Raw genomic sequence first — 115,343 nt, 5'->3', positions numbered from 1 at the left:
ACTTATGAAAGTAGTACACTTGACTGCTTAACCTTATCCCTATATCTATATACCTTATTATAGAGTTTTTGGATCACTTTCTTCAAACCAACAGAAGGGCAGGGATCGTTATCCCGATCGGTACTCTAACTAAAACTCATCTAGATCATTATTACTTGTGGTTATAGAAGGCAGTATTATAGAAATGAGTTATTTCTTTTATATGTAATGCACTTTAAGGGTAGCCTTTCACTTGTTCAGAGCATGTGCTAATCTGTCGAATACAGGTTGGAAACAAGACAGCGTAGATGAAGATATGATGATATTAAAAGGTTGATTAAAAATGCTTGCTAAATAAATCACTACGTGATATATTATTTCTTGTCGCTTCAAACGAATGATTGTCATAATCATTTGAAAGATGACGAAAACAAAGTGTTGACAGTAAGTTAGTTAACATGATATGATAAGATTCCTGTCCGGTTGACAAACATCAACATAAACGGACATACAAGTTCCTTGAAAACTGAACAAATGGATAGTAACTTTTGATTCACAATGAATCGTCAGATTCAAAATGAGCTTATCGCTCTTTTCAATACTTTATTGGAGAGTTTGATCCTGGCTCAGGACGAACGCTGGCGGCATGCCTAATACATGCAAGTCGAGCGGACTATCAGAGAAGCTTGCTTCTCTGATAGTTAGCGGCGGACGGGTGAGTAACACGTAGGCAACCTGCCCTCAAGTTTGGGACAACTACCGGAAACGGTAGCTAATACCGAATAATTGTTTTCTTCGCCTGGAGGAAACTGGAAAGACGGAGCAATCTGTCACTTGGGGATGGGCCTGCGGCGCATTAGCTAGTTGGTGAGGTAACGGCTCACCAAGGCGACGATGCGTAGCCGACCTGAGAGGGTGATCGGCCACACTGGGACTGAGACACGGCCCAGACTCCTACGGGAGGCAGCAGTAGGGAATCTTCCGCAATGGGCGAAAGCCTGACGGAGCAATGCCGCGTGAGTGATGAAGGTTTTCGGATCGTAAAGCTCTGTTGCCAGGGAAGAACGCTTGGGAGAGTAACTGCTCTCAAGGTGACGGTACCTGAGAAGAAAGCCCCGGCTAACTACGTGCCAGCAGCCGCGGTAATACGTAGGGGGCAAGCGTTGTCCGGAATTATTGGGCGTAAAGCGCGCGCAGGCGGTCATTTAAGTCTGGTGTTTAATCCCGGGGCTCAACCCCGGATCGCACTGGAAACTGGGTGACTTGAGTGCAGAAGAGGAGAGTGGAATTCCACGTGTAGCGGTGAAATGCGTAGATATGTGGAGGAACACCAGTGGCGAAGGCGACTCTCTGGGCTGTAACTGACGCTGAGGCGCGAAAGCGTGGGGAGCAAACAGGATTAGATACCCTGGTAGTCCACGCCGTAAACGATGAGTGCTAGGTGTTAGGGGTTTCGATACCCTTGGTGCCGAAGTTAACACATTAAGCACTCCGCCTGGGGAGTACGGTCGCAAGACTGAAACTCAAAGGAATTGACGGGGACCCGCACAAGCAGTGGAGTATGTGGTTTAATTCGAAGCAACGCGAAGAACCTTACCAGGTCTTGACATCCCTCTGATCGGTGCAGAGATGTATCTTTCCTTCGGGACGGAGGAGACAGGTGGTGCATGGTTGTCGTCAGCTCGTGTCGTGAGATGTTGGGTTAAGTCCCGCAACGAGCGCAACCCTTATATTTAGTTGCCAGCACTTCGGGTGGGCACTCTAGATAGACTGCCGGTGACAAACCGGAGGAAGGTGGGGATGACGTCAAATCATCATGCCCCTTATGACCTGGGCTACACACGTACTACAATGGCCGGTACAACGGGCTGCGAAATCGCGAGATGGAGCCAATCCCAACAAAGCCGGTCTCAGTTCGGATTGCAGGCTGCAACTCGCCTGCATGAAGTCGGAATTGCTAGTAATCGCGGATCAGCATGCCGCGGTGAATACGTTCCCGGGTCTTGTACACACCGCCCGTCACACCACGAGAGTTTATAACACCCGAAGTCGGTGGGGTAACCGCAAGGAGCCAGCCGCCGAAGGTGGGATAGATGATTGGGGTGAAGTCGTAACAAGGTAGCCGTATCGGAAGGTGCGGCTGGATCACCTCCTTTCTATGGAGAATCGTTTCCTGCAACGGAAACATTCAAATATGCAGGTTCTTAGAACCTGCAACAGCAACACAGTTACTTATCCATTTGTTCAGTTTTGATGGAATTTGAGGGGCCATAGCTCAGCTGGGAGAGCGCCTGCCTTGCAAGCAGGAGGTCAGCGGTTCGATCCCGCTTGGCTCCACCAAACAATTTCATCTATTTGGCTTGTTCTTTGAAAACTAGATATCGAAACGAAACAAACGCGAATTAGAACATTCCTTTAAGCTGAACTTGTGCAAACAAGTCAAGTGTATAAAGGTAGTTAAATTGCTTTTGTGATGGTATCGGGTGAGAGCGACTTTTGGCTTTGCGCAAGCAAAACAAGGGAAGCGAGCGACCGAAACCGGAACAAAATGGTTAAGCTACTAAGAGCACACGGAGGATGCCTAGGCGCTAGGAGCCGATGAAGGACGTGGCGAACAACGAAACTGCCTCGGGGAGCTGTAAGCAAGCTTTGATCCGGGGGTGTCCGAATGGGGAAACCCAGCTGGGGTAATTTCCAGTTACTCACAACTGAATACATAGGTTGTGTAGAGGCATACCAGGGGAACTGAAACATCTAAGTACCCTGAGGAAGAGAAAACAATAGTGATTCCGTCAGTAGCGGCGAGCGAACGCGGAGAAGCCCAAACCAGAGAGCTTGCTCTTTGGGGTTGTGGGACGTCTCACATGGAGTTACAAAGGAACCGGTTAAGCGAAGAGGTCTGGAAAGGCCCGCCAAAGAAGGTAAAAGCCCTGTAGTTGAAAGTTGGTTCCCTCCGAGACGGATCCCGAGTAGTGCGGGGCACGTGAAACCCCGTATGAATCCGGCAGGACCATCTGCCAAGGCTAAATACTTCCTAGCGACCGATAGTGAAGCAGTACCGTGAGGGAAAGGTGAAAAGCACCCCGGAAGGGGAGTGAAATAGAACCTGAAACCGTGTGCTTACAAAAAGTCAGAGCCCGTTTTAGGGGTGATGGCGTGCCTTTTGTAGAATGAACCGGCGAGTTACGTTCCCGTGCAAGGTTAAGGTGAAGAGCCGGAGCCGCAGCGAAAGCGAGTCTGAATAGGGCGAATTAGTACGTGGACGTAGACCCGAAACCGGGTGATCTACCCCTGTCCAGGGTGAAGGTGCGGTAACACGCACTGGAGGCCCGAACCCACGCATGTTGAAAAATGCGGGGATGAGGTGGGGGTAGCGGAGAAATTCCAATCGAACTCGGAGATAGCTGGTTCTCCCCGAAATAGCTTTAGGGCTAGCCTCGGAAAACAGAGTCGTGGAGGTAGAGCACTGATTGGGTGCGGGGCCCGCAAGGGTTACCAAGCTCAGTCAAACTCCGAATGCCATAGACTTACTTCCGGGAGTCAGACAGTGAGTGCTAAGATCCATTGTCAAAAGGGAAACAGCCCAGACCATCAGCTAAGGTCCCCAAGTGTGTGTTAAGTGGGAAAGGATGTGGAGTTGCACAGACAACCAGGATGTTGGCTTAGAAGCAGCCACCATTGAAAGAGTGCGTAATAGCTCACTGGTCGAGTGACTCTGCGCCGAAAATGTAACGGGGCTAAACACACCACCGAAGCTATGGCTTGATGCTTTGCATCAGGGGTAGGGGAGCGTTGTATAAGGGTTGAAGGTGTACCGTAAGGAGCGCTGGACATTATACAAGTGAGAATGCCGGTATGAGTAACGAAAAGATCAGTGAGAATCTGATCCGCCGAAAGCCTAAGGGTTCCTGAGGAAGGCTCGTCCGCTCAGGGTAAGTCGGGACCTAAGGCGAGGCCGAAAGGCGTAGTCGAAGGACAACAGGTCGAAATTCCTGTACCACCGTAAGCCGTTATGAGCAATGGGGGGACGCAGTAGGGTAGTGACGCGGACTGATGGATGTCCGTCTAAGCAGTAAGGCTGATGTGTAGGCAAATCCGCACATTGTAAGGCTGAGCTGTGATGGGGAGCGAAAATTGTAGTAGCGAAGGTCATGATCTCACACTGCCAAGAAAAGCCTCTAGCCAGGTGATGGTGCCCGTACCGCAAACCGACACAGGTAGGCGAGAAGAGTATTCTAAGGCGCGCGGAAGAACTCTCGTTAAGGAACTCGGCAAAATGACCCCGTAACTTCGGGAGAAGGGGTGCCCCGGTAGTGTGAATAGCACGAGGGGGCCGCAGTGAAAAGGCCCAAGCGACTGTTTAGCAAAAACACAGGTCTGTGCGAAGCCGTAAGGCGAAGTATACGGGCTGACGCCTGCCCGGTGCTGGAAGGTTAAGGGGAGTGGTTAGGAGCAATCCGAAGCTGTGAACCGAAGCCCCAGTAAACGGCGGCCGTAACTATAACGGTCCTAAGGTAGCGAAATTCCTTGTCAGGTAAATTCTGACCCGCACGAATGGCGTAACGACTTGGGCGCTGTCTCAACGAGAGATCCGGTGAAATTTTAATACCTGTGAAGATGCAGGTTACCCGCGACAAGACGGAAAGACCCCATGGAGCTTTACTGCAGCTTGATATTGAATTTGGGTACGATCTGTACAGGATAGGTGGGAGCCTTTGAAGTGTGAGCGCCAGCTTGCATGGAGGCAACGTTGGGATACCACCCTGATCGTATCTAGGTTCTAACCTGGTACCGTAATCCGGTGCGGGGACAGTGTCAGGTGGGCAGTTTGACTGGGGCGGTCGCCTCCTAAAGAGTAACGGAGGCGCCCAAAGGTTCCCTCAGAATGGTTGGAAATCATTCGAAGAGTGCAAAGGCATAAGGGAGCTTGACTGCGAGACCTACAAGTCGAGCAGGGACGAAAGTCGGGCTTAGTGATCCGGTGGTACCGCATGGAAGGGCCATCGCTCAACGGATAAAAGCTACCCTGGGGATAACAGGCTTATCTCCCCCAAGAGTCCACATCGACGGGGAGGTTTGGCACCTCGATGTCGGCTCATCGCATCCTGGGGCTGAAGTAGGTCCCAAGGGTTGGGCTGTTCGCCCATTAAAGCGGTACGCGAGCTGGGTTCAGAACGTCGTGAGACAGTTCGGTCCCTATCTGTCGTGGGCGTAGGAAATTTGAGAGGAGCTGTCCTTAGTACGAGAGGACCGGGATGGACGTACCGCTGGTGTACCAGTTGTTCCGCCAGGAGCACCGCTGGGTAGCTATGTACGGACGGGATAAACGCTGAAAGCATCTAAGCGTGAAGCCCCCCTCAAGATGAGATTTCCCAGTATGTAAGACCCCTTGAAGACGACGAGGTAGATAGGCTGGGGGTGGAAGTGCAGCAATGCATGGAGCTGACCAGTACTAATCGGTCGAGGGCTTATCCAATAGCAAGTTGTAATTCGCATGTTTCGTTTCGAATCTAGTTTTCAGAGAATGATCTCTGAAATGAAAATTGGTACATCACAGAACGTGTGTATGATTTTCAGTTCCATATCTGATTTCAAGAAGCTATGCTTCGACAAATCGCGTTTGGTGGCGATAGCGGAGGGGTTCCACACGTACCCATCCCGAACACGACCGTTAAGCCCTCTAGCGCCGATGGTACTTGGACCGCAGGGTCCTGGGAGAGTAGGACGCCGCCAAGCGAAGAACCACTGCCGATGTTATTCGGTGGTGGTTTTTATTTGTTTATTTTAGGGGATGCGAAAGCATCTCTTATTTGACTTTGTAAGAATCCTCTGACACACTCTAAGGGGTACATATATCAGATATCAGGCCATGATTTGGATTGATAATAACTCTAGCGAATGGGGTGTAGGACAACATGGAAATTCAGAAATTGACGGTAGATGATTTTGAACCGGCGATGGCACTCTCCGAATATGCTTTTCAAGTAGTAATGAGTGAAGAACAGAAAGAAAAACGACGGAGTCAATTTTCGTCACAGGATATATGGGGTGTATATGAGGACGGGCAGCTAGGAGCCAAACTTCACATCATTCCTTTTCAAACCTATATTCATGGCAGATCGTTCGAGATGGGTGGTATTGCGGGTGTTGCCACCTGGCCAGAGTATAGACGCAAAGGCTTGGTAGCGGGTCTGCTGAAGCATGCGTTGGAAGAAATGAATCGTAACAAACAGAGCATATCATTCTTGCATCCATTCTCTTTTGGTTTCTATCGGAAGTATGGATGGGAGACGTATGTTGAATTTAAACGTTATAAAGTACCTACAGCTCATTTGCCTCAGAAAAAAGCGACACCTGGAACAATTCGGCGTGGGGATCCGGGCCTCAGCATATTAAAGGAAGTATACAGTGCTTATGCTGAGCGTTATAACGGAACTCTGGTTCGGGATGATGCAAGGTGGGAGAATTCAGTTCTTGTTAATGGGACCAGCCAGAAGGCTGTATATTACGATGAAGCTGATGCAGCACAAGGTTATCTTTTATATGAAGTTAAGGAAAATAAATTTACCATTAAAGAGGTCATCTATCTGAATGAAGAGGCTAGGCAAGGGCTGTGGACCTTTATTGCTAACCATGATTCCATGATCCAGGAAGTTACGTTGCAGGCGCCTGCCAGTGATACGCTTGCCTTCCAATTGGATAACCCACGGATTCAGCAGGAGATTGTACCTTATTTTATGGCGCGTATCGTTAGTGTAGAGCAGTTTATATCCCAGTATCCATTTGCAAGCCAGGACTCACCGGTGCAGATTGTACTTCAGGTAGAAGATGCCCACGCTCCATGGAATGAAGGGGTATGGCAATTAAACGTGGCAATGAACGGAACAGCATCCATATGGAAAACATCGGAACCAATTAATGATGATCAGACAATTAAGGTGGATATTCAATCCCTTACCGCGGTCCTGATGGGATATCGCAGACCAACGGAAATGGCACGAATCGGAAGAATTCACGGACCGAACACAGCAATCAAGGCTTTGGAACAAGCGATTCCTGAACGGGAAACCTATTTGCTCGATTTCTTCTGATGACTATTCCCACTGCTCCATTTAACTTGATTAGCTTATATAGAAATACGGCGTGATTAAAAGACAAATGGACTTCTCCAGCAATTTTGGGGAGGTTTTTTTGTGTCCGGGGAATATTTCGTGTAAAATCGTAAAAAATGAATAGTGACCCCACTTGGCAAAACCACAAAATATGCTATAATGGTTATAAAGTCAAAGAAAGTCAAAGTCAACTAAAGGTTTAATACTTAAGTAGCTTTCTTTCTACAATCTGATGCATGATCGCCAATATACGGGATTCATTTCATCGGAGGATCAAGGGAATATTAAAGGACCTTCGTGCTTCCTTCGCTCTCCTGTTGACACCTTTGGAAGCAAGATTCGCTGTTTCCCTAATTGGTTAAATGGGTAGAGAAGGTGTACTCTGTGGGGGCGTGTGGGTCCTTATTGACTTAACGTTTCAGACAGTGGAGGATGATTGGATGCGTAATATCTCTGATATTATCGAACGATATCTGAAGAGTATTTTGCATGAAAGTCCCGAAGGAATGGTTGAAATTCAGCGTAATGATCTGGCAGATCAATTCTCATGTGTACCTTCCCAGATCAATTATGTCATCAGCACACGTTTTACACTCGAGAAGGGATACCTGGTAGAGAGTAAACGCGGCGGTGGTGGTTATGTTCGCATACAGCGCATTGAATTACCGGCCCAATCAGCTCTGCATAATCATTTGCACCATAGTATTGGTGAAGAGATCGGGCAGACAGCTGCCGAAGGTCTGATATATCAATTGGAAGAAGCGCGCTTCTTGAGCAAGCGGGAAGCCGGGTTGATGCGAGCTGCTGTATCTAGAGAGGTTATATTGGTCAAACTTCCTTACCGGGATCAAATTCGTGCCAGAATGTTGAAGGCGATGTTAATATCTTTGCTCGGTAAATGAAAACTATCGGGGTCAAAGGAGGTACATCAATATGCTGTGCCAAGAATGCAATAAACGTCCGGCGACACTTCATTTTACGAAGATCGTAAATGGAGAGAAGACGGAATTCCATATTTGTGAGTCATGTGCCCGTGAAAAAGGGGAAATGATCCCTGGAACAGCAGGTGGGTTTTCCATTCACAACTTGTTGTCCGGATTGCTTGATTTTGATCCAGCCGGCAAAAGTGGATCGGCAGGAACACCACCTGCAAAAGCTCTTCAATGTGAAGAGTGTGGTATGACGTACGCACAATTTAGTAAGATAGGCCGGTTCGGCTGCAGTTCATGTTATAAATATTTTGACAGTCGTCTGGATCCTTTGTTCAAGCGGGTTCATGGTAATACGTCCCATGTAGGCAAAGTGCCTGCACGAGCTGGTGGTCGCATCAAGGTGAAACGGCAAATCGCTGATCTGAAGCGTGAGCTCCAGGAGAGCATCGCGCAAGAGGAATTTGAAGAGGCGGCCCAGATCCGTGACCAGATCAGAGGACTTGAAAAAGGAATAGCTCAGGAGTAAAGTTTGTCATGAGTAGGAGGGATGCGTAATGCCTAATCTGCGCTTTACAGAGAAGGCGCTCAGCGACTGGATGCGCAGTGATGCGGCTGATTCCGAAATTGTCATTAGCAGCCGTGTCCGGATTGCACGCAACCTTCAGCATGTTCCGTTTCCGATGCTGGCTTCCAATGAGCAATCGGAAGAGGTGCTGAATAAGCTGAGCGAAGTACTTCAATACGATGACGTTCATGCCTTTGGGGATTTTCATACGTTGGATCTGATCGATATTGACGAACTCGACAAACGGGTGCTGGTGGAGAAACATCTCATCAGTCCAAGTCTTGCGAATGAATCCAGGAATGGTGCGGTTATTCTCAGTGAGGATGAGTCAGTCAGTATTATGATTAACGAAGAGGATCATCTTCGTATCCAGTGCCTCTATCCGGGGTTCCAGGTGAAAGAAGCCTGGGAGAAAGCTTCCGCAATAGATGATGCTTTTGAAGCGCACGTGGATTATGCTTTTGATGATCGCAGAGGATACTTAACCAGCTGTCCTACTAATGTAGGTACAGGTGTCAGAGCATCGGTTATGATGCACTTGCCTGCCCTGGTGATGACACAGCAAATCGGCCGTATTCTAACCGCAGTTTCCCAAGTGGGATTGACGGTAAGAGGAATATACGGTGAAGGCAGCGAGGCGATGGGTAACCTGTTCCAGATCTCGAACCAGATTACATTGGGACAGACCGAACAGGAAGTCATCGAGAACCTGCATGGTGTTGTGTTACAGATGATTGGTCATGAACGTACAGCGAGAGAACGGTTAATTACTGACTCCAGACTGCGGATTACGGATCGGGTCATGCGTTCTTATGGCATATTGTCTCATGCAGCTATTGTTGATTCCAAGGAAGCTGCACAGCGCTTATCGGATGTACGCCTTGGCGTGGATCTCGGATTGTTGGATGGACTGTCCATTACTGTAATGAATGAGTTGAATGTCATGACACAGCCGGGATTTTTGCAGAAAACATTCGGGGAAGATATGCGCACAGATGAGCGTGACATCTACCGAGCTCAGTTGATTCGTGATACGATCAATGCAGCGAAGCAGTCCTAGTTTAGCCTGATATTGTATTGAATTATGGTTTCATGCCGCATTGCGGCTTTTATATAATAAGGCATGTACAAATGCCAAATGACTTTATTCGCAGCACGGCTGCAAACAAAAATGATATGAAGAATACGACGGTTATTTCATTACATGACCCTCGTTTTATCCAAAACCATGGAGGTGCAGGAGATATGATGTTTGGAAGATTTACGGAACGGGCCCAAAAGGTGCTCGCACTCGCGCAGGAAGAAGCTGTCCGTCTCGGTCATAATAACATCGGTACTGAGCATATTTTGCTCGGCCTCATTCGTGAAGGCGAAGGCATCGCAGCCAAAGCACTGATCGGCCTGGGACTCGGATTGGAAAAAATTCAGGATGAAGTAGAAACGCTGATTGGCCGTGGCCAAGAGCAACCTACCAACATTGCATATACGCCACGTGCGAAAAAAGTAATTGAACTGTCTATGGATGAAGCTCGTAAATTGGGCCATACCTATGTAGGCACAGAGCATATCCTGCTCGGATTGATTCGTGAAGGCGAGGGTGTTGCAGCACGTGTGCTCAATAACCTGGGAATTAGCCTGAACAAAGCACGTCAACAAGTGCTGCAATTGCTTGGCAGCAGTGAAGCTGTCTCCAGTCATAATGGAACACCTGCCAATGTCAGCACACCAACGCTGGACAGTCTGGCACGTGACCTCACGGCTTATGCGAGAGAGAACAACCTGGACCCAGTCATTGGACGTAGTAAAGAAATTGAACGTGTCATTCAGGTGCTCAGCCGTCGTACCAAGAACAACCCGGTATTGATCGGTGAGCCAGGTGTAGGTAAAACAGCGATTGCTGAAGGCCTTGCACAAAAAATCATTGCAAATGAGATTCCGGAAACATTGCGCGACAAACGTGTAATGACCCTGGATATGGGTTCTGTAGTCGCTGGAACCAAATATCGTGGTGAGTTCGAAGATCGTCTGAAAAAAATCATGGATGAGATTCGCCAAGCAGGTAACATTGTCCTGTTTATCGACGAATTGCATACCTTGATTGGCGCAGGCGGAGCTGAAGGTGCCATCGATGCTTCTAACATTTTGAAACCGGCTCTGGCCCGTGGAGAATTGCAATGTATCGGTGCGACAACACTGGATGAATATCGTAAATACATCGAGAAGGATGCAGCGCTTGAGCGTCGTTTCCAACCGATTACTGTAGATCAGCCTTCTCCAGAAGAAGCGATTCAAATCTTGCACGGTTTGCGTGACCGTTATGAGGCGCATCACCGCGTGAAAATTACGGACGAAGCAATTGTGCAGGCGGTTAAACTGTCTGACCGTTACATTACAGACCGTTTCCTGCCAGACAAAGCGATTGACCTGATTGATGAAGCGGGTTCCAAAGTAAGATTGAACTCTTACACGATCCCACCAAACCTGAAACAACTGGAAAGCCGTCTGGAAGATATCCGTAAGGAAAAAGACGCTGCAGTTCAAAGTCAGGAGTTCGAAAAAGCAGCAGCTCTGCGTGATACGGAACAAAAAATCCGTGAAGAGCTGGATGTAACGAAGAACCAGTGGAAAGAGAAACAAGGTCGCACCGATTCCGAGGTTACTCCTGAGGATATCGCACAAGTGGTAGCCAGCTGGACTGGAATCCCTGTGAACCAACTGAAAGAAGAAGAGACACAGCGTCTGATGAATCTGGAGTCTATTCTACATGAACGTGTCATCGGTCAGGATGAGGCAGTGAAGTCTGTCAGCCGTGCGGTTCGTCGTGCTCGTGCGGGACTTAAAGATCCAAAACGTCCGATGGGTTCATTCATTTTCCTCGGCCCTACAGGGGTAGGTAAAACAGAACTTGCTCGTGCTTTGGCTGAAGCGATGTTCGGCGATGAAAATGCAGTAATCCGGATTGATATGTCCGAGTATGGTGAGAAGCACTCGACTTCCCGACTTGTCGGAGCGCCTCCAGGATATGTTGGGTACGAAGAAGGTGGCCAGCTGACAGAGAAAGTTCGTCGCAAACCATATTCCGTAGTCCTGCTCGATGAAATCGAGAAAGCACATCCAGAAGTATTCAATATCTTGTTACAAGTGCTTGAGGATGGTCGACTGACGGATTCCAAAGGTCGCGTCGTTGACTTCCGCAATACGCTGATTATCTTGACATCCAACGTGGGTGCCGAAGCGATCAAACGTAACTCTACACTGGGCTTCACTGCAGTTGTAGATGCAGGAGCAGATTATGACAACATGAAGGGGAAAGTGATGGATGAGCTGAAGAAAAGCTTCCGTCCAGAGTTCCTTAACCGGATTGATGAAATTATCGTGTTCCATTCACTCGAAGAAAAACACATCGCTGAAATTGTTACGCTTATGAGTGAAGAACTTCGTAAACGACTGCTCGAACATGAGGTCGATTTCGAACTCACTGATAATGCCAAGTCTTTCCTTGCAAAGTCAGGCTTTGATCCAGCTTACGGTGCGCGTCCGCTTCGTCGGGCAATCCAGAAGCATATCGAGGACAAATTGTCCGAAGAGTTGCTCACAGGTAACGTAACCAAAGGGGATTCATTGCTCATCGACGAAGAGAACGGTGCACTGTCTGTTACGAAAAAAGACGTGGTCGCTCCGTCCAATGAGGAAATCGAAACTAAATAATATTTAGCAAGCTTTGGAGTTAAACTTCAGCTTGTATTGATCCATAATCCTTAATCAAATCCTTCTCGGCTTCGGCCAGGGAGGATTTTTTGCACTTTGGACAGAAGACGGACATGATTATGTCAGGAACATGTGTAAAGTTTGCGATAATCCTTTACGAAAAATCTCAAACAATGGTAAACTTTTAGTAACCCTGCACGTCAGGGAGTTTGGGTGAAATTCGTCGAATAATGCAAAATGCTGTTATAAAATTAAATTATAGGAGTGCTGAAGTGGCCAAAGTTAAAACCAAGTTTCAATGTACGGAATGCGGCTATGAAGCCCCCAAGTGGTACGGTAAGTGTCCGGGTTGTCAGTCATGGAATTCAATGGTGGAAGAAACAGAGACGGTGGTCAAAACACAAGGGAGAAATTCTCCTCTGTTTGACAGTAAAGATAAACCGCTTCCTATCATAGATATAGATAGCGGTCAGGAACCGCGTGTACAGACTGGAATCGGAGAGTTGAACCGGGTATTGGGTGGCGGAATCGTTCCGGGTTCACTCGTTCTGGTGGGCGGAGATCCGGGTATTGGTAAATCAACGTTGATGTTGCAGACGTCCCATGCTTTGACGCATTCGGGTTTGCGTGTGTTATATGTTTCCGGTGAGGAATCAGTAAAGCAAACCAAATTGCGGGCAGACCGTCTCGGGGCACTCTCTGCCGAGTTGTATGTACTGTGTGAAACCAATATGGAACGTGTAGAGGAAGCGGTGGATCAGATCCAGCCGCATTTTCTGGTCATCGACTCCATTCAGACGGTATATCTTCCCGAAGTTACCAGTGCGCCTGGTAGTGTTGCACAGGTAAGGGAATGTACGTCAAGGTTCATGCGGATTGCCAAAGGCAGAGGCATTGCAACGGTTCTTGTGGGGCATGTTACCAAAGAAGGTGCTATTGCCGGTCCACGTATGTTAGAACATATGGTGGATTGCGTGCTTTATTTTGAAGGAGAACGGCATCATACGTATCGCCTGTTGCGTGCGGTGAAGAACCGTTTTGGTTCCACCAATGAGATTGGTATTTTTGAAATGGGCGAGGATGGACTTCGTGAGGTAGGCAATCCGTCCGAACTCTTTTTGTCGGAACGTCCACTGGGTGTAGCAGGTTCAACGGTAGTTGCCAGTATGGAGGGGACACGTCCTCTGCTCGTGGAATTACAGGCGTTGATCTCGACGACCCATTTTCCTTCTCCTCGCCGTATGGCAACAGGGGTAGATCTGCATCGATTAAATCTGATCATTGCAGTGCTGGAGAAACGGATGGGCATGTTTTTACAGACCCAGGATGCGTATCTGAACGTGGCTGGTGGAGTACGATTGGATGAGCCCGCTGTAGACTTGGCGGTTGCCGTAAGCATTGCATCCAGTTTGAGAGATGTGCCGACCAAGCCGGATGACGTCATCTTTGGCGAGATCGGTCTGACAGGTGAAGTTCGAGCCGTATCACGGGCCGAACAACGAGTGAAGGAAGCCGCAAAGCTGGGCTTCAAACGAGTCATTTTACCAGAAAAAAGCTTAAAGGGCTGGAAACATCCTCGCGGGATACAACTGATCGGTGTGAATACCGTGGCAGATGCACTAGCGGTTGCTTTAGATTAGGGGGCATAACAAGATGAAAGATATGAGCCAACTGGATAATATGAATGAGTTGTTAAGGCTGATCGCACCAGGTACACCTTTCCGCGAAGGTCTGGAAAATGTGCTGCGCGCCAAGACGGGCGCACTGCTTGTTGTAGGATACAGCCCTGAAGTAATGGAAGTGGTGGATGGGGGATTCTCGATTAACTGTGATTTCTCCCCGAACTATCTGTATGAACTCGCCAAAATGGATGGAGCCATTATTCTTAGCGAGGATTTGAAGCGTATTCTTTACGCCAATACCCAGTTAATCCCGGATTCATCTATCTCTTCATCAGAGACGGGGATTCGTCACCGGACGGCAGAGCGTGTAGCAAAGCAAACGGGTAAATTGGTCGTATCCATATCACAGCGCCGGAATATCATTACCTTGTATCAGGGAACACTTCGTTATTCCCTCAAGGAAATCGGGGTTATTTTGACCAAAGCGAATCAAGCGATTCAAACCCTGGAGAAATACAAAGCTGTATTAACACAGTCCCTTACGAATCTGAGTGCTTCGGAATTTGAGGAATTAGTAACGATTCCTGAAGTGGTTAATGTGATTCAGCGTACCGAAATGGTGATGCGGATCAAAACGGAAATCCAACGGTACATTCATGAACTCGGGAATGAGGGACGACTCATTTCCATGCAAATGGAAGAACTTGTGGGTACAACGGAAGAAGAGGCCTGGTTATTGTATAAAGACTATGCCCGTGACGACAGTGATGACAAAATCCGTGAAATTATCGTGGGACTGAAAAGATTGTCGGACGATGAGTTGCTGGATGCACATCATATTGTCCGTCTTCTCGGCTATCCTTCATCAGCGGCTACTTCTGAGGATTCGGTTGCCCCTCGTGGATTCCGGGTATTAAATAAGATCCCCCGCCTGCCCAATGTCATTATCCATAATCTGGTGGATCAATTCGAACAATTGCCTCATGTTATTATGGCTACAATTGAAGAACTGGACGAAGTGGACGGTATTGGTGAAGTTCGTGCCCGGACCATTAAGGAAGGCCTCAAACGTTTGCAGGAGCAAATGTTTATCGACAGACAGATGTAAGGGTTTGCCTATATAAAGGCTTGAAATGGATGAGGTGAAACAACGATGCTAACCAGATTCATTCCGAATCTCTTTACCCTGGGTAATCTGTTTCTTGGAATGATGGCAATTTTGCTTGCGATTGATGGAAATTACAGTTTGGCTGCCATTATGGTCATTGTAGCGATGCTGCTGGATGGTCTGGATGGCCGAGTGGCACGTGCACTCAATGCCCAAAGTGAATTCGGCAAGGAACTGGATTCCTTGTCTGACATGGTTTCCTTTGGTGCAGCACCAGCCCTGATCATATTTATGGTGTCGTTTCAAGATTCAATGCCGATCCTCGCCTGGATCGCAACAGCGGCTTTTCCGATCTGTGGAGCCATTCGTCTTGCACGGTTTAACGTTCGTCCGGGAATTCCCGGGTACTTCACAGGTCTGCCGATTCCGGCAGCCGGCGGGGTACTGGCCACACTGTCCTTGTTCAATAAGGATATTGGCCCGGTTAGCATGATGATTGCTACATTGCTGTTATCGTATCTGATGGTGAGTTCGCTTAAATATCCCAATTTCAAAAAGGTCGGTTTGCCACGCAAGGCAATCTGGATTGCACCATGGGTTGTGTTATTTGCCATAGCCGTAGCCGTTATTTTCCCGGAGCAGTTATCCAAATTGATCTTTATTCCGTTGGTGTTATACGCCCTGTATGGAATGAAGCATAATGTGCGAACAGCGGCCTCACGTAGTCGGGCGAAAAAGCGCAAGGATGAGAAATCTTCCCGTCCTTCCGATCGTTAAGTCGCCATGGGGACAGACACTATACAAAGAAAGCACGTACTCTCCTGAACTGGAGAATGCGTGCTTTTTGTTTATTCAGATCTATTTACGGTAAAAGAAACCCTTACGGACGACATACATATCTTCTTACGACAGATTAAACATCCCTAACGTTGAACACTTCTGTGATTCGTGATTTACGACCTCTTCCATGTTAATGTCCAGCAGATTGCAGAGAGCCGACATGTAGAACAGGTTCCGCCCTAGCTCAGAGCTGATGACCTCTCTGCAGTTCTCACACAACTCACCTTCCACATGCGTTTCCAGCAGGCCCTTGGTTTGAGCGATATCGCTCTCCGGGGCATATTTCTGCTTGGTGGCGTGCAGCTCGATGCAGCCGCATTCGGTAATGGCTTTGGACACGGCACGGTTAACAGACGCTCCGGCTTGTCCCGTTTTGGACAGTACATCAATCAGGCTGCGATGACGCAACAACAGTTCAGAAACTTGATCCTGGAAAGCCTGTAAACTTAGCGTACTCATTTTGCCACTCACCTCGGGATATGAATTGAATTCATTATATGCCAATAATTTACCTACTTTCAACTGACGATTGCAACATTTCCAAAAAGTTCTTCCAGATGGGATTAGCAATTCAGGAATTGGATCATACTGGATATAAAGATCAAGATACATTGAAGGAGGTGCAGGGACTAATGTGGAAAAAAGGCATTTTAACTTTTACAGGATTGTGCGGTGCATGGTTCGGCTACACGGCATATCATCTGGCAGGAAAATCGGTCCCATGGATGGCGGAGTGGATTCAGTCAGCAGGATTACTGGGAGCTGGTATATCGACACTGCTGGGAGCTGTAATGTTTATGGCTTTATGTAATATTGGTGGAACATTGATGGCAGACAGGCTGCATAGTGGAATTGACTCATTGGCAAAAGTACCTATGAACGAATTGGCTGCAGGTGCTGCAGGTACCGTTGCAGGATTGCTCGTGGCCTTGTTACTTTACCCTGTTGTGGGATGGATGGGGACGGCAGGAGAAGTGCTGCAAGTGGCGCTGACGGTGATTAGTGCTTATTCCGGTTATACCCTTGCCATGGCGAAGAAAGACGATCTGGGGGCCTTCTGGATGTCTGGACGATGGGGTCATCCCGAGGTGGACGAAGATAGACGGATGGAAGAACATAAAATTCTGGATACCAGTGTTATTATCGATGGGCGTATCGCTGATATATGCAAAACCGGATTTATTGAAGGCACGATCGTAATCCCGGAATTTGTTCTGGAGGAGTTACAGCATATTGCCGATTCATCGGATCTGCTCAAGCGGAACAGAGGACGGCGTGGACTAGACATTTTGAACAAAATCCAGAAGGAACTTGATGTAAAAGTCCTGATCTACGAGGGGGATTTCGAGGAAATCTCCGAGGTGGACAGCAAACTGGTTAAACTGGCTAAAGTGCTTCAGGGTAAAGTGGTCACCAATGACTTTAACCTGAACAAAGTGTGCGAACTCCAGGGTGTATCTGTGTTGAACATTAATGATCTCGCCAATGCGGTTAAGCCGGTTGTTCTGCCAGGTGAGGAGATTATGGTGCAGATCATCAAGGATGGTAAGGAACATGGTCAAGGCGTAGCCTATCTGGATGATGGCACAATGATCGTTGTGGAGGGTGGACGCGAGTATATCGGCATGATGATGGAAGTGCTGGTGACCAGTGTGCTGCAGACTTCAGCGGGACGAATGATTTTTGCCAAGCCGAAACTGTTGGAAAAAGCCCAATAAAGCGGTATGATGGGTAGTGTATCGTTGAATGATATTGTATATCTTTGGACGATAAACTGACAGACAAGGCAGGGATTGCGGCATGGATAAAGGGTGGGGCGTTGTCATTGTGGCAGCAGGTCGCGGAACCCGGATGGGGACGACCGAGAGCAAACAGTTTCTGTTGCTGCAGGACAAGCCCGTTTTCATACATACGCTTGAGGTATTTGCTGCGCTGGACGAGATCCGCGAGATGGTGCTGGTCACAGGAACCGCAGATGTTGAACGCTGCCAGGATTGGGTAAAAGAATACCAATTGGCTTCACGTGTCCGTGTTATCCCCGGAGGGAAAGAGAGACAACATTCTGTCCATAAAGGCCTTGAGGCACTTGGGACGGATTGGGTTCTCGTTCACGACGGGGTACGTCCTTTTGTGAACCATGAGCAGATCAAGGGATGCATGGCGGCCGCCATAGCCGGTGGTGGAGCAGCTGTACTGGCGGTTCCCGTGAAGGATACGATCAAACAAGTGAATGCGGAAGGAGTCGTTACGGCGACGCCAGACCGCAGCAGTCTGTGGAGCATTCAAACCCCGCAGGCTTTTCGTCTTTCTTCCCTGCTCTCCGCCTACGAATCAGCCGAGCAGGACGGATTTCTGGGGACAGATGATGCCATGCTGGCTGAACGTCAGGGAATGTCGGTCAAGGTTGTGGAAGGCAATTATACCAATATCAAATTAACAACGCCGGAAGATTTGCAATATGCTGCGTTTTTGCTGGGGGGAGAGAAGAAGCGATGATACGTGTAGGACAAGGATTTGATGTACATCAGCTGGTAGAGGGACGCCCGTGTATTATTGGCGGAGTAACGATTCCTTATGAAAAAGGACTGCTGGGTCACTCGGACGCAGACGTGCTGTTGCACGCGATTAGTGATGCCATTTTGGGTGCGCTGGCACTTGGGGATATTGGCAAGCACTTCCCGGATACCGATCCGGAATTCAAAGATGCCGACAGCCTGAAATTGCTGGAGCATGTATGGCAGCTTGTGAAGGATCGCGGGTATAAGCTAGGGAATATCGACTCAACGATTATTGCCCAGAAGCCAAAGATGGCTCCTTATATCCCACAGATGGCTGAGGTTATTGCCAAGGCACTGGAAGCGGATGTAACACAGGTGAACGTGAAAGCAACAACAACAGAGCAACTGGGATTCCCGGGACGGGGAGAGGGCATTGCCGCTCAATCCGTTGTTTGCCTTGTACGTGTGTGATATCATCAATCAATTAGTGACGGAGGGGATCATATGAGCACGGATATTCGTGTGCGTTACGCGCCGAGCCCAACGGGACACCTGCATATCGGGAATGCCCGTACGGCGTTGTTTAACTATTTATATGCCAAACATAATAACGGTAAATTCATTATTCGTATTGAAGATACGGACGTGAAACGGAACATTGCCGGTGGTGAAGAAAGCCAACTGAAATACCTGAAATGGCTCGGAATTGAGTGGGACGAAAGTATTGACGTGGGCGGAGAATACGGACCATACCGTCAAACGGAACGTCTGGATCTCTATCGTAAATATACGCAGGAATTGCTGGATAAAGGTCTGGCTTACCGTTGCTTCTGCACGGAAGAAGAATTGGAGCAAGAGCGCGAGGAACAGTCAGCACGTGGAGAAACACCGCGTTATTCTGGCAAACACCGTGACCTGACTCCAGAGCAAATTAGTGCGTTTGAAGCGGAAGGTCGCGTAGCGAGTATTCGTTTCCGTGTGCCGGAAGAGCGCACATATACGTTTGATGATATGGTTAAAGGCACAATCTCGTTCAACAGCAAGGAATCCGGTGACTTCGTCATTGTGAAAAAAGACGGCATTCCCACATACAACTATGCTGTTGCTGTGGATGATCACTTGATGAAGATCTCCCACGTCTTGCGCGGGGAAGATCACATCTCGAACACGCCGCGTCAACTGATGATCTATGAAGCGCTTGGCTGGGAGCCACCGCAATTCGGTCATATGACGCTGATCGTGAATGAAAATCACAAGAAGCTGAGTAAACGGGATGAATCCGTTATTCAGTTTATTGAGCAGTATGATCAGCTCGGATATTTGCCTGAAGCGATGTTTAACTTCATTTCCTTACTCGGTTGGTCGCCGGAAGGGGAAGAAGAGATCTTCTCGCAAGAGCAGCTGATCTCCATTTTTGATACGAAACGTCTGTCCAAGAGCCCGGCGGTATTTGATACCCACAAACTGGCTCACTTGAACAACCACTATATCAAACATGCTGACCCGGAACGTATTGCCGAAATGGCCATTCCGCATCTGCAAAAGGCTGGACGTATTTCTTCCGAGCTGTCTGCTGAACAAAAAGAATGGGCTTATACTCTGGTACACCTGTACCAAGAGCAGATGAATTCTGCCTCCGATATTGTGGAATTGTCGGAAGTATTCTTCCGTTCCAATCTGGAGCTTGAAAGTGAAGGAGAAGCAGTGCTTGCAGAGGAGCAGGTGCCAACCGTACTGAAGGCATTTGCGGATAAAGTACAGGCGAGCGAAGAGTTTACTCCAAGTAAAATGGCTGCATTGATCAAGGAAGTACAGAAAGAAACCGGCTTTAAGGGCAAACAGCTTTTTATGCCAATTCGTGTAGCCTTGACTGGACAGACGCATGGACGGGATCTGAACCAAACGATCGTACTTCTGGGTCGTGATACGGTGATCGAACGCCTGCTTGCACAAGTAAAATAATCTTAGTCGAGGACATTCCGTTTATTTGGAATCTGAACACAGTCCTACGATGGATGGATTACGTAGGAGGCTGTTGTCAGTCTGAGGCCTTTTCGCTATAATAACAACACAACGAATAATTGATATGATTTATCTAATAGAACAGCAAAGATCGGGAGGAGTAGACTGATCCGGACAGATTCAGAGAGGATGGTCCCGCAGCAAAGAGAGATTTCTTTGGTTGCGGTGGCTGTGAACCATCCACTGTCCATCAGTCGAAATGCGCCCGTGAGCTGCACAGCCGAATCCAGCCCCGCCTTTGTCGATCATGACATGGGAAAACGTTAGGATAGGTTGTGACGATTGGTTTCCGTTACCAAACCGCTTGAGGGCTCATTCTATTTAAGAATGGACCGAGCAGAGTGGGACCGCGATAAACGCCTCTGCAGCTAAATGCTGCAGGGGCGTTTTTTTGTTTAGGCGAGTGTGCAGTACACTACCAAGGAACGCGCCGTCCGGTAAGCCGGAGGACGGGAACCTGAACAAGAGGGGAACGAGCATGTTCAAGAAGATCAGATCAGATATCCAGGCGGTGTTTGAAAACGATCCGGCGGCCCGAGGTTGGTTTGAGGTGGTATTCACCTACTCAGGGCTGCATGCGATATGGGCACACCGGATCGCTCATTTTTTATACAAGCGAAGATGGTTCTCGGTTGCCCGGTTCATTTCGCAGGTTAGCCGTTTTATGACAGGAATCGAGATACATCCTGGAGCTACGATCGGAAATCGGTTGTTTATTGACCACGGAATGGGCGTCGTTATTGGAGAAACATGTGAGATTGGCGATGATGTCGTTATCTATCAGGGGGTTACCCTGGGCGGAACAGGGAAAGAAAAAGGGAAGAGACATCCGACCATTGGTAATAATGTGGTTATCTCATCCGGAGCCAAGGTGCTGGGTTCATTTAGCGTGGGGGATCAATGTAACATTGGTGCGAACTCCGTTGTGCTTAAGGAGGTCCCTTCCAATAGTACCGTGGTAGGTATACCGGGCAGAATTGTTAAACAGGATGGCCGACGGGTAGATCGCCTCAGTCAGCAATTGCCCGATCCGGTCGTTGACTCCTTGCGCGGTATGCAAAAAGAACTCGAACGATTGCAGGAAGAAGTACGTACACTGCAAAATGCCCGTGAAAATGAGACTGTGCGTGATACGTGATACAATAAATAAAGGCAGTATAGGATGAAAGGATAAGTGACCATGACGCTTCAGATTTATAATACGATGAGTCGTACCAAAGAGGAATTTGTTCCCCAAGAGCCAGGAAAAGTGAAAATGTATGTCTGCGGACCAACGGTATATGACTACATTCATATCGGGAATGCACGCCCGGTTATCTTTTTCGACACGGTTCGTGGATACCTGGAACAGACAGGACATGATGTGAACTATGTGGTGAACTTCACAGATGTGGACGATAAGTTGATTCGCAAAGCAGAACAACTTGGAACAGACGTTCCTCATGTGGCTGAGAAATTTATTGCTGCCTATTATGAAGACCTTGAGGGACTAGGTATTCCCAAGGCAAGCAGCAATCCGAGAGTAACGGAAAACATGCCGCTGATCATTGATTTTATCCGTGAGCTCGTTGAAAAAGGGTTTGCGTATGAAAATGGCGGTGACGTCTATTATCGTACAGGCAAATTCAGCGAATATGGCAAACTTTCGAAACAAAACCTGCAGGAGCTGCAATTTGGAATCCGTGTGGGTGTGGACGAGCGCAAAGAGCATCCCGAAGATTTTGTGCTCTGGAAGGCTGCCAAACCAGGTGAGATCTATTGGTCCAGTCCTTGGGGCGATGGTCGACCAGGATGGCATATTGAGTGCTCCGCCATGGCTAGGGAGTACCTTGGGGATACACTGGACATTCACGGGGGTGGACAGGATTTGCAGTTCCCGCACCATGAGTGTGAATGCGCCCAATCCGAGGTATTAACAGGTAAACCACTTGCGAACTACTGGATGCATAATGGATTCATCCGGATTGATAACGAGAAGATGTCGAAATCACTCGGTAATGGTGTTCTGGTTAAAGACTTGCGGAATCAATATAAACGCGAAGCGATTCGTTATTTCATGTTGTCTACCCACTATCGCAACCCATTGAACTTCACGGATGATACGATGGAGCAGGCACAGAACAGTGTGGATCGGATTGCGAATGCGGTAGGTAACCTGAATCATCGTCTGAATGCGGTGACTGTAGATCAGGATATCACAGCAGAGTTTGCGGCAAGACTCGACCAAATTCGTCAGCAGTATCACGAGAAGATGCAGGATGATTTCAATACTCCTGATGCAATTACTGCGATGTTTGAGTGGGCAGGGGAAGCCAACCAACTGTTGCAGCAAGAAGTAGTTAATGCGGCAGACATTCGCGCACTCCTCGAGTTGTTCAGTGAATTGAATGCTGTACTGCGCATTTATACTGACGCAGAGCCAGAACTTCTGGATGAGGAAGTAGAACGTCTGATTGAAGAGCGTGTAGAAGCGCGCAAGTCCAAAAACTGGGCAAGAGCGGATGAAATTCGCGATGAATTGTCTGTACGTGGCATTCTGCTTGAAGATACGGCGCAGGGCATGAGATGGCGGCGCAAATGAGCGAAGGACATCCAAATACACCAAAACAACAGGAACAGGTCACAGAGGGAGGATGGTTCCCATATCCTCCTTCCAGACCTGCTAGGTTGATTCCACCTATTGCACTGGCCTATATTGGTGATGCGGTATATGAGGTAGCTGTTCGTCAATATCTGTTGTCGAAGGCCAACATGCGTCCCAATCATTTGCACCGTAGTGCAACCGGGTTGGTATCAGCGAAGGCACAGAGCCGCATACTTACAACGATTGAGGCTGAACTGACAGAGGAAGAACGGGATATCGTCCGGCAAGGGCGGAATGCCAAGTCGGGTAGTGTACCCAAAAATGCAGATGTATTGGAGTACAGACATGCTACGGCTTTTGAATGTCTCATTGGTTACCTCTATAGCAGTGGTCATCATGATCGCATGATTGAACTGATCGGGCTTGGCATTGAGCACGCCGAACAACAATCGCCATCGCCGACAAAAAAATAGAAATTTCAACAAAACAATGCATTACAGAGAGGATCGAACAACGATGGAAGAAGAATGGATCGCCGGTAAACACTCCGTGACGGAGGCGCTGCGTTCAGGCCGGACCATTAATAAAATATGGATTGCCGATACAGCACAGAAACATCTGACTCAACCTATTATCTCGGAAGCTAAAAAACTAGGTATTGTCATTCAACACGTGGACAAGCGTAAGCTGGATCAAACGGTACCGGGCATTCAGCATCAGGGGGTAGTTGCTCAAGCAGCACCTTACGCTTATGTGGAGGTAGAAGACATTCTTGCCGCAGCAAAAGCGAAGAATGAGCATCCTTTCCTGATTCTGCTGGATGAGATTGAAGATCCTCATAACCTGGGGTCAATTTTGCGGACAGCAGATTGCACGGGTGCGCATGGCGTCATTGTACCCAAACGTCGCTCGGCAGCGGTAACCGTGACAGTATCCAAAACATCAGCAGGCGCTGTGGAGTACGTGCCAGTGGCTCGTGTAAGTAATCTTGGACAGACCATTGATCGCCTCAAAGAGGAAGGTGTATGGGTTGTAGGGACAGATGTCACCGCTCACGAAGGTGTCTTTGGTAATGGAGTCTTTACTGGCCCTGTGGCTTTGGTAATCGGAAATGAGAACAAGGGAATGGGACGACTTATTCGTGAGAAATGCGATGTGCTGATCAAATTACCAATGCAAGGTCAGATTAATTCCCTGAATGCTTCCGTGGCAGCCGGGGTTGTCATGTACGAAGTGCTCCGCTCGCGTCAAGCGCAGGAATAGAAGGTATGGCTGATTCCCGTGATGTGCTTCTTGTAGACGGGTACAACATGATTGGCGACTGGCCGGAATTAACCAAACTGACGGAAAGTGGGCTCGAAGAGGCACGTAACAGGCTTCTCTTTCGTCTTGCAGACTACCAGGCTTTCTCCGGCCGTCGAGTCATTGTTGTGTTTGACGCCTACCTCGTGCCTGGACTCGGTAAATCCTTTACTCAGAGCAAAGTGCAGATCTATTTTACAAAGGAAAAAGAGACGGCAGACGAATGCATTGAAAGACTCGTTCGGGAACTAAGCATGCGAAGACGCCAAATCTATGTGGCTACGAGCGATATGGTAGAGCAACATGTCATTTTTGGACAGGGAGCGCTACGCGTATCTGCAAGGGAGTTACTAATTGAAGTTGAGCAGAACGAAAAAGAATTAAAAAAACGACTGGAAGAAGATCAGGCGAAGACCACGCGTAACACACTCGGGGGTAAGTTAAGTCCCGATGTATTGAAAGAGTTTGAGCGATGGCGCCGGGAATAACAGCACGTTTTTACAAAATTTAGAATATTGAAACTCTTGACATTTATGTTATTGATGTTCTTTTTTAGGCAGAGCGTGGTTGACGGTGTGAGGTACCATCATATATACTGATCCTATATTTCATAGAGTAGAGTAACGGGGTACCTTGCGTTGCAGCCGGAGGGATTGTCTGTGAGTGTCGACCTCAAAGATATCATGTTATCTAAGTATGATTACCAAAGTGACGAAGACATTGTCGAAGCTTTCCGTGAAGGCGAAAGCGAAGCGTTAGAGTTTCTAATTAACAAATATCGTAACTTTGTACGCGCCAAGGCAAGATCTTATTTTCTGATTGGGGCAGACCGGGAAGATATTATTCAAGAAGGAATGATTGGCCTCTACAAATCCATTCGAGATTTCAAAGGGGACAAGCTGGCTTCGTTCAAGGCTTTTGCCGAACTGTGTATTACAAGACAGATCATCACGGCCATTAAGACAGCAACACGTCAGAAGCATATTCCGCTTAATTCTTATGTATCTCTGGACAAGCCTATTTATGACGAAGAGTCTGATCGTACGTTACTCGATGTGATTTGTGGAACCCAGGTCAGTGATCCGGAAGAACTTATCATCAATCAGGAAGAGTTTGTGGGCCTGGAAGATAAAATGTCCGAGATTCTGAGTGATCTGGAACGTAAAGTATTGATGTTGTATCTGGACGGGAGATCTTATCAAGAGATTGCAGTAGATTTGGACAGACATGTGAAGTCCATTGATAATGCACTTCAGCGCGTCAAGCGCAAACTTGAAAAGTACCTGGAAGTTCGAGATAATTAAACACATGTTGTCGTTGACGGAAAAGGCTCGGTGTTTGAGTCTTTTTTTAGTGTCTCAAGTTTATAAAATCTAAGAATGTTTATACTAGTAATCGCTCGGTCCAAGCAGGAGAAGAGAAAAACAGAGATGAGAAACGAATGTACGTTGTACGGAAGTAATACCCAATGAATGAGAGACTATTCTTTCATTGACATGGTTATACCCTTGTGATAAAGTGTTTTAGGTAGGCCTAAATTTATGGCTTTTTTTCAGGATCAATTTAGAGACTCTGCTTGAATGTGGAAGTCTTCGGGAGGTGTACATCATGCGGGTAATTATTACTTTGGCTTGTACTAACTGCAAACAAAGAAATTACACTACGACAAAAAACAAGCGTAATCACCCCGACCGCATGGAGATGAAGAAATTTTGCAAGTTTTGTAACGAGCAGACTTCTCATCGCGAAACCAGATAGTTTTTGGAGGTGTCGGCGTGAAACGAAGTTTCAAATCTCTGATTTCCTTTTTCTCAGAAAGCTGGGCTGAACTTAAAAAAGTTCGCTGGCCTAATCGTAAAGAGCTGACCAACTACACATTGATCGTACTTGGTACTGTTGTGGTTATGACGCTGTTTTTTTGGGTCATTGACATTGGCATCTCCTTTGTGATCGAAGCGATTATTTAAGAAGGGTTCCGGTGGCTTGATATGGAAAAAAGATGGTACGTCGTTCATACCTATTCAGGGTATGAGAACAAGGTCAAAGCCAATTTGGAAAAACGCGTAGAGTCTATGGGCATGGAAGACAAGATATTCCGCGTTCTTGTTCCTATGGAAGAAGAAGTGGTAAACAAGGACGGTAAGAAAAAAACCGTTATGCGTAAAGTTTACCCCGGTTATGTCTTGGTGGAAATGGTACAGACGGATGATTCTTGGTATGTTGTTCGCAACACACCAGGGGTTACAGGATTTGTCGGTTCGACAGGTTCTGGGTCCAAACCAACTGCATTGTTGCCTGAAGAAGTGGAACAAATTCTGAAGCACATGGGAATGGTTGAACCTAAGCCGAAAATTGAGTTCGATATTAAGGAATCCGTGCGTATTAAAGTCGGTCCTTTTGCGAATTTCGTAGGCTCCGTGGAAGAGATTTTGGTAGAGAAAAGCAAGTTGAAAGTGCACGTGAACATGTTTGGACGGGAAACGCCGCTTGAGTTGGAATACACGCAAGTGGAGAAGATCTAGTTTCTTCAAGTTTCTTGTGGGAGGGTTGAAAAACCCGTTAACCACTATTTTGCAAGGAGGTGTCAATCATGGCGAAAAAAGTTATTAAAATGGTAAAACTGCAGATTCCAGCAGGTAAAGCAAACCCAGCACCACCAGTAGGTCCAGCTTTGGGTCAAGCAGGTGTCAACATCATGGCATTCTGTAAAGAATTCAACGCTCGTACAGCTGATCAAGCGGGATTGATTATTCCAGTTGAAATTTCTGTATTCGAGGACCGTTCCTTTACTTTCATCACTAAAACTCCACCAGCAGCAGTTCTGTTGAAAGTGGCAGCTAAAGTTGAAAAAGGATCCGGCGAACCGAACAAGAAAAAAGTTGCTACTGTTAAACGTGATGCGGTTCGTCAAATCGCAGAAACAAAAATGCCTGACCTGAATGCAGCAGACGTTGAGTCCGCAATGCGTATGGTCGAAGGTACTGCCCGCAGCATGGGTATCACCATCGAAGACTAATTTTCATAAGAAACATGGCTTCGTAAAACCGGTCGATTCGCGACCGGTTGATGTGGGAGGTATATCCGCTAACACCACAAAGGAGGAATAAAACATGGCTAAACACGGTAAAAAATACCTGGAAGCTGCTAAGCTGATTGACAGCGAAGCAACTTACGAGCCTTCAGAAGCTGTAGAGCTTGTGAAAAAGGCAGCTACTGCAAAATTCGATGAAACAATCGAAGCAGCAGTTCGTTTGGGTGTAGACCCTCGTAAGCAAGACCAGGCTGTACGTGGTGTTGTTGTCTTGCCACACGGCACAGGTAAAACACAACGCGTATTGGTATTTGCAAAAGGTGACAAAGCGAAAGAAGCGGAAGCGGCTGGCGCGGACTATGTTGGTGATGCAGACATGATCAACAAAATCCAACAAGGCTGGTTCGAATTCGACGTCTGCGTAGCGACACCAGATATGATGAGTGAAGTAGGTAAATTGGGCCGACTGCTCGGCGGTAAAGGTCTGATGCCTAACCCTAAAGCCGGAACGGTAACTTTCGATGTAACTAAGGCTGTTCAAGAAATTAAAGCCGGTAAAATCGAATATCGTCTGGATCGTGCAGGTCAAATTCATGCACCGATTGGTAAAGCTTCTTTCTCTTCTGAGCAACTTAATGAGAACTTCAAAGCTCTCATGGAAGCTCTGAATCGTGCTAAACCAGCGGCAGCAAAAGGTGTTTATCTGAAGAATGTTAGTCTTTCTTCCACGATGGGCCCTGGCGCACGCGTGAACGCAGCAGCTTTTAGATAATATCTCTTGACAGGCTTGTCCTGTTTTTGATAAGATATAAAAGTTGTGAGTCCGAGTGACTGACCGTTGACATTTGAATATGCTTGCCGTAGACAGTAGGTGCCATTTGGCTTAATTTCCTGCCGAGGTGTGATTATAGAACTTAGAACGATGCAAATCGATGATGAGTATATATCAAGCCTTCGTGATTCTACGGAGGCTTTTCTTAATGGGATAAATTTGATCAGGAGGTGTACAGATTGGCAAACGCAAAAGTGATTCAAGCAAAACAAGAATCCGTTGATGCAGTAACAGCAAAATTGCGCGAGAGCGTTACAACTGTTGTTGTTGACTATCGCGGATTGAACGTTGCCCAAGTAACTGAGTTGCGTAAGCAACTTCGTGAAGCAGGCATCGAATTCCAAGTGCTGAAAAACTCGTTGCTTCGCCGTGCAGCTGCAGCAGCAGAACTGACAGAACTCGAAAATGTTCTTACAGGTCCTACTGCAATTGCATTCAGCGTAGATGACGTTGTGGCTCCAGCTAAAATTCTGAACGACTTCGCGAAAAAGAACGATGCATTGGAATTGAAAGGTGCAGTCGTAGAAGGTCGCGTAATCGGAGTAGAAGAAGTTAAGGCATTGGCAGAACTGCCATCCCGCGATGGACTCCTCTCCATGCTCCTCAGCGTGCTTCAAGCGCCAGTGCGCAACTTCGCGCTTGCGGTTAAAGCAGTTGCAGAAAAAGAAGAACAAGGCGCGTAAGCAACTTGATCTGAATGCTGCTTAGGCGGCAAATGAATTAAAAAAAATAATATTATATATGGAGGTTCACTCATGAGTAAAGAGCAAATCTTGGAAGCAATCAAAGGCATGACTGTACTGGAATTGAACGATCTTGTTAAAGCAATCGAAGAAGAATTCGGCGTAACTGCTGCAGCTCCAGTAGCTGCTGCAGGTGCAGTAGCTTCTGCTGAAGCTGAGCAATCCGAGTTCGACGTAATCTTGACTAGCGCTGGTGCTTCCAAAATCAACGTTATCAAAGCAGTTCGCGAAATCACAGGTCTTGGCCTGAAAGAAGCAAAAGAATTGGTTGACAACGCTCCAAAAGCATTGAAAGAAAAAGTTGCTAAAGAAGAAGCAGAAGCGGTTAAAGCTAAGCTTGAAGAAGCAGGCGCTTCAGTTGAAGTTAAATAATTTAGCTATTACAAGCTAAATGAACAAAACAACAAACCCCTTGACTTATATCAAGGGGTTTGTTGCTGTAATTGTAAATGGAAAGTGAGTGAGGGCATGTCCAATCATTATTATTCGGACAAACCGCAAGTGGCGCATGATCGCAGAGCAACTGAAGCGGTTCTTCGCGGATTCAGTCTGCGATTCGTGACGGATGCCGGTGTGTTTTCCAAAAACGGAATCGATTATGGCAGCAGAGTATTGATTGATGCGATAGAGTTGCCATCAGGGGCTCATGTTCTCGATGTGGGCTGTGGATACGGGCCAATGGGTCTTACAGCAGCCAAACTTGTACCGGATGGGCATGTCACCATGATCGATATCAACGAGAGAGCCGTTGAACTTTCCAGGGAAAATGCAAAAGCGAACGGAATTAACAATGTTACGGTATTGCAAAGTAATCTACTGTCTGAAGTGAAAAAGCAAGATTTTGACGTTATCCTAACCAACCCGCCTATACGGGCTGGGAAAGAGACGGTTCATACTATTTTCGAACAGGCACATCGCCATCTGAAGGTAGGCGGTTCGTTGTGGATTGTCATTCAGAAGAAACAAGGAGCCCCGTCAGCGAAAGCAAAATTGGAATCTTTGTTTGGAAGAGTGGAAGAAGTGACGAAGGATAAAGGCTATCGGATTTTCAAAGCGGTGAAATCGGAAGAGGTATCTACTAAAAGCTGAATCCGAGTTTGTAAAGTAAGCAGGGGATCATTTTTTTTGCAATAGGACTATTGACTTGAAATTCAGGTCGTGGTATAGTTGTAAAATGTCAGTATTAAGATGCCCTACTTGGCTTTAGCTAACTAAAAATGTCAACCTTTTTTTACGCCGAACGGGCTTATTATGCCTACGTTTGGCGTATAATATGTACATTTTGGGCAAACTGGGGATAAGAATGATTTGGAAAGACATCCGCCGATCAAAGTTGCTCTTTTTTCGAACGACATTTCGAGTAAGGGCTTTTCTTTATTTGTGGATGCATTGCTTTGCTCTGTATGTGTACCATTATAAGGTTACAAACAGAGGTTCGCAACGAAATTTTTAAAGTGAGTAGACATTGAGGGGTGAGTTTAAGTTGGCAGGACATCTTGTTCAATATGGTCGACGCACTCGGCGCAGTTATGCACGAATTAACGAGATACTCGAAGTTCCGAACCTGATTGAAATCCAACAAAAATCCTATGATTGGTTTTTGGAGGAAGGGTTGCGCGAAATGTTCCAGGATATCTCGCCGATCCAGGATTTTACAGGTAACTTGATTTTGGAATTTATCGATTACAGTCTCGGTGAACCGAAGTATACAGTAGACGACGCGAAAGAGCGTGACGTTACTTATGCAGCACCGCTTCGGGTCAAAGTCCGGCTCATTAATAAGGAAACCGGCGAAGTCAAAGAGCAGGAAGTATTCATGGGAGATTTCCCGCTGATGACCAACACGGGCACATTTATTATTAATGGTGCGGAACGGGTTATTGTCAGCCAGTTGGTTCGCTCTCCTAGCGTTTACTTCAGTACCAAAGTAGATAAAAACGCCAAAAAAACGTATACCGCTACAGTTATTCCTAACCGCGGCGCTTGGTTGGAACTGGAGATGGACGCGAAGGATGTTGTTTATGTCCGGATCGACCGTACACGTAAAATACCGGTTACGGTTCTCCTGCGTTCACTTGGTTTTGGCACAGATGCTGAGATTCTGGATCTGCTCGGTAATGACGAATATATCCGCAACACACTGGACAAAGACAACACGGATTCCACGGAGAAAGCACTCATTGAGATCTATGAGCGTCTTCGTCCGGGCGAGCCACCAACGCTGGATAATGCGAAAAGCTTGCTCGTAGCACGTTTCTTTGATCCAAAACGTTATGACCTGGCTAATGTAGGTCGTTACAAAATGAATAAAAAGCTTCACATCAAAAACCGTTTGTTTAACCAGCGGTTGGCTGAATCACTTGTTGACGCTGAAACAGGCGAGATTATTGCTGAAGCAGGTCAAATGGTGGATCGTCGCTTGTTGGATGAAATCATGCCGTATCTTGAGAAGAGCGTTGGTTTCCGCACGTATCACGTGGGTAACGGTGTTCTGGATGCTAATGATGTTCCTATGCAAACGATCGATGTATTTTCACCAACAGAAGATGGTAAAGTAGTCAAACTGATTGCCAATGGAATCATTGACAAGTCCGTTAAAAACGTGACGCCGGCGGATATCATTTCGTCCATCAGTTATTTCCTCAACCTTCTGCAAGGAATTGGTAGCACGGATGATATTGACCATCTGGGTAACCGTCGTTTGCGTTCGGTGGGTGAACTCCTGCAGAACCAGTTCCGTATCGGTTTGTCCCGTATGGAGCGTGTGGTTCGTGAGAGAATGTCCATTCAGGATGCTAACGTAATTACACCACAGGCTTTGATTAACATCCGTCCTGTTATTGCATCCATTAAAGAGTTCTTTGGTAGCTCCCAATTGTCACAGTTTATGGATCAAACGAACCCGCTGGGTGAGTTGACACATAAACGTCGTTTGTCCGCACTCGGACCCGGTGGTTTGACGCGTGAGCGCGCAGGTATGGAAGTGCGTGACGTCCATCCATCCCACTATGGTCGTATGTGTCCAATCGAGACGCCAGAGGGACCAAACATCGGTTTGATCAACTCCTTGTCTACGTTCGCTCGTGTGAATGAATATGGCTTCATTGAAGCTCCATATCGTTGGGTTGATCCGAAGACAGGTATTGTAACCGAGCAAATTGATTACCTGACAGCGGACGAAGAGGACAACTATGTTATCGCGCAAGCGAATGCGAAGTTGAACGAAGACGGTACATTTGAAGAAGAAGCGATCATTGTACGTTACAACAAACAGTCGGATAACATCCTTACGATGCCGAGTGAGCGAGTTGACTACATGGACGTATCTCCTAAACAGGTTGTATCCGTCGCGACAGCGCTGATCCCGTTCCTTGAGAACGATGACTCCAACCGTGCACTCATGGGATCGAACATGCAACGGCAGGCGGTTCCACTCTTGATTCCTAAAGCACCACTTGTAGGGACAGGTATGGAGCACAAAGCTGCAAAAGATTCTGGTGTATGTATTGTCTCCGATTATGACGGAATTATTGAACGTTCTTCTGCGAACGAAATTTGGGTCCGTCGTGTTGAAGAAGTGGATGGTCAGGAAGTCAAAGGCGATATCGTTAAATATAAATTACACAAATTTATGCGTTCGAACCAAGGAACATGCATTAACCAACGTCCGATTGTCAAAAGAGGTGCTGCTGTCAAAGCTGGCGATATCCTCGCTGATGGTCCTTCAACGGAAATGGGTGAATTGGCTCTGGGACGTAACGTTGTTGTTGCCTTCATGACTTGGGAAGGTTACAACTACGAGGATGCGATCTTGCTCAGTGAAAAACTCGTTAAGGAAGATGTATACACATCCATCCATATCGAGGAGTATGAGTCAGAAGCACGTGATACCAAGCTTGGACCTGAAGAGATCACACGTGACATCCCTAACGTTGGGGAAGAAGCGTTGCGTAACTTGGATGAGCGCGGTATTATCCGCATCGGTGCTGAGATCAGTGCTGGCGACATTCTGGTTGGTAAAGTAACACCTAAGGGTGTAACAGAGCTGACAGCAGAAGAACGTCTCTTGCATGCGATCTTTGGTGAGAAAGCACGTGAAGTACGTGATACTTCCTTGCGTGTACCACATGGTACTGACGGTATCGTAGTAGACGTGAAAGTATTTACCCGTGAAAACGGTGATGAGCTGCCTCCAGGTGTTAACCAACTCGTTCGTGTATATATCGCTCAAAAACGGAAAATTTCCGAGGGTGATAAAATGGCCGGACGTCACGGTAACAAAGGGGTCGTGGCCCGCATCTTGCCGGAAGAAGATATGCCTTTCCTGCCAGACGGTACACCGGTTCAGATCGTTCTTAACCCACTGGGCGTACCTTCCCGGATGAATATCGGTCAAGTACTCGAGGTTCACTTGGGTATGGCGGCGATGCAACTGGGTATTCACGTAGCAACTCCTGTATTCGACGGAGCGAAGGAGTATGACGTCTTCGATACGATGGAAGAAGCAGGTATGCAACGTAATGGTAAAACTGTCCTGTATGATGGTCGTACAGGTGAAGAGTTTGAACGTGAAGTTACCGTAGGTGTCATGCACATGATCAAATTGGCACACATGGTTGATGATAAAATCCATGCCCGTTCCACAGGTCCTTACTCACTTGTTACGCAACAGCCATTGGGTGGTAAAGCCCAATTTGGTGGACAGCGTTTCGGGGAGATGGAAGTATGGGCGCTTGAGGCATACGGTGCAGCTTATACACTGCAAGAAATCTTGACTGTTAAATCCGATGACGTTGTTGGTCGGGTTAAAACGTATGAATCCATTGTCAAAGGTGAGAATGTTCCGGAACCAGGTGTTCCTGAATCATTCAAAGTATTGATCAAAGAGCTGCAAAGCTTGGGTATGGACGTTAAGATTTTGAGCGAAGATGAGCAAGAGATTGAAATGAGAGAAATGGACGATGAAGATGACGCTGCGAGCGATAAGCTCAGCCTCAACCTTGAGGGTACAGAGGTCGGAGCGGAATAAACCGCTTCGAGCGCATGATGACCGGCGTTTTTCATCAGGCTCACGTCTTGCTCCGGCTTCGGCCGGAGTGGGCGTAACCTAGAATCAGGAATTGGTTAAGGAGGGTTGCTCCTTGTTGGACGTCAACAATTTCGAATACATGAAGATCGGGCTTGCTTCCCCAGAGAAAATTCGTTCTTGGTCCCGCGGAGAAGTGAAAAAACCGGAAACGATCAACTATCGTACGTTGAAACCGGAAAAAGAAGGGCTGTTCTGCGAAAAGATTTTTGGCCCTACAAAAGACTGGGAATGTCATTGCGGCAAATACAAACGCGTCCGTTATAAAGGCGTTGTCTGTGATCGTTGTGGCGTTGAAGTAACACGTGCAAAAGTACGCCGCGAACGGATGGGCCATATTGAGCTCGCTGCTCCGGTATCGCATATCTGGTACTTCAAAGGTATTCCGAGCCGTATGGGTCTTGCTCTGGATATGTCACCAAGATCTCTTGAAGAGATTATTTATTTTGCATCATATGTTGTAACTGATCCAGGAGAAACTCCACTGGAGAAAAAACAGCTGTTGTCCGAGAAAGAATACCGCAGCTACCGTGAAAAATACGGCTATGGTTTCCATGCTGGTATGGGCGCAGAAGCGGTTAAAAAATTGCTTCAAGATCTTGATATAGACAAAGAGCTCGAGTTCCTGAAAGAAGAGCTCCGGACTGCGCAAGGACAACGTCGTAATCGTGCAATCAAACGTCTGGAAGTTATCGAAGCATTCCGCAACTCCGGCAACAAGCCAGAGTGGATGATCATGGATGTACTTCCTGTTATCCCGCCGGAACTTCGTCCAATGGTACAGTTGGATGGTGGACGTTTTGCAACGTCTGACCTGAATGACTTGTACCGCCGTGTAATCAACCGGAACAACCGTCTGAAACGTCTGCTTGATCTGGGCGCGCCAGATATTATCGTGCAAAATGAAAAACGGATGTTGCAGGAAGCTGTTGACGCATTGATCGATAATGGTCGTCGTGGACGCCCGGTAACGGGTCCTGGTAACCGTCCATTGAAATCTCTCAGCCACATGCTGAAAGGTAAACAAGGACGTTTCCGTCAAAACTTGCTCGGTAAACGGGTTGACTATTCTGGTCGTTCCGTTATCGTTGTTGGACCTTACCTGAAAATGTATCAGTGTGGTCTGCCAAAAGATATGGCACTTGAATTGTTCAAGCCTTTTGTTATGAAAGAGCTTGTAAATAAAGGGCTTGCCCACAACATCAAGAGCGCGAAACGTAAAGTTGAGCGTGTAAGTCCTGAAGTATGGGATGTTCTTGAAGAAGTAATCAAGGAGCATCCGGTTCTGTTGAACCGTGCCCCTACGCTTCACAGACTCGGTATTCAAGCATTTGAACCGATTCTCGTTGAAGGTAAAGCAATTCGTCTTCACCCGCTCGTATGTACGGCATACAATGCCGACTTTGACGGTGACCAAATGGCCGTGCACGTTCCCTTGTCCGCTGAAGCTCAAGCGGAAGCACGTATCCTGATGCTTGCATCTGGTAACATTTTGAACCCGAAAGACGGTAAACCGGTTGTTACTCCTTCCCAGGATATGGTGCTTGGTTCTTACTACCTCACTATGGATAACAAGGAAGAAAAGGGCACAGGTATGATCTTGCGTACAGTTAACGAAGCTGTATCGGCATATCAACGTGGTACTGCTGGGCTGCATGCGCGTGTAGCTATTCCTGTTAAGGCGCTTGGTAAAACAAGCTTCACGGAAGAACAACAAGAAGGAATGTTGCTGACAACTGTCGGTAAAATTATCTTCAATGAAATTTTCCCGGCAAGCTTCCCGTATATCAATGACGCGACTCGTGCTAACCTGTACCAAGGTACTGCAGATCACTCATTTGTATATGAAAAAGGTGCTGATCTCAGAGAAGCTATTATGAATGCTCCTCTGGCTGGCGGTGTCGGTAAAGAATACCTCGGCTCCATCATTGCACGTTGTTTTGAAATTTATCACACAACGGAAACAGCCGTTATTTTGGATAAAATCAAACAACTTGGATTCACATACTCTACACGTGCCGGTATTACGGTTGCGGTATCTGATGTTATCGTTCCGCCTGAGAAGTTTGAAATTCTTAGACAATCTGAGGAAAAAGCACAAATCGTTACGAATCAGTACCGTCGTGGTCTGATTACGAATGAAGAGCGCTATGACCGTATCATTGATATCTGGTCAAAATCCAAAGATGACATCACTGAGATTCTGATGAAGTCCATGGATCGTTACAACTCGATCATGATGATGGTAGACTCCAAAGCACGGGGTAACAAATCGCAAATTACCCAATTGGGCGGTATGCGTGGTCTGATGGCCAACCCATCCGGTCGAATTATCGAACTCCCAATCAAATCGAACTTCCGTGAAGGTCTGACGGTACTCGAGTACTTTATCTCCACTCACGGAGCGCGTAAAGGTTTGGCGGATACAGCCCTGCGGACAGCCGATTCAGGTTACCTGACTCGTCGTCTCGTAGACGTAGCCCAAGACGTAATCGTGCGTGATGATGATTGTGGTACAGATAAAGGCTTTACGGTAAGTCGTATCCAGGATGGTAAAGAGGTTATCGAAGATCTCTACGACCGTATTGAAGGCAGATACTGTTTCGAGACTCTTCGTCATCCGGAAACGAAAGAAATCATTGTAGGTCGCAATGAATTGATTGACTCCGATAAAGCAGAAGCGATCATCAAAGCAGGTATTACTAAATTGCAAATCCGCTCCGTCCTCAGCTGCCGTGCAAGTCATGGTGTCTGCAAGAAGTGTTATGGTCGCAACCTCGCGACTGGTAAACACGTGGAGATTGGTGAAGCAGTTGGTATTATCGCAGCACAGTCCATTGGTGAGCCAGGAACACAGCTTACAATGCGTACGTTCCATACCGGTGGTGTAGCCGGAGACGATATTACGCAAGGTTTGCCACGTATCCAGGAGTTGTTCGAAGCTCGTAATCCTAAGGGTCAAGCAACGATCAGTGAAATCGATGGTGTGGTTAAAGAGATTCGCGAAGCGAAAGATCGTCGTGAAATCGAAATTCAAGGTGAAGCGGAATCCAAAGTATACGCCGTTACCTACGGTTCCCGTGTGCGCGTAAGCGAAGGCGCGGAAGTTGAAGCGGGTGACGAGTTGACAGACGGTTCCATTGATCCAAAAGAAATGTTACGAATTAAAGGCATACGTGGTGTACAAAACTACATTCTGCAGGAAGTACAACGCGTATATCGTAACCAAGGCGTAGAAATTAACGATAAGCACGTTGAAGTTATGATCCGTCAAATGCTGCGTAAAATCCGTATCGTAGATGCAGGAGATACAACGCTGTTGCCAGGATCGTTCGTGGATATGCATGAGTACGAAAGAGCTAACAAAATTGCGATTCTTAGTGATAAAGAGCCGGCGGTTGCTAAACCAATCCTGCTCGGTATTACGAAAGCATCCCTGGAAACAGACTCCTTCCTCTCGGCGGCTTCGTTCCAAGAAACTACACGTGTATTGACAGATGCAGCGATCAAGGGTAAAGTCGATCAGTTGCTCGGTCTGAAGGAGAATGTAATCATCGGTAAATTGATTCCTGCAGGTACAGGTATGCACCGTTACCGCAGCATCAAATTTGCTGAGCCAGAAGATGGCCAATCTTCAGTAGAAGAACTTGAGCCAGTTTCGGTTGATTAAATAGATTCCTCCTCATTTAGAGGGGAATGAAAGTTTTGTGCGTCAGGAGGCGGACGCTTGTATAATGCAGGCGGACGAATCCTGATGTACGTAAACTTTTAAAAAAATGTTTTAGGATTAGCATTGACAATGCTTGCGCTAGATGCTAATATATCAAAGGTGCGTGGGCAGCTGATTGTACATGGTTCTATTCGGAGGAATACACAATGTCTAATGAAAAAGCCTTGCAAGATGCTCATGTCAAAATAGGTACCAAACAGACCATGCGGATGGTGCAGACAGGTATGGCTTCTGAAGTCTATGTCGCAGAAGATAGTGATCCGCAGCTTACTTCCAAAATCATTGCTTTGTGTGAACAACACAATGTGAAATGCACGAAAGTGGATACAATGAAAAATCTCGGCAAGGCTTGCGGGATTGGAGTAGGAGCAGCTATGGCTGCTGTCGTAAAATCATAGGGTAAGGAACGTTTTTGTCCGAGAACTTTTAAGGATTCTCCAAGGCAAAAACTTTTCATTTGTCTTTTTATGAACCGCCTGGGTCTGTGGACTTAGTGCAAAGAGGTTTATAAAGAAACATGAATATTTGAGGAAGGGGGTGGCAATCACATGCCAACTATTAACCAACTGGTTCGTAAAGGACGTCAAGCAAAAGTTGAGAAGTCAAAATCTCCAGCTTTGCAAAAAGGATTCAACGCTTTGAAACGTGAATCTACTAACATCAGTGCCCCACAAAAACGTGGTGTCTGCACTCGTGTAGGTACAATGACTCCACGTAAACCAAACTCTGCACTTCGTAAGTATGCCCGTGTTCGTTTGACGAACCGTCTCGAGGTTACTGCTTATATCCCGGGAATCGGACATAACCTTCAAGAGCACAGTGTGGTATTGATCCGCGGAGGTAAAGTTAAAGACCTTGCAGGAGTTCGTTATCACATCGTTCGTGGAGCTCTCGATACTGCTGGTGTAAACAACCGTATGCAAGCTCGTTCGAAATACGGCGCTAAACGTCCAAAAGCTAAAAAAGCCTAAACTATTATAGGCAGATAGCCTGAAAGCCTTCTGGTCTAAGTCTGGAAGGTACAGGATCTGCTGAACAAGAAAGAAAGGGGGATATCCATGCCACGCAAAGGTCCAGTTACGAAAAGAGACGTTCTGCCTGATCCGTTATATAACAGCAAGTTGGTTACTCGTTTAATCAACCGCATCATGATCGGCGGAAAACGCGGTGTTGCTCAAAGCATTCTGTATAATGCGTTCAAGTTGATTCAAGAACGTACGGGTAATGACCCTATGGAAGTATTTGAAGCAGCAATCAAGAACATCATGCCAGTCCTGGAAGTTAAAGCTCGCCGTGTCGGCGGTGCCAACTACCAAGTACCAATCGAGGTGAAACCAGAGAGACGTACTGCTCTGGGATTACGTTGGCTCGTGAACTACTCCCGCAACCGCGGTGAGAAAACAATGGAAGAGCGTTTGGCGGCTGAGATCATCGACGCTTCCAACAACACAGGCGCTTCCGTTAAAAAACGTGAAGATACGCACAAAATGGCTGAAGCGAACAAAGCGTTTGCTCACTACCGTTGGTAGGATTCAGTTCACAATAAAAAAACTTCAATTTTGAAGGGAGACCCATTTCATGGCTAGAGAGTTCTCCTTAAAAAATACACGTAATATCGGGATCATGGCTCATATTGATGCGGGTAAAACCACGACAACTGAGCGGATCCTGTTTTACACAGGACGTACGCACAAAATCGGTGAAGTACACGAAGGCGCTGCGACAATGGACTGGATGGAACAGGAACAGGAGCGCGGAATTACGATTACTTCCGCTGCAACTACCGCTGCTTGGAAAGGCCACCGCGTTAATATTATTGATACCCCGGGACACGTTGACTTCACTGTTGAAGTTGAACGTTCCCTTCGTGTATTGGACGGAGCAGTTGGTGTATTCAGTGCGAAAGAAGGCGTTGAGCCTCAGTCCGAAACCGTATGGAGACAGGCTGACAAGTACGGCGTACCTCGTATCGCATATGTAAACAAAATGGATATCATCGGTGCTGACTTCCTGAACGTTGTATCTGACATGCGTGATCGCCTTCAAGCGAACGCTGTTGCGATTCAACTTCCAATCGGCGCTGAAAATGATTTCAAAGGTATCATTGATATCGTTGCACAAAGAGCTCATATGTACAAAGATGACCTTGGTCAAGATATCGAAGAAACCGACATTCCTGCAGAGTTTGCAGATCAAGTTGAAGAACTTCGCAACGAGTTGATTGAGCGCGTTGCTGAACTGGATGAAGATTTGACAATGAAATACCTGGAAGGCGAAGAGATCACAATTGATGAGATCAAAACCGTACTCCGTAAAGGTGTTGTAGATGTTAAGATATTCCCAGTTATCTGTGGATCCTCATATCGTAACAAAGGTGTTCAACTGATGTTGGATGCTGTTATCGACTACTTGCCAGCTCCAACAGATGTTGCATCGATCACGGGACATCTTGAAGATGGAACTGAAGCAATTCGTAAGTCATCCGATGAAGAGCCATTCTCCGCATTGGCATTCAAAATTATGACTGACCCTTACGTTGGTAAATTGACATTCTTCCGCGTATACTCTGGTGTTCTTCAATCCGGATCATATGTATTGAATGCCACTAAAAACAAACGTGAGCGTATCGGTCGTATCCTTCAAATGCATGCGAACAGCCGTCAAGAAATCACTGTAGTTTACTCCGGTGATATTGCAGCTGCCGTAGGTTTGAAAGATACAGGTACAGGTGATACACTATGTGATGAGAAATATCCGGTTATCCTGGAGTCAATGAACTTCCCTGATCCGGTTATCGAAATCGCTGTTGAACCTAAAACCAAAGCTGACCAGGATAAACTGGGTGTTGCTCTCGGTAAGTTGACTGAAGAGGATCCAACTCTTCGTGCTCATACTGACGAAGAAACAGGCCAAACGATCTTGGCAGGTATGGGTGAGCTTCACCTTGATATCATCATCGACCGTATGCGTCGTGAGTTCAAGGTTGAAACTACTGTGGGTAAACCACAAGTAGCTTACCGTGAAACATTCCGTGCTCCAGCGCGCGTTGAAGGTAAATTCGTACGTCAATCCGGTGGTCGTGGTCAATACGGTCACGTATGGGTTGAATTCGAACCTCTCGAGCCGGGTACAGGCAGCCAGTTCGAAAGTAAGGTTGTCGGTGGTTCGGTACCAAGAGAATACATTCAACCTGCACTGTCAGGGATTGAAGAGCAAATGAAAAACGGCGTTATTGCAGGCTTCCCGCTTGTTGACGTTAAGGCTACAATCGTAGACGGATCTTACCATGATGTCGATTCCAATGAGATGGCATTTAAAATTGCCGGATCTATGGCGCTTAAAGCGGCTAAAGACAAGTGTAAACCAGTTCTGCTTGAGCCTATCATGAAAGTAGAAGTAACTGTTCCAGAAGAGTATATGGGTGACGTAATGGGTATGTTGAACTCCCGTCGTGGCCGCATCGAAGGTATGGATTCCCGTAGTGGAGCTCAAATCATCCGTGCTAAGGTACCTCTTTCTGAAATGTTTGGTTACTCTACAACTCTTCGTTCCGGTACTCAAGGACGCGGCGTATTCTCCATGGAACTCTCTCACTATGAAGAAGTTCCTAAGAGCATCGCTGAAGAAATCGTTGCCAAAACAAAAGGCACCGAGTAGTTTTCTCACACTGGATGCAAGTGCATAAGAATTCAATTCGGAGCACTTCATTCAGTGAAAACATAAAATTATAATTTTAAGGAGGCCACGTTCAAATGGCAAAGGCTAAATACGAACGTAATAAACCCCACGTTAACATCGGTACTATTGGTCACGTCGATCACGGTAAAACAACTCTGACTGCTGCAATCACAACTGTATTGTCCAAAACTTACGGTGGTGCTGCAATTGCATTCGACCAAATCGACAAAGCTCCAGAAGAGCGCGAACGCGGTATCACAATCTCCACATCACACGTTGAGTACGAAACTGACACTCGTCACTACGCTCACGTTGACTGCCCAGGTCACGCCGACTATGTTAAAAACATGATCACTGGCGCGGCTCAAATGGATGGAGCTATCTTGGTAGTATCCGCAGCAGACGGCCCAATGCCACAAACTCGTGAGCATATCTTGCTCTCCCGTCAAGTAGGCGTACCTTACATTGTTGTATTCTTGAACAAATGTGACATGGTTGAAGACGAAGAGTTGTTGGAATTGGTTGAGATGGAAGTTCGCGACCTTCTTAACGAATATGAGTTCCCAGGTGACGATACTCCAATCACTCGTGGATCCGCTCGTGAAGCTCTGGCAAACCCAGATGGCGAATGGGCTCAAAAAATCGTTGAGATGTTCAAAGAGATCGACACTTACATCCCACTGCCTGAGCGTCAAACTGACAAGCCTTTCTTGATGCCTGTCGAGGACGTATTCTCCATCACTGGTCGTGGTACTGTTGCTACTGGCCGTGTAGAGCGTGGTACTGTTAAAGTCGGCGAAGAGATCGAAATCGTTGGTATCACTGAAGAAACTAAAAAATCCGTTGTAACAGGCGTTGAGATGTTCCGTAAATTGTTGGATTCCGCTCAAGCGGGTGACAACATCGGTGCATTGTTGCGTGGTGTTGACCGTACTCAAATCGAGCGTGGTCAAGTACTTGCAAAACCAGGTTCTGTTAAGCCACACACAGAATTCACAGCTCAAATCTACGTTCTGACTAAAGAAGAGGGCGGACGTCACAAACCATTCTTCACTGGTTACCGTCCACAGTTCTACTTCCGTACAACTGACGTAACAGGCATCATCAACTTGCCTGAAGGTACTGAAATGGTAATGCCTGGTGATAACATCACTGTTACTGTTTCCCTGATCTCCCCAATCGCGATTGAAGAAGGAACTAAATTCTCCATTCGTGAAGGCGGACGTACAGTAGGTGCCGGTTCCGTAGCATCTATCCAAAAATAATTCGGCTTAACGCTGAATAAAGCATAAGTAACAGTGTACTGGAACGAGTAACATTGTATTGTAACGAAGCTTCGGAAGAGTTCTTTATCCGACATCGGATAGAGAACTCTTTTATTATGTTTAAAGTTCGGAACCTGCGTCATACGAAATGAACATCATTTACGTATTTAGAAGGATTGGCAAGGCAGCCTGGATATTGAAGATTAACACTGCAATAAACGAAGTCATTTCATCAGAAAAGATAAGTTTAAATGTTTTTCTTAAATATGCTTGCAATACGCCTATCTTTTCTATATAATAATGAATGTTGTTCTGTGACGTTGCGATGATGTGAGAGGTTACTGGCACACCCGGCCCCTTTGCCATGGGAGAGTGGCTAGAAAATTTTCACGGAGTATGTCCGATAAAAAATTGGGCGATAGAAGGAGGGACTAAAATGGCAAAGCAAAAAATTCGTATTCGTTTGAAAGCTTACGACCACAGAATTCTTGATCAATCCGCGGAGAAAATTGTTGAAACAGCAAAACGTTCGGGTGCTGGTGTATCCGGTCCGATTCCGCTTCCTACTGAAAAACAAATCATTACTATTCTTCGTGCGGTGCACAAGTACAAGGATTCTCGGGAACAATTCGAACAACGTACACATAAACGTTTGATCGACATCGTTAACCCGACTCCACAAACTGTGGATGCCTTGATGCGCTTGGATCTGCCGTCCGGTGTAGATATCGAAATTAAATTGTAATACAAGCTACAACAAAGACCATGTATAAAGGAAAAGAGGTGTCAACATGAAAGCAATCTTAGGAAAAAAACTCGGAATGACTCAAGTATTTACTCCTGAAGGTAACGTCGTTCCAGTAACGGTTATCGAAGCAGGCCCTTGTGTTGTTTTGCAAAAGAAAGACATTGAGAACGATGGCTACGAAGCAATTCAAATCGGTTACTCCGATAAGAAAGAGAAAAATGCTAACAAGCCAGAAGCAGGTCACGCTAAAAAAGCGAACACTGCCCCTAAGCGCTACGTTCGTGAAGTTCGCGGTATCAACATCGCAGAATATGAAGTTGGCCAAGAACTGAAAGCTGACATTTTCGCTGAAGGCGAATTCGTTGACGTAACGGGTATTTCTAAAGGCAAGGGTTTTGCCGGCGTTATCAAACGTTGGGGACAAAGCACTGGACCTATGTCACACGGTTCGCGTTACCACCGTGGCCCTGGTTCAATGGGTTCGATCCAAGCTAACCGCGTTCCTAAAGGCAAACGCCTGCCAGGACACATGGGACATGATACTATTACAATCCAACGTCTTGAAGTAGTTAAAGTGGACGCTGAGCGTAACGTGTTGCTCGTGAAAGGTTCCATTCCTGGACCGAAAAACAGTCTCATTAGAGTTAAAGAAACGGTGAAAAAATAACCACTGAAGAAAGGAGGAACACAAAATGCCAAAAGTATCAGTTTACAATGTAGATGGTAGCCAAGTAGGCGAAGTTGAATTGAACGATGCGGTTTTCGGAATTGAGCCGAACCAACACGTTCTGTACGATGCAGTTCTTATGCAACGCGCTTCCCTTCGTCAAGGTACCCACAAAGTAAAAGGACGTTCTGAAGTTCGTGGCGGTGGACGTAAGCCTTGGAAACAAAAAGGTACAGGTCGCGCTCGTCAAGGTTCAATTCGTTCACCACAATGGAAAGGCGGCGGTATCGTATTTGGTCCAACACCACGGAGCTATGCGTATAAACTGCCTAAGAAAGTTCGCCGCTTGGCGATCAAATCAGCCCTTTCATCCAAAGTGCTTGACAATGACATTATCGTTTTGGACGCTCTCACGTTGAGCACGCCTAAAACTAAAGAATTTGCAGCCATCTTGAGTAACCTCAAAGTGGGACGTAAAGCTTTGATCGTAGCTCCTAGCTATGATGATAATGTAGCTCTTTCCGCACGGAATATTCCAGGCGTGAAATTCGTAGCTGCTGACGGTATTAATGTTCTTGACGTGCTTTCGCACGACAAATTGATCATTACGAAAGAAGCAGTTCAGAAGGTAGAGGAGGTGCTCGCGTAATGAAGGATCCTCGTGATATTGTAAAACGTCCGATTATTACGGAACGTACTGCTGACATGATGAACGACTTGAAATATGTATTTGAAGTCGATATCCGTGCAAACAAAACCGAGATCAAAAAGGCAGTAGAAGCTATTTTCAATGTAAAAGTGAAAAACGTGAACACGCTTCGTGTTCCAGCTAAGCCAAAACGGTACGGACGTTATTCCGGATATACTAGCGAATGGAAAAAAGCGTTTGTAACGCTGACAAAAGACAGCAAAACGCTTGAGTTCTTTGAAACTGTATAATTGAATTTTTGAAGTAAGGAGGGAAACCCAGTGCCAATCAAAAAGTATAAACCAACATCCCCGGCAAGACGGAACATGTCCGTTTCTACATTTGAGGAAATCACCACAAATCAGCCGGAGAAATCGTTGTTGGCCCCGTTGAGCAAACAAGCAGGCCGCAACAACCAAGGTAAAATTACAGTTCGTCACCATGGTGGTGGACACAAACGTAAATACCGTATCATTGACTTCAAACGTACTAAAGATGGAATACCGGGCCGCGTTGCTACGATTGAGTATGACCCGAACCGTACATCCAACATCGCTCTGATTCACTATGCTGATGGTGAAAAGCGTTATATCATCGCTCCTAAAGGTTTGAAAGTTGGAGATCAAGTATTCTCCGGACCTGAATCGGACATCAAAATCGGTAACGCACTGCCACTCGAAAACATTCCAGTAGGTACCGTTATCCACAACATTGAGTTGAAACCAGGTAAAGGCGGACAATTGGTTCGTGCTGCTGGTACAGAAGCTCAATTGCTTGGTAAAGAAGAAAAATACGTTTCCGTTCGTCTCTCATCCGGAGAAGTTCGTCGTATTTTGAAAGTTTGCCGCGCGACAATCGGATCTGTTGGTAACCAAGACCACGAGCTCATCAAAATCGGTAAAGCCGGTCGTAGCCGTTGGTTGGGTAAACGTCCTGAGGTTCGTGGTGTAGTAATGAACCCTAACGATCACCCACACGGTGGTGGTGAAGGTCGTGCTCCAATCGGACGTAAATCGCCTATGTCACCATGGGGTAAACCTACTCTTGGTTACAAAACGCGTAAGAAAAATAAAGCTTCTGATAAATACATCATTCGCCGCCGCACGAAGTAATACACACTGTGCATAACTTCGTGAGGCATCTGCGGATGCATAATAGCTATGTTTGAAGGGAGGATCTCCACATGGGTCGCAGTTTGAAAAAAGGGCCATTCATTGATGGCTACATGCTTAAAAAGGTAGAAGAGATGGAAGCTTCAGGTAAGAAGAATGTGATCAAAACCTGGTCCCGTCGTTCTACAATTTTCCCGCAATTCATCGGACACACATTTGGCGTTTACGATGGTCGTAAACACGTGCCAGTGTATGTAACTGAGGACATGGTCGGACACAAACTGGGTGAGTTCGCTCCAACCCGTACGTACAAAGGCCATACTGCTGATGATAAGAAAACAAGAAGATAAATGAATATCTTTAATGTTTGAAAGGAGGTTACACAATGGAAGCAAAAGCACATGCTAAGTTTATCCGGATTGCTCCTCGTAAAGCTCAACTCGTTGTTGACTTGATTCGTGGCAAGCAAGTAGGTGAGGCGGTTGCCATTCTCCGTCACACTCCGAAATCTGCTTCTCCAATCGTTGAGAAGTTGCTTAACTCCGCTATTGCGAATGCGGAACATAACTATTCTTTGGATGTTAACAAATTGGTTATCTCGCAAGCTTACGTGAACCAAGGACCGACAATGAAACGTTTCCGCCCTCGTGCAATGGGACGTGCAAGTCGTATTAACAAACGTACTAGCCACATTACTTTGGTGGTATCTGAGAAGTAGAAGGAGGGGAAATGTGTGGGCCAAAAGGTAAATCCAGTCGGACTCCGTGTCGGAATTATCCGTGACTGGGAATCTAAGTGGTATGCAGGCAAAGACTTCGGTGATCTTTTGATGGAAGACGTGAGAATTCGTGAATTCCTGAAAAATAAATTGAAAGACTCCGCTTTATCTCGTGTAGAAATTGAGAGAGCGGCTAACCGCGTAAACGTAACGATTCACACTGCTAAACCAGGTATGGTTATTGGTAAGGGTGGTTCGGAAGTTGAAAATCTTCGTAACCAAATTACGAAAATTGCTGGCGGTAAAAAAGTACACATCAACATTTCTGAAATTAAGAACCAAGACTTGGACGCTGTTCTTGTAGCTGAAAGCATTGCACAACAATTGGAACGTCGTGTTTCTTTCCGTCGTGCTCTGAAACAAGCAATTCAAAGAACTATGCGCTCCGGTGCTAAAGGTATCAAAACTCAAGTAGGCGGACGTCTTGGCGGTGCTGAGATCGCACGTTCTGAAGGCTACAGCGAAGGAACTGTTCCACTGCACACACTGCGTGCTGACATTGACTACGGTACAGCAGAGGCTCATACTACTTACGGACTTATCGGCGTAAAAGTATGGATCTATCGTGGAGAGGTTCTTCCTACGGCTAAGAAACAAGCTGCTAAGGAAGGAGGCAACTAATCATGTTGGTACCAAAACGCGTAAAACACCGTAAGCAACAACGTGGACATATGAAAGGCCAAGCTAAAGGCGGAACGACTCTGAACTTTGGCGAATACGGTCTGCAAGCTACGGAACCGGCTTGGATTACGAACCGTCAAATCGAAGCGGCTCGTATTGCGATGACTCGTTACATCAAACGTGGTGGTAAAGTTTGGATCAAAATTTTCCCAGACAAACCAATCACTCAAAAGCCTCTCGAGGTTCGGATGGGTAGCGGTAAAGGTAACGTAGAAAAATGGGTTGCAGTAGTGAAACCAGGTAAGATCATGTTTGAACTTGCTGGTGTACCGGAGGAAATTGCACGCGAAGCAATGCGTCTTGCCGCTCACAAACTGCCAATCAAAACGAAGTTCGTGAAACGTGAAGAATTGGGTGGTGAAGCAAATGAAAGCTAGTGAATTTCGCAACCTAACCTCTGCTGAAATCGAGCAAAAGATTGCCGGATTTAAAGAAGAACTCTTTAACCTCCGCTTTCAATTAGCTACCGGTCAGCTGGATAACCCGACTCGCATCCGTGATGTGCGGAAAGAAATAGCTCGTGCTAAAACCATTATCCGTGAGAGAGAATTGGGAATCGGTTAATTAGGGATAGGATGGACAATCCGTCCGTAATCAGGAAGGAGGCCAACAATGAGCGAAGAACGTAACGCACGTAAAGTGCAAACTGGTAAAGTGGTCAGCGATAAAATGGACAAAACGATTGTTGTTGCTGTAGAAACTTACAAAAAACATAACTTGTACCATAAACGCATTAAGGTTACTAAAAAATTCAAAGCGCATGACGAAGAAAACACTGCGAAAATCGGTGACACGGTGAAAATCATGGAGACTCGTCCGCTTTCGAAAGATAAACGCTGGAGACTTACTGAAATCGTAGAAAAAGCGGTTATCATCTAATGCATCAGCAGCATTGCTGAAAGGAGGAATACTAAATGATTCAACCATTTACACGTTTGACTGTGGCCGACAACTCCGGTGCGAAGGAACTGATGTGTATCCGCGTACTCGGCGGTACGGGACGTCGTACAGCTCAAATCGGTGATCTGATCGTTTGTTCTGTTAAACAAGCAACACCAGGCGGCGTTGTCAAAAAAGGTGATGTAGTTAGAGCGGTTGTCGTTCGTACGAAACGTTCTGTACGTCGTAAAGACGGTTCCTACATCGGTTTTGATGAAAATGCAGCGGTTGTTGTAAAAGACGACAGAAGCCCACGTGGAACACGTATTTTCGGACCAGTTGCTCGCGAACTTCGCGATAAAGACTTCATGAAAATCGTTTCCTTGGCTCCAGAAGTTATCTAAAGCTTAATCTCGTGATGTTAGAAACAGGAGGTGTACGAAATGCCAAGAGTGAAAAAAGTTCTGGAATCCCATAACAACAAACTTCACGTTAAAAAGGAAGATACGGTTATGGTGATCAGCGGTAAAGACAAAGGTAAAAAAGGCCGTGTCATCGCTGCTTATCCTCGTGAGAACCGCGTCCTTGTGGAAGGTGTTAACATGGTGAAAAAACACCAGAAGCCTAACCAGCAAAATCCGCAAGGCGGCATTATCGAGAAGGAAGCTCCGATTCACGTTTCCAACGTAATGCACATCGATCCGAAGAGCGGAAAAGTAACCCGTGTAGGTTACAAAGTTTTGGATAACGGTAAGAAAGTGCGCGTTGCTAAACGTTCCGGAGAAATTATCGACTAATTGAACCGAATGAGAAAGGAGGGCTATGATTCATGGCATCAAGAATGAAAGAACGTTACCTGCAAGAAATCGCTCCTGCTTTGATGCAGAAGTTTAACTATACAACGGTAATGCAAGTGCCGAAAATCGAGAAAATCGTTATCAACATGGGTGTGGGCGACGCTGTCCAAAACTCTAAAGTGTTGGATTCTGCAGTAAACGATTTGCAACTGATCGCGGGTCAAAAACCTGTAATCACTCGAGCTAAAAAATCTATCGCAGGTTTCAAACTGCGTGAGAATATGCCTATCGGTGCGAAAGTTACATTACGCGGTGAGCGTATGTACTTCTTCCTAGATAAGCTGCTCAACGTAACGCTTCCTCGTGTCCGCGACTTCCGCGGTGTATCGAGTAATGCTTTCGATGGACGTGGTAACTATACACTGGGTCTGAAAGAGCAATTGATCTTCCCGGAGATCGAATACGATAAAGTTGATAAAGTCCGCGGTATGGATATTGTCATTGTAACAACGGCGAAAACAGACGAAGAGTCCCGTGAATTGCTTACGCAAATGGGAATGCCTTTCGTTAAGTAATGTTGGCATAACGTTTCCGGGTGTCTGGAAAGACTCCCTTTTCTCCGAAATTATTTAGGAGGTGTCAGGCTAAGTGGCAAAAACTTCGATGAAAGTTAAACAACAACGTACACCTAAGTTCAAAGTACGTGCATATACACGCTGTGAGCGTTGCGGACGTCCACATTCGGTCCTGCAAAAGTTCAAAATTTGCAGAATTTGTTTCCGTGAATTAGCTTATAAAGGCCAGATCCCTGGCGTGAAAAAAGCAAGCTGGTAAAAAGTCCTGAACGGGAAGGAGGTTAACTCACAATGACTATGTCTGATCCAATTGCAGATATGCTTACTCGTATTCGTAACGCGAACACTGTTCGTCACGAAACGGTAGAAATGCCTGCTTCGACAATGAAAAAACAAATCGCCGATATCCTGAAGCGTGAAGGTTTCATCCGTGACGCTGAAGTTATCGATGATAACAAACAAGGGATTATCCGTGTTTTCCTGAAATACGGTCAAAATAACGAGCGCGTTATCACTGGTCTGAAAAGAATCAGTAAACCTGGTCTTCGTGTTTACACGAAAAGCAACGAAGTACCTCGTGTACTTGGTGGCCTGGGAATCGCGATCATCTCGACATCTAAAGGTATCATGACGGACAAAGAAGCTCGTCAATCGAAATCCGGCGGAGAAGTCGTTTGCTACGTTTGGTAATATAACGTCACAAGATAGGAGGTGCAACATATGTCTCGTATTGGTCGCAAACCAATCACAGTACCAAGTGGTGTAGACATCACCCTGGACAACACCGTTATTACGGTAAAAGGACCTAAAGGAACTTTGACTCGTGAGCTTCATAAAGACATGAAGGTTACAGTTGAAAATAACGAAATCACAGTTGTGCGTCCTTCCGATAACAAAACTCACCGTTCTTTGCACGGCACAACGCGTAGCGTTGTAAACAATATGGTGAGCGGCGTTACTGAAGGATTCGCGAAATCTCTGGAATTGGTTGGGGTCGGATATCGTGCAAGCAAATCCGGAGATAAAATCGTTCTGAACGTTGGTTACTCTCACCCGGTTGAAATTACACCGGAAGCGGGAATCGAATTCGAAGTACCTTCGAATACAAAAATCATCGTTCGCGGAATTGACAAAGAGCGTGTAGGTGCTTACGCTGCTAAAATCCGTTCCGTACGTGAACCTGAGCCGTACAAAGGTAAAGGTATTAAATATGAAGGCGAGCGTATCATCCGTAAGGAAGGTAAAGCCGGTAAGAAGAAATAAGATTTCTCTTACCGCCTTTGCGCGGCTTTCGGCTTGCTTGCTTCGTGTGTTTCTAATATACCCCGTGGCTTCTGCTTTGAAGCCAGCGAGGTAACCTGAAAGGAGTGAATCTTTGAGATGATTACGAAACCAGATAAAAATAAGGCTCGTCTGAAAAGACACCTTCGTGTTCGTAAGAAAATCCAAGGAACGGCAGCACGTCCTCGTTTGAACGTATTCCGTTCTGGTAAACATATGTATGCTCAAATCATCGATGATGTTGCTGGTGTAACAATCGCTTCCGCGTCTACCGTAGACAAAGAATTGAGCACTGACATCAAAAATGGTGCATCTGTTGAATCAGCTCGTAAAGTTGGCGAACTCGTTGCTAAACGTGCGAAAGACAAAGGTGTTTCCAACATCGTATTTGACCGTAGCGGTTATCTGTACCATGGTCGTATCGCAGCATTGGCTGAAGCGGCTCGTGAAGCAGGACTTGAGTTTTAAGATATTTTTCAAAAGGAGGTTAACGACTTGCGTGTAGATCCGAATACTTTGGAACTGACTGAAAGAGTTGTAAATATTAATCGCGTAGCTAAAGTAGTAAAAGGCGGACGCCGTTTCAGCTTTAGCGCACTGGTTGTAGTCGGCGACGGCAACGGCTGGGTTGGAGCTGGTATCGGTAAAGCGGGCGAAGTACCTGATGCAATTCGCAAAGGTATTGAAGACGCTAAGAAAAACCTTGTACACGTTCCACTCGTAGGAACATCGATTCCTCACTTGGTAACAGGTAAGTTCGGCGCAGGACGCGTGCTGTTGAAACCAGCATCTGAAGGTACTGGTGTTATCGCTGGTGGTCCTGTACGTGCGGTTCTCGAACTTGCTGGTGTAGGTGACATTTTGACAAAATCTCTGGGTTCTTCGAATTCCATGAACATGGTCAATGCGACTTTGGAAGGTTTGTCCCGTTTGAAGCGTGCTGAAGACGTGGCTAAACTGCGCGGAAAATCCGTCGAAGAGCTTCTGGGTTAAGGAGGGAATTCTCATGGCTAAATTAGAAATTACCCTCGTCCGCAGCTTGATCGGACGTCCGGAGACGCAAAGAACAACTGTGAAAACATTGGGTTTGCGCAAAATCAATAGCAAAGTGGTACAAAACGATAATCCTGCCATCCGTGGTATGATTAACAAAGTAAGCCACTTGGTTGCTGTTAAAGAAGTAGAAGCTTAATAACGGGTTAATCCCACAAATCTTTAAGGAGGTGCAACGAACGATGAAGTTACATGAGCTTTCACCATCTCCTGGATCCCGCAAAGAACGTAAACGTCTTGGTCGCGGTCCAAGTAGTGGTACAGGTAAAACATCAGGTCGCGGTCACAAAGGACAAAATTCTCGTTCTGGCGGTGGAGTTCGTCCAGGCTTCGAAGGTGGACAAAATCCATTGTATCGTCGCTTGCCAAAACGTGGTTTTGTAAACCCAACTCGCAAAGAATATGCAGTTGTGAATACTGAAGACCTGAACAGTTTTGCTGCGGGTACTGAAGTAACTCCAGAATTCTTGATGACGAATGGCGTAGTTAAAAACGCTAAATCCGGAATCAAAATTCTGGGTAACGGTGATGTCACTGTGAAGCTGACTGTTAAAGCTAACAAGTTTTCTCAATCTGCTATTGAGAAAATTGAAGCTGCCGGCGGTACAACCGAGGTGATTTAATGTTCAAGACCCTAAAGAATATCTGGCGGGTTGAAGATCTGCGCAAAAGGGTATTATTTACCCTTTTTGTACTGATCATTTACCGCATCGGCTCCTTTGTCCCCGTGCCGGGAGTTAACAAAGATGTGTTCGAAGCGACAAATTCTGCGGGTAAAGAAGTTTTTGGACTTCTCAATACGTTCTCGGGTGGAGCGCTCTTCCAGTTCTCGATATTTGCGCTCGGGATCGTGCCTTACATCACTGCGTCTATCATAGTACAGTTGCTTTCCATGGACGTTATTCCTAAATTAGCGGAGTGGGCAAAGCAAGGTGAACAAGGTAAGAAGAAATCTGCACAGTTGACCCGTTATTTAACCATCGGGCTGGCATTGATTCAAGCGTTTGGTACGTCGATCGGATTCAACCGCTTGTACAATACAGAGATGGTTCCTAACGCTACATTTGCAGATTATATCTTGATCGCGATTGTACTTACGGCCGGTACTTCATTCCTAATGTGGCTTGGTGAGCAGATCACCGAGAAGGGCATAGGAAACGGGATTTCGATCTTGATCTTTGCGGGTATCCTATCTACGGTGCCTAACATTATCAAACAAACGATCGAATCTGACTTCATTCAACCTGACCAACTGTTTATGAATATTCTTAAAGGTGTTATCATCGCAATTGTTATTGTGTTGATCATCATAGGGGTCATTTACATTCAGCAGGCGATTCGGAAGATTCCGGTACAGTACGCTAAACGTGTCGTAGGTAACAAAATGTACGGTGGACAGAATACACATATCCCGCTGAAAATTAATGCAGCAGGTGTTATCCCTGTTATCTTCGCATCATCGCTGTTGATGTTCCCGACGATCATCGCCAACTTCTGGGCAGATCGCCTTTGGGCACAGTGGATCGGACAGAACCTGACTACACACAAACCTCTAGGTATGTTGTTGTATGTCGTGATGATCTTCGGTTTCACATTCTTCTATACTTTCGTACAGATGAATCCACAGCAGATGGCTGATAATATGAAAAAGAACGGCGGTTACATCCCAGGCATTCGCCCGGGTAAAGCAACCGAGAAATATCTGACCCGTGTCATGACTCGTTTGACAATGGCCGGTGCCATGTTCTTGGCAGTCATTTCCGTTCTGCCTGTAATCTTGGGGGCACTGTCTGGTTTGCCTCAATCTGCGCAAATTGGAGGAACATCCCTCCTGATCGTTATCGGTGTTGCGCTGGATACGATGAAGCAAATCGAAAGCCAATTGATCAAACGCCACTACAAAGGTTTTATCAATAAATAGGCAATAGGTACCGGTCGAGTGAAGATTTACTTGCCGGCACCTATTGTGCTGTTTGTTGATGTAGGGTAGTCTTGGAGGGAGTGACATAACGTGAACATCCTATTCATGGGCCCTCCGGGGGCAGGAAAAGGAACGCAAGCAGACGTCATCGTGAAAGAGTTCGGTATTCCCCATATTTCAACAGGCGATGCATTTCGTCTCGCGATCAAACAGGGAACTCCCATTGGCATGAAAGCCAAGGAATATATGGATCAAGGATTGCTTGTACCAGATGATGTAACCATTGGCATCGTTGAAGAACGTTTGCAGCAGCCTGACTGCAGAGAAGGTTTCCTCTTGGACGGATTTCCAAGAACCCTTTCGCAAGCAGAAGCGCTCGATGGCATTCTGGATCGATTGAACTCAGGTCTCGATCATGTAATCAACCTGAAAGTGGATCGCAACAAATTGCTCGCTCGTTTGACGGGGCGTCGAATTTGTAAAAACTGTGGTTCCACTTATCATGTGGTATTCAATCCGCCTAAGCAGGAAGGTATTTGTGATAAATGCGCTGGTGAGTTGTATCAACGCTCTGATGATAATGAAGAGAGTGTAGGTACACGACTGGACGAGTATATCAACAAAACAGCACCACTCCTCACGTTCTATGAGACTAAAGGTCTTCTTCGTCAAATGAACGGAGAACAGGATATCGATCAAGTTTCTAAAGAAATCGTGTCCTTACTGAGAGGTTAATTGATGATCATTGGTAAGTCCGAAACGGAACTGGGCTTGATGAGGGAAGCAGGGAGAATTGTTGCGGAAACGCATCGTCTCTTGGCAGAGCATATCGCTCCCGGTATTACGACTGGAGAACTTGACCATATGGCTGATCAATATATCCGCAGTCAAGGAGCTGTGCCGTCTTTCAAAGGTTATAACGGTTTCCCTGCCAGTGTGTGCGCTTCAGTCAATGAAGAGTTGGTACATGGATTTCCCGGCAAACGCAAGTTGAACGAGGGCGATATCGTTACGTTTGACATTGGCGCGCAGTACCAGGGGTATCATGGAGATTCCGCCTGGACTTATCCGGTCGGCCGTATTTCCGAAGAAGCCCGTCGTCTTCTGGACGTTACCGAGGCTTCGTTATACGCAGGTCTGGCGCTGGTAAAACCGGACGTTCGCTTGTTTACAATATCTCATGCGATTCAGAAATATATTGAAGATGAAGGGTTCTCCGTAGTTCGTGAATATGTCGGTCACGGCATAGGCGCAGATCTGCACGAAGAACCACAGATTCCGAACTATGGTCTTCCCGATCGGGGACCACGGCTTAAAGCGGGCATGGTGCTGGCCATAGAGCCGATGGTTAACGTAGGTAGACGGTATGTGAAAACGTTGGAAGATAACTGGACTGTCGTCACGGTTGATGGTAAGTTATGTGCACACTTTGAACACACCGTAGCAGTTACACCAGATGGTATGGAAATTTTCACAAAACTGAATGCGTAGGTGATGAGGCATGAACAGTCAGTCTAATCCGCAGCTCGGTCAACTTGTGAAGATCCGTAAAGGCCGCAATGCGGACCAAGCCGCAGTAATTGTTGCTATAGCGGACGGTAAGTTCGTATATATTGCGGATGGAGACAAACGTAAGTTTGATCAACCAAAGAAGAAGAATCTTCTTCATCTTGAGCTCCAGCCCATGATTAGCAGCGAGGTTGTGAACAGTTTAAACGAGAGTGGTCGGGTGACAAATGGAAAGCTCCGTTACGCGGTTCATTCATTTCTGGAATCCACCAACATTCAAGCTGAAGAGAAAGGAGACTGACTAATGGCTAAGGAAGATGTCATTGAAGTGGAAGGTACGGTTCTCGAACCGCTACCGAATGCAACATTCAAGGTTGAGCTTGAGAACGGTCATCAAATTCTCGCTCACGTTTCCGGAAAACTGCGGATGCACTTTATCCGTATCCTGACTGGAGACAAAGTAGTTGTTCAGTTGTCGCCTTATGATTTAACAAAAGGTCGCATAACTTACCGTAAATAGTAGTAGACAGTTGCAATGAACTGTGAAGCTTATGTAGCGGGTTTTGCCCGGCAAAACTTGCGAAAGCTTCGAAGCCGGTTTTACAATAGTAGAACAAGGTCAATGCTTACGAAGAGGGTTTTGCTTAGCAAAACTTTGAGGAGGTAATTCACATGAAGGTAAGACCTTCGGTCAAGCCGATTTGCGAAAAGTGCAAAGTCATTCGCCGCAAAGGGAATGTTATGGTTATCTGTGAAAATCCGAAACACAAACAAAAACAAGGTTAAAGAAGGGGGTGTAGCGTAAAATGGCACGTATATCTGGTGTGGATTTGCCACGTGATAAGCGCGTTGAGATCGCCTTGACTTATATTTTCGGAATCGGTAAAACGACTTCCCAGAAAATTCTGAGCACAACAGGCATCAATCCGGACACTCGTGTTCGTGATTTGACGGAAGATGAAGTCAGCAAATTGCGTGAAAGTATCGATAAAGAGGTCAAAGTAGAAGGTGACCTGCGTCGAGAAATCTCTTTGAATATTAAACGTTTGACGGAGATCGGTTGTTACCGTGGAGTTCGTCATCGTCGTGGTCTGCCTGTTCGTGGACAACGTACGAAAACGAATGCTCGTACTCGTAAAGGTCCTCGTCGTACAGTAGCGAACAAGAAGAAATAATAAGGGGGGATAAGAGAAAATGGCTAAACCGAAAAAAGTCGTACGTACTAAACGTCGTGACCGTAAGAATATTGAATCTGGCGTGGCGCATATCCGTTCCACTTTCAATAACACTATCGTTACTATTACGGATCCTCACGGAAACGCAATTTCGTGGGCAAGCTCCGGTGGCCTCGGATTCAGAGGTTCCCGTAAATCGACTCCGTTTGCTGCACAAATGGCTGCTGAGACTGCTGCCAAAGCTGCAATGGAACATGGGATGAAAGCCGTTGAGGTTATGGTTAAAGGACCAGGCGCAGGCCGTGAAGCAGCGATCCGCTCTTTGCAAGCTGCTGGTCTTGAAGTTAACCTGATCAAAGACGTAACTCCAGTCCCGCATAACGGATGCCGTCCTCCAAAACGTCGTCGTGTCTAATGAGATTTGCCCCTGCGTGTGGTATATTTCCGGCACAATCTGCTAATAATGGTTGTTTAGGCATACTACTACATGTTTTCGCAAGAGAAGGTAAATGTTTCATAGAGGACCGACGTTTTGAAGGAGGGGTATTGCAGTGATTGAAATCGAAAAGCCGAAAATTGAGACGGTAGACGTCAACGATGATGGCACCTATGGGAAATTCGTAGTAGAACCGCTTGAGCGCGGATACGGTACGACGCTTGGAAACTCGCTTCGCCGAATCTTGCTCTCGTCACTGCCGGGTGCGGCAGTGTCTTCGGTTCAAATCGATGGCGTTCTGCATGAATTTGCTACAGTTCCTGGCGTAATGGAAGATGTAACGGAGGTTATTCTTAACCTGAAAGCTTTGTCGCTTAAGATTCATTCAGACGAGGAGAAAGTGCTCGAGATTGATGCTGAAGGCGAAGGAGCAATTACGGCTGGAGATATCCGTGCTGACTCCGATGTGGAAATCCTTAACCCGGATTTGCACATTGCTACGCTCGGACCAGGTTCGAGACTTCACATGCGTATTTTTGCCAATCGCGGTCGCGGCTACGTCCAGGCAGATCGGAATAAACGCGATGACCAGCCGATCGGCGTCATCCCAGTCGATTCCATCTTCACCCCGATCAGTCGCGTTAACTACGCTGTGGAAAATACGCGTGTCGGTCAAGTGACCAACTATGACAAGCTCACGTTGGAAGTTTGGACTGATGGAAGTATTCGTCCTGAAGAGGCTGTAAGCCTCGGCGCTAAAATTTTGACTGAGCATTTGATGCTCTTCGTGGGTCTTACAGACGAAGCGAAAGATGCAGAAATCATGGTCGAAAAAGAAGAAGACAAAAAAGAAAAAGTACTCGAAATGACGATCGAAGAGCTGGATCTCTCTGTTCGTTCCTACAACTGCCTCAAACGTGCCGGTATTAATACCGTGCAAGAGCTGACTACGAAAACGGAAGAAGACATGATGAAAGTCCGTAACCTCGGACGCAAGTCTTTGGAAGAAGTTCAAGAGAAGCTTGAGGAACTTGGTTTGGGACTCCGTACAGAAGAATAGACAGCCGAGTGCTTGAAGTGAAGGAGGGAAAACAATGGCATACCAAAAGTTGGGCCGTAATTCCAGCGCACGTAAAGCTTTGTTCCGTGACCTGGTAACCGACCTGTTCTTATACGAACGCATTCAGACAACTGAAGCGAAAGCAAAAGAGGTTCGCTCTATTGCTGAAAAACTGATCACTAAAGCGAAAAAGGGAGATCTTCATGCCCGTCGCCAAGTGGCAGCTTATGTTCGCCGCGAAACTATCGATGGTGAGCAAGATGCAATCCAAAAACTGTTTAGCGAATTGTCCGGTCGTTACGCTGAGCGTCCAGGTGGATACACTCGTATCTTGAAACTGGGACCTCGTCGTGGTGACGCAGCGCCAATGGTTTACTTGGAACTGGTAGACCGCGCGTAAAACAGATGAGATGAGGAAAGGGGACAGAATCAACGATTCTGGATTAACCCTTTTTTTCTCTTCATTTCGGAATTCGTGCTGTAATAGAAGCTCCGTAAGGGGCTTCTTTTGCTGTTCGGGATAGGGATATGTATAGTATGGAACAAAGGTGTGGTAATAATGCGGAACTTATGTATGACGTTAACTTATGATGGCACTGCCTATTTCGGCTTCCAAGTACAGCCGGGTGGGAATACTATTCAGGATCATCTTGAAGATGCGATTCGTGCTTTAACCGGTGAGAAGGTTAAAATTACAGGTTCAGGCCGAACAGATGCAGGTGTTCACGCCCGCAGACAAATCTTCAATTTTCCTACGGAGTCCCAGATCCCGATTGAACGTTGGTGTATTGCACTCAACTCCAGATTACCCTCCGATATTGTCGTTATTGATGCGATTGAAGTTTCGGCTGATTTTCATTCTCGCTATGCAGCGAAAAAGAAAACGTATCGTTATACAGTCAATGCGAATCAATTTCCGGATGTATTCAACAGAAGACTGCAATATCATCATCATGCGAAGCTTGATATTATGGCAATGCAGGAGGGCTTACGACATTTCATAGGGACGTATGATTTTACCTCTTTTGCTTCACGCAAGTCTCAGAAAGAGAATCATGTCCGTTCGGTGTACGAAGCATGGATGGAAGTGGACCGATCAATGTGCAGAGACCATCCGCGCGATCAGGGTGTCATTCACATTTATTTGAGTGGTAACGGCTTTTTGCAGCATATGGTTCGTATCATTGTAGGGACACTGCTGGAGATCGGAGAGGGCAAACGGAAAGCCTCTGATGTACCAAATATGATTGCTGCATGTAATCGATCTGCTGCAGGACCTACTGCAGTTAGCTGCGGTTTAATGCTCTGGGATCTTGAATACAAAAAAGATTAAATTTGGTGAGTGAAAAGCTTAATTAACACTTGCGATTTAATCGCCTATCATGTAATATAAAAGTTGTGTTTTCTTAATGGCTTTCCCACAGCCCCAATTAAGAGTTTCACATCAAATTTACAATCCATCAACACCTAAAGTTATAACTTAACGAACGAAGATAAATGAAAATGATGATTTTGAACATTTTAAGGAGGAACTTTTCATGCGTACTACGTACATGGCGAAGCCTAACGAAGTTGAGCGCCAATGGCACATCATTGATGCTGAAGGCAAAACCCTCGGACGTTTGGCGAGCGAAGCAGCAGCTTTGATTCGCGGCAAACACAAGCCACAATTCACTCCACATGTGGACACTGGCGATTTCGTTGTTATCATCAATGCTGAGAAAATCGTATTGACTGGTAAGAAAATGCAAGGTAAAAAATACTACCGTCACTCAATGCACCCAGGTGGTTTGAAAGTAACTACAGCTGAAGAGATGGTTAAAAACAAACCTGAGCGTATGTTGGAATTGGCTGTTCGCGGTATGCTTCCTAAAACTCGCATGGGCGAGAAAATGAAGTTGAGACTTAAAGCGTACAGAGGCACTGAGCATCCACATGCAGCACAAAAACCAGAAGTTTACGAACTTCGCGGTTAATTAAAAGGAGGACAGTTTCATGGCACAAGTACAATACTATGGGACAGGTCGTCGTAAACATTCGGTAGCACGTGTTCGCCTTGTACCGGGTGAAGGACGCATTGTCATCAATAAACGTGATATTAATGAATACTTCGGTTTGGAAACACTCAAACTGATCGTAAAACAACCACTGAACTTGACAGAAACGCTCAACAACTATGACGTTCTTGTTATTGCTCATGGTGGCGGAATCTCCGGTCAAGCCGGCGCAATCCGTCATGGTATCTCCCGCGCTCTGCTCAAAGCAGATCCGGAATACCGTGCATCCCTGAAAAAAGCAGGATTCCTGACTCGTGACCCACGTATGAAAGAGCGTAAAAAATACGGTCTTAAAGCGGCTCGTCGCGCACCTCAGTTCTCCAAACGTTAATATTAAAAGCCTTTGGCCTCGGTCAAAGGCTTTTTTATATATTCATGACCATCACGCCATATATTATATTAGTTTATGCGATAGCTCTCATTTTTCTCATATCTCTGATGTCTCTCCCCATGCTTGTGCATCTTTCCCTCATTGCCTTTTCAATGTGCTCTTAATGTCCCTCAATACAGTCCTATAATATGTACGTTGATACATCTACATCTTACTGAACCTCTCTAATCGTTTAGATCATTGAATTTGCTCTTACGCTCTCACCCATCGCTCACCACACATTCTATAACAGCTCCTATAAAATCATCGTTTAGAACTCACGCCGGATTTCTTGAATGCACTCAGCTTACTGTTTTTGTACTTAATTCATTGGTGCAAACCTTATCAGTATTTCTTATGGAAACGATAAAAGTCCCTTACATATCAATAGCTAAAATTCGCAACGTTGCTCCCCTTAAAACTTTAGCTTTTCTTCCTTCATTTTCAATCACCTAGTGATTTTTGGATTCTGTTCTTGACGACAAGATCTGTCCAAACCCAGCAGCAGCAAAGGTTTCCCAGGCTAAGGGATGTATTTTTACCTGCCTAATGACCTGGGCCAACATCATTGTTTTTATCTCATTAACAGAGAAATGGACAAATTGAACCAAAATATTGTGTGATAGCGGCAATTAAAAAGGGTCAAAAACTGATTTATTTTACCATATGGCAGGCATTGACATCCCCAATGAAAGATTTATACTAAACATAATTCATATTAGATTAGTCGGCTTTAGGTGTATTGAAATGCAGAATGGGGGAAATTCACAGATGAACTTGTTGGAGAAAGAAGATTTGGCACGGACGAAGGCAGAGGAACTGGAACATGCCAGTCCAGAGGATATTATTCGGTATGCTATTGAAACATTCCCAAATATCACTTTTGCATGTAGTTTTGGTGCAGAAGATGTTGTACTTGTAGATATGGTGCAGAAAATCAGCCCATCCACAGATATTTTTTATCTGGATACAGATTTTCACTTTAAAGAAACATACGAAACACGTGATAAGATGCAGGAGAACTACAACCTTGAATTTGTACGCGTGTCACCTAAGATTACTCCGGAAGAGCAGGCAGCTCAACACGGTGAAGAGTTATGGAAATCTGATCCCAATGGGTGCTGTAACATTCGCAAAGTCGAACCGTTAACACGTATTCTTTCTCAGTATGATGCATGGATTACAGGTATCCGCAGAGATCAAGCACCAACTCGTGCAAACTCGAAGAAGGTTGAATATGATTCCAAATTTGGCCTGATGAAGTTTAATCCGATTGCGCACTGGACGACTGAGGATGTATGGCAATATATTCGTGACAATAACGTTGTATATAACCCTCTTCATGATCAGAACTACCCAAGTATTGGTTGTGAGCATTGTACACGTCAAGTGATGCCTGGAGAGGACCCTCGTGCTGGACGCTGGTCTGGTAATGATAAAACGGAATGTGGCCTTCATAAATAATAGATATACAAGGAGCTGACAAGATGACATCGATTCTGCCTCATGGAGGTACGCTGGTTCAGCGTATCGTACAAAGAGAAGAACGGGAGCAATTGTTGCAAGACAGTAAAAACTTATCCTCTTTGCTTATTAATACCTGGACGATATCAGATTTGGATCTGATTGGTGTGGGTGCGTTCTCACCACTTGAAGGTTTCTTGAATGAGGAAGATTACCTTTCGGTGGTGTCTCGCATGCGTCTTGCCGATGGAACAGTCTGGAGTATACCGATTACACTTGCTATTGACGATAAACAAGCCGCATCCCTCCAGATTGGTGAACGTGTGAAACTTGTTGGTGATCAAGATGGAGTCACTTATGGATTGCTCGAAGTCCAAAGTATATACCAGGTGGATCAGGGTGAAGAAGCCCAGCGTGTATTCAAAACGGATGATCCCGAGCACCCGGGCGTTAAAAAACTGTTGGAGCGTCCTGCAACATACGTAGGAGGTCCAATTCAAGTGTTGAACCGTCCAAAACCTTCGAAATTTGAAGAATTCTATTATGATCCTGCAGATACCCGGAAGATTTTTCAGGAGAAGGGTTGGAAGACCGTAGTTGGTTTTCAGACACGTAATCCGGTGCATCGGGCTCATGAATACATTCAGAAGAGCGCTATGGAGATTGTAGACGCACTTTTCCTGAATCCGCTTGTTGGAGAGACAAAGTCGGACGATGTTCCCGCAGATGTTCGGATGAAGAGTTATCTGGTATTACTGGAGAACTATTACCCGGCTGATCGTGCGTTTCTTGGTGTGTTCCCCGCAGCCATGCGGTATGCCGGTCCACGTGAAGCTATTTTCCATGCGATGGTTCGCAAAAATTACGGGTGTACTCACTTTATTGTTGGTCGTGACCATGCGGGTGTTGGTGATTATTATGGAACATATGAAGCACAGGAGATCTTTACTAACTTTACAGCAGAGGAACTGGGGATCACTCCGTTGTTCTTCGAACATAGTTTCTTCTGTACCAAATGTGGAAACATGGCATCCAGCAAAACTTGCCCACATGATAAAGAACATCATATGGCACTTTCCGGCACCAAAGTACGCGGGTTGCTCCGTGACGGCCAGTGCCCTCCACCTGAATTTACACGTCCTGAGGTAGCTGAGGTGCTGATTGAAGGAATGGCGGAGCAAGTCCGCTCCTAGCGGTATATTTGTCCATCTTGTCCCATATAGATGATTAGAGTCATTTATAGGGACGAGGTGGTTTTTTTATGCGTAAAAATATGGGGAAACACTTTGTAGTCTGGATTAGGCTAAAAACAATCAAAAGGGTCATGCTGAGTCTCTGTCTACTGGCCATGTTAGTGGCGGTAATGTCCTATGAACTGCCTTCCGCTAAGACGTCAGGTTATTGGAGTTTGCCGATGGCGGGTAAAGTCATTGCCATTGATGCAGGACACGGAGGACCAGATGGAGGAGCGGTGAGTAAACAGGGGGTTATTGAAAAAGATATCAACCTGTCTATCGCCCTGTATGTGAGAGATTATTTGCAACAGGCAGGGGCCTTAGTGGTTATGACACGAGAAATAGACACTGATTTGGCGGAATCGGACACCAAGGGGTACTCCAAACGCAAGACGGAAGATCTGAAACAAAGAGTACGACGGATAGAGGATAAGCAAGCAGATCTCTTTATCAGCATTCACATGAACAGTGTCCCATCCAACCGATGGAGTGGAGCGCAGGTTTTCTATACAACTAACCATCCGGATAACGAAGGTTTGGCTAATCTGCTTCAACAAGAGATGGTTCGTAATCTGGAGAATACAGATCGAATCGCCAAAACGGTGAATACGGTTTATCTGTTACAGGCTCTGAAGATCCCTTCAGCGCTGGTAGAAGTGGGTTTCCTTTCTCATCCGGAAGAGGCACGTATGCTTGCCGACGAAGCTTATCAACGCAAGGTAGCTGCATCGATCTATAATGGAATTCTCAGATATTCCTCAGGAGAACGATCTAAAAGTTAGTCAGAACAAGAAAGGTAATGATATAATTGGATCAGCATACCTAATTACATGCCAATAGATAAAGCTGAGGTGCTGTCTGATGTTATCAAAAGAACAGATACTTGAACTATTACAGCCATTACAAGAACCACAATTGGGAGTAAGTCTGACCGAACTGGAATGGTTTCGAGATATTATGGTGAAAGAAAATCATGTGGCTCTGACCATAGTGACACTGGAAAATCGACCTGAGGATACAACAGCTTTGAGTGATGCAGCGCGTAATCTGTTGTCCCAGCACGGACTGAAGGATGTACATATTCGTGTGCGTGCAGCTTCTGAGCATGATCGTGAGAGCCTGAATATGGGACAACCCGATAATGAGCCAGATCGGGACGAAGTGCTCGTAAAAGGTCACGCAGCGGGTCTGGATGGACATGAGCTGTTAAGTCCTGAATCAGGTGTTCGTTTTATTGCTGTGGCCAGTGGTAAAGGTGGCGTTGGTAAATCAACGGTAACCGTTAATCTGGCTGCAGCCTTGGCACGTCAAGGCAAGAAAGTGGGCTTAATTGATGCGGATATCTATGGCTTCAGTGTACCCGACATGATGGGGATTGAAGAATATCCGGTCGTTGAAGATGGCGTTATTCAACCGGTTGAACGTTTTGGCGTCAAAGTCATGTCGATGGGCTTCTTTATTCGGGAGAACAACCCGGTAATCTGGCGTGGACCCATGCTAGGTCGGATGCTGCGTCAATTCTTTACGGATGTCCAGTGGGGCGAATTGGATTATATATTACTGGATTTGCCCCCAGGTACGGGAGATGTTGCTTTGGATGTGCATCAGATGTTGCCACAGAGTAAGGAAATCATCGTTACCACGCCGCATGCAACGGCAGCTTTTGTCGCAGCACGTGCGGGTGCGATGGCCATTCAGACCGATCATGAGTTACTTGGTGTGGTTGAGAATATGGCGTACTATGAGTGTGGCAGTTGCGGAGAGAAGGATTATGTCTTTGGTCGTGGAGGCGGGGGAAGACTTGCGGAAAGTCTGCATACAAGCCTGCTTGCCCAGATTCCATTAGGCACGCCGGATAATCATCCTTCCGAGCCTGATTTCTCACCTTCTGTATACAAAGCTGATTCCCGTATAGGGGCTATCTACGATGAAGTTGCCCGGTCCATTGAATCCAAATTCTAATGGTATGAGTGTTATAAATACAAATAAAGCCTGCGTCCATTCGGATGCAGGCTTTTCAGTTTCTGTAATATACCAACATCTACTGTTTATGAACCTCCACCGCTGCCAGAATCTCCACTTCCACCATCTCCGCCATCACTTCCACCTTCGCCCTGACCGTCTTGTTGTCCGCCTTGCTCTTCCCCCTGTTTTCCGCCACTTTCCACTTTGGGTTGCAATTCGTCCTGTACTACCTTCTTGAGCAAAGTGAGTACTTCCATGCGGAACAACGGGTTTTGCATCACTTCCTGCATGACAGTCATGGTCTGTTTACGATAATCCGGAGTCTTCGTCATATCCATGAACATCTTGGATACCTCAGGTGACTTCATGATGTCTTCAACAGATTTTTGATATGTGGGATCTTTAATTAATTGCATATGAAGTTGTTTGCTTTGTGCGTTGATCACTTTGGCAAATTCACCCGCAAACTGCGGATCGGTCATGATCTTTTCGAATTCCTTCTTATATTCGGGAGCTGTGATGGTATCTTTTACTGCAATACGTATTTGTTCCGAAGATTGCACAGGCATTAACATTTTCATACCAATGGATCCTGAAGCACCACCCGAACCGCCGCCTTCTTCAGAACCGCTGCTTCCGCTGGATGAGCTTTGACCTGTAAGAGCTTCCTCCACCGCTTTCTTGCCTTCATCACTTTTCAAAATATCTACAACCATTGTTTTCATCTCTTTATAACTGCCCTGAGGAGGCGAAGAACTCTGATCTGAACCGCAGCCGGCAAGCATGACGGATAGCCCCAGTACGACACAGCATAGCTGCCACAAAGGCCGTTTCATGTGTACAATCCCTCCTTGATTAGATACTGGATGTAGTATGTGATGGGAAAGGGGGAAATATGTTGAGCAATGATGGTTTTTTGCTGAGAAGGTTGGTAAAATAAACACTCGGGGGTGGAAAACATTTGAATTTACGTAGATGGTTTTTCCTGTTTTGGACAGCCTTGCTTATTGGGGCCGCGGGAGCATTGGGCACAGGATTGATTATGATGCTGGTGAACGGGGAGAAAACAAATGGATTGAATGATTTTCTTCTGTATCTTTTGATCTTATTTGGATCAGGGGTTATGATCAGCGTGTATTCACAAATGGGTTTCTTTGCATATCTGATATTGAATTATATGGGTAAAGGTGTATTTCCAAAGCGCGGTTGGCAGATCGTGCAGATTGTACTAACGGTGTTAGCCCTGCTTGACGTGATGTTTTTACGTTTGTTTGTTGGGGGAGACCGGGAGCGTATATCGGATATTGTGTTAGGTATCATTATTTTGGCAGCTGCAATTGTTACCGCTTACGTTAAAGTAAAGCTGACTCATATCTCCGCGCTCGTACCTACACTCTTTTTCATGATTGCCGTTACCATAGTGGAGACGATCGGCGTATTACGTATTGATGTGAATGCTGCAACCATATTTATTGTGGTTCCCTTGCTCCTATGTAATGCATACCAAATGCTGATATTGCACAGGCTGGTGGATGTATCGACGAACCGGAGTGTAAGTGGAAAGGCAGAACAGTTGAAAGAAAGCCGAGCATAGAATTCATTTTGCATAAAAAACATACCAAAAAGAGCTAACCTGGTTAGCTCTTTTCAACTTTTACACTCGTATTTTACACTCGTATTAGAGCTATAGCCCAAGCAATCTACCAATTATTGACCGCTGGCTTGATCACGAACTTCCTTACCTTCTACACTGGAATGGTTAAGCAACTCAGACACGGTTACGAATTCATAGCCCTGGTTTTTTAATTTGTCGATAATGACAGGGAGTGCTTCATGCGTTTGTTTAGAAGAATCGCTTGCATGCAGCAGTACGATGTCCCCTGGATGTGCCTTGCTTACTACGCGATCAACAATGGTCTGTACACCAGGATTTTTCCAATCCAAGGAGTCGGTATCCCACTGCACAACCTGATAATTCAGACTATTGGCTACCTGAAGCACTCGCTTGTCAAAGTCCCCGTTGGGCAGACGTAGTAATTTCGGTTCTTTTCCCGTTAAATCGGTTAAAATGCTATGAGCTGTCGAAATTTCTTTGCGTATTTCTTCTTCGGTCAGGCTGCTGTAGTTCTCATGTTTGTGACCATGGCTGCCAATTTCATATCCTGCCTCTTTGATGGCAGTAACAATTTCGGGGTGTGTCTTGCTCCAGGGGGAGGAAAGGAAAAAGGTTGCCTTCTGCACTTTATTTTCCTGAAGAACTTTCAGAATCGGCTCTGTCCGTTTATCCCCCCAGCTAATGTCAAAGGTAAGTGCGATTACCTTCTTCTCGGTTGGAACGCTGTAGACGGCTGATGGTGCTTCCTCCGAGAATACGGAGACATTGCCTCTCTCCAGATAAATAATACCGATCGCAAAGATGGCAGCAACGAGGACAATCAGGTACCGTTTAATCTTTTTGCCGCTAAATACATAGAACGAGTTCATTTCAATAAGCGCCCCTCTCCCATAAGAAATGCTTGTTTACTCTCCAATGTATGCTCGTACTCCCCAGTTATTCGTAACGGAACCTTGTTTGTCCATCATTTTAGATTCTACAGGAGGTTATTATGTTAAAATTCAGTACATTTCTTAGAGATCTTGGTTCCATCCGCAGTGCATTAATCTGGTCCGTAGTTTTGTTTGCTGTTGGTATAGGAGCAGGGTGGGTGAGTACAGGGCCACTGGAAGAACTATTGTTGAACCAAATCGGAGGATTACGTGAAGTCAGTGAACGGCTGGAGCAGGGGGGCAATGTGCAATGGAACTTCTTCCTGTTTATCTTTTTCAATAATGCCATCAAAAGTGTACTTGTCATCTATGCCGGTATATTCTTCGGAATTCTGCCTGTCATCTTCCTGCTGATCAATGGGATGGTCCTTGGATTTGTGGTGCACACCACGATGAATTATGGAGCAAGCTTCTATGATTTTGTGGTTAAAGGTTTACTTCCGCATGGCATTATTGAAATTCCGGTCATAATTATTGCTTGCGCCTTCGGACTGAAGTTTGGTGGTCTGGTTATCAAAAGCCTTGCACAACTTGGAAGTGACAAGCGAAATACGATGGGTACCCGGTGGAGAGTATTCATGAATAGGACGTTAACGGCATCCTTTTGGGTTGTCATCTTGCTTCTTGTAGCAGCAATCATCGAAAGCACACTTACGTATACTCTGGTGAGAGGATAAAATTTTGTGCTGGTTGGCATTCATAAATTTTCAGAAAGTTGACCATAACAATAAAACGGGTTCCAGCAGTACCCCACAAAAGCGAATGCACGGGGTGTTGCATGAAACTTGTGTAAGTGTGATAAAGAGGCTATGCACAAAAAGGAGAACTCTAATGCTGGGTATGTTGTTTAACGAGAAGGAATGCAAGGAACTAGACTATGTGCTGCGTAAAGAATTAGATGAGATGCTTTTCGATCTAAGTGATAATCGTCTTGACCAAGAGATCAAATATGCTATCGCGAGCCGATATAAGACTGTGTTCCGCATGTATGCACGCTTTGCCCCGCCAAAAGAGTTGTCCAAGTATGCAAGAGGTGGGAAGCTGAAAAAGTCGAAGCCATAATGCTGAAGCTGGTCATATATTCGCTGTATAGTAGTGGAAGTGAGGTGCGGCTCTTCATAGCGGGTGCTGTACCTCTGAACCATGATAATGCTGAAATTGCTGAGGGGTTCATACTTTTTGTCGAAAAAGGGTTGACCTTTCTAATTTCATATGGTAAATTAATTTTCGTTCCTTTTTTAGGAGCGGTTCACCGAAACAAGCATGAAAATAAAGCGATTGAAAATAATCGAAAAAATAATGCTTGCAAAGAGAACTTCAACATGATATATTATAAAAGTCGCCGCTGAAACGACGACAGCATGAAAAACAGCACTAAATTGAATGTTTGATCTTTGAAAACTGAACAACGAGTGAGTAAACATTCTGCTTGCAGAATGAACGCGAAAGTTTGAAACAAGCCTTGGCTTGGATCGACTGGAGCACAAATGAGATTTTTAATCTCGTCAGATTCAAAATGAGCTTATCGCTCTTTTCAATACTTTATTGGAGAGTTTGATCCTGGCTCAGGACGAACGCTGGCGGCATGCCTAATACATGCAAGTCGAGCGGAGTTGATAGGAAGCTTGCTTCCTTGATACTTAGCGGCGGACGGGTGAGTAACACGTAGGCAACCTGCCCTCAAGTTTGGGACAACTACCGGAAACGGTAGCTAATACCGAATAATTGTTTTCTTCGCCTGAAGGAAACTGGAAAGACGGAGCAATCTGTCACTTGGGGATGGGCCTGCGGCGCATTAGCTAGTTGGTGAGGTAACGGCTCACCAAGGCGACGATGCGTAGCCGACCTGAGAGGGTGATCGGCCACACTGGGACTGAGACACGGCCCAGACTCCTACGGGAGGCAGCAGTAGGGAATCTTCCGCAATGGGCGAAAGCCTGACGGAGCAATGCCGCGTGAGTGATGAAGGTTTTCGGATCGTAAAGCTCTGTTGCCAGGGAAGAACGCTTGGGAGAGTAACTGCTCTCAAGGTGACGGTACCTGAGAAGAAAGCCCCGGCTAACTACGTGCCAGCAGCCGCGGTAATACGTAGGGGGCAAGCGTTGTCCGGAATTATTGGGCGTAAAGCGCGCGCAGGCGGTCATTTAAGTCTGGTGTTTAATCCCGGGGCTCAACCCCGGATCGCACTGGAAACTGGGTGACTTGAGTGCAGAAGAGGAGAGTGGAATTCCACGTGTAGCGGTGAAATGCGTAGATATGTGGAGGAACACCAGTGGCGAAGGCGACTCTCTGGGCTGTAACTGACGCTGAGGCGCGAAAGCGTGGGGAGCAAACAGGATTAGATACCCTGGTAGTCCACGCCGTAAACGATGAGTGCTAGGTGTTAGGGGTTTCGATACCCTTGGTGCCGAAGTTAACACATTAAGCACTCCGCCTGGGGAGTACGGTCGCAAGACTGAAACTCAAAGGAATTGACGGGGACCCGCACAAGCAGTGGAGTATGTGGTTTAATTCGAAGCAACGCGAAGAACCTTACCAGGTCTTGACATCCCTCTGACCGATACAGAGATGTATCTTTCCTTCGGGACAGAGGAGACAGGTGGTGCATGGTTGTCGTCAGCTCGTGTCGTGAGATGTTGGGTTAAGTCCCGCAACGAGCGCAACCCTTATATTTAGTTGCCAGCACTTCGGGTGGGCACTCTAGATAGACTGCCGGTGACAAACCGGAGGAAGGTGGGGATGACGTCAAATCATCATGCCCCTTATGACCTGGGCTACACACGTACTACAATGGCCGGTACAACGGGCTGCGAAATCGCGAGATGGAGCCAATCCCAACAAAGCCGGTCTCAGTTCGGATTGCAGGCTGCAACTCGCCTGCATGAAGTCGGAATTGCTAGTAATCGCGGATCAGCATGCCGCGGTGAATACGTTCCCGGGTCTTGTACACACCGCCCGTCACACCACGAGAGTTTATAACACCCGAAGTCGGTGGGGTAACCGCAAGGAGCCAGCCGCCGAAGGTGGGATAGATGATTGGGGTGAAGTCGTAACAAGGTAGCCGTATCGGAAGGTGCGGCTGGATCACCTCCTTTCTATGGAGAATCGTTTCCTGCAACGGAAACATTCAAATACGCAGATTCTTAGAACCTGCAACAGCGATTCATTTTGGTCCGTCACTTCGGTGTGGATGAAATGAAGAGCACAAGCAACTCACTCGTTGCTCAGTTTTGAGAGCTCAAACTCTCAAACGTTTGGTGGCGATAGCGAAGGGGTTCCACACGTTCCCATCCCGAACACGACCGTTAAGCCCTTCAGCGTCAATGGTACTTGGACCGCAGGGTCCTGGGAGAGTAGAACGCCGCCAAGCGTAACCCATTTTGGGTTCAAATAGTATATGTAATGTGGGCCCTTAGCTCAGTTGGTTAGAGCGCACCTCTGATAAGGGTGAGGCCGGTGGTTCGAGTCCACCAGGGCCCACCATCTATACCTTTTAACTTTATATGGGGCCATAGCTCAGCTGGGAGAGCGCCTGCCTTGCAAGCAGGAGGTCAGCGGTTCGATCCCGCTTGGCTCCACCAAAAATGTTTTACAAGTTTGTTCTTTGAAAACTAGATATCGAAACGAAACAAACGCGAATTAGAACATTCCTTTAAGTTGAACTTGTGTAAACAAGTCAAGTGTATAAAGGTAGTTAAATTGCTTTTGTGATGGTATCGAGTGAGAGCGACTTTTGGCTTTGCGCAAGCAAACCAAGGGAAGCGAGCGACCGAAACCGGAACAAAATGGTTAAGCTACTAAGAGCACACGGAGGATGCCTAGGCGCTAGGAGCCGATGAAGGACGTGGCGAACAACGAAACTGCCTCGGGGAGCTGTAAGCAAGCTTTGATCCGGGGGTGTCCGAATGGGGAAACCCAGCTGGGGTAATTTCCAGTTACTCACAACTGAATACATAGGTTGTGTAGAGGCATACCAGGGGAACTGAAACATCTAAGTACCCTGAGGAAGAGAAAACAATAGTGATTCCGTCAGTAGCGGCGAGCGAACGCGGAGAAGCCCAAACCAGAGAGCTTGCTCTTTGGGGTTGTGGGACGTCTCACATGGAGTTACAAAGGAACCGGTTAAGCGAAGAGGTCTGGAAAGGCCCGCCAAAGAAGGTAAAAGCCCTGTAGTTGAAAGTTGGTTCCCTCCGAGACGGATCCCGAGTAGTGCGGGGCACGTGAAACCCCGTATGAATCCGGCAGGACCATCTGCCAAGGCTAAATACTTCCTAGCGACCGATAGTGAAGCAGTACCGTGAGGGAAAGGTGAAAAGCACCCCGGAAGGGGAGTGAAATAGAACCTGAAACCGTGTGCTTACAAAAAGTCAGAGCCCGTTTTAGGGGTGATGGCGTGCCTTTTGTAGAATGAACCGGCGAGTTACGTTCCCGTGCAAGGTTAAGGTGAAGAGCCGGAGCCGCAGCGAAAGCGAGTCTGAATAGGGCGATATAGTACGTGGACGTAGACCCGAAACCGGGTGATCTACCCCTGTCCAGGGTGAAGGTGCGGTAACACGCACTGGAGGCCCGAACCCACGCATGTTGAAAAATGCGGGGATGAGGTGGGGGTAGCGGAGAAATTCCAATCGAACTCGGAGATAGCTGGTTCTCCCCGAAATAGCTTTAGGGCTAGCCTCGGAAAACAGAGTCGTGGAGGTAGAGCACTGATTGGGTGCGGGGCCCGCAAGGGTTACCAAGCTCAGTCAAACTCCGAATGCCATAGACTTACTTCCGGGAGTCAGACAGTGAGTGCTAAGATCCATTGTCAAAAGGGAAACAGCCCAGACCATCAGCTAAGGTCCCCAAGTGTGTGTTAAGTGGGAAAGGATGTGGAGTTGCACAGACAACCAGGATGTTGGCTTAGAAGCAGCCACCATTGAAAGAGTGCGTAATAGCTCACTGGTCGAGTGACTCTGCGCCGAAAATGTAACGGGGCTAAACACACCACCGAAGCTATGGCTTGATGCTTTGCATCAGGGGTAGGGGAGCGTTGTATAAGGGTTGAAGGTGTACCGTAAGGAGCGCTGGACATTATACAAGTGAGAATGCCGGTATGAGTAACGAAAAGATCAGTGAGAATCTGATCCGCCGAAAGCCTAAGGGTTCCTGAGGAAGGCTCGTCCGCTCAGGGTAAGTCGGGACCTAAGGCGAGGCCGAAAGGCGTAGTCGAAGGACAACAGGTCGAAATTCCTGTACCACCGTAAGCCGTTATGAGCAATGGGGGGACGCAGTAGGGTAGTGACACGGACTGATGGATGTCCGTCTAAGCAGTAAGGCTGATGTGTAGGCAAATCCGCACATTGTAAGGCTGAGCTGTGATGGGGAGCGAAAATTATAGTAGCGAAGGTCATGATCTCACACTGCCAAGAAAAGCCTCTAGCCAGGTGAAGGTGCCCGTACCGCAAACCGACACAGGTAGGCGAGAAGAGTATTCTAAGGCGCGCGGAAGAACTCTCGTTAAGGAACTCGGCAAAATGACCCCGTAACTTCGGGAGAAGGGGTGCCCCGGTAGTGTGAATAGCACGAGGGGGCCGCAGTGAAAAGGCCCAAGCGACTGTTTAGCAAAAACACAGGTCTGTGCGAAGCCGTAAGGCGAAGTATACGGGCTGACGCCTGCCCGGTGCTGGAAGGTTAAGGGGAGTGGTTAGGAGCAATCCGAAGCTGTGAACCGAAGCCCCAGTAAACGGCGGCCGTAACTATAACGGTCCTAAGGTAGCGAAATTCCTTGTCAGGTAAATTCTGACCCGCACGAATGGCGTAACGACTTGGGCGCTGTCTCAACGAGAGATCCGGTGAAATTTTAATACCTGTGAAGATGCAGGTTACCCGCGACAAGACGGAAAGACCCCATGGAGCTTTACTGCAGCTTGATATTGAATTTGGGTACGATCTGTACAGGATAGGTGGGAGCCTTTGAAGTGTGAGCGCCAGCTTGCGTGGAGGCAACGTTGGGATACCACCCTGATCGTATCTAGGTTCTAACCTGGTACCGTAATCCGGTGCGGGGACAGTGTCAGGTGGGCAGTTTGACTGGGGCGGTCGCCTCCTAAAGAGTAACGGAGGCGCCCAAAGGTTCCCTCAGAATGGTTGGAAATCATTCGAAGAGTGCAAAGGCATAAGGGAGCTTGACTGCGAGACCTACAAGTCGAGCAGGGACGAAAGTCGGGCTTAGTGATCCGGTGGTACCGCATGGAAGGGCCATCGCTCAACGGATAAAAGCTACCCTGGGGATAACAGGCTTATCTCCCCCAAGAGTCCACATCGACGGGGAGGTTTGGCACCTCGATGTCGGCTCATCGCATCCTGGGGCTGAAGTAGGTCCCAAGGGTTGGGCTGTTCGCCCATTAAAGCGGTACGCGAGCTGGGTTCAGAACGTCGTGAGACAGTTCGGTCCCTATCTGTCGTGGGCGTAGGAAATTTGAGAGGAGCTGTCCTTAGTACGAGAGGACCGGGATGGACGTACCGCTGGTGTACCAGTTGTTCCGCCAGGAGCACCGCTGGGTAGCTATGTACGGACGGGATAAACGCTGAAAGCATCTAAGCGTGAAGCCCCCCTCAAGATGAGATTTCCCAGTATGTAAGACCCCTTGAAGACGACGAGGTAGATAGGCTGGGGGTGGAAGTGCAGCAATGCATGGAGCTGACCAGTACTAATCGGTCGAGGGCTTATCCAATAGCAAGTTGTAATTCGCATGTTTCGTTTCGAATCTAGTTTTCAGAGAATGATCTCTGAAATGAAAATTGGTACATCACAGAACGTGTGTATGATTTTCAGTTCCATATCTGATTTCAAGAAGCTATGCTTCGACAAATCGCGTTTGGTGGCGATAGCGGAGGGGTTCCACACGTACCCATCCCGAACACGACCGTTAAGCCCTCTAGCGCCGATGGTACTTGGACCGCAGGGTCCTGGGAGAGTAGGACGCCGCCAAGCGAACTCTTTCATCATACATAGAAAACAGGCTCTGCATGTGGACGTTGTACGATGAATTGCATTTGCCCTGCAAATGCATATTATTCCCTGATAGCTCAGTTGGTAGAGCACTCGACTGTTAATCGAGTTGTCACAGGTTCGAGCCCTGTTCGGGGAGCCATTTGCTCTCATAGCTCAGTAGGTAGAGTGCATCCATGGTAAGGATGAGGTCACCGGTTCGATCCCGGTTGAGAGCTTTGGAAATGGGGCCCGTTGGTCAAGGGGTTAAGACACCTCCCTTTCACGGAGGTAACAGGGGTTCGAATCCCCTACGGGTCATATAGTTGGAGGCTTAGCTCAGCTGGGAGAGCATCTGCCTTACAAGCAGAGGGTCGGGGGTTCGATCCCCTCAGCCTCCACCATATTTTTATTGGGGATTAGCCAAGCGGTAAGGCAACGGACTTTGACTCCGTCATGCATAGGTTCAAATCCTATATCCCCAGCCATTTTAGTATGAGTCATTAGCTCAGTTGGTAGAGCACCTGACTTTTAATCAGGGTGTCGAAGGTTCGAGCCCTTCATGACTCACCATCATATGCGCGTGTGGCGGAATTGGCAGACGCACTAGACTTAGGATCTAGCGTCTTTGACGTGGGGGTTCAAGTCCCTCCACGCGCATCCTTTATTTGCGGAAGTGGCTCAGCGGTAGAGCATCGCCTTGCCAAGGCGAGGGTCGCGGGTTCGATTCCCGTCTTCCGCTCCAATATTTTTGCGCCCTTAGCTCAGCTGGATAGAGCGTTTGACTACGAATCAAAAGGCCGGGAGTTCGAATCTCTCAGGGCGCGCCATTATTTTTTTAGTATCGGGATGTAGCTCAGCTTGGTAGAGCACCTGGTTTGGGACCAGGGGGTCGCATGTTCAAATCGTGTCATCCCGATTTTTTTGTTTATGCGGGTGTAGTTCAATGGTAGAACTTTAGCCTTCCAAGCTAATAGCGTGGGTTCGATTCCCATCACCCGCTTACAGGATATAATGAAAGAGCCTTTGCAGATGCAGAGGCTTTTTTATTTTTATTAACGTAAGAATTAGCAGTTATTTTATGTAATATTTTATATATAGTACAGTACAGGTTTATTTAAAAAAGAGCCAAGACCTCCCTATTTTAATAGTAAAGGGGTCTTGGCTCTTCTGTTTACCTCTGTGGATGAGCTTCTTCTAAGACGTAGCAAGCTATTGTATAGTGACGTGAGTACAATTTAACGTTCGTTGTGATCCGTCACTCTTTTACGCATGCCCGCTAATCCAAGCAGTCCCAGTAAACCAAGCCAGCCCCAATCCATGCCATTGTCACGGTTGGTTGTTGTGGCGTTTGCCCGAACACTGTTGGTACGATAATCACCATTGTTGCGGTAGTTTCCATCCATGTTCATATTCATGTTGGAATTAGTGTTTGTGCGGTCCATGTAGTTGGTGTCCTGATAAGACCGGACACGTGAGCCGGTTGTATCCATTCCTTTGGACATATGACCATCAGCAGCAGCAGGGCCAGCCATCGCGGCCACCAGAAGCACGGAAGCAATAATTGTTGTACCTTTCTTCATCATGTGGATTCCTCCTTTTTAGTAAGAGCTACAGATTAATCTGCCCAAGAAGACAAGTACAATATGTAGAAATAGTCTGTTAAGATATACCTTTGAGTCCAATTGAATAACAACATACATAAGAAACTTGCCTAGTAAGCAGACTGTAGTGGGAAGAAAATTATAATTACATCTTTAATTTATTGCGTCACTGTGGTAAAGTATACAAAAGCTTGCTTTGCCGGTCATGTTTCTTTGTATATCATCTGTTCTCAAACAATGAAATTATGCGGTTTAACCTTAATATCAGGTACATGGGATCATATCTAAAAGAACTGTATATTTATGAGTTTTTAAGAATAGGTATGAGACTTTTGATTTATCTAAAGTACGTGAAAAAGGTATCATGCGACAGTATATGACCATTAATTGAAGCAGAACAAGAAAATGAATAAAAAAGCGTGTTTTTGTGCTGTAAATCGGGGATAATCCCCATTTTTTCTAGTAGAAAAATAAAGATTTTCGTACCATTTTATTGTATGATGTTATGAAGGTGTCAAATTTACGTGTACGAATGGAACGATCAGATGGGAGGATAAGCATGACTGAAACTATGGTAACCGCCAGCAAAAGCCAATCCAACAACCTGCTTCGGCGAGACGTGCGGTTCCTGGGCAATATACTCGGAGAAGTTCTTGTCCATCAAGGCGGCACGGAGCTTCTAGATATCGTTGAGAAGATTCGGGAAACGAGCAAATCGTTGCGTGCAGAATTTCTGCCAGAACTCTATGCAGAGTTCAAAACGATGATCCAGGAATTAGACTCGGACAATCGTCACCAGGTTATTCGGGCTTTCGCTATTTATTTTCAATTAGTTAATATTGCTGAACAAAACCATCGGATCCGGCGTAAACGGGATTATGAACGTTCTGCTGGGGACGCTGTGCAGCCAGGATCGATTGAGAAAGCAGTACAGGATCTTAAGGAACGTGGACTGTCTCATACAGAGGTGGAAGAGATTCTCGACGATTTGTCGTTGGAACTCGTTATGACAGCTCACCCAACCGAAGCTATGCGCCGGGTTATTCTGGACATCCATAAACGGATATCCGAAGATGTCATGTCACTTGATAATCCTACGCTGACGTTGCGTGAACGTGAACAGTTGCGTGAGAAGCTGCTGAATGAGGTTATTACACTCTGGCAGACAGATGAACTTCGCGACCGCAAACCGACTGTACTTGATGAAGTGCGGAACGGGATGTATTACTTTCATGAAACGTTGTTCCACGTACTTCCGGATGTATATCAGGAGCTGGAACGCTGCCTGAACAAATTTTATCCTGACCATGACTGGCATGTGCCGACGTATTTGCGGTTCGGTTCCTGGATCGGTGGAGACCGGGATGGAAATCCTTCGGTAACTTCAGATGTAACATGGCAGACGCTGTTGATGCAACGCAAGCTCGCTTTGCGTGAATACCAACGGATTATGATTGAACTTATGGGCCATCTCAGCTTCAGCACAAACATCATTCATGTATCGGATGAGCTGGTGCAGTCGATTGAGCAGGACCGTAATTCTGTTACATTGAAAAAAGTGGATATCTGGCGGAATGAAAAAGAGCCATACCGCATCAAATTGGCTTATATGATTGCCAAGCTGAACAATGTACTGGATGAAAACAAATTAGGTCAGCCTGACCGTTATCATAGTGCACAGGATTTGATTGATGAACTGATGATTATTGATCGAAGTCTGCGCCATCATTTTGCCGATTACGTAGCAGATACGACCATTCGCAAAATGATTCGTCAAGTCGAGTTGTTTGGTTTCCATACCGCAGCATTGGATGTGCGTCAGCACAGTAAGGAACATGAAAATGCGATGTCGGAGATTTTGGCGAAAATGAACATTGTAGAGGATTATGCGCGACTGACTGAAGACGGTAAAATCGATCTGCTTGCTCGTTTGCTGGATGATCCACGTCCGCTTACTTCTCCTTATCACCAATACACGGAGGGAACCAAAGAGTGTCTGGATGTCTTCCGTACCATCAAACGTGCCCAGAACGAATTTGGGGACGGCTGTATCACAAGTTACCTGATCAGTATGACGCAGGGCGCAAGTGATTTGCTGGAGGTTATGGTATTTGCCAAGGAAGTGGGCTTATTCACCAAAGGACACAACGGAGACGTTGTATCTACACTTCAAGCGGTACCACTGTTTGAAACGATTGATGATCTACATGCGGCTTCGGACATTATGCAGAAGCTGTTCAACCTTCCTGTATACCGCGCAAGCGTAAAAGGACGGAATGAACTGCATGAAATCATGCTTGGTTATTCAGACAGTAACAAGGATGGCGGGGTGGTTACTGCCAACTGGGAACTGCGCGTAGCGATGAATGCCATCACGGCTGTAGGTAATGAACACGGCGTTAAGTTGAAGTTCTTCCATGGACGTGGCGGGGCTCTTGGACGTGGCGGGATGCCACTTAACCGCAGTATTCTTGCTCAACCACCACATACGATTGGTGGTGGCATCAAGATTACGGAGCAGGGAGAGGTTATTTCTTCCCGTTATTCCCTCCAGGGGATTGCATACCGCAGTCTGGAGCAGGCAACTTCGGCTCTAATCACAGCAGCACTCAATGGGCTTGAGCCGCAAGAGTCAGCATCCGAACGTCATTGGGACAGCATCATCAAAGAGATTTCGGAAGTATCTCTGACGAAATATCAGGATCTGATTTTCCGTGATCCAGACTTCTTCACCTTCTTTAAAGAATCAACGCCGCTTCCGGAGGTTGGTGAGCTGAACATTGGTTCCCGTCCATCCAAGCGTAAAAATAGTGATAAGTTTGAAGATCTGAGAGCGATCCCTTGGGTATTCGCCTGGACCCAAAGTCGTTATCTGCTTCCGGCATGGTATGCGGCAGGAACAGGATTGCAAAGTTACTATCAGGATAAAGAGGAAAATCTGGTTGTCCTGAAAGAAATGTATGCAAGCTTCCCATTCTTCCGTACATTAATTGATACGGTACAGATGGCCGTAGCCAAGGCAGATCTGGTCATTGCCAAAGAATATTCAGCCATGACTTCGAACAAGGAAGCCCGTGATCGCATCTACGGTCAGATCGAAGCCGAATTCAAGCTCACAAAAGAGCTGATTCTGAAAATTACCGGAGAAGCTGAAATTCTGGATGATGTACCGGTTATTCAAGAGTCCATTCGCCTTCGTAACCCTTATGTAGATCCGTTGTCCTACATGCAAGTTCAACTTCTGAGCGAGCTCAGAGATATGCGTGAACGTGGTGAGGATGATACGGAACTGCTCAGAGAAGTGTTGCTGACAATCAATGGCATCGCTGCAGGACTGCGTAACACAGGTTGATGATTGAACTGCTGCATTTGAATAATTATATGTAACAAAGTACCCATTACTTTGTTGAATAAAAGCTCCATTCTCTGCTCTACGGAGTGAGAGATGAAACGGGACTCCTGCGGGAGTTCCCGTTTTTACTGTTTTTGGCGGATATTTGTCATACAGTCTTGATTTTTGACCAAAGTTGATTTACGATTTGATTGGTGAATTACAAGTGTGGACGGGTATCAGAAGACGGAAGACCCATCAGCATGTCTGGGGGAATAAGGGTGGACAATTTGGAGAACAGGCTTATTAAACTGGTGCTCAAGGGCGACCAGAGAGCCTTTGCAGAAATCGTTGAACTATATAAGGACAAGCTATTTCATTTGGCATACCGGATGCTGAACAATCGTCATGAAGCTGAAGACGTTGTGCAGGAGACGTTTTTGCGTGTGTTTCGTAATATGGAGAAGTACGATCCGAACCAGAAGTTCTCAACCTGGATCTACCGGATCGCAACGAATCTGTGTATTGACCGACTGCGCAGAAAGAAACCTTCATACTCATTGGATGCTGAACTGAATGATCAGGAAGGATCTGATGGTTATGCGATGCTCCCGAGTGATGATCGTACACCGGAGAGTGAAGCTCTCCTGTCAGAAACGCAGACACTCATTCGTGAGGCCATTGACAGTTTGCCAGCCAAGTATAAGTCCGTTATGATTCTGAGATATTTACAGGACTTGTCGCTACAGGAAATCAGTGATGTGACAGGTATGCCCGTAACAACGATCAAGACACGCGTTCATCGGGGCCGTGATTTTCTACGTAAAAAATTGGAGTATAAGTTATAAATGTTAAGCGCCTTTAAATATGGGCGAAATTATTTGAAACATATCCGAAACGGATGCGTATGTAATGTATGCAAGTCTTATGCGTGCTTTTTAATGGCACATGGACTAAGTGATTTAAGAAAGGATTGGCTCTCATATGGATTGCAACTCGGCCGTCTCTTTAATGCATGAATGTTTGGATGAGTCGTTGTCCCCGGCCCAGAAGGTTGAACTGAAAAGTCACCTTGTGATCTGTCCGGATTGTCGCATGCGCTTTAAAGAGTTGGAACAGACGGAAATGTTACTCTTTGCCATGAAACACTATTCACCGTCTGCCTCTGATGAGCTGACCAATCGAATTATGAATGCTCTGCCCCAGCCCAAGAGACAGCAAGCATGGCTCAAATGGGTCAAAGGACATCCCGCGCTGACGGCGGCAGCCTTCTTTTTGGTCGTGATGCTCTTTAGCGCCTTGAATTTCTGGAATCAGAATAACGAAATGGTTGTTAAGGGAAATAATCTGGACCAGATCGTGATTCAGGGTAACACGGTTATTGTTCCTGAAGGTAAGTCAATTGCTGGCGATCTTACGATAGAAAATGGAACCGCACAAGTATATGGTGATGTGAACGGCAATCTGACGGTTATCGACGGACAACTGTTTCAGGCTTCAACGGCGCATATTTCAGGTCAGGTGAAAAGTATTGATCAGGCGCTGGACTGGTTCTGGTACAAAATAACCAATATGGTAAATGAAGTGGCTTATCGCTAGAACAGGGTAAAATTCTTCAATGGTATATACCAAGCAGGGTACCTCCAGATTGCATGGGGTACTCTTTTTTTATACGCAAACTTTGTAATTCATGGTAAATGTGATGTTTATGTGCAGTTTGAGACTGCCGTAACTTGCAACCTGAACGTTAACGTTATAACCTAGATACTAAAGAGAACATACTACTACATATAGATAAGCATTTTGCACAAATCAAATAATGCAAAAATGCGGAGACAAAGGATTATATAAAATCCTAATGGGTTAATATGAGATCAGGGTTTACTCATCAATGGGGATAGCGGGGGCTGGCTTATGAATTATTTTGCTGACTTAACGTGGACAGAGTCCATTAAGGACGTTATCGATATATTGATCGTTACCTATATTATGTACAAACTGATTTTGCTTGTGCGGGGGACACGTGCGGTTCAGCTCCTAAAAGGGATTCTGTTCCTTGTGCTGATCTGGGCATTAAGTACGTGGCTAAACTTGTATACGCTCAAATGGTTAATGAACCAGATGTTTACGTTTGGTGTCGTTGCGGTCTTCATTATCTTTCAGCCGGAACTACGTCGTGGTCTGGAGCAATTGGGACGCGGTAAGCTGTTTGGACGTTCAGCGGCAGCGAGTGATGAAGAACTAACCGTGTTAATTGGTGAGATTATTAAGTCAGTTAATTATTTGTCACGGCGTAAAATTGGCGCTTTGGTCGTATTTGAACGTGAAACAGGTCTGAACGATTACACGGAATCGGGCATTAAGATGCACTCTCTGGTCAGCTCGGAGCTGATGATTAACATCTTTATTCCAAATACACCGCTCCATGATGGAGCCGTTATTATACAAGGAAAACAGATTTCGGCGGCAGCTTGTTATTTGCCATTATCAGAGAATCCTTTTATCAGTAAGGAATTGGGAACACGTCACCGTGCAGCAATCGGAATTACCGAAGTTGCAGATGCGATCTGTTTGGTTGTCTCCGAGGAGACAGGACAAGTGTCACTGGCAATGAATGGACAGGTCGTTCGTGATATTAAGGAAGAATCGCTGATTGCCAAACTGTATGAGGAGTTGCGCCCAACATCCAATCTGAAAAAGAATGGCTGGACAACCTTCTGGAAACGGAAGGGAGGACGTAACAATGGATAAGTGGTTTAACAATAATAACTTTGCCAAAATACTTGCGCTTGCGGTGAGCCTGCTGCTCTGGTTCATGATTCATCTGGATGAAGTACCAACCACCCCTACGATTACAACAGGGACAACCAACAAGGTTGTGGAACGTACGGTGCCTGTTCAACCTTATGGATTAGACAGCAACAGCTATGTGCTTACTTCATTAAGTACGGATGAGGTCCGGCTGGAGATCAAAGGGCAGCGCTCGATGCTAACATCGATTTTTACGAATGACGATTACAAGGTACTGGTTGATCTGAGTCAGGTGAAAGATGGGTCCAATACACTGCCACTTGTACCTGATTTGCCTTCCGGGGTAGAAGTGGTCAGCATGGAACCTTCCATGGTTACGGTGAACGTAGAAAAATTGGGCACCAAATCCTTCAATGTGAATATTGTACCCGAAGGGGAACCATCCGCCGGATACAGCGCTGGAACGCCCGTAACTGAACCTTCGACGCCGGTTAAGGTAACTCTGCCCGAAGGGCAACTCGAGGCTGTAGCGAAGGTCCAGGGCAGTGTGAGCGTGAAAGATGCCAAGGAAGATGTCATACAGAAAAAAGTGAAACTTCAAGCCTACGATGCTGAAGGTAAGGTCCTTGAAAATGCGATTATAACGCCTCAAACGGTTGAAGCCCGAGTTCCGGTCAATCAGCCCTATACATCTGTACCCTTAAGAATCAAATATTCGGGACAGCTTCCGGAAGGCCTGGTACTCTCCACGGTAGAGCCAAACGTGAAAGAAGTCTCGGTTTATGGATCAGAGGATGCGCTTGCAGGTATACAGTCCTACGACCAAGTAACCCTTGATCTTACACAGTTTGATCAGTCGGGTACATCGACAGTTAACGTGGACTTGACGCCGCCTTCCGGTTTTGAGAAAATCGAGCCTAGTTCGATTCAGATCAAGGTAACCATATCACCATTTGACGAGGCAGAGGAGACAACCAAAGTCTTTCCGAACGTCCCCATCACACTTACCGGTGCGGGGAATGGACTGGAAGGGACGCTGGTTACGCCTCGAAGCGGCGGTCTGAACCTCACACTTACAGGCTCAGCAAGTATGCTTGAGGGTCTGAGTAGTGATGATCTCACGTTAACTGGGGATCTTGCTGGACTTGCGGTCGGAACGCATGAGATCAAGCTTGAAGCCGACCTGCCCCGTTATGCCAAACTGGATGAATCATCCACTGCATTGAGTGCGACGGTCAAAATTAGCGAAAAGGCTGAAGATACTACGACCACTCCTGGCGAAGAACCGACGGACGAGGGAACGGTAGCACCTGACCCAACACCAGCAGAGGTTGAAAATGGGGAAACAGAGCCTGTTCCTGATGAAGGAGAAACGGAATCGAATACGGATACTCAGGATCAGGGTCAACAGGGGAGCACAAGCAGTCGAGGTAATTTAAATAATAATAACAGCAGTACTGGCAGTAAAAGTGGCGCGAATCCGTAAACGTTCTAATTTTAAAATTCTCAAAAAAATAATAATAGTGCTCGTATATGATGCGAATAGAAGGAGTTAAATCATGGGGAAATATTTTGGTACAGATGGTGTAAGAGGGGTTGCCAATAAAGAGTTAACGGCAGAGCTGGCTTACAGCATTGGACGTTGTGGTGGTTACGTGCTTGCAGGTGGTGTGGAAAGACCAAAAGTGGTTATCGGCATGGATACTCGTATCTCGGGATTGATGTTGGAATCCGCACTGGTTGCAGGTCTGTTGTCCATTGGCGCTGATGTGATCCGTCTGGGCGTTGTATCCACTCCGGGAGTGGCGTATATTGCACGTTTGTTGAAAGCTGACGCGGGCGTGATGATCTCGGCTTCCCACAATCCAGTTGAGGATAACGGAATCAAGTTCTTTGGTGGAGATGGCTTCAAGCTGTCTGATGAAACAGAGAACCGGATTGAAGAACTGATGGATGCGGAGACAGATCAATTGCCACGGCCAGTTGGTGGCGGGCTGGGTACTGTAACGACAGATGAAGAATCCCGTTATCGTTACCTCGACTTCCTGAAAACAACAGTAAATGAGTCTTTTTCTGGACTTAAAATTGTTTTGGACTGTGCAAACGGAGCAGCTTATGAGCTGGCACCGAAATTGTTCAGTGAACTTGGTGCAGAAGTCATTGCCATTGGCGCAGAGCCTAACGGTCTGAATATCAATGAGCAATGTGGATCAACTCATCCAGAGAACCTGAAACAAGAAGTGCTCAAACATAAAGCGGATCTGGGCCTTGCTTTTGACGGGGATGCGGATCGTCTGATTGCTATTGATGAGACAGGCGCTGAGGTGGATGGAGACTTCATTCTGTGTATCTGTGGTGATGCGATGAATCGTGCAGGCAAGTTGAAGGACAGTACTGTTGTATCGACTGTTATGAGTAACATCGGATTCTACAAAGCAACGGAGAAACTTGCACTGAAAACAGCTAAAACGGCAGTAGGTGATCGTTATGTGATGGAGGAAATGCGTCGCGGCGGTTACAACTTGGGTGGAGAACAATCTGGCCATGTTATTTTCCTGGATTACAATACAACTGGAGACGGTATGCTGACTGCGATTCAACTCGTGGATACGCTCAAGGCTTCCGGTAAAAAACTGAGTGAACTAAAAGCGCTCATGACCCAGTACCCACAAGTATTGGTGAATGTGCGTGTTGAAGATAAGAGCAAATACGAGGGCAATGCTGCAATCGGGCAAGCTATTGCTACAGTAGAACAACAACTCGGGGATAATGGACGTGTACTCGTTCGTGCTTCAGGTACTGAATCTCTGATCCGTGTTATGGCGGAAGGACCAGATAAAGACGAACTTGAACAATTTGTGTCTCAAATCGCAGATGTAGTGCAAAAAGAACTGGTATAGGACTGGAAGATGTAAGAGATACCTTCTGCATATACTTTTCTTAAGGGAATTGTTGTGTAGAACGAGGCTTAATATAACATGATTTAGGACTTTATGTATGGATATTCCTGCGTCCCGGCCTGATGAGACCATAGTTCCGTTTATCCGGTCGGGATTGTAGGTAAATATGCTAAAATTGTCACAGGTACTTTGCTCCATTGCAAAATGGACCTGACGTGCATATAATGAGTGGAGTCGTCATTCAGACACAGAAAGTGAGGAACGTAAGGTTACAGTTATACAAGCGCCAGAGCTTGGAGTTGCGCGGGATGATGTTGATCAGGATTTCTTCTAGGTTGAAGAACGGCTGATTAAGATCAACGGCAATCAAGCTGACGAGGTGGAGGTGTTCGGATTGTTCGGCGGGGACCTCCCGGTGAAGCACCAGAGCCGTAAACCGGATTGCGGAAAATGGATAGGTGACTGTCCACACAACGCGCCGGTGCAGGTGCAAGAGTTAAACTAAAATTCAAATGAATGTGCGTGAAGAGCGTAAACAGTACGCGGACGGGAAAATGATGTACATTCATGATTGCATTCATAACAGCTTATGATGACAGCGGGGCGACACGAGGTCGCTCTGATCATTGATAATTGAATAAGTACCAAGTATTCATGAAACGCTAGGCAATCACTCATTTTTCCGATGTGCCGCCTCTGCCTGTTTCTCTTCGTGACACAGTATTCATATACAAACGGAGGAAATAAATTATGTGCGGTATTGTTGGATATATTGGTAATAAGAACACTCAGTCGGTATTGGTCGAAGGATTGAAGAAACTCGAGTATCGTGGTTATGATTCTGCAGGTATCGCAGTATTCACACCGGAAGGTCTGCAAATCACGAAAGCTCTTGGTCGTCTTGCGAACCTTGAAGCCAAGCTGGATGGTGCACCACTGGTAGGTAATGCCGGAATCGGACACACACGTTGGGCAACTCATGGTAAACCATCGGATGAGAACTCTCATCCACACACGGATGGAAGCCAGAAGTTCTCTGTTGTGCATAACGGTATTATTGAGAACTACCTGGACCTGAAGGATGAATTGATGGCTCAAGGTCACACGTTCACTTCCGAGACAGATACTGAGGTTATCTCTCACCTGATCGCACGTGAATACAATGGTGATATCGTCAAAACAGTACAAAAAGTGATCACGTTGTTGCGTGGCGCATTTGCACTGGGTGTATTGACAGAGCATGAGCCTGAGAAACTCGTAGCTGTGCGTCAAGCAAGCCCATTGATTATTGGTATTGGTGAAGGCGAGAACTTCATTGGTTCCGACATCCCAGCAATTCTGGAACATACACGTAACGTGTACATTCTGAATGATGGTGAAATGGCTGTATTGACACATGATGCTGTCGAATTGATGACGATTGAAGGCAACTTTATTTCTCGGGAAATGATTCGTGTCGATTGGGATGCTGTAACCGCAGAAAAAGGCGGATTTGAGCACTTCATGCTGAAAGAAATTCATGAGCAACCAAAAGCATATCGTGATACTATGCTGGGTCGCATCGATAATGAAGGCAAAAAAGTTCAACTTCCTGAGTTGAAAATGACTGAAGAACAAATTAAAAATATCCGTAACGTTCAAATCATTGCATGTGGTACAGCGTACCATGCAGGTCTGGTTGGACGTACAGTGATTGAGCAATTGGTACGTATTCCGGTTGAAACAGATGTGGCTTCCGAGTACCGTTACCGTTCCCCAATCGTGCACAAAGATACACTTGTAATCGTAGTGAGCCAATCCGGTGAAACTGCCGATACGCTTGCTGCATTGCGTGAAGCACAATCCAATGGTGCACATGTACTGGCAATCACAAACGTAGTGGGCAGCTCGATTGCACGTGATGCAGATGATGTTATCGCAACATTGGCAGGTCCTGAAATTGCAGTAGCTTCTACCAAAGCGTATACTTCGCAATTGATCGCGTTCAACTTGCTGGGTCTGTACCTTGCACAAGTTCGTGGTACTCAATCTGCAGAAGAGATTGAACACACGCTGGCAGCGATGCAAGCATTGCCTGAGCAAGTGGAATCCATGTTGGAGCAAGCGGAAGCAATCAAAGGATATGCAGAGCAAATCTCCAAACATGAACATCTCTTCTTCATTGGCCGTGGTCTTGACTATGCAGTAGCTCAAGAAGGATCTTTGAAGCTGAAAGAGATCTCTTATATTCACTCCGAGGCGTATGCTGCGGGTGAGTTGAAACATGGTACGCTTGCATTGATCGAAGACGGTATCCCTGTTATTGCCTTGGCAACGCAGGAAAACGTACTTGAGAAAACAGTGAGCAACATTAAGGAAGTAAAAGCACGTGGCGCAGATGTATTGGCAATTACGTATGAAGAGCACGTAGCACCATTGCTGAAATCCGTAGACCAAGCGTTTGCAATTCCTAAGACGCTGCCACTCTTGAGCCCGGCCCTGTCTGTAGTTGCACTGCAATTGCTGGCATACTATGCTTCCCTGGCACTGGGTCATGATGTGGATAAACCACGTAACCTTGCGAAAAGTGTAACGGTTGAGTAAGGTATTCTGTACAAATTAGTTTATTGTCTAGTGATAAATAAGTGTAGAACCATTAACAAAAGTATGGAACTACACGAACTATTATCCAATGACATGGATAACGGGTTAATCAATAGATTCAGTAAACTAATACAGTATGAACAAAATAATGGTCCTGATGACTCTAAGTCATCAGGACTTTTTTGATGTTTCAGTAGGGTGGTTCTAAATATTAGAACCACCTTATTTGTGTTTTTGCATTGTAAATTGCGGTCATTCATTGAACGAAAATCCACCAGATTATAAAGTACCTTAGGATGAGTACCTTTTTGTAATTCTCACATTTGAAATATTCTTCGAGCACGAATGTAATCAACTTCTTAAAGAGAGTCATTAACATTCGCAACTCGTAAGTGCAAATATATCCCCAAGAAGGATGCGGATCGGGCATAAAAGATCATTTGAATGGTAAAGGAAGATGACTGAACGTGACTGGTGCATCTTTCAGCAACTCACAAAATGGTATGGCAAGAAGCAACAATGCGCTATGAAGAAGCTTATTACACGAAGTGAAATCATTGTCCGTTCAACTTGGATTCAGAACGCTATTGTAATCTGCATGTAAATGAGTGAAGGACATTGGAAAGCGTATAAGGGCAAACCTCACGTACGGTTTGATGAAGAGGAGCAGAATATATTTACCCTTTACTCTAACAGAGGCGCAGAGAAGAAGGCGTGATACAAAACGATGTCGGCTACCATCCGTGCGGACGCTGTGGCCAGTTTCCAGCCAGGCTTTCAGAAATTGGTCAGGTAATCATGTTAAGTTATTACAAAGTGCAAGGAATCGGAGCACCGGCAAAGAATATTTAAAGGGAATATATACCAAATTTACCTGTTAAATGACTGAATGTCAACACTCGTCGAATTCCTTGATTGATGTCAAATCATGCCCAAGGTTTCTTCTCCATTCACTATTTTTAACGAAAAATGTTAACATATAATGTTTTATGAACCAAATTTAACAATATAATGACTATATTTAACAAAAATTTCACTATACATTCTTGTAAATTTTGATATAATTCAACCTAGGTCTTATTCCCTATTATTCTAATAAATGGAATTGTAGGGTTTTTTATACCCATCCAAGCTGTGTGCGAGAGACCAGTATACTGGCTTACCAACAAGCCGGCATGTGGGGACCAACAATTGTGGAAAATGACAGCCTAGAATATGTTGCTCCATGACGTCAGAAGGTTTAGAAAGGAAGGTTCAGAAAGATGGAGCCAACCTTATCCCAATTCCGATGGAGGATGAAGCGAGTGAGCATTTTTGAAAAGCTGGAATCTAACGTAAGATCTTACTGCAGAAGCTTTCCGGTGGTATTCGACCGGGCCAAGGGAGACCTTTTATATTCTGAGGACGGAAGAGCATATATTGATTTCTTTGCAGGTGCCGGGGCACTCAATTACGGCCATAACAACGATTATATTAAGGACCGGGTTCTCGATTACTTGACCTCCGACCGGATTATGCACGGTCTGGATATGTATACAATGGCCAAGCGTGAATTCATCCAGAGCTTCTCCGAGCGGATCCTGGAGCCGAAGAAGCTGAATTACAAGCTTCAATTCTGCGGTCCAACAGGGACGAATGCGGTGGAAGCGGCCCTGAAGCTCGCACGCAAGGCGAAGAAGAGAAGTGGAATATTCGCATTCATGGGTGGCTTCCACGGCATGTCGCTCGGCAGTCTGTCGGCGACAAGCTCCAAGTCCATGAGAGAAGGGGCGGGGCTTCCTCTGGACGGAGTTACGTTCATGCCTCACCCGAGCGGGGCTTTCGCAGAAATGGATACGCTCGGTTATATCGAGAATATCCTGACTGATTCGCACTCCGGAATCGACAAGCCGGCCGCGATCCTGCTTGAAACGGTACAAGCCGAAGGCGGAATTCACGTTGTCGACGCGCAGTGGCTACGTGAGCTGCAGCAGCTTTGCCGCAGGCACGATATTCTGCTCATTACAGACGAGATTCAAGTAGGATGCGGCCGGACAGGCGAATTCTTCTCCTTCGAACGTGCGGGGATCGAGCCGGATCTCATTACCCTGTCGAAGTCGATCAGCGGGTACGGCCTGCCAATGTCCCTCCTGCTGCTGAAGCCCGAACTGGATATCTGGACGCCGGGCGAGCACAACGGCACCTTCCGCGGCAACCAGCTGGCTTTTGTAGCCGCGAAGGCTGCTCTCGAGTTCCGGGACAGAACCGAACTGGAAGCTCAGGTGAAGCAGAAGGAAGAATATGTGCGCTCGTTCCTTGATCAAGAAATCAAGCCTCTGCATCCGTCCATCGCCATCCGCGGACTCGGCCTGATCTGGGGCATTGACGTCTCGGGGTTCATGGATGAAGCCGGGGCGAAGCGGGTGACGGATATCAGCTTCGAGAACGGGCTCATCATTGAAAGAGCCGGCAGAGGAGACTGTGTGTTGAAGATCATGCCTCCGCTGACCGTCTCGATGGAGCATCTGGCCGCCGGCTGCGACATTATCAAGTCCAGTATGCAGCGGGTAATCTCTCAGGAGACCAAGGATTTGCTAGTAACGACCTAGGCTTGGCCAAGCCGATGGCCGCCCCCGGCAAGAGGCATGAAAGTGCCTTCCGGAGGGCGTGCGGACTTGATGTTAAGGTAGCGCTTTCAACTAAGTGGAAGACTTTCTCCTTATGCTCCTGCGGTAACGTCAATCAGCATGGAATTCTCCGCAATCCAAGGGCAGTCCCGTTCATGCTATACGGAGCATTCCTTGAGTCTCATGCAGTGCCCTCGTTAAATTTAATCGTTAGGAAAAGCTCACTACCCCGCAGCCGAATCTTTACTTATCCACACCAGGGCTGTGGGGGAATAATCAAATCGTACATAGAGTGTATCAATACCCCTTAAACATAGGCTTCGTCAAAGGCAGCTCGGGTGCCAAATCAGGAGGTACGGTCGACTTCCTGCTGGTCGGCCGGAACCCTGCGGCAAGCCTTACATCGACAGGAGGAACATTCCTTGTCGTCTATCCCCAAATCCAATTCCGAAACCCATGTTAAACCAAATCCCGTCTTCAGGTGGCTCGTCCGCGGCAATCATATTGAAGCAGAGGAGTCCGAAGCAGCCGCATCTCTTGCGTAGAACGATGTTTGTTGTCCTTAACGCATGGGAGCCGAGCGGTACAGCTGCTAGGCAGAGGATTGCCGCATGCGATCAACCGGGCAATCGAAGCGTGACGTTGCGCAAGCCATTGATATTGTTGTCAGATGTTTGAAAAAGAGAGGAGCGAGGCTGGAGCGTTGCTTCGGCATATGCTCCGCCGGATTGCTTTTACCGATGAAGAGAGGGGAACGATCCAGATGGCTTTTGAAAAAGAAACGTTGTTTTGGAACGAAAAATTCGGTATTGACGATTATACCTTGACGCGGTTGCCTTACAGCAAGGCTCCAAACTCCCTGGTGCCCAATGTGAAAACCGTTGGCGGTTCGCTTTCGGAGGAAGCGGCGCAGCGGGTCCTTCAAATGAGCAAGGGTGCTCCGCTGGCTGCTTTTATGATTTTGCTCGCCGGTGTTCAGGCACTCTTGCATAAATATATAGGTGCTTCAGACATTCTGGTCGGCATGCCGGTTGTGCCAAAAAAGGGGGAGACGCGTCGATCCGTTAATCATACGGTCATTTTGAAAAACTCGTTTTCGGTGGGGGCAACTTTTAAGACGCTTCTGAGCGAACTGAGGACTTCCTTGCCGGAAGCCATTCAACATCAACATATTCCGTTCTTGAAAATGACGGAGAAGCTGGATCTGCAATATGCAGAAGGGATACCCTTCGTCCATACGCTAGTATCCCTTAAGGAGCTGCATCTGGACGAAATTAGGAAAAACGTGGTCACAGACTGTTCGTTTGAATTCAGTTTAACCGGCGGGACGATACAGCTAGCGCTGTCATATAACGAGCACTTATATGACTCCGAGTTCATGAATCGGGTCGTCGGCCATCTGAATCGCCTGCTGTCTGTCGGGCTTCATGAGCTGGAGCTGGACATCGTACGAGCGGACATGCTGTCGGAGGACGAAAAATTTCAATTAATACAAAGCTTCAACGATACCGAGAAGGACTATCCTCGTGATCGGACGATTCATCAGCTTGTGGAGGAGCAAGCGAAGCGTGTGCCCGAGGCGACGGCGGTTGTCTTTGAGGGGCAGCGGCTTTCATACGCAGAGTTGAACGAACGGGCGAACCAGCTGGCGCGTACGCTACGATCGGTCGGTGTGCTACCCAATCAGTTGGTAGGCTTGATGGTTAGGAGATCGCTGGAGACGGTCATTGGCATTCTGGCGGTTCTGAAAGCTGGCGGTGCCTACGTGCCGATCGACCCGGAGTACCCGGAAGAACGTATCCGCTACATTCTGGAGAACTCGAACGCGCAGCTGCTACTGACTCAAAGAGAGCTGTTACAGCAAGTCCCGTTCGAAGGGACCGTATTGGCGCTAGATGACAAGCAGGCCTATAGCGATGATGGCTCGAACCTGGAGGCGGCCAGTGGTCCACACGATCTTGCTTATGTCATTTATACGTCAGGTACAACGGGCAAACCCAAAGGGGTCATGCTGGAGCATCGTGGTTTGGTCAGCTTGAAGTTGATGTTCGCAGACAGGCTGGGCATTACGGAGCATGACCGGATCGTTCAATTTGCGAGCTTGTCCTTCGATGCATCCTGCTGGGAGGTTTTCAAAGCACTCTATTTTGGCGCGGCTTTGTACATCCCGACGGCCGAGACAATTCTCGACACTCGTCTGTTCGAGAGTTATATGAACGAGCATGCGATTACGGCGGCGATTCTGCCCCCGACTTACAGCGCTCATTTGAACCCGGACCGTCTTCCCAGCTTAACAAAGCTTGTAACGGGAGGATCGGCGGTATCGGCCGAATTCGTGCAGCAGTGGAAAGCGAAGGTTCACTATTTCAATGCTTACGGGCCTACCGAAGCTTCGATTGTTACGACGCTTTGGGATGCGGATGAGCGACAGCCGGAGCGTAGAGTCATTCCGATTGGGCGCCCGCTGGCTAATCATCAGATTTTTATTTTGGATGCCCACCTGCAACTTGTGCCTCCGGGGGTGGACGGCGAGCTGTGCGTGGCAGGCGTGGGGCTTGCGAGAGGTTACCTGAACCAACCGGAACTGACGGCAGAGAAATTTGTGGAACATCCGTTTGCGCCGGGAGAACGCCTTTACCGGACAGGAGATCTCGCCCGCTGGCTGCCGGACGGTAATATGGAGTACTTGGGCCGGATCGACCATCAGGTGAAAATCCGTGGATTCCGAATCGAGGTCGGTGAGATTGAAGAGCAGCTTCTGAAGATCGATTCGGTGCAGGAGACGATTGTAATCGCGCGGGAAGGCAAAAGTGGGCAAGAACTGTGCGCTTACCTGGTCGCTAGTCTCCCTCTTACGCTCGGCGAGCTGAGAAGCGCGCTGGCGCAAAAATTGCCGAATTACATGATTCCGGCACATTTTGTTCAGCTTCCGCAGATGCCGCTCACGCCGAACGACAAAATCGACCGCAAGGCTTTGCCTGCCCCGGAAGGAAACGCCCTGACCGGCGGCGAGTACGTAGCTCCACGCAATGAAGCCGAGCGGACGCTTGCCGATGTGTGGCAGGCGGTATTGAACGCCGATCGCGTTGGGGTAACGGATCATTTCTTCGAGCTGGGCGGAGACTCGATCAAGTCCATTCAAGTATCTTCGCGGCTTCATCAAGCCGGGTACAAGCTGGAAATCCGGGATTTGTTCAAATATCCGACGATTTCACAGCTTAGCCTGCATGTGATACCGATCGGACGTACCATCGATCAAGGCGAAATTACGGGTGAAACGGCGCTGACGCCGATTCAGCATTGGTTTTTCGAGAGTTCCTTTGCGGACCCGCATCATTTCAACCAGTCGGTGATGCTGTACCGGAAGGAACGCTTCGACGAAGAGATGGTACGTCAGGTGCTGCAAAAGCTGGCCGAGCATCATGACGCCTTACGGATGGTGTTCCGCAAAACGGAACAAGGGTTTAGCGCACGGACCCGCGCGATTCAGGAAGACGAGCTGTTCACGCTGGACGTGTTCGACTTCAAGGATACGGAGAATCCCACGCAGGCTGTGGAAGCGAAGGCAACGGACATTCAAGCGGGCATCGATCTGAAGAACGGGCCCCTCATGAAGGCGGGACTGTTCCAGTGTGCGGACGGTGATCATTTGCTGCTCGCGGTTCATCATGCCGTGGTAGATGGCGTGTCTTGGCGCATTTTGATGGAGGATTTCGCTCTAGGTTACGAGCAGACCGGCAAAAGCGAAGAAATTCGTTTCCCGGCGAAAACAGATGCGTACCGCACTTGGTCCGAGCAGTTGGCTGCTTACGCGCAAAGCCCGGAGATGGCGAAGGAACGGTCCTATTGGCAGGCCGTGGATCAAATGGAGGTTCCGGCCGTGCCGAAGGATATGGAGGCGGACGTTACGACGCAGCAGGACAGCGAATCGCTGTTTGTCCGTTTGGCTCCCGAAGAAACGGAGTTGCTACTGAAGCGGGTTCACCGTGCCTTCAACACCGAAATGAATGATATTTTGGTAACGGCGCTCGGCATAGCCTTACGCAAATGGACGGGGCACGAACGGGTGCGGATCAATCTCGAAGGACACGGACGTGAATCGATCGGAACGGATATCGACATCACGCGTACAGTCGGCTGGTTTACGACCAAGTTTCCGGTCGTCCTGGAGCCGGAAACCGACCGGGATTGGACCTATCAGATTAAACAGGTCAAGGAAAACTTGCGCCGCATTCCGAACAAGGGGCTTGGGTACGGCATATGCCGGTATCTTTCGAAATCGGAGGATGGCTTGGTTTGGGGCACAGAGCCGGAAATTAATTTTAACTACCTCGGCCAGTTCGACGATGATGTCAACCAGGGCGAGATCGGCATATCTTCTTATTCCAGTGGCAGCCCGGCTAGTGGCCGGCAGGCCCGCAGCTTTGTGCTGGATATCAACGGTATGGTGCTGGACGGTGCTTTATCGCTTGATCTCAGCTACAGCCGGAAGCAGTATCACAAGGAAACGATGGAAGCCTTCGCTCAGCGGCTTGAGCAAAGTCTCCGAGAGCTCATTACCCACTGCGCAGGCAAAGAGAACACCGAATTGACGCCGAGTGACGTGCAATTTAAAGGCTTGACCATCACAGAGTTGGAGCAAATCGCTCAGCGCTCGATTCATCTCGGGGAAATCGAAAATATTTACTCGCTGACGCCGATGCAGAAGGGTATGTGGTTCCACAGCGCGCTTGACCGGCAAACGGCAGCTTACTTTGAGCAGACGCGGTTTACGATGCGGGGAGCGCTCGACGTCCAGCTTTTTGAGAGGAGCTGGATGGAGCTTGCAAAACGTCATCTGGTGCTGCGGGCGAATTTTGTGAATGGACCAGCGGGCGAGCCGCTGCAAATTATATACCGCGACAAGCCAGTCGGCTTTGAATATGAAGAGCTGCTTCATTTACAGGTACACGAGAAACAAGCTTACTTGGATGAAAAGGCCGAGGAGGACAAGCTTCTTGGCTTCGACATGGAACATGATGCGCTCGTTCGGTTTACGATTCTGCGCACCGAAGAGCAAAGTTATCACGTACTGTGGAGTTTCCAACATATTTTGATGGACGGCTGGTGCCTGGCTCAGCTGACGCAGGAGTTGTTTGAGATATACTCAGCCCTGACCTCTGGGAAGCAGCCAGCGGGAGGTAAAGGATCGGATTATGGCGATTATATCGAATGGTTGGAGAAACAGGACGATCAGGCAGCATCCGGCTATTGGACTGCGTTCCTGGCAGGCTACGAAGGGCAAACCGTACTTCCGGGGCAAAAGGAACCAGCGCAGAGCGGCAGATTTACGGCTGATCACGTCACCGCCGAACTGGGCAAGGATTTGAGCAAACGGATGGACCGGGTGGCGAAACAGCACCTGGTTACAGTCAATACGCTGCTGCAAGCCGTTTGGGGCGTAATGCTGCAAAAATATAACGGAACAAACGATGCCGTATTCGGCAGTGTCGTTGCCGGAAGACCGGCGGAAATCCCGGGCATTGAGTCTATGATCGGGCTGTTCATCAATACGGTGCCGGTCCGCGTCAATAGCGAAGTGGACACCGTGTTCACCGACCTGATGGCGAAGCTCCAAGAGCGGGCGCTGGATTCCGGGCGTTATGATTACTATCCGCTGTATGAAATTCAAGCGCGTAGCGTGCAAAAGCAGAATCTGATCAACCATATCATCGCTTTCGAGAACTATCCGGTGGACGAGCAGATGGTGCAGGCGGGGGACCAGCAGCACGGCGGCCTGACAATTGCTGACGTTCAGATGGAGGAGCAGACGAACTATAACTTCAACGTGACTGTGGTGCCGGGAGCCGAGATCGAAATTCGATTCGACTTTAATGCCGAAGTGTTCGATAAAGACAGCATCGAGCGGCTCAAGGGGCATTTCGTGCATCTGCTGGAGCAGGTAACGGATAACCCGGAAATTACCGTGGGCGAGCTGGAACTTGTGACGGAGGCAGAAAAGGGCGAACTTCTCGGACGTTTTAACGACACCACGACGGAATTTCCGCGCGGGCAGACGCTCATTCAATTGTTTGAAGAACAGGCAGAGCGCATACCGGATGCAGGCGCCATCTCCATGAATGAGCAAGAGCTGACCTACCGCGAGCTGAATGAACGCGTCAACCGCCTTGCCCGTACCTTGCGCAGTCACGGGATATCCAAAGGATGTCTGGTCGTCATTATGGCTGAGCGTTCCATTGAAATGGTGGTGGGCATACTCGCGGCACACAAAGCCGGAGCGGCTTACGTACCGATTGACCCGGAATATCCAGAGGAGCGTATCCGTTTCTTAATTGAGGATTCAGGAGGGCAGGTCATACTGACGCAAAGCCGCTTGCGCGAGCGCCTGGCGGGTTTGGACTCGTTGATCTTATTGGATGACGAGTCCTTCTATCACGAGGACGGAACGAACCTAAATCCAGGGATTGAAGCGACAGATCTGGCCTGCGTGATCTATACGTCAGGCACGACGGGCAAGCCGAAAGGAAACCTTGTTTCGCACCGCAACATCGTGCGCGTTGTGCAAAATACAAATTATATCGACATCACCAATCGTGATCATGTCCTCCAGCTTTCGAGCTATTCGTTCGACGGAGCGATTTTCGATATTTTTGGTGCTTTGACCAACGGGGCGCGGCTGGTGCTGGTTCCCCGCGAGACGTTGCTGGAAATTGGTCTACTGGCGGATCTCATCCAGCGCCAGCGCATATCGGTCATGTTTATTACGACGGCTTTCTTCAACGTGCTTGTAGATGTGAATGTCAATTGTTTTCGGGATGTCCGGGCGATTTTGTTTGGAGGAGAGCGTGTCTCGGTTGGTCATGTACGTAAAGCACTCGCCCATCTTGGAGCGGGTAGGCTCAACCATGTGTACGGACCGACGGAAAGCACGATATTTACCACGTACCTTCCGGTCGACTTCGTTGATGAGTCGGCGCTTACCGTTCCTATCGGACGACCAATCAGCAATACGACGGTGTATATCGTCGACAGCCGGAATAAGCTGCTGCCGATCGGCGTGGTCGGGGAGCTATGTGTCGGCGGAGAAGGTTTGGTACGGGGCTACAATAACCGGCCGGAACTGACGGCGGAGAAATTTGTGCACAATCCTTTTACGTCAGGAGAGCGCATGTACCGGACGGGGGATTTGGCGAAATGGCTACCGGACGGCACGATTGAATATGTGGGACGAACGGACGACCAAGTGAAAATCCGTGGCTTCCGCATAGAGCTGGGCGAGATCGAAGCTCAGCTTCAGAAAGTGGAGGGAATTCGGAAAACGACAGTATTCGCGCGGGAAAACGTGTCCGGCGAAAAGCAGCTTTGCGCCTATTATGAAGCGGACTGTGAGCTTCCGGCGGCCGAGCTGAAGAGCGTGCTGTCTCAGGAACTGCCGGCCTATATGATCCCGGCGTACCTGATCCAGTTGGAGCGTCTCCCGCTGACGACGAACGGCAAGGTAGACCGCCGTTCCCTCCCGGCGCCGGAGGAGAGCTTGCAACCGGGCGAAGGACATACTCTGCCTAGGACTCCGCTCGAAGCCAGCTTGGCTGAAATTTGGAAAAGTGTGCTTGGATTGGAGCACATCGGGGTTCATGACAACTTCTTTGACTTGGGCGGCCATTCCCTGCGGGCAACGACACTGGTGAGCAAGGTGCATCAGGAGTTGAACGTCGAGTTGCCTCTGCGCGACGTATTCCGCTACTCGACGATCGAACAGATGGCTCTAGCTATCTCCCGAATCGAAGAGCATTCGTTCTCGTCGATTCCGCTGGTAGGCGCAAGAGCGTATTATCCACTTTCCTCAGCTCAGAAGCGGCTGTTTATCCTGAATCAGCTGGAAGGAGCCGAGCAGAGCTATAACATGCCGGGTGTGCTGCTGCTCGAAGGATCAATTGACCATAGCCTGCTGGAGAAAGCTTTCCGCGGACTGATCGAACGTCATGAAACGTTGCGAACCGGATTTGAGGTCGTACAAGGCGAAGCGGTACAGCGTATTTACGAGAGCGTTGATTTTTCCGTCGTGTGTCGACATGCGAACGAGGAAGAAGCGTCTGCAGTCGTGCAGGCTTTTATCCGACCTTTCGACTTGGCGAAGCCACCGCTGCTGCGTGCCGAGCTCGTAGAGCTGGCCGCCGATCGTTATTTACTGATGTTTGACATGCACCATATTATCTCCGACGGGGTTTCGATGGACGTGTTCGTTGAGGAACTCGTTCGTCTGTATGGCGGTGAGTCATTAGAGCCTTTGCACATTCAGTACAAGGACTATGCGGTATGGCAGCAATCGGACGAGCAAAAAATTCAATTGAAACGCGAGGAAGCTTACTGGCTGGACCGATACCGGGGCGAGCTGCCGGTTCTGGAAATGCCAACGGACTATCCGCGTCCTGCTGTACAGAGCTATGAGGGACATACGCTGACGTCCTTCGTGGACGAGGCAACGAACGAAGGCTTGAAACAGCTGGCCGCTCAAAGAGGAACGACGCTATATATGGTGTTGCTTGCCGCATATACCGTGCTTTTGCATAAATACACAGGTCAGGACGATTTGATCGTCGGAACGTCGATTGCGGGCAGAACGCACGGCGACACGCAGCCTTTGATCGGAATGTTCGTCAACACGCTGGCGATCCGCAATTATCCGGCTTCGGAGAAGACCTTCCTGTCGTATTTGGAAGAAGTGAAAGAAACGACTTTAGGCGCTTACGAGCATCAGAATTATCCGTTCGAAGAACTCGTCGATAAAGTGCAGGTTAGCCGGGATTTGAGCCGCAACCCGCTGTTTGACACGATGTTCTCCCTGCAAAACCTGGAGGAGTCAGAGTTTGAGTTGGAAGGGCTGAAATTGTCCCCGTACCCTAGCGAATATGGTATGGCCAAGTTCGACCTGAGTGTGGATGTCACGGAAGAAAATGGCGGACTGGAGTGCAACTTTGAATTCGCAACGGCTCTTTATAAAGAAAGCACGATCCGGCGGCTATCGATTCATTTTGGACATTTGCTTGCGGCGATTGTAAGCCATCCGAATGCAAAGATCGCTGAGCTGAACTTGTTGACGGCAGATGAAAAAGAGAAGATTCTCGGCGCGTCTCACCCGATGCAATCGGAAGTGGCTCCTGTGGCCGCGTTCCACCGACTGTTTGAGGAACAGGCGGAGCGCACTCCGGAAGCGGAAGCCGTTGTATACGAGAACGATCGGCTGACGTATGCGGAGCTGAACGTACGGGCGAACGGCTTGGCGACAACGCTGCGTGCAAGTGGAATCGGCCGGGAGGAGATTGTTGGCATTCTCGCCGAGCGTTCGGTCGATTTGTTGGTGGCCGTGATGGCCGTCTGGAAAGCGGGCGGGGCGTATGTACCGCTTGATCCGGATTATCCGGCGGACCGCGTGCGGTTCATGCTGGAAGACAGCGGAGCGAAGGTGCTGCTGACACAAACGCTGCTGAGAGAGCGTGCTGAAGCCTGGCTCAGCGAAGAGGAACTGGCACTTGCAAAGGTGTTGTACCTCGACGACGAAACGTCATACAGCGAAGACCGGGAGAATGCACCGCTTGCCTCCGGCATGGTTTCCGGTAAAGTCTCCGGCGAGCTGACGGGTGCTGTGAACAGCGATGATCCGAGTCATCTGAAGGTTGCTGGCTTGGACAGCTTCCATGAAGCTCGTCCTGAGGACCTAGCGTACGTGATCTACACGTCGGGAACGACAGGCAAGCCGAAGGGTGTAATGATTGAGCACCGCAGCTTGGTGAACACGGCAGCGGGCTACCGGCGGGAATACCGGTTGGATCAGTTCCCAGTCCGGCTACTGCAACTCGCCAGCTTCTCGTTTGACGTGTTCGTGGGTGATATGGCACGCACGTTGTATAACGGAGGCACCATGGTCATTGTACCGAAGGATGATCGGATTGATCCGTCTCGCCTGCACCACTGGATAGAGCGGGAGCAAGTGACGATCTTTGAATCAACACCAGCACTGATCGTACCGTTTATGGAATACGTGCACGAGCAAGGGCTGGAGTTAAGCGGTATGGAGCTGCTCATCACAAGCTCGGACAGCTGCAGTGTGGCAGATTACCGGACCTTGCAGGAGCGTTTTGGCTCATCGTTCCGCATTATTAACGCCTACGGCGTGACGGAAGCATCGATCGACTCCAGTTTCTATGACGAGGAGTTGGCGAAGCTGCCGCAGACAGGTCATGTGCCAATCGGAAAAGCATGGCTGAATGCGAAGTTTTACATCGTGGATGCACATCTAAATCCTGTTCCAGTCGGTGTGCTGGGCGAATTGGTTATCGGCGGAGTTGGGGTAGCACGTGGGTACTTGAACCGTCCAGAGCTGACGGAAGAGAAGTTTGTAGACAGTCCTTTCACCGCTGGTGAGCGGTTGTATCGCACGGGAGACTTGGCGCGGTGGATGGAAGACGGCAACGTGGACTTCATCGGCCGGATCGACAACCAGGCAAAAATCCGGGGCTACCGGATCGAGACGGGGGAGATCGAGTCGCAGCTGTTGCGGGTAGAAGGTGTGCGCGAAGCGTTGGTGCTGGTCCGAAGTGACGCGAACGGGCAGAAGGCGCTATGCGCGTATTACACGCCGGATACCGGAGTTGAGCTGGTAGTGAACGATCTGCGCAGGGCGCTGGCACAGGAGTTGCCTGGGTACATGATCCCGTCGTACTTTGTGGAGCTGGAGCGTCTACCTCTGACACCGAACGGAAAGATAGACCGGAAGGTGCTGCCAGCGCCGGAAGGGGAAGCGGGAAGCGGAACGGAGTACGTCGCACCGCGCAATGAGCTGGAAACGAAGCTGGCGGCGATTTGGCAGGAGGTGCTGGGGCTTGCGAAGGAGATTGGTGTTCATGACAACTTCTTCGACATCGGTGGCCACTCCCTGCGCGCGACAACGTTGGTCAGCAAGATTCATAAAGAGTTGAACGTGGATCTGCCACTGCGCGACGTGTTCCGCCATTCCACGATCGAGAGCATGGCTACCGCCATTTCTCGGCTGGATCAGCAGATATTTGTTTCCATTCCGGTGACGGATGGCCGAGAGGTGTACCCGCAATCTTTTGCTCAAAAACGTCTCTTTATTCTGAATCAGCTGGAAGTTGCGGAGCTTAGCTACAACATGCCGGAAGCGATGCTGCTGGAGGGTGCTTTGGACCGGGCAAGGTTCGAAGAAACGTTCCGTAAGCTCGTGGCGCGGCATGAAATGTTGCGCACCGGGTTTGAAATGGTGGATGGAGAAGCATCACAGCGGGTTTACCAGGACGTGAATTTTGCGGTGGAGTTCTATCAAGCGGATGAGCAAGAGGTCGAAGCGGTGGTTCACGGTTTCGTCCGTCCGTTTGACTTGGCTAAGCCACCGCTGTTGAGGGTAGGCCTTGTTGAGCTGGCTCCGGAACGCCATATTCTGATGTACGACATGCATCATATTATTTCTGACGGCGTTTCAATGGAAATCTTTGTTGAAGAATTCGTACGTTTGTATGGTGGAGAGCAATTGGAGCCACTGCGCATTCAGTACAAAGACTACACCGTTTGGCAGCATTCGCAGGAGCAGCAGGAAAGGCTTCAGCATCAGGGGGCGTATTGGCTGGACATGTTCCAGGGCGAGCTTCCGGTGCTGGAAATGCCGACCGACTATCCACGTCCGGCTGTACAGAGCTACGAAGGTCAAACGCTGGAGTTTTCCTTCGACGCTTCAAAAACCGGCGGCCTGAAACAGCTGGCTTCGGACACGGGCACGACGCTGTTTATGGTGCTGCTTGCGGCGTATAACGTGCTTTTGCATAAATATTCAGGTCAGGAAGACGTAATCGTTGGTACGCCGATTGCCGGAAGGAATCATGGAGATGTGCAGCCGTTGATCGGGATTTTCCTAAACACGCTGGCGATTCGCAGTTATCCGTCTTCGGAGAAAACATTCCTGTCATATCTGAACGAAGTCAAAGAAACAACTCTGCGTGCTTTTGAGCATCAGAACTATCCGTTTGAACAATTGGTGGACAAGGTGCAAGTCACCCGTGATTTAAGCCGCAATCCGCTCTTCGACACGATGTTTACGATGCAGAATACGGAGAACGAGCAATTTGAGCTGGAAGGGCTTCGCCTGATTCCTTATCCGAGCGTACTTGATACTGCGAAGTTTGATATCAGCTTGGATGTGGGCGAGGAGAACGGCGGCTTGGATTACAGCTTTGAATATGCGACAGCTCTTTACAAAAGGGAGACGATTGAACGGCTGGCAAAACATTACGAGCAGTTGCTCCTGACAATTGTAAACCGTCCAGATGCGAAGATTGCCGAGCTGAACTTGCTGACAGCAGAGGAAAAAGAACAAGTTCTCAATGCGTTTAATCCAGCGCAGCAAGAAGCGGCTCCTGCGGCTACGTTCCACCGTCTGTTTGAGAAACAGGCAGAGTGTACGCCGGAAGCGGAGGCCGTTGTGTATGAGAATAACCGCCTAACGTATGTGGAGCTGAACGAGCGAGCGAACCGCTTAGCGGTCACGCTGCGTGCAAATGGCATCGGCCGGGAGTCAATCGTTGGCATTCTCGCCGAGCGTTCGGTGGACTTGCTGGTGGCCGTGCTGGCCGTCTGGAAAGCCGGCGGGGCGTATGTACCCCTCGACCCGGATTATCCGGCGGACCGCGTGCGGTTTATGCTCGAAGACAGCGGAGCGAAGGTACTGCTGACACAAACGCCGCTGCGAGAACGTGCCGAGGCCTGGCTCCGCGAAGAGGAGCTGGCGCTGATGTCGGTGCTGTACCTCGACGACGAAGTGTCGTACAGCGAAGATCGGGCAAATGCTCCGATGTGCTTTGATCAAGGCTCCAACATGGCTTCCAGTCGGGTCTCTGGCAAACTAACGGGGGCTGTGAACGGTGCGGATCGGAACCATCTGGATGTTGTGGATGATGTTGATGTTGATGTTGTTGGCATGGACAGCTTCCATGAAGCCCGCCCAGAGGATCTGGCGTACGTGATCTACACATCGGGAACGACGGGGAAGCCGAAAGGTGTGATGATCGAGCACCGCAGCCTGGTGAACACGGCGGCGGGTTACCGGCGGGAATACCGATTAGATCAGTTCCCGGTGCGGTTGCTGCAACTCGCCAGCTTCTCGTTTGACGTGTTCGTGGGCGACATTGCCCGGACGCTGTACAACGGAGGCACGATGGTGATTGTGCCGAAGGACGACCGGATCGATCCTTCTCGTCTGTACTACTGGATAGTGCGGGAGCGAGTGACGATCTTCGAATCAACACCGGCGCTGATCGTGCCGTTTATGGAATACGTACATGAACAGGGGTTGGAGTTCAGCGGGATGGAGCTGTTGATTACAAGCTCGGACAGCTGCAGTGTGGCGGATTACCGAACCTTGCAGGAACGCTTCGGCTCGTCGTTCCGCATCATTAACGCTTACGGTGTGACGGAAGCGGCGATCGACTCCAGTTTCTATGACGAAGCGCTGACGAAGCTGCCGCATACAGGCCATGTGCCGATCGGCAAAGCGTGGTTGAATGCGAAATTTCACATCGTGGACGCACATCTGAATCCCGTACCAGTCGGCGTGCTGGGCGAACTGGTCATCGGCGGCGTCGGAGTGGCGCGTGGGTACTTGAACCAACCGGAGCTGACGGAAGAGAAGTTCGTAGACAGTCCGTTCGCTGTGGGCGAGCGGTTGTACCGCACGGGAGATTTGGCGCGGTGGATGGAAGACGGCAACGTGGACTTCATCGGGCGGATCGATAACCAGGCAAAAATCCGGGGCTACCGGATCGAGACGGGTGAGATCGAGTCGCAGCTGTTGCGTGTGGAAGGTGTGCGCGAAGCGGTGGTGCTGGTTCGAAGTGATGCGAATGGGCAGAAGGTACTGTGTGCGTATTACACGCCGGATACTGGAGCGAAGCTGGCAGTGAACGATCTGCGCAGTGCTCTGGCACAGGAGCTACCGGGTTACATGATCCCGTCGTACTCCGTGGAGCTGGAGCGTCTGCCTCTGACACCGAATGGGAAAATAGACCGGAGGGCGCTGCCAGCGCCGGAAGGGGAAGCGGGAAGTGGAACGGAGTATGTCGCACCGCGCAATGAGCTGGAAATGAAGCTGGCGGTGATTTGGCAGGAGGTGCTGGGGCTTACGAAGCAGATTGGCGTTCACGACAACTTCTTCGACATTGGCGGCCACTCCCTGCGAGCGACGTCACTGGCAGGCAAGGTATTTAAGGAACTAAACATCAACCTCCCGCTGCGCGACGTATTCCGCCACTCGACGATTGCGGCGATGGCCGAGGCGATCGCCCCGATGGAACGGCGGGAGCATGAGGCCATTCCTCAAGCGGAGCAGAGAGAGTATTACCCTCTGTCCTCCGCGCAGAAACGGCTGTTCATTCAGCACACGCTGGATGGAGCAGATCAGCTTTACAACATGCCGGAACTGGTGCAGGTGGAAGGTGAGTTTGATTTAGACCGGTTGGAAGCCGCCTTGCGGAAATTGATAACACGGCATGAATCGCTGCGCACCGGTTTTGAAATGATGAAGGGCGAAGTGGTTCAGCGGATATACCCACAGGTCGATTTTGCTATCGAGTACCATCAAGCGGATACAGAGGATTCAGATCAAATCGAGCAGATCGTTCGCAACTTCGTTCGTCCGTTTGATCTCGGCCAACCGCCGCTGCTGCGCGCCGGGGTCATCGAGCTGGAGCCGCACCTGCGTATTCTCCTTTTCGATATGCACCATATCGTGTCCGACGGTGTATCGATGGCGATTGTGATGGAGGAGTTCTCGAGTTTCTACGCCGGAGAACAGCTGCCACCCCTGCGCATTCATTACAAGGATTATGCCGTTTGGCAGCAGTCGAAGGCCCACCGAGAGCGAATCGGGCGGCAGGAAGCGTACTGGCTGCAAACCTTCGAAGGCGAGCTGCCCACGGCGGACCTGCCGATGGACTACGAACGGTCTACCGTTCGTAGCTACGAAGGCGCGCATGTGGAGTTCGACGTCGAAGCTTCTCTCTCTGCGCAGTTACGCGAATTGGCTGCCGAGTGTGAAAGCACACTGTTCATGGTGCTGCTTGCGGCCTATACTGTGTTGCTGTCCAAGTACAGCGGTCAGGAGGACTTGATCGTGGGCACCCCGGTGGCTGGAAGAACTAACGCCGATTTGGAGCGGGTCATCGGCATGTTTGTTAATACGCTGGCGCTCCGCAATCGTCCGTCTGGTGACAAAACGTTCTTGTCCTACCTGGAAGAAGTGAAGGAAACGGCTCTGGGTGCTTTTGAGAACCAGGATTATCCATTCGAGGATCTCGTGGAACGTTTGAATGTGAAACGGGAGCCGGGCCGCTTCCCGTTGTTCGATGCCGTTTTCGACTTGCAAAATATTGAAGAACGAGACGCCGAACTGGAAGGGGTCAGCCTGAAGAATTACGAGCTTGACCCATTGGAAGAAGCGAAGTTTGATCTGACGCTGTTTATGTATGAAAACGAAGGGGCGTTGAGCGGGGGCTTCTTCTACGCCACCAAGCTGTTCAAAGAAACGATGATCCGCACCTTGACTGAGGATTACCTGCGGGTACTGTCTCAAATTGCGGAAAATCCACAACTCGAGCTAAGCCGAATTGAATGTCATAAACCGGCGGCAGGCGCAAAGAGTGCCGTCGATACGATCGAATTCGCATTCTAATGTTACAAGCGCGCTTCCGTCATCAAGCGACAGCGCGTGTATCCCAAGGAAGACGCGAACAACATGCAAGCCCGTAAACGCGCAGGTCGAAAGCGAGCCTTTCCAGACCTGCGTCGGGGTATGCGGTCACTTCATTTTTAGGGGAGGTACGAATGAAATCTTTATTTGAAAAGGAAGAACGGTACTGGAGCGGCAAGTTTGACGCAGATGATAGCCTGAGCTTCCTTCCATACAGTCAATCCTCCAAATTATTCGAGGGCGGGGAATCTGCGGCTGAGCCGGACTTGCTTCACCGTACTCTGCCGAGCGAACTCTCGGAGAGAATCATTGGCCTCGCCAGCGGTTCGGATTTGGCTCTGTACATGATTGTTTTGGCAGGAGTCAAAAGCCTGCTGTTCAAATATACCGGGCGGGACCAAGTGCTTGTCGGCATGCCTTCGTATAGCGCAGACCAGGGCGAGACGCCGCCGCATGAAATCTTGGTGATCAAGACATCGGTAAGCAGCCAGACTACGCTGAAAACGCTGCTTGGGGGCATCAAAGGCTCCATCGGCGAGGCGCTGGAGCATCAGCACCTGCCTTTTCGAAAAATGGTGGAGCCGCTCCATTTGGACTATACGGGGCATGGCCTCCCGGTCGTCAACACCATCGCATCCTTCGCCCCGATTCATCCGGGACCGCTGGGTAACCGTGTGGCGGCTGATACCGTTTTTCGCTTCGACCGCCAAAACCACTCCATCGAGCTGGAAATAAGCTTTGACGGACAGCGGTACGAGCGGGCATTTATGGAGCAGGCGGCCGACCATCTTGTTCGTTTGCTGTCCATGCTTTTATTTCAGCCAGATCTGGAGTTTGGACAAGTCGATATGCTGTTCCCAGTCGAGAGGGAGATGCTGCTCAAGGGATTTAATGACACCGAAACCGAGTTCGAGCGGGGGAAAACGATTCATGGCTTGTTCGAAGAACAGGCGGAGCATCGCCCGGATAACGTGGCCGTCGTCATGAACGAGCGGCAATTGACCTACCGCGAGCTGAACGAGCGATCCAACCGCCTTGCGCGGAAGCTGCGGGAAAAAGGAGTAGAAGCAGACCAGCTGGTAGCGATTCTGGTCGAACGCTCGCTTGATATGGTCGTCGGCATTCTGGCAATTCTCAAAGCGGGCGGAGCCTTCGTGCCTGTCGATCCCGACTACCCGGAGGAGCGCATCCGCTTCATTATCGAGGATTCAGGCGCACCGTTATTGCTGATTCAAAAACATCTGCACGAGAAGACCGACTTTGAAGGAACACGCCTTGAATTAGACGATTTTGTTTGGAGCGATAGCGGGGCGGAATCCACTGGTGTGCTGGATGCTTCGAATCTGGAGCCGGCCAGCGGTCCGAATGATCTGGCTTATGTCATCTATACATCAGGTACGACGGGCAAACCCAAAGGGGTCATGCTGGAGCATCGTGGTTTGGTCAGCTTGAAGCTGATGTTCGCGGACAGGCTGAGCATCACGGAGCATGACCGGATCGTTCAATTCGCCAGCCTGTCATTCGACGCGTCCTGCTGGGAAGTGTTCAAAGCGCTCTATTTTGGCGCGGCTTTGTACATCCCGACGGCCGAGACGATTCTCGACAACCGCCTGTTCGAGAGTTATATGAACGAGCATGCGATTACGGCGGCGATTTTGCCTCCGACGTACAGCGCATATTTGAACCCGGACCGCCTTCCCAGCTTAACGAAGCTTGTAACGGGAGGTTCGGCGGTATCGGCCGAATTTGTGCAGCAGTGGAAGGAGAAGGTCCACTATTTCAATGCTTACGGGCCTACCGAAGCTTCGATTGTTACGACGCTTTGGGATGCGGATGAGCAGCAGCCGGAGCGCAGAGTCATTCCGATTGGGCGCCCGCTGTCTAATCACCGGATTTTTATTTTGGATGCCCACCTGCAACTTGTGCCTCCGGGAGTGGACGGAGAGCTGTGCGTGGCAGGCGTGGGGCTTGCGAGAGGTTACCTGAACCAACCAGAGCTGACGGCAGAGAAATTTGTGGAACATCCGTTTGCCCCGGGAGAACGCCTTTACCGGACGGGAGATCTCGCCCGCTGGCTGCCGGACGGCAACATCGAATACCGGGGGCGGATCGATCATCAGGTGAAAATCCGCGGCTACCGGATCGAAATCGGCGAGATTGAAGAGCAGCTGCTGAAGATCGCCGCCATGCAAGAAGCGGTGGTGCTCGCCCGCGACGACGCGAACGGCCATAAGCAGCTTGTCGCTTACTACGTTGCGGAAACGAGGCTGGCGGCGCATGAACTCAAGGAGCAGCTCGCCAAGCAGCTTCCGGGATATATGATTCCTTCGTACCTCGTGCAGCTTTCGCGGATGCCGCTGACCCCGAACGGGAAAATCGACCGCAAAGTGCTACCCGCGCCAGAGGAAGCCGCCACTGGAGGAACGGAATATGTCGCGCCGAGAACGCTGCTCGAGATGAAGATTGCCCGTGTCTGGCAGGATACACTTGGCATTCCACAGGTTGGCGTAAAGGATAACTTTTTTGAGCTGGGAGGCAATTCCTTAAGTCTGATTAGGCTCGTTCAAGCCGTTTACGATGAAACGGGCATCGAGATACCGCTGAATCGCCAATTCCATCATGTAACCGTTGAAGCCATGGCTTTTGGAGAGGAGGATCTGGGTCTGGATAAAGGGGGAGACTCCTTCATTAAGCTAAATAAAACAGGGGATCTGAACGTGTTCTGCTTCCCTCCAGGCAGCGGCTTCGGCATCGGTTACCGAGAGCTTGCAAGCAGACTAGACGGCCGATTCGTGCTTTACGGCATTGATTTTATCGACGATGTCATCGATTACGAGGCCATGCTGAACCGTTATGTGGATGAGATTGTTCGTATCCAGCCTGAAGGACCTTACGTGCTGCTGGGTTACTGCTTCGGAGGCAACCTGACGTTCGAGGTAGCCAAATCGATGGAAAGAAGAGGGTATTCCGTAACGGACGTGCTCATGGTGGACTCGTGGATCAAGGACACACTCACACCTTATGAAACGTCTGAGAAAGAGCTTGAAGAAATGCTTGCGGATTTCGACGAAGAAGAGAAGGAATTAATGAGCAATCCGCTCGTGCGGGAGCGTGTTCATCGGAAGATCAAAGCCACCTTGACGTACGAAGCGCAGCTTATTAATTCAGGAACGATAACTGCCCGGATTTACGAACTGATTGCGAAGGACAGCGAAGCGTTCCGCCTGGAGCACCAGTTGCCGTCCTGGCAGAGGACAACGACGCAAGCTTACGCCGATTACCGGCTGGAGGGCGCACACGAGGAGTTACTGGAACTCACGCGCGTGGACGAAACGGCCGTTGTCATCCGTGACATCTTAGTGCAAATCAAGCAGCAGATCGATGCGGAGGCCGGGGTCCTGCATGGGAGCTGACCGGCAGACGTCTGTTCAAGAACAACGCACAACGGCGCCTTCCAAGCGCCGAACCGCTTATGCCACCTGGAAAGCGTTCCGCTGGCTGATGTCCTATGTAAGCCGTCACAAAGGCTGGATGATCGTCGGTATCCTGTCCGCAATTGCCGCCGCTGTTATTGAGATATGGACGGGACGTTTGGTCGAGCAGCTGACCACACAGGCCGAGAATGGGGCGGGGCCTATCGTTCTGCAGATCGTGTACACGGTCTTTGTGGTCATCTTGATCGGTGTGCCGGCGAAGTTTTTCATGAGCTTTGGTGTGGAGCGAAGTAGTGCCTCTGCGGTGCGGGATATCCGCAACCATGTCATGCGTCATATCGGCAAACTTCCGGTCCCCTATTTGGAAAAGCAACACTCCGGCGACGTATTGTCGCGGATCAACAACGATCTGCAGCTCATCCAGCAATTTATGATTCGGGACCTCGCCCAGTGGTTTTATCATCCGCTATTATTTATCGGCTGTTTCGCTTATTTGATGTATCTCCAATGGGAGCTGATGCTGTACAGCCTGCTGTTATTTCCCTTAGCACTGCTGGTTTCCCAATGGATCGGCAAGCAGTTGGAACAGTTGACGGAGGAAGCCCAGGCGAACATGGGCCGAATGAACGTCAACCTCCAGGATACGCTTGGGGGGATGCCTATTGTAAAAAGCTACCTGCTATCCGGTATGTTATCTCGCTCCTACCAAGTACTGCTGCAATTGACGGCTCAAAAAAAGCTGGCCGTGAAAAAGCGGGAAGCCTGGGTCAACCCGCTGCTTTCTACGCTGATGATTAGCCCGATCATTTTCGCCGTCAGTTACGGAAGCTATTTGATCTACAACGGGCAGCTAGGCGCGGGAGAACTGATCGCCTTCCTGTACTTGCTTAATCTGTGTCTGGAGCCGCTGGAGCATATTCCCGAGCTCATCACGCGCACGTTCGAAATGACCGGTGCCCTGAGAAGGGTCTCCGAAATCGTCGAGCAGCCGACCGAAACGGAAAATGGACGTTTGCTTCCAAAAGCGAGCGCCGCCCCCATCCAGTTTCAGAACGTAACCTTCGGGTATGAAGAGAATTCCCCGATTCTGCGGAATGTTAGCTTCTCGGTGCCAGAAGGCAAGACGATTGCACTTGTCGGAGCGAGTGGTGGAGGGAAGAGTACGGTGTTTAAGCTGGTATGCGACTTTTATCCACTTCCGGAGGATCAGGGCGAGATCCGCGTGTTCGGAAGCCTGATCCACGGTGCAGATCCGGAGCAGCTTCGGTCACATTTTTCCGTGGTAACCCAAGATTCATATTTGTTTAGCGGTACGATCGCCGAAAATATCGGCTATGGGCGGGAAGAAGCGTCGATGGACGAGATTATCGAAGCCGCCAAAGCCGCTCAGGCTCATTCTTTCATTATGCAGCTTGAGGATGGTTACCAGACGTATGTCGGAGAGCGCGGCGGGTTTTTGTCCGGTGGGCAACGCCAGCGCATTGCAATGGCTCGGGCGTTTCTGAAGGATGCTCCCGTTCTGCTGTTGGACGAGCCCACATCGGCACTTGATCCGGAGTCGGAAAGCGCGGTTCAGGAAGCGTTGGGCGTATTGATGAAGCAGAGAACGACCATGGTTATTGCCCACCGGCTCTCTACGGTACAAAACGCCGATGAAATTTGGGTTATGGAACAAGGAAGTATTATCGAAAAGGGCACTCATGAACAATTGCTCGAGAGGAAGGGACTGTACGCCCAGTCGTATTACCAGGAGTTTACCGAGTCTGCCGAACGCAGGGAGGTGTCGTACACATGAAAAAGGGCGGAAGGCTATCACAAGTGAAAGAACTCGGCTACTTGCTGACGTTTATGAACCGCAAGCGCAAAACCCAGTACGCGATTGGCCTTGCTGTAACGGCGCTCACCCAGACATTGTTTCTGATCGCCTTCAGCTTGGTCGTACATAACTTGGTTGATTTCGCCGTGTCCCGAGATACGTCCCTGATGGTAGAAGCTTTTGTTATTTTGGGCGCGGCCCTGTTCCTGGAAAATATAATTTCTCCCTGGTTCATTTACTTATACCAGCGCAGTGTCGAGCTGACTGTGCTGAATATCCGCAAACGTCTTTATGACAAGCTGTGCCGGGTGCGGCCGAGATTCCTGGAGCAGAACCACCATGGGGACTTGCTGTCGCGAGTGAACAACGATGTAACGACCGTTGAGTTTACATTCTCGCAGGTTTACTTCGTTTTGCTGCTTCAAGTTGTCTTCTGCATCGGCTCCATTGTCTCTATGGCGGTGATCGATTGGCGGTTTGCCGGCGTATCCTTCGTCATTCTGCTGCTGTCCTCTCTGGTCAGCCTGAAATTTGCACGGGATATCCGCGCTTTGTCCGAACAAGGCTTGCGTACGCTCGGTAAAATGACCGAAAAATTCAAAGATTTTATGGGCGGCATTCAAATTGTGAAGTTGTTCCGCATCCGCACGATTTACGGCCAGTACGAGGCGTTGAACGAGCAAATGACGCAAACGCTTCGGCAAACGGCGAAGAAGAACGGTATGCAGGCTGCGGTGAACCATTTTATCAGCTACGTCACGTTCTGCGGCATCATCGTCATCGGCAGTCTTCTATATGCCAACGGATTGATGGGAATGGGAAGTGTCGCCGCTCTGGCAGTTTTGCAAGTGAATCTGACGCACGCCTTGTTGAACTTGGGGATGGTTCTGTCGATGACCCAAAATTCGCTCGCGGGCGCTCACCGGATTCAAGAGGTACTAAGTGAGGAAGAGGAACCGGAGCGTCTGGGATCTTCTCGTAGCGAGCTTGTATCGGAGGCTGCGGTGGAGTTTCGCGATGTGGAATTTTCCTATCAGGCGGATAAAAAGGTACTTGTCGACATGTCCATGCAGGTGTTTCCTGGTCAGGTCGCTGCGATCGTGGGAGCCAGTGGCAGCGGCAAAAGTACGCTGATCAAGCTGCTGCTCGGTTTTTATCCTGTGGACAGCGGAGATATCCTGCTCCAGGGCAAACCTTTCGGCCATTACACGCTGGAAGAAATCCGCAGGCAGATTGCATACGTTCCGCAGGAGCCGTTTTTGTTTACCGGCACGATTGAGGAAAATATCCGCTATGGCAATCCGGATGCAACGGATGAAGAAGTGGTTGAAGCGGCCAAAGCGGCGTACGCTCACCATTTTATTCAGGAACTTCCTGAACAGTATAAAACGCCGGTGGGAGAGAGAGGAGCGTCGTTGTCAGGCGGACAAAGGCAGCGAATTGCGATCGCCCGGGCGATTCTCAAAAACGCCCCGATTCTGCTGCTGGACGAAGCGACTTCTGCATTGGATAACGAATCCCAGCATTGGGTACAGCAAGCTCTGAACGTATTGATGAAGGGGCGCACCACCATTCTGATTGCGCATCGTCTCAGCACGGTGGAACATGCAGATTTGATTACGGTCATGAATCAAGGAACGGTCGTCGAACGGGGCCGCCATCAGGACCTGCTGGCGCTCGGAGGTTATTACGCTCGGCTGTACGGATAGACCCGCTTTTCGGCGGGCGGCTTCCTGCTGATATTCAGGTATAAAGCCTATCTACAAACAATCTCTAATACGGGAGTGTGTCGATGTGAGAGAGAATACGAACAAGCAATATGGATTAACGCAAGCCCAGCGCCGGATATGGTTCATGGAGATTATGAATCCGGGCACATCCATCACGATGCTTTCCGCGACCTACCAGATTACGGGCGAGATCGACACCAAGCTGCTTGAGCAAGCGGCGGCAGAGATTGTCAAAACCTATGACGCTTTCCGAATCCGCATTAGCGGGGATATGCAAAATCCAACGCAGTGGTTCGAAGAGCTGGAGAATGTCCAAGCCAGGATAAGCCACCTCGAAATAGGCACAACCGAACAATTCTATGCTTGGGTGAAAGAAGTAACCGAAAAACCGGCCAGTGTGTTCGACGAACACCTCTATCAATTTACGATGATCCATTTTGCAAACGGCCAAGTATGGCTTAATTTGACTTTAAATCATATCATTGCCGATGGATTGTCCGTCACTGCTTTGCTGCATGCGGTGATGGAAAAATACCTGGAACTGCGCAATGGCATCTTCAGCAGTTACCAGGCCCCATCCTATCTGGATTATATTTCAACTGAGTATGAATATGAGCAATCGCAGCGTTATCAAAAAGGCAAGGAATATTGGCTAACCAAGTACAAGACTTTGCCTGAAACGAGCGGCATTAAATCGGTTCCGCCATTCTCGATTGGCAGCGAATCGAATAAACGTTCCATCACTTTGGATGGTTCCCGCTATGACCGCATTCTGGCTTTTAGCGAACAATATCAGGTTAGTTTATATACGTTATTTTTGTCCGCCATGTACGTCTTATTGTATAAGCTGACCGACAGCACCGATGTTCCAGTCGGCACGGTTTTTGCCAATCGCACCAGCAAGAAGGAAAAAGAAACGATCGGTATGTTCGTCAGCACCGTGGCTACGCGGATTAGCCTGAATCCAGTTGAGTCCGTGCTTTCCTTGATCCAAACGGTTTCCAAGGAAAATACGGCGGATCTGCGACATCAGAAATATCCTTATAACCAATTGATCCAGGATTTACGTGAACAACACGGCCGCAACGATCTTTCGGAGTTGTTCCGCACGTCACTTGAATATCTGCCTTTGAAAATCGTGGAGTACGAAGAAATCAAGGTACGTCTGGAGGCTCACTTTGCTAGACACGAGATGGACGATCTACTGCTGCGCTTCGACCATATGCTGAATGAAGGCCATGTCATTCTCCATGCTTCCTATCGTACCGGCCTGTTCGAGACGACCGAGATTGATCGTATTATGGAACAGTATGTAACGGTTTTGGACCAGTTTCTTGAGACTCCCGAACTGCGGGTGCGTGAGATTTCTCTGTTGAGCGATGAGGAGAGACACCGTATTCTGGACGTGTTTAACCCGCCGGTGGCAGCACTGAGCGAGGGAATAGCGTTTCATCGGTATGTCGAAAAGTTTGCCCGAGACATTCCGGATCACCCGGCAGTTGTTTACATGGACAAAAAGCTGACTTACGGCGAATTGAACAAACGCGCTGAGCGGCTGGCTGCGCTGCTTCGTGAACAGGGAGTGGGAAGGGAGTCGATTACGGGGATCTGGGCAGAGCGTTCGGTGGAACTTCTGGTCGGTGTGCTCGCCGTATGGAAAGCCGGCGGAGCTTATGTACCGCTGGACCCCGATTATCCAGCGGAGCGGATTGAGTACATGCTCAGCGATAGCGAAGCATCGGTGCTGCTTACGCAGCGTCATCTGTTGGAGGGGGCCGGAGGTTGGCTGGCCGATGACCGGCTGAAGCTTAAAGCTGTCTATGCGATGGACGATGAACAGATGTATAACGGGGATACCTCAGCCGTGGAATTTGAATCCGCTGACAGTGCCCCACATGACTTGGCTTATGTGATTTACACCTCCGGTACGACGGGACGCCCAAAAGGCGTCATGATCGAGCATGGTAGTCTCGTGAATACGGCGGATGCGTACCGCCGTGAGTACCGGTTGGATCAGTTCCCGGTGCGGTTGCTGCAACTGGCGAGCTTCTCGTTTGACGTGTTCGTTGGAGACATCGCGCGGACGCTGTATAACGGAGGAACGATGGTAATTGTGCCAAAGGATGACCGGATTGATCCGAACCGCTTATACGGCTGGATTCGGGAGCAAAACATTACGGTATTTGAATCGACGCCTGCGCTTATCCTGCCGTTCATGCAGCATATTTATGA

General features: G+C 48.0%; 91 protein-coding genes, 14 tRNA genes, 7 rRNA genes and 1 other annotated feature (1 of these 113 only partly in view). Of the genes, 108 read left to right on the top strand and 4 right to left on the bottom strand.

The features are described from left to right. Positions 1–582 precede the first annotated feature (582 nt). The 12 genes from BS614_RS30480 (at position 583) to pssA (ending at position 15,803) form a co-directional block, all read left to right on the top strand. Positions 583–2,135, top strand: a 16S ribosomal RNA gene (locus tag BS614_RS30480). 108 nt (positions 2,136–2,243) lie between these two features. After that, positions 2,244–2,319 (top strand) — tRNA-Ala (locus BS614_RS30475). 210 nt (positions 2,320–2,529) lie between these two features. Further along, positions 2,530–5,455 (top strand): 23S ribosomal RNA (locus BS614_RS30470). A 143-nt stretch (positions 5,456–5,598) separates the two neighbouring features. Then, positions 5,599–5,715, top strand: a 5S ribosomal RNA gene (rrf, locus tag BS614_RS30465). Together the 16S, 23S and 5S rRNA genes with 1 tRNA gene alongside form the textbook arrangement of a ribosomal RNA operon. Positions 5,716–5,894: 179 nt before the next feature. After that, positions 5,895–7,070, top strand: a complete 1,176-nt coding sequence (locus tag BS614_RS30460; protein WP_074096572.1) for a GNAT family N-acetyltransferase — start codon at positions 5,895–5,897, stop codon at positions 7,068–7,070. 461 nt (positions 7,071–7,531) lie between these two features. Continuing rightward, entirely contained in the window at positions 7,532–7,993 is a 462-nt protein-coding gene (locus BS614_RS30455) for a CtsR family transcriptional regulator (RefSeq protein WP_036607135.1), read from the top strand. Between the two features lie 31 nt (positions 7,994–8,024). Beyond that, positions 8,025–8,549, top strand: a complete 525-nt coding sequence (gene mcsA, locus BS614_RS30450; RefSeq protein WP_036607138.1) for a protein-arginine kinase activator protein McsA — start codon at positions 8,025–8,027, stop codon at positions 8,547–8,549. A 28-nt stretch (positions 8,550–8,577) separates the two neighbouring features. Then, a complete protein-coding gene (gene mcsB, locus BS614_RS30445; protein WP_036607140.1) occupies positions 8,578–9,648 on the top strand; it encodes a protein-arginine kinase McsB in 1,071 nt (356 codons plus the stop codon). 185 nt (positions 9,649–9,833) lie between these two features. Continuing rightward, the gene (locus BS614_RS30440; RefSeq protein WP_074097061.1) at positions 9,834–12,296 is read left to right on the top strand and encodes an ATP-dependent Clp protease ATP-binding subunit; all 2,463 of its coding nucleotides are present in this window, start codon (positions 9,834–9,836) and stop codon (positions 12,294–12,296) included. Positions 12,297–12,568: 272 nt separating this feature from the next. Next, entirely contained in the window at positions 12,569–13,936 is a 1,368-nt protein-coding gene (radA, locus tag BS614_RS30435) for a DNA repair protein RadA (protein WP_036671578.1), read from the top strand. Between the two features lie 13 nt (positions 13,937–13,949). Beyond that, positions 13,950–15,026 (top strand): DNA integrity scanning diadenylate cyclase DisA, encoded by a 1,077-nt coding sequence (gene disA, locus BS614_RS30430; protein WP_036607144.1) that lies wholly within the window; start codon positions 13,950–13,952, stop codon positions 15,024–15,026. Between the two features lie 45 nt (positions 15,027–15,071). Continuing rightward, a complete protein-coding gene (gene pssA, locus BS614_RS30425; RefSeq protein WP_017692048.1) occupies positions 15,072–15,803 on the top strand; it encodes a CDP-diacylglycerol--serine O-phosphatidyltransferase in 732 nt (243 codons plus the stop codon). 126 nt (positions 15,804–15,929) lie between these two features. Here the strand turns inward: pssA and BS614_RS30420 are convergent, their stop codons facing one another. Next, positions 15,930–16,325: a nucleoside triphosphate pyrophosphohydrolase family protein gene (locus tag BS614_RS30420; protein ID WP_017692049.1), complete on the bottom strand. Its 396-nt coding sequence runs from the start codon at positions 16,323–16,325 to the stop codon at positions 15,930–15,932. Between the two features lie 173 nt (positions 16,326–16,498). Between BS614_RS30420 and BS614_RS30415 the strand changes: the two genes are divergently transcribed. The 63 genes from BS614_RS30415 to BS614_RS30105 all read left to right on the top strand — a co-directional run bounded on the left by BS614_RS30415 (position 16,499) and on the right by BS614_RS30105 (position 65,085). Further along, entirely contained in the window at positions 16,499–17,584 is a 1,086-nt protein-coding gene (locus BS614_RS30415) for a PIN/TRAM domain-containing protein (protein WP_074097060.1), read from the top strand. An 82-nt stretch (positions 17,585–17,666) separates the two neighbouring features. Next, positions 17,667–18,362 (top strand): 2-C-methyl-D-erythritol 4-phosphate cytidylyltransferase, encoded by a 696-nt coding sequence (gene ispD, locus BS614_RS30410; RefSeq protein WP_074096571.1) that lies wholly within the window; start codon positions 17,667–17,669, stop codon positions 18,360–18,362. Continuing rightward, positions 18,359–18,835, top strand: a complete 477-nt coding sequence (gene ispF / locus BS614_RS30405; RefSeq protein ID WP_017692052.1) for a 2-C-methyl-D-erythritol 2,4-cyclodiphosphate synthase — start codon at positions 18,359–18,361, stop codon at positions 18,833–18,835. The genes ispD and ispF overlap by 4 nt, the downstream gene beginning before the upstream one ends. A 33-nt stretch (positions 18,836–18,868) precedes the next feature. Continuing rightward, entirely contained in the window at positions 18,869–20,326 is a 1,458-nt protein-coding gene (gene gltX / locus BS614_RS30400) for a glutamate--tRNA ligase (protein WP_036607153.1), read from the top strand. A 538-nt stretch (positions 20,327–20,864) separates the two neighbouring features. Further along, positions 20,865–21,524: a serine O-acetyltransferase gene (gene cysE, locus BS614_RS30395; RefSeq protein WP_036607155.1), complete on the top strand. Its 660-nt coding sequence runs from the start codon at positions 20,865–20,867 to the stop codon at positions 21,522–21,524. Between the two features lie 42 nt (positions 21,525–21,566). Next, the gene (cysS, locus tag BS614_RS30390) at positions 21,567–22,967 is read left to right on the top strand and encodes a cysteine--tRNA ligase (RefSeq protein WP_074096570.1); all 1,401 of its coding nucleotides are present in this window, start codon (positions 21,567–21,569) and stop codon (positions 22,965–22,967) included. After that, positions 22,964–23,443, top strand: a complete 480-nt coding sequence (locus BS614_RS30385; RefSeq protein ID WP_036607160.1) for a Mini-ribonuclease 3 — start codon at positions 22,964–22,966, stop codon at positions 23,441–23,443. Before cysS ends, BS614_RS30385 begins: the two co-directional genes overlap by 4 nt. Positions 23,444–23,486: 43 nt before the next feature. After that, positions 23,487–24,233, top strand: a complete 747-nt coding sequence (gene rlmB, locus BS614_RS30380; protein ID WP_017692057.1) for a 23S rRNA (guanosine(2251)-2'-O)-methyltransferase RlmB — start codon at positions 23,487–23,489, stop codon at positions 24,231–24,233. Positions 24,234–24,238: 5 nt separating this feature from the next. Further along, positions 24,239–24,760 (top strand): NYN domain-containing protein, encoded by a 522-nt coding sequence (locus BS614_RS30375; RefSeq protein ID WP_074096569.1) that lies wholly within the window; start codon positions 24,239–24,241, stop codon positions 24,758–24,760. Between the two features lie 171 nt (positions 24,761–24,931). Next, complete coding sequence (sigH, locus tag BS614_RS30370; protein WP_017692059.1) at positions 24,932–25,576, top strand: RNA polymerase sporulation sigma factor SigH; 645 nt, start codon at positions 24,932–24,934, stop codon at positions 25,574–25,576. 304 nt (positions 25,577–25,880) lie between these two features. Continuing rightward, complete coding sequence (gene rpmG, locus BS614_RS30365; protein ID WP_072735843.1) at positions 25,881–26,030, top strand: 50S ribosomal protein L33; 150 nt, start codon at positions 25,881–25,883, stop codon at positions 26,028–26,030. A gap of 17 nt (positions 26,031–26,047) precedes the next feature. Further along, the gene (secE, locus tag BS614_RS30360; protein WP_017692060.1) at positions 26,048–26,239 is read left to right on the top strand and encodes a preprotein translocase subunit SecE; all 192 of its coding nucleotides are present in this window, start codon (positions 26,048–26,050) and stop codon (positions 26,237–26,239) included. Positions 26,240–26,260: 21 nt separating this feature from the next. After that, the gene (gene nusG, locus BS614_RS30355) at positions 26,261–26,794 is read left to right on the top strand and encodes a transcription termination/antitermination protein NusG (protein ID WP_036607165.1); all 534 of its coding nucleotides are present in this window, start codon (positions 26,261–26,263) and stop codon (positions 26,792–26,794) included. Positions 26,795–26,862: 68 nt separating this feature from the next. Beyond that, complete coding sequence (rplK, locus tag BS614_RS30350; RefSeq protein WP_017692062.1) at positions 26,863–27,288, top strand: 50S ribosomal protein L11; 426 nt, start codon at positions 26,863–26,865, stop codon at positions 27,286–27,288. A 94-nt stretch (positions 27,289–27,382) separates the two neighbouring features. After that, a complete protein-coding gene (gene rplA, locus BS614_RS30345; protein ID WP_017692063.1) occupies positions 27,383–28,075 on the top strand; it encodes a 50S ribosomal protein L1 in 693 nt (230 codons plus the stop codon). A 68-nt stretch (positions 28,076–28,143) separates the two neighbouring features. Beyond that, positions 28,144–28,290 (top strand) — a sequence feature (ribosomal protein L10 leader region). A gap of 24 nt (positions 28,291–28,314) precedes the next feature. Next, on the top strand, positions 28,315–28,818 hold the full coding sequence (gene rplJ / locus BS614_RS30340) for a 50S ribosomal protein L10 (protein WP_047841127.1): 504 nt from the start codon (positions 28,315–28,317) through the stop codon (positions 28,816–28,818). 72 nt (positions 28,819–28,890) lie between these two features. After that, a complete protein-coding gene (gene rplL, locus BS614_RS30335) occupies positions 28,891–29,250 on the top strand; it encodes a 50S ribosomal protein L7/L12 (RefSeq protein ID WP_017692065.1) in 360 nt (119 codons plus the stop codon). Positions 29,251–29,346: 96 nt separating this feature from the next. Next, positions 29,347–29,967, top strand: coding sequence for a class I SAM-dependent methyltransferase (locus BS614_RS30330; protein WP_074096568.1), 621 nt, complete (start codon positions 29,347–29,349; stop codon positions 29,965–29,967). A 394-nt stretch (positions 29,968–30,361) separates the two neighbouring features. Next, entirely contained in the window at positions 30,362–33,907 is a 3,546-nt protein-coding gene (gene rpoB / locus BS614_RS30325; RefSeq protein ID WP_074096567.1) for a DNA-directed RNA polymerase subunit beta, read from the top strand. A gap of 112 nt (positions 33,908–34,019) precedes the next feature. Next, a complete protein-coding gene (gene rpoC / locus BS614_RS30320; RefSeq protein ID WP_036607173.1) occupies positions 34,020–37,634 on the top strand; it encodes a DNA-directed RNA polymerase subunit beta' in 3,615 nt (1,204 codons plus the stop codon). 206 nt (positions 37,635–37,840) lie between these two features. Beyond that, on the top strand, positions 37,841–38,092 hold the full coding sequence (locus BS614_RS30315) for a ribosomal L7Ae/L30e/S12e/Gadd45 family protein (protein ID WP_036607175.1): 252 nt from the start codon (positions 37,841–37,843) through the stop codon (positions 38,090–38,092). 150 nt (positions 38,093–38,242) lie between these two features. Continuing rightward, a complete protein-coding gene (rpsL, locus tag BS614_RS30310; protein ID WP_017692070.1) occupies positions 38,243–38,665 on the top strand; it encodes a 30S ribosomal protein S12 in 423 nt (140 codons plus the stop codon). A gap of 87 nt (positions 38,666–38,752) precedes the next feature. Then, positions 38,753–39,223, top strand: a complete 471-nt coding sequence (rpsG, locus tag BS614_RS30305; RefSeq protein ID WP_017692071.1) for a 30S ribosomal protein S7 — start codon at positions 38,753–38,755, stop codon at positions 39,221–39,223. 49 nt (positions 39,224–39,272) lie between these two features. Then, positions 39,273–41,351, top strand: coding sequence for an elongation factor G (gene fusA, locus BS614_RS30300; protein WP_074096566.1), 2,079 nt, complete (start codon positions 39,273–39,275; stop codon positions 41,349–41,351). Between the two features lie 95 nt (positions 41,352–41,446). Beyond that, complete coding sequence (gene tuf / locus BS614_RS30295) at positions 41,447–42,637, top strand: elongation factor Tu (protein WP_017692073.1); 1,191 nt, start codon at positions 41,447–41,449, stop codon at positions 42,635–42,637. 436 nt (positions 42,638–43,073) lie between these two features. After that, positions 43,074–43,382 (top strand): 30S ribosomal protein S10, encoded by a 309-nt coding sequence (gene rpsJ / locus BS614_RS30290; RefSeq protein ID WP_017692074.1) that lies wholly within the window; start codon positions 43,074–43,076, stop codon positions 43,380–43,382. Positions 43,383–43,428: 46 nt separating this feature from the next. After that, positions 43,429–44,052, top strand: coding sequence for a 50S ribosomal protein L3 (rplC, locus tag BS614_RS30285; RefSeq protein ID WP_017692075.1), 624 nt, complete (start codon positions 43,429–43,431; stop codon positions 44,050–44,052). A 25-nt stretch (positions 44,053–44,077) separates the two neighbouring features. Beyond that, the gene (gene rplD / locus BS614_RS30280) at positions 44,078–44,701 is read left to right on the top strand and encodes a 50S ribosomal protein L4 (RefSeq protein ID WP_017692076.1); all 624 of its coding nucleotides are present in this window, start codon (positions 44,078–44,080) and stop codon (positions 44,699–44,701) included. Beyond that, positions 44,701–44,991: a 50S ribosomal protein L23 gene (gene rplW / locus BS614_RS30275; protein WP_017692077.1), complete on the top strand. Its 291-nt coding sequence runs from the start codon at positions 44,701–44,703 to the stop codon at positions 44,989–44,991. The genes rplD and rplW overlap by 1 nt, the downstream gene beginning before the upstream one ends. A 30-nt stretch (positions 44,992–45,021) precedes the next feature. Further along, positions 45,022–45,852: a 50S ribosomal protein L2 gene (gene rplB, locus BS614_RS30270; protein ID WP_017692078.1), complete on the top strand. Its 831-nt coding sequence runs from the start codon at positions 45,022–45,024 to the stop codon at positions 45,850–45,852. A 71-nt stretch (positions 45,853–45,923) separates the two neighbouring features. Further along, complete coding sequence (gene rpsS, locus BS614_RS30265; RefSeq protein WP_017692079.1) at positions 45,924–46,202, top strand: 30S ribosomal protein S19; 279 nt, start codon at positions 45,924–45,926, stop codon at positions 46,200–46,202. Between the two features lie 35 nt (positions 46,203–46,237). Continuing rightward, entirely contained in the window at positions 46,238–46,570 is a 333-nt protein-coding gene (gene rplV / locus BS614_RS30260) for a 50S ribosomal protein L22 (protein ID WP_036607180.1), read from the top strand. A 15-nt stretch (positions 46,571–46,585) separates the two neighbouring features. After that, on the top strand, positions 46,586–47,251 hold the full coding sequence (rpsC, locus tag BS614_RS30255) for a 30S ribosomal protein S3 (protein ID WP_036607182.1): 666 nt from the start codon (positions 46,586–46,588) through the stop codon (positions 47,249–47,251). A 2-nt stretch (positions 47,252–47,253) separates the two neighbouring features. Further along, complete coding sequence (rplP, locus tag BS614_RS30250) at positions 47,254–47,688, top strand: 50S ribosomal protein L16 (RefSeq protein ID WP_017692082.1); 435 nt, start codon at positions 47,254–47,256, stop codon at positions 47,686–47,688. Beyond that, positions 47,678–47,875 carry a 50S ribosomal protein L29 gene (gene rpmC / locus BS614_RS30245; RefSeq protein WP_017692083.1) on the top strand — a complete coding sequence of 66 codons (198 nt, stop codon included), beginning with the start codon at positions 47,678–47,680 and terminating at the stop codon, positions 47,873–47,875. Before rplP ends, rpmC begins: the two co-directional genes overlap by 11 nt. Positions 47,876–47,923: 48 nt before the next feature. Next, on the top strand, positions 47,924–48,190 hold the full coding sequence (gene rpsQ, locus BS614_RS30240; protein WP_017692084.1) for a 30S ribosomal protein S17: 267 nt from the start codon (positions 47,924–47,926) through the stop codon (positions 48,188–48,190). A 35-nt stretch (positions 48,191–48,225) separates the two neighbouring features. Further along, the gene (gene rplN / locus BS614_RS30235; RefSeq protein WP_017692085.1) at positions 48,226–48,594 is read left to right on the top strand and encodes a 50S ribosomal protein L14; all 369 of its coding nucleotides are present in this window, start codon (positions 48,226–48,228) and stop codon (positions 48,592–48,594) included. Between the two features lie 39 nt (positions 48,595–48,633). Beyond that, on the top strand, positions 48,634–48,987 hold the full coding sequence (rplX, locus tag BS614_RS30230; RefSeq protein ID WP_017692086.1) for a 50S ribosomal protein L24: 354 nt from the start codon (positions 48,634–48,636) through the stop codon (positions 48,985–48,987). A 32-nt stretch (positions 48,988–49,019) separates the two neighbouring features. Further along, the gene (gene rplE / locus BS614_RS30225) at positions 49,020–49,562 is read left to right on the top strand and encodes a 50S ribosomal protein L5 (RefSeq protein ID WP_017692087.1); all 543 of its coding nucleotides are present in this window, start codon (positions 49,020–49,022) and stop codon (positions 49,560–49,562) included. Positions 49,563–49,635: 73 nt separating this feature from the next. Beyond that, complete coding sequence (locus BS614_RS30220; protein WP_013312154.1) at positions 49,636–49,821, top strand: type Z 30S ribosomal protein S14; 186 nt, start codon at positions 49,636–49,638, stop codon at positions 49,819–49,821. Positions 49,822–49,853: 32 nt separating this feature from the next. Next, positions 49,854–50,252: a 30S ribosomal protein S8 gene (rpsH, locus tag BS614_RS30215; protein WP_017692088.1), complete on the top strand. Its 399-nt coding sequence runs from the start codon at positions 49,854–49,856 to the stop codon at positions 50,250–50,252. A gap of 30 nt (positions 50,253–50,282) precedes the next feature. Then, positions 50,283–50,825 (top strand): 50S ribosomal protein L6, encoded by a 543-nt coding sequence (gene rplF, locus BS614_RS30210; RefSeq protein ID WP_017692089.1) that lies wholly within the window; start codon positions 50,283–50,285, stop codon positions 50,823–50,825. A 117-nt stretch (positions 50,826–50,942) separates the two neighbouring features. Next, a complete protein-coding gene (gene rplR, locus BS614_RS30205; RefSeq protein WP_017692090.1) occupies positions 50,943–51,311 on the top strand; it encodes a 50S ribosomal protein L18 in 369 nt (122 codons plus the stop codon). A 27-nt stretch (positions 51,312–51,338) separates the two neighbouring features. Further along, entirely contained in the window at positions 51,339–51,836 is a 498-nt protein-coding gene (rpsE, locus tag BS614_RS30200) for a 30S ribosomal protein S5 (protein WP_017692091.1), read from the top strand. Positions 51,837–51,849: 13 nt separating this feature from the next. Continuing rightward, positions 51,850–52,035, top strand: coding sequence for a 50S ribosomal protein L30 (gene rpmD / locus BS614_RS30195; protein WP_017692092.1), 186 nt, complete (start codon positions 51,850–51,852; stop codon positions 52,033–52,035). 43 nt (positions 52,036–52,078) lie between these two features. Beyond that, positions 52,079–52,519 carry a 50S ribosomal protein L15 gene (rplO, locus tag BS614_RS30190; RefSeq protein ID WP_017692093.1) on the top strand — a complete coding sequence of 147 codons (441 nt, stop codon included), beginning with the start codon at positions 52,079–52,081 and terminating at the stop codon, positions 52,517–52,519. Continuing rightward, positions 52,519–53,817 carry a preprotein translocase subunit SecY gene (gene secY / locus BS614_RS30185; protein WP_074096564.1) on the top strand — a complete coding sequence of 433 codons (1,299 nt, stop codon included), beginning with the start codon at positions 52,519–52,521 and terminating at the stop codon, positions 53,815–53,817. The genes rplO and secY overlap by 1 nt, the downstream gene beginning before the upstream one ends. A 90-nt stretch (positions 53,818–53,907) precedes the next feature. After that, a complete protein-coding gene (locus BS614_RS30180; RefSeq protein ID WP_074096563.1) occupies positions 53,908–54,552 on the top strand; it encodes an adenylate kinase in 645 nt (214 codons plus the stop codon). Positions 54,553–54,555: 3 nt separating this feature from the next. After that, on the top strand, positions 54,556–55,308 hold the full coding sequence (gene map, locus BS614_RS30175; RefSeq protein ID WP_036607191.1) for a type I methionyl aminopeptidase: 753 nt from the start codon (positions 54,556–54,558) through the stop codon (positions 55,306–55,308). A gap of 10 nt (positions 55,309–55,318) precedes the next feature. Beyond that, positions 55,319–55,627 (top strand): KOW domain-containing RNA-binding protein, encoded by a 309-nt coding sequence (locus tag BS614_RS30170; RefSeq protein WP_036607194.1) that lies wholly within the window; start codon positions 55,319–55,321, stop codon positions 55,625–55,627. Positions 55,628–55,630: 3 nt separating this feature from the next. Continuing rightward, entirely contained in the window at positions 55,631–55,846 is a 216-nt protein-coding gene (infA, locus tag BS614_RS30165; RefSeq protein WP_017692098.1) for a translation initiation factor IF-1, read from the top strand. Positions 55,847–55,998: 152 nt separating this feature from the next. Continuing rightward, the gene (rpmJ, locus tag BS614_RS30160; RefSeq protein ID WP_003333770.1) at positions 55,999–56,112 is read left to right on the top strand and encodes a 50S ribosomal protein L36; all 114 of its coding nucleotides are present in this window, start codon (positions 55,999–56,001) and stop codon (positions 56,110–56,112) included. A gap of 20 nt (positions 56,113–56,132) precedes the next feature. After that, positions 56,133–56,501, top strand: coding sequence for a 30S ribosomal protein S13 (gene rpsM, locus BS614_RS30155; RefSeq protein WP_036607200.1), 369 nt, complete (start codon positions 56,133–56,135; stop codon positions 56,499–56,501). A gap of 19 nt (positions 56,502–56,520) precedes the next feature. Continuing rightward, positions 56,521–56,916, top strand: a complete 396-nt coding sequence (rpsK, locus tag BS614_RS30150; RefSeq protein ID WP_017692100.1) for a 30S ribosomal protein S11 — start codon at positions 56,521–56,523, stop codon at positions 56,914–56,916. A 136-nt stretch (positions 56,917–57,052) separates the two neighbouring features. After that, positions 57,053–57,997, top strand: coding sequence for a DNA-directed RNA polymerase subunit alpha (locus tag BS614_RS30145; RefSeq protein ID WP_017692101.1), 945 nt, complete (start codon positions 57,053–57,055; stop codon positions 57,995–57,997). A 34-nt stretch (positions 57,998–58,031) separates the two neighbouring features. Then, the gene (gene rplQ / locus BS614_RS30140) at positions 58,032–58,397 is read left to right on the top strand and encodes a 50S ribosomal protein L17 (RefSeq protein WP_017692102.1); all 366 of its coding nucleotides are present in this window, start codon (positions 58,032–58,034) and stop codon (positions 58,395–58,397) included. Positions 58,398–58,556: 159 nt separating this feature from the next. After that, positions 58,557–59,330 carry a tRNA pseudouridine(38-40) synthase TruA gene (gene truA / locus BS614_RS30135; RefSeq protein WP_074096562.1) on the top strand — a complete coding sequence of 258 codons (774 nt, stop codon included), beginning with the start codon at positions 58,557–58,559 and terminating at the stop codon, positions 59,328–59,330. Positions 59,331–59,535: 205 nt separating this feature from the next. Further along, positions 59,536–59,973 (top strand): 50S ribosomal protein L13, encoded by a 438-nt coding sequence (gene rplM / locus BS614_RS30130; RefSeq protein ID WP_024633564.1) that lies wholly within the window; start codon positions 59,536–59,538, stop codon positions 59,971–59,973. A 19-nt stretch (positions 59,974–59,992) separates the two neighbouring features. After that, positions 59,993–60,385: a 30S ribosomal protein S9 gene (gene rpsI, locus BS614_RS30125; protein WP_017692105.1), complete on the top strand. Its 393-nt coding sequence runs from the start codon at positions 59,993–59,995 to the stop codon at positions 60,383–60,385. An 810-nt stretch (positions 60,386–61,195) separates the two neighbouring features. Beyond that, on the top strand, positions 61,196–61,888 hold the full coding sequence (locus BS614_RS30120) for a phosphoadenylyl-sulfate reductase (RefSeq protein ID WP_074097059.1): 693 nt from the start codon (positions 61,196–61,198) through the stop codon (positions 61,886–61,888). Positions 61,889–61,911: 23 nt separating this feature from the next. Continuing rightward, positions 61,912–63,081 carry a sulfate adenylyltransferase gene (gene sat, locus BS614_RS30115; RefSeq protein ID WP_074096561.1) on the top strand — a complete coding sequence of 390 codons (1,170 nt, stop codon included), beginning with the start codon at positions 61,912–61,914 and terminating at the stop codon, positions 63,079–63,081. 68 nt (positions 63,082–63,149) lie between these two features. Beyond that, complete coding sequence (gene cwlD / locus BS614_RS30110; RefSeq protein ID WP_074096560.1) at positions 63,150–63,905, top strand: N-acetylmuramoyl-L-alanine amidase CwlD; 756 nt, start codon at positions 63,150–63,152, stop codon at positions 63,903–63,905. A gap of 79 nt (positions 63,906–63,984) precedes the next feature. Next, positions 63,985–65,085 (top strand): Mrp/NBP35 family ATP-binding protein, encoded by a 1,101-nt coding sequence (locus BS614_RS30105; RefSeq protein WP_074096559.1) that lies wholly within the window; start codon positions 63,985–63,987, stop codon positions 65,083–65,085. A gap of 86 nt (positions 65,086–65,171) precedes the next feature. On the opposite strand, the gene gerD is transcribed toward BS614_RS30105, so the two are convergent. After that, the gene (gene gerD / locus BS614_RS30100; protein ID WP_047841116.1) at positions 65,172–65,924 is read right to left on the bottom strand and encodes a spore germination lipoprotein GerD; all 753 of its coding nucleotides are present in this window, start codon (positions 65,922–65,924) and stop codon (positions 65,172–65,174) included. A 125-nt stretch (positions 65,925–66,049) separates the two neighbouring features. Between gerD and BS614_RS30095 the strand changes: the two genes are divergently transcribed. Next, positions 66,050–66,682 carry a KinB-signaling pathway activation protein gene (locus BS614_RS30095; protein WP_047841115.1) on the top strand — a complete coding sequence of 211 codons (633 nt, stop codon included), beginning with the start codon at positions 66,050–66,052 and terminating at the stop codon, positions 66,680–66,682. Positions 66,683–66,795: 113 nt separating this feature from the next. On the opposite strand, the gene pdaB is transcribed toward BS614_RS30095, so the two are convergent. Then, positions 66,796–67,572 (bottom strand): polysaccharide deacetylase family sporulation protein PdaB, encoded by a 777-nt coding sequence (pdaB, locus tag BS614_RS30090; RefSeq protein ID WP_017692112.1) that lies wholly within the window; start codon positions 67,570–67,572, stop codon positions 66,796–66,798. Positions 67,573–67,694: 122 nt separating this feature from the next. Between pdaB and BS614_RS30085 the strand changes: the two genes are divergently transcribed. The 19 genes from BS614_RS30085 (at position 67,695) to BS614_RS29990 (ending at position 75,608) form a co-directional block, all read left to right on the top strand. Continuing rightward, entirely contained in the window at positions 67,695–68,312 is a 618-nt protein-coding gene (locus BS614_RS30085; protein ID WP_074096558.1) for a stage II sporulation protein M, read from the top strand. Between the two features lie 154 nt (positions 68,313–68,466). After that, positions 68,467–68,697 carry a hypothetical protein gene (locus BS614_RS30080; protein WP_017692114.1) on the top strand — a complete coding sequence of 77 codons (231 nt, stop codon included), beginning with the start codon at positions 68,467–68,469 and terminating at the stop codon, positions 68,695–68,697. A 480-nt stretch (positions 68,698–69,177) separates the two neighbouring features. Then, positions 69,178–70,730: ribosomal RNA gene (locus BS614_RS30070) — 16S ribosomal RNA — on the top strand. Positions 70,731–70,888: 158 nt separating this feature from the next. Further along, positions 70,889–71,005 (top strand): 5S ribosomal RNA (gene rrf, locus BS614_RS30065). A 36-nt stretch (positions 71,006–71,041) separates the two neighbouring features. Then, positions 71,042–71,118 (top strand) — tRNA-Ile (locus tag BS614_RS30060). A gap of 22 nt (positions 71,119–71,140) precedes the next feature. After that, positions 71,141–71,216 (top strand) — tRNA-Ala (locus BS614_RS30055). Positions 71,217–71,422: 206 nt separating this feature from the next. Beyond that, a 23S ribosomal RNA gene (locus BS614_RS30050) occupies positions 71,423–74,348 on the top strand. A 143-nt stretch (positions 74,349–74,491) separates the two neighbouring features. Then, a 5S ribosomal RNA gene (rrf, locus tag BS614_RS30045) occupies positions 74,492–74,608 on the top strand. 84 nt (positions 74,609–74,692) lie between these two features. Then, positions 74,693–74,768: transfer RNA gene (locus tag BS614_RS30040), tRNA-Asn, on the top strand. Positions 74,769–74,771: 3 nt separating this feature from the next. After that, a tRNA-Thr gene (locus BS614_RS30035) sits at positions 74,772–74,844 on the top strand. Positions 74,845–74,854: 10 nt separating this feature from the next. Next, positions 74,855–74,926 (top strand) — tRNA-Glu (locus tag BS614_RS30030). Between the two features lie 7 nt (positions 74,927–74,933). Then, a tRNA-Val gene (locus tag BS614_RS30025) sits at positions 74,934–75,009 on the top strand. A gap of 9 nt (positions 75,010–75,018) precedes the next feature. Next, positions 75,019–75,093, top strand: a tRNA-Gln gene (locus tag BS614_RS30020). Between the two features lie 9 nt (positions 75,094–75,102). Next, positions 75,103–75,178, top strand: a tRNA-Lys gene (locus BS614_RS30015). 6 nt (positions 75,179–75,184) lie between these two features. Continuing rightward, a tRNA-Leu gene (locus tag BS614_RS30010) sits at positions 75,185–75,265 on the top strand. Positions 75,266–75,275: 10 nt separating this feature from the next. After that, positions 75,276–75,350 (top strand) — tRNA-Gly (locus BS614_RS30005). Between the two features lie 8 nt (positions 75,351–75,358). Further along, positions 75,359–75,435: transfer RNA gene (locus tag BS614_RS30000), tRNA-Arg, on the top strand. A 15-nt stretch (positions 75,436–75,450) separates the two neighbouring features. After that, positions 75,451–75,524, top strand: a tRNA-Pro gene (locus BS614_RS29995). Positions 75,525–75,537: 13 nt separating this feature from the next. After that, a tRNA-Gly gene (locus BS614_RS29990) sits at positions 75,538–75,608 on the top strand. A 235-nt stretch (positions 75,609–75,843) separates the two neighbouring features. Here BS614_RS29990 and BS614_RS29985 read toward each other — a convergent pair. Beyond that, a complete protein-coding gene (locus BS614_RS29985; RefSeq protein ID WP_074096556.1) occupies positions 75,844–76,191 on the bottom strand; it encodes a WGxxGxxG family protein in 348 nt (115 codons plus the stop codon). Positions 76,192–76,768: 577 nt separating this feature from the next. Between BS614_RS29985 and ppc the strand changes: the two genes are divergently transcribed. The 13 genes from ppc to BS614_RS29915 form a co-directional block, all read left to right on the top strand. Next, a complete protein-coding gene (gene ppc, locus BS614_RS29980) occupies positions 76,769–79,561 on the top strand; it encodes a phosphoenolpyruvate carboxylase (protein WP_074096555.1) in 2,793 nt (930 codons plus the stop codon). Between the two features lie 260 nt (positions 79,562–79,821). Further along, positions 79,822–80,388, top strand: coding sequence for an RNA polymerase sigma factor SigW (gene sigW / locus BS614_RS29975; protein ID WP_036614044.1), 567 nt, complete (start codon positions 79,822–79,824; stop codon positions 80,386–80,388). Positions 80,389–80,524: 136 nt separating this feature from the next. Next, positions 80,525–81,139 (top strand): zf-HC2 domain-containing protein, encoded by a 615-nt coding sequence (locus BS614_RS29970; RefSeq protein WP_036614042.1) that lies wholly within the window; start codon positions 80,525–80,527, stop codon positions 81,137–81,139. Between the two features lie 315 nt (positions 81,140–81,454). Further along, positions 81,455–82,291: a diadenylate cyclase CdaA gene (gene cdaA / locus BS614_RS29965; RefSeq protein WP_017692119.1), complete on the top strand. Its 837-nt coding sequence runs from the start codon at positions 81,455–81,457 to the stop codon at positions 82,289–82,291. Continuing rightward, positions 82,284–83,777 carry a CdaR family protein gene (locus BS614_RS29960; protein WP_074096554.1) on the top strand — a complete coding sequence of 498 codons (1,494 nt, stop codon included), beginning with the start codon at positions 82,284–82,286 and terminating at the stop codon, positions 83,775–83,777. The genes cdaA and BS614_RS29960 overlap by 8 nt, the downstream gene beginning before the upstream one ends. A 73-nt stretch (positions 83,778–83,850) precedes the next feature. After that, positions 83,851–85,191, top strand: coding sequence for a phosphoglucosamine mutase (glmM, locus tag BS614_RS29955; protein WP_074096553.1), 1,341 nt, complete (start codon positions 83,851–83,853; stop codon positions 85,189–85,191). A gap of 750 nt (positions 85,192–85,941) precedes the next feature. After that, complete coding sequence (glmS, locus tag BS614_RS29950; RefSeq protein WP_036668148.1) at positions 85,942–87,774, top strand: glutamine--fructose-6-phosphate transaminase (isomerizing); 1,833 nt, start codon at positions 85,942–85,944, stop codon at positions 87,772–87,774. Positions 87,775–89,078: 1,304 nt separating this feature from the next. Then, the gene (gene ectB, locus BS614_RS29940) at positions 89,079–90,362 is read left to right on the top strand and encodes a diaminobutyrate--2-oxoglutarate transaminase (protein ID WP_047841662.1); all 1,284 of its coding nucleotides are present in this window, start codon (positions 89,079–89,081) and stop codon (positions 90,360–90,362) included. A 688-nt stretch (positions 90,363–91,050) separates the two neighbouring features. Beyond that, a complete protein-coding gene (locus BS614_RS29935; protein ID WP_074096552.1) occupies positions 91,051–106,113 on the top strand; it encodes a non-ribosomal peptide synthetase in 15,063 nt (5,020 codons plus the stop codon). Between the two features lie 152 nt (positions 106,114–106,265). Next, positions 106,266–109,544 carry a non-ribosomal peptide synthetase gene (locus tag BS614_RS29930; protein WP_074096551.1) on the top strand — a complete coding sequence of 1,093 codons (3,279 nt, stop codon included), beginning with the start codon at positions 106,266–106,268 and terminating at the stop codon, positions 109,542–109,544. Next, positions 109,534–111,360, top strand: coding sequence for an ABC transporter ATP-binding protein (locus BS614_RS29925; RefSeq protein WP_074096550.1), 1,827 nt, complete (start codon positions 109,534–109,536; stop codon positions 111,358–111,360). The genes BS614_RS29930 and BS614_RS29925 overlap by 11 nt, the downstream gene beginning before the upstream one ends. Continuing rightward, positions 111,357–113,090 carry an ABC transporter ATP-binding protein gene (locus BS614_RS29920; protein WP_074096549.1) on the top strand — a complete coding sequence of 578 codons (1,734 nt, stop codon included), beginning with the start codon at positions 111,357–111,359 and terminating at the stop codon, positions 113,088–113,090. The genes BS614_RS29925 and BS614_RS29920 overlap by 4 nt, the downstream gene beginning before the upstream one ends. An 85-nt stretch (positions 113,091–113,175) precedes the next feature. Next, on the top strand, positions 113,176–115,343 hold the 5' portion of the coding sequence (locus tag BS614_RS29915; protein ID WP_074096548.1) for a non-ribosomal peptide synthetase. 16,735 nt of this gene lie beyond the right edge of the window; the window shows 2,168 of its 18,903 coding nt (coding positions 1–2,168); the start codon lies at positions 113,176–113,178; its stop codon lies off the right edge, out of view.

It is taken from the genome of Paenibacillus xylanexedens (genome assembly GCF_001908275.1).
Taxonomy (GTDB): Bacteria; Bacillota; Bacilli; order Paenibacillales; family Paenibacillaceae; genus Paenibacillus; species Paenibacillus xylanexedens_A.
The sequence above is the reverse complement of the archived record's forward strand: the minus strand, read 5'-3'. Positions and strand labels throughout refer to the sequence as shown.

Coding starts and splice junctions, on each gene's coding strand:
- BS614_RS30460 (WP_074096572.1), top strand. CDS start 5,895: ATGGAAATTCAGAAATTGACGGTAGATGATTTTGAACCGGCGATGGCA.
- BS614_RS30455 (WP_036607135.1), top strand. CDS start 7,532: ATGCGTAATATCTCTGATATTATCGAACGATATCTGAAGAGTATTTTG.
- mcsA (WP_036607138.1), top strand. CDS start 8,025: ATGCTGTGCCAAGAATGCAATAAACGTCCGGCGACACTTCATTTTACG.
- mcsB (WP_036607140.1), top strand. CDS start 8,578: ATGCCTAATCTGCGCTTTACAGAGAAGGCGCTCAGCGACTGGATGCGC.
- BS614_RS30440 (WP_074097061.1), top strand. CDS start 9,834: ATGATGTTTGGAAGATTTACGGAACGGGCCCAAAAGGTGCTCGCACTC.
- disA (WP_036607144.1), top strand. CDS start 13,950: ATGAAAGATATGAGCCAACTGGATAATATGAATGAGTTGTTAAGGCTG.
- pssA (WP_017692048.1), top strand. CDS start 15,072: ATGCTAACCAGATTCATTCCGAATCTCTTTACCCTGGGTAATCTGTTT.
- BS614_RS30420 (WP_017692049.1), bottom strand. CDS start 16,325: ATGAGTACGCTAAGTTTACAGGCTTTCCAGGATCAAGTTTCTGAACTG.
- BS614_RS30415 (WP_074097060.1), top strand. CDS start 16,499: ATGTGGAAAAAAGGCATTTTAACTTTTACAGGATTGTGCGGTGCATGG.
- ispD (WP_074096571.1), top strand. CDS start 17,667: ATGGATAAAGGGTGGGGCGTTGTCATTGTGGCAGCAGGTCGCGGAACC.
- ispF (WP_017692052.1), top strand. CDS start 18,359: ATGATACGTGTAGGACAAGGATTTGATGTACATCAGCTGGTAGAGGGA.
- gltX (WP_036607153.1), top strand. CDS start 18,869: ATGAGCACGGATATTCGTGTGCGTTACGCGCCGAGCCCAACGGGACAC.
- cysE (WP_036607155.1), top strand. CDS start 20,865: ATGTTCAAGAAGATCAGATCAGATATCCAGGCGGTGTTTGAAAACGAT.
- cysS (WP_074096570.1), top strand. CDS start 21,567: ATGACGCTTCAGATTTATAATACGATGAGTCGTACCAAAGAGGAATTT.
- BS614_RS30385 (WP_036607160.1), top strand. CDS start 22,964: ATGAGCGAAGGACATCCAAATACACCAAAACAACAGGAACAGGTCACA.
- rlmB (WP_017692057.1), top strand. CDS start 23,487: ATGGAAGAAGAATGGATCGCCGGTAAACACTCCGTGACGGAGGCGCTG.
- BS614_RS30375 (WP_074096569.1), top strand. CDS start 24,239: ATGGCTGATTCCCGTGATGTGCTTCTTGTAGACGGGTACAACATGATT.
- rpmG (WP_072735843.1), top strand. CDS start 25,881: ATGCGGGTAATTATTACTTTGGCTTGTACTAACTGCAAACAAAGAAAT.
- nusG (WP_036607165.1), top strand. CDS start 26,261: ATGGAAAAAAGATGGTACGTCGTTCATACCTATTCAGGGTATGAGAAC.
- rplK (WP_017692062.1), top strand. CDS start 26,863: ATGGCGAAAAAAGTTATTAAAATGGTAAAACTGCAGATTCCAGCAGGT.
- rplA (WP_017692063.1), top strand. CDS start 27,383: ATGGCTAAACACGGTAAAAAATACCTGGAAGCTGCTAAGCTGATTGAC.
- rplL (WP_017692065.1), top strand. CDS start 28,891: ATGAGTAAAGAGCAAATCTTGGAAGCAATCAAAGGCATGACTGTACTG.
- BS614_RS30330 (WP_074096568.1), top strand. CDS start 29,347: ATGTCCAATCATTATTATTCGGACAAACCGCAAGTGGCGCATGATCGC.
- BS614_RS30315 (WP_036607175.1), top strand. CDS start 37,841: ATGTCTAATGAAAAAGCCTTGCAAGATGCTCATGTCAAAATAGGTACC.
- rpsL (WP_017692070.1), top strand. CDS start 38,243: ATGCCAACTATTAACCAACTGGTTCGTAAAGGACGTCAAGCAAAAGTT.
- rpsG (WP_017692071.1), top strand. CDS start 38,753: ATGCCACGCAAAGGTCCAGTTACGAAAAGAGACGTTCTGCCTGATCCG.
- fusA (WP_074096566.1), top strand. CDS start 39,273: ATGGCTAGAGAGTTCTCCTTAAAAAATACACGTAATATCGGGATCATG.
- tuf (WP_017692073.1), top strand. CDS start 41,447: ATGGCAAAGGCTAAATACGAACGTAATAAACCCCACGTTAACATCGGT.
- rpsJ (WP_017692074.1), top strand. CDS start 43,074: ATGGCAAAGCAAAAAATTCGTATTCGTTTGAAAGCTTACGACCACAGA.
- rplC (WP_017692075.1), top strand. CDS start 43,429: ATGAAAGCAATCTTAGGAAAAAAACTCGGAATGACTCAAGTATTTACT.
- rplD (WP_017692076.1), top strand. CDS start 44,078: ATGCCAAAAGTATCAGTTTACAATGTAGATGGTAGCCAAGTAGGCGAA.
- rplW (WP_017692077.1), top strand. CDS start 44,701: ATGAAGGATCCTCGTGATATTGTAAAACGTCCGATTATTACGGAACGT.
- rpsS (WP_017692079.1), top strand. CDS start 45,924: ATGGGTCGCAGTTTGAAAAAAGGGCCATTCATTGATGGCTACATGCTT.
- rplV (WP_036607180.1), top strand. CDS start 46,238: ATGGAAGCAAAAGCACATGCTAAGTTTATCCGGATTGCTCCTCGTAAA.
- rplP (WP_017692082.1), top strand. CDS start 47,254: ATGTTGGTACCAAAACGCGTAAAACACCGTAAGCAACAACGTGGACAT.
- rpmC (WP_017692083.1), top strand. CDS start 47,678: ATGAAAGCTAGTGAATTTCGCAACCTAACCTCTGCTGAAATCGAGCAA.
- rpsQ (WP_017692084.1), top strand. CDS start 47,924: ATGAGCGAAGAACGTAACGCACGTAAAGTGCAAACTGGTAAAGTGGTC.
- rplN (WP_017692085.1), top strand. CDS start 48,226: ATGATTCAACCATTTACACGTTTGACTGTGGCCGACAACTCCGGTGCG.
- rplX (WP_017692086.1), top strand. CDS start 48,634: ATGCCAAGAGTGAAAAAAGTTCTGGAATCCCATAACAACAAACTTCAC.
- rplE (WP_017692087.1), top strand. CDS start 49,020: ATGGCATCAAGAATGAAAGAACGTTACCTGCAAGAAATCGCTCCTGCT.
- rpsH (WP_017692088.1), top strand. CDS start 49,854: ATGACTATGTCTGATCCAATTGCAGATATGCTTACTCGTATTCGTAAC.
- rplF (WP_017692089.1), top strand. CDS start 50,283: ATGTCTCGTATTGGTCGCAAACCAATCACAGTACCAAGTGGTGTAGAC.
- rplR (WP_017692090.1), top strand. CDS start 50,943: ATGATTACGAAACCAGATAAAAATAAGGCTCGTCTGAAAAGACACCTT.
- rpmD (WP_017692092.1), top strand. CDS start 51,850: ATGGCTAAATTAGAAATTACCCTCGTCCGCAGCTTGATCGGACGTCCG.
- rplO (WP_017692093.1), top strand. CDS start 52,079: ATGAAGTTACATGAGCTTTCACCATCTCCTGGATCCCGCAAAGAACGT.
- secY (WP_074096564.1), top strand. CDS start 52,519: ATGTTCAAGACCCTAAAGAATATCTGGCGGGTTGAAGATCTGCGCAAA.
- map (WP_036607191.1), top strand. CDS start 54,556: ATGATCATTGGTAAGTCCGAAACGGAACTGGGCTTGATGAGGGAAGCA.
- BS614_RS30170 (WP_036607194.1), top strand. CDS start 55,319: ATGAACAGTCAGTCTAATCCGCAGCTCGGTCAACTTGTGAAGATCCGT.
- infA (WP_017692098.1), top strand. CDS start 55,631: ATGGCTAAGGAAGATGTCATTGAAGTGGAAGGTACGGTTCTCGAACCG.
- rpmJ (WP_003333770.1), top strand. CDS start 55,999: ATGAAGGTAAGACCTTCGGTCAAGCCGATTTGCGAAAAGTGCAAAGTC.
- rpsM (WP_036607200.1), top strand. CDS start 56,133: ATGGCACGTATATCTGGTGTGGATTTGCCACGTGATAAGCGCGTTGAG.
- rpsK (WP_017692100.1), top strand. CDS start 56,521: ATGGCTAAACCGAAAAAAGTCGTACGTACTAAACGTCGTGACCGTAAG.
- rplQ (WP_017692102.1), top strand. CDS start 58,032: ATGGCATACCAAAAGTTGGGCCGTAATTCCAGCGCACGTAAAGCTTTG.
- truA (WP_074096562.1), top strand. CDS start 58,557: ATGCGGAACTTATGTATGACGTTAACTTATGATGGCACTGCCTATTTC.
- rplM (WP_024633564.1), top strand. CDS start 59,536: ATGCGTACTACGTACATGGCGAAGCCTAACGAAGTTGAGCGCCAATGG.
- rpsI (WP_017692105.1), top strand. CDS start 59,993: ATGGCACAAGTACAATACTATGGGACAGGTCGTCGTAAACATTCGGTA.
- BS614_RS30120 (WP_074097059.1), top strand. CDS start 61,196: ATGAACTTGTTGGAGAAAGAAGATTTGGCACGGACGAAGGCAGAGGAA.
- sat (WP_074096561.1), top strand. CDS start 61,912: ATGACATCGATTCTGCCTCATGGAGGTACGCTGGTTCAGCGTATCGTA.
- cwlD (WP_074096560.1), top strand. CDS start 63,150: ATGCGTAAAAATATGGGGAAACACTTTGTAGTCTGGATTAGGCTAAAA.
- BS614_RS30105 (WP_074096559.1), top strand. CDS start 63,985: ATGTTATCAAAAGAACAGATACTTGAACTATTACAGCCATTACAAGAA.
- gerD (WP_047841116.1), bottom strand. CDS start 65,924: ATGAAACGGCCTTTGTGGCAGCTATGCTGTGTCGTACTGGGGCTATCC.
- pdaB (WP_017692112.1), bottom strand. CDS start 67,572: ATGAACTCGTTCTATGTATTTAGCGGCAAAAAGATTAAACGGTACCTG.
- BS614_RS30085 (WP_074096558.1), top strand. CDS start 67,695: ATGTTAAAATTCAGTACATTTCTTAGAGATCTTGGTTCCATCCGCAGT.
- BS614_RS30080 (WP_017692114.1), top strand. CDS start 68,467: ATGCTGGGTATGTTGTTTAACGAGAAGGAATGCAAGGAACTAGACTAT.
- BS614_RS29985 (WP_074096556.1), bottom strand. CDS start 76,191: ATGATGAAGAAAGGTACAACAATTATTGCTTCCGTGCTTCTGGTGGCC.
- ppc (WP_074096555.1), top strand. CDS start 76,769: ATGACTGAAACTATGGTAACCGCCAGCAAAAGCCAATCCAACAACCTG.
- BS614_RS29970 (WP_036614042.1), top strand. CDS start 80,525: ATGGATTGCAACTCGGCCGTCTCTTTAATGCATGAATGTTTGGATGAG.
- cdaA (WP_017692119.1), top strand. CDS start 81,455: ATGAATTATTTTGCTGACTTAACGTGGACAGAGTCCATTAAGGACGTT.
- BS614_RS29960 (WP_074096554.1), top strand. CDS start 82,284: ATGGATAAGTGGTTTAACAATAATAACTTTGCCAAAATACTTGCGCTT.
- glmM (WP_074096553.1), top strand. CDS start 83,851: ATGGGGAAATATTTTGGTACAGATGGTGTAAGAGGGGTTGCCAATAAA.
- glmS (WP_036668148.1), top strand. CDS start 85,942: ATGTGCGGTATTGTTGGATATATTGGTAATAAGAACACTCAGTCGGTA.
- BS614_RS29935 (WP_074096552.1), top strand. CDS start 91,051: ATGTTTGAAAAAGAGAGGAGCGAGGCTGGAGCGTTGCTTCGGCATATG.
- BS614_RS29930 (WP_074096551.1), top strand. CDS start 106,266: ATGAAATCTTTATTTGAAAAGGAAGAACGGTACTGGAGCGGCAAGTTT.
- BS614_RS29925 (WP_074096550.1), top strand. CDS start 109,534: ATGGGAGCTGACCGGCAGACGTCTGTTCAAGAACAACGCACAACGGCG.
- BS614_RS29920 (WP_074096549.1), top strand. CDS start 111,357: ATGAAAAAGGGCGGAAGGCTATCACAAGTGAAAGAACTCGGCTACTTG.